Source organism: Acetobacter okinawensis (assembly GCF_002153655.1).
Lineage (GTDB): Bacteria > Pseudomonadota > Alphaproteobacteria > Acetobacterales > Acetobacteraceae > Acetobacter > Acetobacter okinawensis_A.
On sequence record NZ_JOPJ01000001.1, the window covers coordinates 1 to 115,343 of the forward strand.

Here is a 115,343-nt window from a genome sequence, read left to right on the forward strand (position 1 = left end):
CCGTGGCCTGCTGTGCCGTGGCCTGCTGTGCCGTGGCCTGCTGTGCCGTGGCCTGCTGTGCCGTGGCCCAGAATGCTATGGGGAGCAATCCGATCCGTGCACTCAGGGCAAGCCCCCTCAGCCCCCTGCGGCGTGTGTTTTTCTGGCTTATTCCGGCCGCCAGATCACTGGCAAAATGCATACGTCTATCCCATCCGCCCATACTCAAAATGCCTACCCTACACGGTAGCCCAGGCGGAAAGAGACTGCCTCCGCCAGCCGTGCGGCAACAGCCCCAAGACGTTCAACACTGTACCGCCCCAGTTCCGCCTGAGGCAGGCTAATCCCGATTCCTGCCAGTGCCCGCCCGGAGTGGTCTTTAACAGCCGCACCAAAACACCACAGCCCGTCGTGCACCTGCTCATCGTCCACGGCGTAGCCGCGCTCCTTGATTTCACCAATTTCACGGACCAGTGTTGTTACCGAACAGATGCCGTTGGGTGTCAGCGGCTGGGGCCATGTCGTAACCGGGTGCAGCGCCAGCCACTCCCGGAAGGAGGCATCATCCATACCAGCCAAAATGGCATTACCTGTTGCCGTAAATATGGCAGGCAGGCGCATACCTACCCTAAAGGACGCCCCAAGCACGGTGGCGCTGTTACGGCAGGCCACATAAACAACCTCGGCCCCCTCCAGCATGGTAAGGGTTACAGTAAAGGCCTCCACATCCGTGCGAGTCTCCAGCACGTGGTAGAACTCACTCACCAGATCACGTTTTTCTGTAACGTCTCCGGCCCAGTCGAGCAGCCGTGTGCCCAGCCGGTAGCCTTGAGTAACCGTTTTTTCCAGCAAACCTAATTCCTGCATCACAGCCAACAGGCCGTGCGCTGTACTGCGCGGTAAATCAAGCTGTCTGGCCACGTCTGCCGCCAGAGGCGGTTTGGCGGCGTCCTTGACCATATCAAGAATGCGAACGGCCCGGCGAAGAGCGGGAACCGTATCCTGCGATTTGGACATGTTATTCTTATTTTCCATGTTGACAGGAGGGGCTCATATCTTCATATTCCACATACGGGATCGAGTTCAACATAATGAACAACAAAAAGCAGAACACGATCTTGCCGCGCACAAGATGTGGTGGAAGTCTGGCACAAGAACCCGCAACAGGGCAGCAGGCTTCCACCCACTACTTGCAGACTTCATAACATCTCGCTCCTTCTCTTGTGGTGCGCTACACAGGATGTCTTTCCTGCCACAAAAGCAGCAAGAGGGCAGCACCTTGGCTACAAACATATACGATTTTACCCTACCCGCACTGGATGGCACCACCATTGACCTGAGTGCCTACAGGGGACAACCCATCCTGATTGTGAATACCGCCTCCAAATGTGGTTTTACCCCACAATACGAAGGCCTGCAGGCGCTGTGGACACAGTTCCATAAAGCCGGGCTGGTGGTAATTGGCGTTCCCAGCAATGATTTTGGCCAGCAGGAACCCGGCACATCGGAAGAAATCGGGGCATTCTGCCAGAAAAACTATGGTGTGAGTTTTCCCATGGCAGCGCGTAGCGTGGTCAGGGGGCAGGAGGCCATACCGCTTTTTGGCTGGCTGGATGCGGAGCTTGGTTTTCTGGCACGGCCAAGATGGAATTTTTTCAAGTATCTGATCGGGCGTAACGGCCAGCCTGTTGCGTGGTTTTCCAGCATTACACCACCAACATCGGCACGTGTACGCAATGCAGTAGAGCGCGCCCTGCTGCCCGCCTGAGCAGCTCCATACTTATGCTCCACCCCGCCATGGCAGGGTGGAGACTTTTATCTTACCGCGGAACCAGCAGGCCGTCACGCAGGGTCACAACCCTGTCCATGCGGGGCAGCAGTTCTTCGTTATGCGTGGCAACCAGTGCGGCCAGACCGCGCTTGCGCACCGCGTCAAGCAGTTCGGTGAACACGGCATCTGCCGTATGCACATCAAGGTTACCCGTCGGCTCATCCGCCAGCAGGAGCGATGGGGCATTGGCCAGCGCACGGGCAATGGCCACGCGCTGCTGCTCCCCGCCCGATAACTTGCCCGGCAGGTGATCAACCCGGTGCGCCAGACCAAACATGCCGAGCAGACGCTCGGCCTCCTGTTTGGCCGCCCGTTTGGACACGCCTGCAATCATTTGCGGCAGAACCACATTTTCCCGCGCGGTGAACTCCCCCAGCAGATGGTGGAACTGGTAGACAAACCCGATCTCATCACGCCGCAGGGCAGTGCGCCCGGCATCCGCCATGGTTCTGGTCGATTGTCCGCCAATCATAATATCACCCGCATCTGGCGTATCCAGCAGTCCCGCCAGATGCAGTAAGGTGGATTTACCCGTGCCCGATGGCGCAACAAGGGCCACAATTTCCCCCGCATGCAGGGTAAAATCGGCGCCTTGCAAAATAGGCAGCACATCATGCTCCCCACTGCGGTAGGTTTTTTGCACGCCATCAAGGCGTAACACAACGCTATTACTCATGACGGAGCGCCTCGACCGGGTCTGTTCTGGCTGCACGCCATGCCGGATACAATGTTGCCAGAAGCGAAAGCAGAAGCGCCATGCCTATGACCTCCCCGACCTGCCCCCATTCCAGCTTGGCTGGCAGGTGTTCAAGGTAATACACTTCCGGGTTGAACAGGTTTGTACCCGTCAGGCTTTGCAACAACTGGCGAATACGCTCGATGTTCATGCAGAACACAATGCCAAGGGCTGTTCCCGCAACCGTGCCGGTAACCCCCACCGATGCGCCACACATCAGAAAAATACGCATGATGGCACCACGGCTGGCCCCAATGGTGCGCAGCACGGCAATATCCGCCGTTTTATCCTTGACCATCATAATCAGCGAGGAAATGACATTGAACGCGGCCACAACAATAATCAGGGTCAGGATCAGGAACATGACGTTCTGCTCCACCTGAACAGCCCCGAACAGAGCGTTGTTGGCGGTAGTCCAGTCCAGCACCCGCAGACCGGGGTCATCTACCGTTCTGGTAATGGCCTGCGTGACCATGCGCACATGCTGCGCATCTTTGGTGGCGACCTGAATCTGCGTCACTTTACCCGGCATCTGAAAATAGATCTGGGCCGCGTGCATGGGCAGGAACACCACGCTGGAATTATAGTCGTTTACCCCGGCATCAAATATGGCACTGACACGGTAGGAGCGCACACGCGGCACCGTGCCAAAAGCCGTTGCAGCCCCCTCGGGTGAGACCAATGTCAGGCGTGAGCCAATATACAGCCCGGCCCGCTCGGCCATGGTCACACCCACCACAATGGAGTCATCCCCCTGACCAAACTGGTCCAGCGAGCCTGCAACAAGGGAGGAACTCACAGCCTTAAGGTCCTTCAGCCCCTGCGCCGTAATGCCATGCACCACGCCACCGGCACTGTACCCCCCAGCACTGAGCAGCACCTGCCCCTCTATAATGGGGGTAGCACTCAGCACATCGGGAACACTGCGGACCTCCTGCGCCACATCCTCATACTGGGAGATGGTACGACCTGCGCCATAAATGGTCAGGTCGCCATTCAACCCCAGAATGCGGCCCATCAGATCGGCCTGAAAGCCATTCATCACCGCCATGACAATAATCAGCGTGGCAACGCCCAAGGCAATGCCGACCAACGAAAATATGGCGATGATGGAGACAAACCGCTCCCCGCGCCGCGCGCGAAGGTAGCGGCCAGCCACGGCACGCTCGAATGGACCAAACATGGTTATCAGCCTGCCAGAACCAGAGCCAGCGCTTCGTCCACGCTCAGCTCCTGCCGCTCACCCGTTGCACGGCGTTTGAGCTCTACACGCCCTTCCTTTGCACTGCGGGGGCCAACAACAATCTGCCATGGGTGCCCCATAAGGTCGGCATCCGCAAACTTCACACCAGCACGCTCTGCCCGGTCATCGTACAAAAATGCCTCTGGCGCTTTGGCGTAAATCTGCTCGCACACCGCATCGCACACCGCATCACCCGACTTCAGGTTCAAAATGGCAGCGCGGAAAGGCGCCACGGAATCTGGCCAGATAATGCCGTTTTCATCGTGGCAGGCTTCAATAATGGCCCCGGCAAGGCGGGAGACGCCAATCCCGTAAGACCCCATTTCTGGGTAGAACTGTGCGCCATCAGCACCGCTTACGCTTACGTCCATAGCCTGCGTGTATTTGGTGCCAAAGTAGAAAATATGCCCGACTTCCACCCCGCGCCCCTCGCGCTTGCGGTCATCTGGCACGCCGTCCCATGCGGTGACGTCATGCATTTCGTCCGTGGCCGCATAAGGGGTGGTCACGCGGTTAAAGAAGGCTTCCAGCGCCTCTGCGCTGTTGGTATCCACCGGCTCGTCCAGCCAGTCCTGATCTTCCAGCGCTGCGTCATAGAACACGCCGCTCTCACCCGTTGGGGCCAGAATCAGGAATTCGTGGCTGAGTTCGCCCCCGATCGGCCCCGTATCGGCCCGCATGGGTACAGCGCGCACCCCCAAACGCTGGAAGGTGCGCAGGTAGGCCAGCATCATGCGCCGGTAGGTTGCAACAGCCGATGCATAGTCCACATCAAAGCTGTAGGCGTCCTTCATCAGGAATTCGCGGCCACGCATCACGCCAAAGCGGGGGCGCATCTCGTCCCGGAACTTCCATTGGATGTGGTACAGAACCTGAGGCAGATCCTTGTAGGATTTGACCGTCTGCCCGAACAGGTCGGTCACCATTTCCTCATTGGTCGGCCCGTAGAGCAGTTCACGCTTGTGGCGGTCCTGAATACGCAGCATTTCCGGCCCATAGGCATCGTAACGACCGGAGCGGCGCCACAGGTCGGCGGATTGCAGGGTTGGCATCAGCACTTCCTGCGCATCGACCCGGTCCTGCTCTTCACGCACGATCTGACTGATGTTGCGCAGCACCTTAAGCCCGGCGGGCAGCCATGCATAAATACCCGAAGCCGTCTGGCGGATCAGTCCAGCACGGAGCATGAGCCTGTGAGAGACGATTTGCGCCTCTGCCGGATTTTCCTTGAGAGTGGGAAGAAAGCTGCGCGAAAGACGCATGTGCATTCAGCCTTGTGTAAGGGCAGACCTCCGGCAAAAGAGAGGCAGCCTGTGTTGTCTGTCATTGAGCTGTAAAACAGCCCCGAACAAAAGAAAACCCGGCAGAACCGGGCTCTCTTGCTTTCTGGCGTTAACCTGTGCGCTTAGACGCGGAGCACGTGCACGTCCACCAGCGGACGCTTTTGCAGCTTGCGGCCAAGAGCACGGCGCAGGGCTGTTTTGGCAGCCTCGCGGAAGGCGCTGTCCTCATTGCGCAACTCGTCGGGAATAACATCCAGCGCGTTGGCAAACTCTTCACGCACCCGCACGCTTTCAAGGTCATCGGGGTCCAGCAGGCCGGGCGCGCTGACCTTGGGGTCACCAATTACAAAGCCTTCGTCATCCACGGCAAAGCTGCCAATGACAATGCCGTTGAACAGCATCTTGCGCCGCGCAGCCAGCACGCCACCATTCATGGGCAGCAGGCGGTTGCCATCAAGCGCCAGACGGCCGGTCGGGGCAGTATCGACCACCTCCAGCTTACCGGGGGACAGACGCAGGATATCACCATCTTCAAGCAGAATGGGGGCAATCCCCATTTCCTGCGCCAGAGCGGCCTGGGCGGTCAGGTGCCGCCATTCGCCATGCACCGGCACAACATGCTGGGGCTTGAGCAGTTCATACATCTTCTGCACATCGCCACCTGTGGCATGGCCGGACACATGTACAAAATGTTCGCGGTCGGTAATCACCCGCACACCGCGCTTGGCCAGATTGTCCTGCACACCCATGATTGCCCGCTCATTGCCCGGAATCATGCGGCTGGAATAAATGACCGTATCCCCTTCCCCGAGGGAAATATTGGGGTGCACGTCCATGGAAATACGCGACAGGGCAGACCGCGGCTCACCCTGACTGCCCGTGATGATCATGAGCAGCTGGTCATCTGGCACATCATTCACATCCTGCTCGCTCAGGAACGGCAGCACACCGGAGAGGTACCCGCATTCGCGCGCAGCCGTATCCAGATTGCGCAGCGAGCGCCCGACCAGCACAACCGTACGCCCCGCTGCCTGCGCAGCCATGGCAATGGTTTCCACCCGCGCCACGTTGGAAGCAAAGCAGGTCACGGCAATGCGGCCCTTAAGGCTTGCGACCAGTTCGGTCATGCTCACGCGCACTTCGGATTCGGAGCGTGAGGGGCCGGGCTTCATGACATTCGTGCTGTCGCACACCAGCGCCAGAACACCTTCCTCGCCAATTTCGGCCAGACGGTTCAGGTCCGTTGCGGGGCCGACCAGTGGTTCGGGGTCAAATTTCCAGTCGCCTGTGTGGACCACAATACCCGCAGGAGTGCGCAGCACCATGGACTGCGCCTCGGGCACGGAATGCGTGACCGGCACGAACTCGATGTCAAACGGCCCGACGTTAAAGCGCGCACCGGGCATGATCACGCGGATAGGCACATCCATCAGGCGGGCTTCTGCCAGCTTGCGGCGCAGTACGGCACTTGCAAATGGCGTTACGTAAACGGGGCATTGCAACATGGGCCAGACATGGGCCACAGCACCAATATGGTCTTCATGGGCATGGGTAATAACCAGCCCGGCCAGCTTGTTCCTGCGCTCAACAATAAAGGCGGGGTCTGGCACCAGAATTTCTGCCTCTGGCGTATCATTCCCGCTAAAGCCAATACCGCAATCAATTGCCAGCCATGTATCACCCTGACGATACAGGTTGAGGTTCATGCCGATCTCACCCGTTCCACCCAAGGGCAGAAAGGCCAGATCGCCGTTCTGTTCTGTCATATTATCCGATTATCCTTCAGCCAAAAAATCTCGTTCTACTGTCAGTTTCGGCAGGGGGTTCCTCCCCGCCAGCAAGCGCAACCCATTGAGGGTCAGCATTGAATCCACATGGTCAAAAACCGTCGTCCCTTCCGAGAAGAGCGGAGCCAGACCGCCAGTTGCGAGCACCTTCATGGAAGGCCCCACTTCACGGCGGATCCTCTCAACGATCCCCTCGATCAACCCTACATACCCCCAGAACACACCTGAGCGCATGGCGGCAACCGTATTCCGCCCGATGGCGGATTCCCCCACCGGACGGCCAATGCCAATACGTGGAAGCCTTGCTGCTGCCTGATGCAATGCCTCGACCGACAGATTGATGCCGGGCGCAATAACACCACCGCAGTAGCTTCCCTCCTGATCCACCACATCAAACGTGGTGGCTGTTCCAAAATCGATCACCGTCAGCGGGCCACCATAGGTGTAATGCGCGGCAAGCCCGTTGAGCAGGCGGTCTACCCCGACCTCATCAGGGTTATCCATCTTGATGGCAAACCCCCAGTCCAGCCGGGCCGAGGCCAGTAGAGGTTCCACCGCAAACCACTGGCGGCACAAAGTGCGTAGATGGTACAGTGCGGCAGGCACCACCGTGCCAATGACCGCACCCTCAACATCATCCGGTGTCAGGCCCTGTGTTCTGAGCAGTGCCTGCAACCACACACCATATTCATCCGACGTGCGCTGAGGCTGCATGGTAATACGCCAGACACCACGCCACTTCTCACCATCATGCACGGCAAACACAACATTGGTATTCCCTGCGTCTATGACAAGTAGCACTCCTACGCGCCCTTTTCCATAAGCAGAATATCCCCTGTTGCGATTGTCTTCATTCCACGTTCCGTATCCAGCAGCAGGCGCCCGTCTTCGGCCAGCCCAGCAAACAGCCCCTTCTCATAAGTAGTCCCGCCCTGAACGACAAGGGGGGTCCCCAAAGGATGCGCCCTTTCCAGCCAGGCATTACGGATGGGGGCAAACCCTTTTTGCCGCCATTGCCTGCACCACAGGGCTAGCCCATCAAGCACATGGCGGGCCACAATTTCCACATCCGGGACCATGCCACATTGCGCCAGACAGGCTACTGGCCGCTCCAGCTGGCTTTGCTGGGGAGCCGCCGCCAGATTGGCCCCAAGCCCCACAAGAACATAATCGCCTTCCCGCTCAATGAGGATTCCCCCCATTTTCCGCCCGTCCAGCAGAATATCATTTGGCCATTTGATCGTCAGGTGGCCCTGTGCAGCGGGAACAGCGCGCAACAGCCCATCGTAAAACCCCAGAGAGGCGACAAAGGGCCAGCCCCCCAGAGCATCCGGCCCGGCCTGCGCCCCAGCCTGCACAACGCTCAACGCAAGCCCCTGCCCTCCGTCCAGCCAGCTCCGGCCACGGCTGCCGCGCCCTTTGGTCTGGCGGCGGGCCAGCACAGCAAGCCCTGTAACATCTTCCTCCGTGCGGCAGACATTCAGGCAATAGTCGGAGGTCGATGGCAGCTCATCAAAACAGGTCAGCCGCCAGACATCACTTTGCCCGCTCATCCCGCCAGAGCTAGGGCCGCCTGATGCGCAACCGACATAAGTGGGCCAAGCATGATGGCAAAAACAACAGTGGCAACACCCATCCCGCCCGACACAAACAGCAGGCTGGGAGCCGGCCGGTCCAGCGTAGGCGCTGGCGCATCAAAATACATAACTTTCACAACCCGCAGATAATAATAGGCTCCGACTATGCTGGACAATGCGCCAATGCTGACCAGCACGTAAAGACCAGATTGCCACGCAGCTGCAAAAACCATGAACTTGCCAAAAAAACCGGCAAGTGGTGGCGCTCCCACCATGCTGAACATGAAAATAGCCAGAGCAAGCGCCATACCCGGATCGGTGCGGCCTAGTCCGGCAAGGTCGGCAATGGAATTGACCTCCCGCCCGTTCCGCCGCATGGCGGTAATGCCTGCAAAAACACCGGCATTCATCACAAAATAGGCGGCAAGATAAATCAGTGTGGCCTGTATGCCTGCGGTGCTGGCCGCTGCAAGCCCCATCATGGCGTACCCCATATGCCCGATGGAGGAATAGGCCATCAGCCGCTTGATATTGGTCTGCGGGATTGCCGCAAAAGCACCATAGACCATAGACAGCACAGATACCGCCTCAATCAGTATCTGCCAGCGTGGAGCAACCGAGCCGAACGGCCCCGCCATAACACGCAGGAACAGCGCAAACGCCGCAAACTTGGGTGCACCAGCCATGTAAGCTGTAACCGGTGTGGGAGCGCCCTGATAAACATCGGGCGTCCACATATGGAATGGCACAGCGGAGAGCTTGAAGCACAACCCCACAACAACAAACACAATACCAACAACCAGCCCCATGGGGGGCAGCCCGGAAGCACGCACGGCCTCAACCAGCCCACTATACTCCATGGTGCCCGCATACCCGTAAACGAGCGAAATGCCATAAAGCAGCAGGCCAGATGCCAAAGACCCCAGAATAAAATACTTCATCCCCGCCTCGGAGGAGAGGACATTGTCCCGCTCCACCGCACACAGGATGTAAATGGAGAGGGAAGACAGTTCCAGCCCGACAAACAATGTCATCAAATTGGCCGAGGACGCCATAAGCATGGCCCCCAGTGTGGAGAACAGCATGAGCACCGGCGTCTCAAACGGCAGGGACTGCCGCTCAGGCGTGCGGTAGCTTACACTCAGGGCCACAGCCACAAAGCCGCCCGCCAGAATAAGCTCCTTCATAAACCGGGCAAAACCGTCATTCACAAATGTTGCGGCATACCCTGCCCCTGAAGGCGCAAGCACAACCAGAAAACCACAGAGCACAAACGCAGCAAGGCTGAGTATGGCAGCGGGAAAAAAGCCTTCCCCCTTTTTGCAGAGCACACCAGCTACAAGAATGATGATACCCGATACAGCAAGAACAATTTCGGGCAGGGCCACAGCCCAGTTGAACACTGTCACACTCATCGCGCGGCACTCCGCTGAGGATAGAAAGAGAACAAGGTCGGAATGGTGGCGTTGGTCATGTTAAATCACCCGCACAGCGCAACAGTCAGCAGCACCACAAGCCCTGCCAGCATGGTAAAGGCGTAAATGGCAATGGAGCCGCTCTGGAGCCTGACAGCCTGCAACGCGCTGTCATGCGTGGCACGCACGATGTCCAGCGGCAGACCTTCCACAACACCTTCGTCCGCCCCTTTCCACAGCACACGTGCCAGCGCTGCATAGGGACGCACGAAAATCCTGTCGTACAGCTCGTCAAAATACCATTTATTGAGCAAGAAGCGGTAGATTGGCCCAAAGCTACGGGCGAGCGCCGCTGGCACCTGCGGTGCACGCACATACAGGACAAAGGCCAGCGCAATCCCCGCAAGCCCGGCAATGCTGGGCAACAGGGCGATCAGGGACGGCACGTGCTCAAACGCTTCCATAATGTGGTTGGTAGGCGCATTAACGATAGCGCCGTTCCAGAACGCCCCCTGATGTGCACCAATGTAGTATGGCGCCAGCGCCACGCCTGCCACAACCGCCCCCACGGACAACACCAGTAACGGCACGGTCATGACTGCCGGGCTTTCATGCGCGCCATCATGTGCATGAGCGTCATGCGGTGTGCCATGAAAAACCAGAAACAGCAGTCTCCAGCTATAAAACGCTGTCAGAAAAGCCGTAATACTGCCCAAGGCCCATGCATAATGGCTGTAGGAAGCATCGGACGCCCACAACGCATTCAGAATGGCATCTTTGGACCAGTATCCGGCAAACGGATAAACCCCGGCCAGCGCCAGACTGCCCAGCCACATAACCACATAGGTTACGGGCAGTTTTTTCCATAAGCCCCCCATGCGGAACATGTTCTGCTCGTCGTGCATGGCATGAATGACGGAGCCTGCGGCCAAAAACAGAAGTGCCTTGAAAAAAGCATGCGTGGTCAGATGGAAGACAGCAGCCTGATACGCCCCCACCCCAACGGCTGCAAACATATAGCCAAGCTGCGAGCAGGTGGAATAGGCAATGGTCCGCTTGATGTCTGGCTGCACCATGCCAACGGTTGCCGCAAAAAAGCAGGTTGTAGCGCCAATCAGAATAACAAAGCAGCGTGTGCCGGGGGCAAACTCCAGTAAGGGAGACATGCGCGCCATCAAAAACACACCTGCGGTTACCATGGTTGCAGCGTGGATCAGGGCCGATACAGGCGTTGGCCCTTCCATCGCATCCGGTAGCCATGTGTGCAGGAACAACTGGGCCGACTTGCCCATAGCACCCACAAACAACAGGAAGCAGATGACCTCCAGCATACGGATGGATACGCCGCATATGGTATAAGGCACGTTCAGCACATCTGGCACGGCTGCAAACACGGCATCATACTGCACTGTGTGGAACAGAACGTAGATCAGCCCGATGCCGACAATAAAAAACAGATCCGCCACGCGGTTGACCACAAATGCCTTGATAGCCGCTGCCGTGGCCGCCGGGCGGTCATACCAGTAACCGATCAGCAGATAACTGGCCAGGCCCACACCCTCCCAGCCAAAAAAGAGCTGGATCAGGTCATTGGAAGAAACCAGCATAAGCATGGCAAAAGTAAACAGCGACAGATAGGAGAAGAACCGATAGGTCGGCATGCTCTCGTGGCTCATGTAGCCAATGCTGTAGCAATGCACGAGCAGGGACACCACAAGCACCATGGCCACCATGGTAACGGAGAGCGTGTCAAACCGCAGGGTCCATGTGGCGTCAAACCCACCAGCGTGCACCCATTGCGCCAATGGCACGCTGGCGTGCGGAAAACCACTCTGCCACGCACCGCACAGAGCGCCCACACCACATAGGGCCGCAACTGCCATACAGGCTATGGTTACAACCTTGGCGAGAGCATCGCCCATAAACCGCCCGCCAAGCCCCGCGACAACAGCCCCCGCCATGGGAGCAAGCACGGCAACGGAAAACAGGTTGAGTTCTGTTTGCATAACGCTGCTCATCCCTTCATCATCGTCACGTCTTCGACCTGGATGGAGCCGCGGTTACGGAAGTAGACCGTAACAATAGCAAGCCCGATGGCCGCTTCTGCCGCTGCAATGGTCAGTACGAACAGCACCATGACCTGCCCCGACAGGTCCCCGTGAGCCGAGGAAAATGCCACCAGATTAAGGTTGGCCGAAAGCAGGATCAGCTCCATGGACATGAGCAGAACAATAATGTTCTTACGGTTCAGAAAAATGCCAAACACCCCCAGAACCAGAAGTGCAGCACTAACAAACAGGTAAGGTCCAAGCCCCACAGACGCGATTGCCGGGTTCATGCGCCTTTCTCCTCGGTTTCCGTCTTATCCGGCTCACCCGCACCATAGGAGCCGGGAACCGCAATTTCGTAATAGGAGCCTTTGGGGCGCAGGAAACCGCCCTGTTCAAACACATTTTCGCCAAGTGGCAGATTAACCAGCTCCAGCGTTTCTTCACGTGTGCGTGCATGCTGCCGACCAATGTTCTGGCGGCGGCCAGTTGCGGTGCTGCGCAGCGTCAGCACGATCGCCCCGATCATGGCGACCAGCAGGACAAGCCCGCAGGCCTGAAAAAGCAGCACATAATGCGTGTAAATAACCGTACCCAGAGCGGCTGTATTGGTCAGCGCCGGGTCCACCGCCAAAGGCGCGACCACACCCGCAGGCGCCATGCGCCAGTTGCTAAAGGCCATGAGCAGTTCAGCCAGCAGCACACCCCCGATGCACAGGCCCAGAGGCGCATAACGCTGGAACCCCTCGCGCAGGCGACTGAAGTCTATATCCAGCATCATCACCACAAACAGGAAGAGAACCGCTACCGCCCCGACGTAAACAATGACCAGAAGCATGGCCAAAAACTCGGCCCCCGCGACCAGAAACAGCCCCGCAGCGTTAAAAAAGCCCAGAATGAGGAACAACACCGCATGAACGGGATTGCGGGCACTAATGACCATGGCGGCCGAAAGCAGCAGCACTGCCGCAAAAACATAAAAAACGAGCTGTGCCATCATTGGCCAACCTCCTGCCCTGACGTGGTCTGCATCTGCTCAGCGATACGGCGCATCAAGTTCGAGCCTCCGTGCCAGCAGAGACTCCCAGCGATCTCCGTTCGCAAGGAGCTTGCCTTTGTCGTACATCAGCTCTTCGCGGGTTTCCGTAGCAAATTCGTAGTTGGGGCCTTCAACAATTGCATCTACGGGGCAGGCTTCCTCGCACAGTCCACAATAGATGCATTTGGTCATGTCAATGTCATACCGCGTGGTGCGGCGCGACCCGTCATCACGCTCTTCGGCCTCAATGGTAATGGCCTCAGCCGGGCACGTGGCCTCGCACAGTTTGCAGGCAATGCAGCGCTCCTCCCCGTTGGGGTAGCGCCGCAGAGCGTGCTCACCCCTGAACCGGTGGGACAACGGACCTTTCTCATACGGATAGTTCAGCGTGACCTTGGGCTTGAACATCATACGGAATGTGGAAACCATGCCCGCCGCCAGTTCCTTGAGCAGGAAAGACCGCAATGTGGTGCCAAGAGCGCTCATCAATTCACCCCTCCCATATGGGGCAGCAGACCTGTTGCCATAAGAAAGCCAGCCGTACCGATCATCCACAGTAAAGAGAACGGCAAGAACACCTTCCATCCAAGCCGCATCAACTGATCGTATCGGTAACGCGGGAACGTCGCGCGCACCCAGATAAAGACAAACAGACAGAACAGGATTTTAAAAATCAGCCACAGCGGGCCGGGTACCCATGTCAGTGGCGCAATACCCAGCGGGGGCAGCCACCCACCAAGGAACAGAATGCTGACCATGGAGGACATAAGGATCATGTTCGCGTATTCGCCCAGAAAGAACAGGCCGAAGGCGAGCGATGAATATTCTACAAAAAAGCCTGCAACCAGTTCACTCTCCCCTTCGGGCAAGTCAAACGGGGCACGGTTGGTTTCCGCCAACGCGGAGATAAAAAACACGATGAACATCGGGAACATCGGCACACAGAACCATATGTGCCGTTGCGCCAGCACAATATCGTTCAGGTTAAGGCTACCAACCGCGAGCAGGACCGACACGATCACCAGCCCGATGGACACCTCGTAGGAGACCATCTGCGCTGCCGAGCGCAAACCGCCCAAAAACGCATAACGTGAGTTGGATGCCCAGCCCGCAATGAGCATGCCATAAACCCCAAGGGAAGACATGGCGAGCAGGTAGAGAATGCCAACATTGATGTTGGCCACCGCCAGCCCGTTACCCGTTGGAATAACGGCCCAGGCGGCCATGGCGAGCGAAAAGGTCAAAAACGGTGCGAACAGGAACAAGGCCCGGTTGGCCCCTGCCGGGATAACCGTTTCCTTCACAATCATCTTGATCGCGTCTGCAAAGGCCTGCAACAGACCGAATGGTCCATTCACATTGGGGCCGCGCCGTTGCTGCATGGCCGCCATGACCTTGCGTTCCATCAGGGTCAGGTAGGCAACGCCAATCAGCAGGGGCACCAGCACCGCCAGTGTTTCCAGCAGCATCAGCAGGATCTGGCCCGCAAGGGTTTGGTAGAAAAAATATGCCATTGCCCTTACTCCGCCGCCACCGCAGGTGCCTTGCCATAAACCCTTGAGCACTCAGCCATGGTCTGGCTGGCGCGGCTTATGGTGTTGGTCTGGTAATAGTCCTGAACAACAGGTCGCAAAGGCGTTGCCATAAGCGTGCCATCGCGCACACTGGCAGGTGTTGCCCCACTTTCCTGCTCACCGACCAGAAGCGGAACAGCCGTGTTGCCACAGGCAAAAACAGGATTGATCTGCGCCATATGGGCACGCAGTTCTTCCAGCGTGTCATACGGCAGGGTATGGCCTACCACCTCGGAAAAAGCCCGGATAATCCGCCAGTCTTCCCGCGCTTCCCCCGGAGCGAACACGGCGCGGAATGCGCGCTGCACCCGCCCTGCGGTGTTGACGTATGTTCCCGCTTTTTCGGTATAGGCCGCACCGGGGAGGATAATATCGGCCCGCTTGGCCGCTGCATCCCCATGATGGCCCAGATACACCACAAATGTTTCCGGCGGAATGCGGTCCAGCTGCACCTCATCTGCCCCCAGCAACCACAGGATTTCCACCCCGCCACGGAGCATACTGGCTGCATCACACCCATGGGGGCCGGGTACAAACCCAAGGTCCAGCGCCCCGACGCGTGACGCCGCCGTGTGCAGAATGTTCAAACCCTGCCACTGCGGCGTTATGGCGCCACAGGCATGTGCAAGATCACGGCAGGCAGCATAAATGGCTGGAGCATCCCGCCGGGTCAGGGCCGCATGGCCCAGAATAATCATGGGCTTTTTGGCGTTTTTCAAAACTTCGGCAAACGCATGTTGCCCGTCCAGCAGCTCAGCCAGTGTATCCGGCCCGCTGCCTAGCACGCTCACATCATAGGTCATATCCGCCGTTGGCGTGCCGATCATGCCAATGGGGAAGCCCCCACGTCCTGCGTCGACAAACCGTTTGCGGATACGCGCATTGAGCACCGGCGCTTCATGCCGGGGCATGGTGCCAACCAGCAACAGCGCATCGGCCTGATCAATCCCGCTTATATCGCTGTTGAACAGGTAGCCGGAACGGCTTGAGGTATCATACCACGCACCGTCCTGCCGACAGTCCAGATTGGATGACCCCATACCTTGCAAAAGGTCTTTTATTGCACACAGGCTTTCTGCATCACACAGATCACCCGCTATGGCCCCGATCTTATCACCCGGCACACCGTCAAACCGACGGGCCAGAGCGATCAGCGCATCTTTCCATGATACGGAAGACAGTTTTCCATGCACCCTGACCCACGGCCTATCCAGCCGCTTACGCTTGAGTCCATCAATGGAAAAACGTCCTTTATCAGACAGCCATTCTTCGTTGACCTCATCATTCACGCGGGGGACAATCCGCATGACTTCCCCCCCACGGGCCTGGACCTGAATATTGGTGCCCAGCGCGTCCATGACATCAATGCTGTCGGTCTTTTTATATTCCCATGACCGGGCATGGAACGCAGCGGGCTTGGCTGTAAGGGCACCAACGGGGCAGACATCAATCAGATTACCGGAGAGTTCGGATGTCAGGGCTTTTTCCACATAGGTGGTGATTTCAGCATTCTCCCCGCGGGAGACAAGCCCGAGTTCGGGTGTGCCGGCCACTTCCGTACTAAAGCGCACACACCGCGTGCACTGGATGCAGCGCGTCATAACCGTTTTGACCAGTGGCCCCAGATCCTTGTCCGTGACCGCCCGTTTATCTTCCTTGTAACGCGAAATACCAGACCCATACCCATAGGCCTGATCCTGCAGGTCGCACTCCCCACCCTGATCGCAGATCGGGCAATCCAGCGGGTGGTTGATCAGTAGGAATTCCATAACAGCCCGGCGGGCGCGGCGCACCATCTCGGTGTCCGTAAAAATCTGCATGCCATCAGCCACAGGAAAACCGCAGGAGGCAACAGGCTTGGGTGCACGCGCCACTTCCACCAGACACATGCGGCAATTCCCCGCAACAGACAGGCGCTCGTGGTAACAAAAGCGCGGAATTTCCTTACCCGCCGCCTCGCAGGCCTGCAACGCGCTGGAACCGGGAGGAACGTCTACTGGCGTGCCGTCAACTATTACCCTCACCATTGCCGTTACTCCACTGCTGCCGGAACGCCACCGGCGGGCACCTGCACCAGCCCGGTGCTGCCATACGCCGCCTTGTACTGGCGGATACGTGCTTCCATTTCTGGGCGAAAATGCCGGATAAGCCCCTGTATGGGCCATGCCGCTGCATCCCCCAGCGCACAGATCGTATGCCCTTCCACCTGCCGGGTGACCTGCTCCAGCAGATCTATTTCCTCAATATCCGCGCGGCCCTGAACCATGCGGTCCATCATGCGCATCATCCAGCCCGTTCCTTCACGGCAGGGGGTGCACTGCCCACAGCTTTCATGCTTGAAAAACTTTGAGAACCGGGCGATCGCTTTTATAATATCGGTCGATCTGTCCATAACAATCATGCAGGCTGTGCCAAGGCCTGAGCGTTCGGCGCGCAGGCTGTCATAATCCATAAGAACAGTCTCACACACAGCTTTTGGCAATAGCGGTACGGAACAGCCACCCGGAATAACCGCCAGCAGGTTGTCCCACCCACCGCGCACACCACCACCGTGTTTTTCAATAATATCCCTGAGCGGCACGCCCAATTCTTCCTCAAACACACAGGGTGTGTTGACATGGCCCGATATGGCCATGAGCTTGGAGCCCGCATTGTTGGGACGACCAAGCCCCGCAAACCACTCGGCTCCACGCCGCAAAATGGTGGACGTAACGGCAATGCTCTCCACATTGTTTACAGTTGTGGGGCAGCCATAAAGCCCTACCCCGGCAGGGAATGGCGGCTTCATGCGGGGCTGGCCTTTTTTACCTTCAAGACTTTCCAGCAAGGCCGTTTCTTCACCGCAGATATAGGCACCCGCGCCACGGTGGATACGAAAATCAAAATCCCATCCGCTGCCAGCTGCATTTTTCCCGAGCAGACCTGCTGCGTAAGCCTCGTCAATAGCCGCCTGCAAACGCTCGGCTTCTCGGAAAAACTCCCCACGAATATAGATATAGGATGCATGAGCCCCCATCGCAAAAGATGCGATCAGCGCACTTTCTATCAGTTTGTGCGGCTCATGGCGCATGACCTCGCGGTCCTTGCAGGTACCGGGCTCGGACTCATCCCCGTTGATCACCAGATAATGCGGCCGTCCATCGGACTGTTTGGGCATGAAGGACCACTTCAACCCGGTAGGGAAGCCCGCACCACCTCGCCCACGCAGGCCAGAGGCCTTCATTTGTGCAATAATGGTATCGCGGCCTCTGGCAAGAATTTCTGCCGTGTTGCTCCAGTCACCCCGCTTGCGTGCGGCCTCCAGCCGCCAGTCATTCTGACCATACAGATTGGTGAAGATCCGGTCCTTGTCAGCCAGCATGGCCGTCTCTCCTATTCCTGTTCCACCGTGGAAGATGGCAGCAATGTCTTGCGCCCACCCAGTGGAGCCGAAACACTACGGTTAACAGTCGGTCCGGGCTCTGGCCGCCGCCCTGCCCTCAACTCGGCTATAACGGCCTGCGTGCGTTCGGCATTCATATCTTCATAGTAATCATCATCAACTTGCAGGATTGGCGCATTGGCGCAGGCCCCAAGACATTCCACCTCTGTCATGGTAAAAAGACCATCAGCACTGGTGCCACCAAAATGCTGGATACCTGTCGCTTTCTGGCAGGCCTCCACCACGTCATCCGACCCACGCAGCCAACAGGGCGTGGTGGTGCAAACCTGCAAATGGTAACGCCCGATGGGGCGCGTGTTGAACATGGTGTAAAACGATGCGACTTCATAAACCCGCATGGCGGCCATATCCAGGCGCTGGGCAATAACGTCCATGGCGACTACGGGCACCCAGGCGCTCCCCGTTACACGCCCCATCTGGCGTTGCGCGATATACAGCAGTGGCATAACGGCACTTGCCTTGCGCTCTTGCGGATACTTGCTGAGAACACCAGCAATTTCCTCTTCCGATGCGGCATCGAAAACAAAGCTGTCCGGCTGTTCTGCCGGGGTCCAGACTGTGCTCATCGATCGACTTCTCCAAACACAAGATCAAGCGACCCGATAATAGCCACCATGTCGGCCAGCATACCGCGCCGCGAAAGCTCATCTATGGCCTGTAGATGTGCAAATCCCGTCGGACGGATTTTGCAGCGATACGGCCTGTTGCTGCCATCGGCCACAAGATAGACGCCAAATTCTCCCTTAGGACTTTCCACCGCCGTGTAGGTTGAGCCCGCAGGAACGTGATAACCCTCGCTAAAAAGCTTGAAGTGATGGATCAGGGCTTCCATGGACCGCTTCATTTCCGCTCTGGGCGGCGGGCTGAACTTGGGGTCCTGCACCTTGATGTCACCCGCCTGCATCTGGCTCAGGCATTGCTCAATAATCCTGACACTTTCACGCATTTCCGCAACACGGATCAGATAACGATCGTAGGAATCACCTTGACGTGTGACTGGCACCTTAAAATCAACCTTATGATAATTATCATATGGCTGGTTGCGCCTTAAATCCCATGGAACGCCAGAAGCACGCAGGCACGGGCCACTAAACCCCCATGCCAGAGCCTGTTCGGTTGTAAAAACACCAATACCGACCGTGCGCTGTTTCCATATCCTGTTTTCAGTCAGCAGACCTTCAAGCTCATCAATCCACGATGGGAACTCTCTGGCCCACACCCCAATCCTGTCTTCCAGACTGGTGGGTATGTCACGCGCAACACCACCGGGGCGAAAATAGTTGGCATGAAAGCGCGCACCGGATGCAGCTTCATAAAACTCCAGAAGTTTTTCGCGCTCTTCATAGCCCCACAAAGCTGGCGTTACCGCACCACAATCCAGCCCCATGGCGGTCAGATTGAGAATATGGTTAAGAATGCGGGTAATTTCCGCAAACATGACGCGCAGCCATTTGGCGCGCTCTGGAATATCAATCCCCAGAAGTTTTTCCGTGGCCAGAGCAAAAGCCTGCTCCTCGCACATGGGGGAGACATAATCCAGACGGTCAAAATATGGCAGGGCTTTTTGATACGTCTTGTATTCAATCAGCTTTTCCGTACCCCGGTGCAAAAGTCCTATATGGGGGACGGCACGGGCGACAAGCTCGCCTTCCATCTCAAGCACAAGACGCAGCACACCATGCGCTGATGGATGCTGAGGCCCAAAATTAAGAGCATGGGAGTCAATTTCGACAACCCTGTTTTCAATTTCAAGCGCCTGCTGTTCTGGCAAAAGGCTTTGAGGAATATCCTCTTGCGGGACAGTTTGGGCAAACGCGAGGGATGGTGTGTTTTTCTGCTCGGTCATCAGCCAGACCTCTTCATACCCTGCCGGACCTCGTGTGCTTTTTCGTCTCCCGGTAGGGTCAGCATACCTTCCCACGGGGAAACAAAATCAAAATCACGAAAATCCTGTGTTAACGAAACAGGTTCCTTAACAACCTGCCTACGCTCCACGTCGTAGCGGACCTCCTCATACCCCGTCAGTGGGAAGTCCTTGCGCAGCGGATGGCCTTCAAACCCGTTATCAGTGAGGATGCGACGCAAATCAGGCTGACCGGAGAACAAAACCCCGAACAGGTCATAACATTCCCGCTCCCACCAGGTCGCACAGGGCCACAGATGATGCACCGATGGCACCGCACCATACTCATCAGTCGTCACCACCACGCGGATACGCCGGTTATAGGTCACGGACAGCAGGTTATAGACCACGTCAAACCGCTCTGCGCGGGCGGGAAAATCCACACCACACAAGTCCATCAACTGCTCAAACCGATAACGCGGGTCATCACGCAAAAGAGTCAGAAACGCCAGAAGATGCGAACGTGTTGTATGCACCACCAACTCCCCCTTCTCCACCGCTGCGTAAGAGACATGCGGCTGGGTTGAGAGGAATGTAAACGCCAAAGAGCATAACTGCCCTTCGAGCCTAGCCTGCATTGGATTTACAGAAATATCAGCCACGGAGAATGGTCCCTGTCCGACGAATTTTTTTCTGGAGCAGCATAATGCCGTAGATCAGCGCTTCTGCCGTAGGCGGGCAGCCGGGCACGTACACATCCACCGGCACAATACGGTCACACCCACGCACAACAGAGTAGGAGTAATGGTAATACCCCCCACCATTAGCACATGACCCCATGGAGATAACCCAGCGCGGCTCAGCCATCTGCTCATAGAGACGACGTAGAACCGGAGCCATTTTGTTGGTCAGTGTGCCTGCCACAATCATAACGTCTGACTGACGGGGTGACCCACGGGGGATAATGCCCATACGGTCCAGATCATAGCGCGGCATGTAAGCGTGAATCATTTCCACAGCACAGCATGCCAGCCCGAACGACATGGGCCACAAGCTACCCGTACGCCCCCAGTTAACCAGCTTGTCCAGGCTTGCAACCACAAACCCTTTTTCTGCCAGAACCCCGGTAATGCCACGGACAACTGCGTCCTGCTCGGGGCCGGGGGGCAAAGCCTCCCTGTTCCACATAATGGCGTTTTCATCGTGATGTGTGGTCATGCTGGCCTCTCCTCAATCCCAGTCCAGCGCGCCTTTGCGCCATTCATACAAAAAGCCGATCCCCAGCACGGCCAGAAAACCAAGCATGGATAAAAAACCAAACAGCCCGATCCGCCCCAGACTAATGGCCCATGGGAACAGAAAAGCGACTTCCAGATCGAAAATAATGAAAAGAATGGCGACCAGATAAAAGCGCACGTCAAAACGGCGTCTGGTGTCATCAAAAGGTCCAAACCCGCATTCGTATGCTGTGAGTTTTTCTGGGTAGGGCTTCTGGTGTCCGCAGAGCAAAGCCATACCAAGCATTGCCGCCGCAATAACGACCGAAACACAACCAAAGATCAGGACCGGAGCATAGTCGCCTAGAACAGACTGCATGGAAAATTCCCGCACGCATGAAAAGCTTGTAACAAGCTGTTTGATGCAGTCACCCTAGACCCGCAGCATGCGGACGACCATGCACGAACGCGTTTGGTTACGGCCACTTTGTTGTGAGTAACAATTTTTGATGAAAAAAAATGGCACCATGCTTTTGCAGCACAGGGCCAAAAAGCAGGATTTTAAAATCCTGCACCACAACACAGAATGTTGGGAATGGTGGGCGATGACGGGATCGAACCGCCGACCCTCTCGGTGTAAACGAGATGCTCTACCGCTAAGCTAATCGCCCGCGCCCTATGTGTCACAAAACAAAACGGCCGGCAACCCCTTTTTTAAAGAAATTGCCGGCCGTTCTGAAATCAAAGTCTAAAGGCGGATTATTTGCTTACCGCGTCCTTCAGTGCCTTGCCCGGTTTGAAGCGGACAGAGGTAGAAGCCGGAATATCAATTTCCTCGCCGGTACGGGGGTTACGGCCTTTGGCGGCCTTGCGGGTTGCGGTCACAAATGTGCCAAAGCCCACCAGACGCACTTCCTGCTTTGTGGACAGAGCTTTTTCAATCGCACCGAATACGGCGTCGACCACTTCTCCGGCCTTAGCCTTCGGCAGGTCAACGGCCTCTGCTACTGCTGAGACGAGCTCCTGCTTGTTAAGCGGCTTCTCCATCTTACGCCTTTCACTTTCTTTCAATTCATAGGAGCGGCGGGCGGGTTTCGTCCGCCTCTCCGCTGCCTGAACGCACTATGAAGCCGTTTTTTCTTACGTCAACCAAGCAAACGCAAACTTCGGTCTTCTCATGCATTTTGGTTAATGTGGCAGCACGGGAACGGCTGTCTGGGCACCATTCGCGGGCACGGCATCCGGCACGTCTTCCCAGTGAATCGGCGTAGGCTGACTGACCAGCGCACGTGCCAGAACTTCGTCCACATGCGAAACGGGTACGATTTCCAGATTCTTCTTCACGCTGTCAGGAATTTCCGCCAGATCTTTCTCGTTTTCCTGCGGAATAAACACCGTGCGGATACCAGAGCGAACAGCCGCCAGCAGCTTTTCCTTAAGCCCGCCAATAGCAAGCACACGCCCCCTGAGCGTGATTTCACCCGTCATGGCAACATCACGCCTGATGGGAATGCCCGTCAGAACACTTACCAGAGATGTCACCATGGCAACGCCCGCCGATGGTCCATCTTTAGGAGTCGCGCCTTCGGGGACATGCACATGAAAACTGCGCTTGTCGAAAATGGTAGGAACGATTCCAAAGCTAGTCGCCCGACTCCGCACAAACGAGAACGCAGCAGAGATGCTCTCCTTCATGACGTCGCCCAGCTTGCCGGTCTCCACGATTCCGCCCTTACCCGGCACCATAACGCTCTCAATGGTCAGGATTTCCCCGCCCACTTCGGTCCAGGCCAGCCCGGTGACAACACCAACCATGTCCTCGGCTTCGGTCTCACCGTAGCGGAAGCGCTGCACACCTGCGTATTTTTCCAGATTACGGGCCGTGACCGCCACCTTTTTGGCTTTGCCGGTCACGATCTCCTTGACCGCCTTACGGGCAAGCTTGGCCAGTTCGCGCTCAAGGTTACGCACACCCGCCTCACGCGTGTAGTAACGAATCACATCGCGCAGGGCTTCCTCATTGATCGACCACTCGCCCGGCTTGAGGTTATGCGCCTCCACCTGCTTGCTGATGAGGTGCCGCTTGGCAATCTCGACCTTTTCGTCCTCCGTGTAACCGGAAAGGCGGATGACCTCCATGCGATCCAGCAACGGCTGGGGCATATCCAGACTATTGGCCGTTGTTACGAACATGACATCGGACAGGTCGTAATCAACTTCCAGATAATGGTCCGCGAACGTGCCGTTCTGCTCGGGGTCCAGAACCTCCAGCAGAGCCGATGCCGGGTCACCCCGCCAGTCGGAGCCAAGCTTGTCAATTTCATCGAGCAGGAAAAGCGGGTTGGAGACCTTCGCCTTTTTCATGCCCTGAATGATCTTGCCCGGCATGGAGCCAATATAGGTGCGCCTGTGCCCACGGATTTCGGCTTCGTCCCGCACCCCGCCCAAGGACATGCGCACATAGTGCCGCCCCGTGGCCTTGGCAATGGACCGTGCGAGAGAAGTCTTGCCCACACCCGGTGGCCCGACAAGGCACAGAATCGGCCCTTTGAGCTTTTGTGCACGGCTCTGGACAGCCAGATATTCTAAAATACGTTCCTTGACCTTTTCCAGACCGTAGTGGTCCTCGTCCAGAACGCCTTCTGCTTCGGCCAGATCATGGCGCACTTTGGTCCGCTTTTTCCACGGAATGCTCAAAATCCAGTCCAGATAGTTCCGCACAACCCCAGACTCGGCAGACATCATGCTCATGCCGCGCAGCTTTTTCAGCTCGCTCAGGGCTTTTTCCCGCGCTTCCTTGGAGAGCTTGGTCTTGGCGATCCGCTCTTCAATTTCGGCAGTTTCGTCCTTACCGTCCTCGCCTTCGCCCAGTTCTTTCTGAATGGCTTTAAGCTGCTCGTTCAGATAGTACTCGCGCTGTGTCTTTTCCATCTGACGTTTGACACGGTTGCGGATCTTCTTTTCCACCTGAAGCACGTCAATTTCTGCTTCAATGTGGCCAAAAACCTTTTCCAGCTGCCCCTGTACCGTGGGTGCTTCCAGAATTTCCTGCTTTTCGGAAATCTTGAGCGACAGATGGCTGGTCACCGTATCCGCCAGCTTGGACAGATCGTTGATCTGGTTCAGTGAGACCAGAACCTCGGACGCAATTTTCTTGTTGAGCTTCATATACTGCTCAAACTGCGACACAATGGAACGGCCCAGTGCTTCAGCCTCCGGCCCTATGGCCGCTTCGGCTGGCATTTCCTCAATATCGGCCTCAAAGTGGCCATTCACTTCATGCAGCGCCTTCACGCGCACACGGCGCACCCCTTCGACCAGCACCTTGACTGTACCGTCGGGCAGCTTGAGCAACTGCAAAATGGTGGAGAGCGTACCAACCCGGTAAATATCATCCGGTGTTGGGTCATCCTGCGCGGCATCTTTCTGGGCGACCAGCAGAATATGCCGGTCATCCTTGGTGACCGAGTCCAGTGCGCGCACGGACTTTTCCCGCCCGACAAACAGCGGCACAATCATGTGGGGGAAAACCACAATGTCGCGCAGTGGCAGAACGGCCACATGTGTGCTTTTGGGTTCGGTTTTTACTGCCGTTGCTTCAACCGCAGAAGCAGACTGCCCGGACACGACCGGGGCAACCTGATCGCTCTTGCGCCTGCGCCGTGGTGCCGGTTTTTCGTTATCAGCCATCGTCATGACCTCCCGATAAGGACGATCGGTGCCGGGGCACCCGTCTGACGGCATACCCCCGCACTGAAGAAGGTACCCACAAAGAGTACCCCTGTGTTTCTCTTATGTTGTTATGCCCACAGCCCGGAACAATAGGGCAGAGGCAAGAACAGCACGAACAGGTGACCCATTCGTGCTGCTTACTTCAAAACTCCAGCCTGCCTCAGGCAGACTGCTCTGCTGGCACGTCTTTTTTCTTGCCATAAACATAGACCGGGCTGGCTTTGCCGTCCGCCACATCGCGGTTGACGACAACCTCCTCGACCGTATCAAGTCCCGGCAGATCAAACATGGTGGACATGAGAATACTCTCCAGAATGGAGCGCAACCCACGGGCACCCGTCTTGCGCACGATGGCCCTGTCCGCAATGGCCTTGAGCGCATCCTCCGTGAAGGACAGCTCAACATCTTCCATCTGGAAAAGGCGCTGGTACTGTTTGACCAGAGCATTTTTGGGCTCGGTCAGGATCTGGATCAGAGCTGCCTCATCCAGATCACCCAGCGTTGCCAGCACAGGCAGACGCCCGATAAATTCGGGAATAAGGCCAAACTTCATCAGATCTTCAGGCTCGACATCATGGAGGATTTCCCCCATCCGCCGGTCGTCAAGGGAGCGGACATCGGCACCAAAGCCAATACCCGTGCCCTTGCCACGTGCAGAAATGATCTTGTCCAGCCCTGCAAACGCACCACCGCAGATAAAGAGCATGTTGGTCGTATCCACCTGCAGGAATTCCTGCTGCGGATGTTTACGCCCGCCCTGCGGAGGAACCGAGGCAACGGTACCTTCCATGAGCTTGAGCAGGGCCTGCTGCACGCCCTCGCCGCTTACGTCACGCGTAATGGAGGGGTTGTCGGACTTTTTGGAAATCTTGTCGATTTCGTCAATATAGACAATCCCGCGCTGCGCGCGTTCCACGTTGTAGTCAGAGGCCTGCAACAGCTTGAGGATGATGTTCTCGACATCTTCCCCCACATACCCTGCTTCTGTCAGGGTTGTGGCGTCCGCCATTGTAAAAGGCACATCCAGAATACGCGCCAGCGTCTGGGCCAGCAGCGTTTTACCCGAGCCTGTCGGCCCGATGAGCAGGATGTTTGATTTGGCGATTTCCACATCACCAGCCTTGGTCACCTGCGACAGACGCTTGTAGTGGTTATGCACCGCTACGGAGAGCACCTTTTTGGCCTGCATCTGGCCAATAACGTAGTCGTCCAGAACCTTGCAGATTTCCTTGGGAGTAGGAACACCCTCGCGCGATTTGACCTGCATGGTCTTGTTCTCTTCACGGATAATATCCATGCAGAGTTCAACACATTCATCGCAGATAAACACGGTGGGGCCAGCAATAAGCTTGCGCACTTCGTGCTGTGACTTTCCACAGAACGAGCAATACAGCGTGTTCTTGGAATCTCCGGACTTTGCACTCATCAGCCCACTCCCCCGATCACCCCAGACACCACGGAACCGGACGCCAAGCTCCGGAATTTTCCTGCATGCCTGAGGACAGACGGCCTCCTTATTGTAACAGGACGATTAAAGTATGCCAGATTAAGGATGACTTTTATCCTTTTTATCTGCTTCCGTCGCTTTGTGGTGGCTGATGACCTCATCCACAATACCAAAAGACTGGGCTTCAACTGCGGACATATAGCTGTCGCGCTCAAGCTTCTGCTCGATTTCTTCGAGTGTGCGACCTGTGTGCTCACGATAGATCTCGTTCAGGCGCTGACGGATAATCAGAATTTCCTTGGCCTGAATTTCTATATCGCTGGCCTGCCCCTGCGCGCCGCCAGAAGGCTGGTGCACCATGACCCGCGCGTTAGGCAGAGCGAACCTGCGCCCTTTTTCCCCACCTGCCAGCAACAAGGAGCCCATGGAGGCTGCCTGACCGATACACACCGTGCTGACCGGGCTGCGGATGTACTGCATGGTGTCGTAAATGGCCAAACCAGCCGATACAACGCCACCGGGACTATTGATGTAAAAGGAAATTTCCTTGGTCGGGTTCACACTTTCCAGATACAGAAGCTGCGCGGAAATAAGCGAAGCAACCTGATCATAGACAGGCCCGGTCAGGAAGATGATCCGTTCCTGCAAAAGGCGGGAATAGATATCAAAAGCCCGTTCACCGCGTGAGGTCTGTTCGACCACCATCGGCACCAGTGCATTGCTGAAAATCTCAACGGGATCACGATCCCTCATACCACTCATTCCCGTACAAAAAACTTAATCACCCCTCCCTGCCTCTGCCGTGGACAGAACCAGGGTCAGGCACACTGATTTCAAGATAGAGATAAAGTGGCAATATGCCACCCCAGAAACGAAAAACAGCTCCAAAAAGAATGTCCCGCCAGTTCACACTGGCGGGACAGAGCCGTTTTATCAGATATTAGCTGGGGGAATATCTGATAGCTCCTCCAAGCTCACGTCCTTGTCCGTGACCTTGGCGAGTTCAATCAGATAATCGACAACCTTGTTTTCAAAGATCGGTCCGCGCAGGGACTCAGCAGCCTGCGGATTCTTCTGGAAGAATTCAAAGACCTCTTTTTCCTGACCAGAATAACGCATGGCTTCAGCACGCACCGCACGGCCCAGCTCTTCCGGGCTGACGGAAATGCCGTTCTTACGACCAATTTCGGCCAGCAGCAGACCAAGCCTTACACGACGTTCCGCAATTTTGCGGTAATCGGCACGCAGGGTGTCTTCGTCCTTGTCCTTGTCTTCGTCATCAAGCTGACCAGCCTTGCGGTCGGCTTCCACCCGATTCCAGATCTGCTGGAACTCGGCTTCAACCATACCTTCGGGAGCAGGGAAGTCTGCTTTGCTGGAGAGAATGTCCAGCAGATCACGCTTGATACGCAGGCGCGACATCTGGTCGTATTCGCCTTCGATCTGCTTGCGCACCAGATCCTTGAGCTGCTCAAGGCTTTCAAAGCCCATGTTCTTGGCCAGGTCTTCGTCAACCGGGGCGTCCACAGCTTTTTTAAGCTGCTTTACCTTGATGTCGAAGGTCGCTTCCTTGCCTGCCAGTTCTTCTGCGCCGTAATCTTCGGGGAAGGTCACGGTGATGACTTTTTCTTCGCCCGGCTGCATGCCTTCGATCTGCTCGGCAAAGCCCGGAATAAAGCCTTCACCACCGATCTCGACATTCACGTCTTCAGCCGTGCCGCCATCAAAGGCAACGCCGTCCTGCTTACCCACAAAGTCAATGGCGACAACATCGCCCTTGGCTGCGGGGCGAACTTCCTCAATCACCTCAAAGGTACGGCCACGCTTGGCAATATCTTCCAGCACCTTGTTGATGGCTTCGTCAGCAACAGGGGTCTTCAGGCGTGTCAGAGCAAGGTCGGAAAGGTCCGGCACGGTGATTTCTGGCAGAATTTCGCTTTCCACCTTAAATTCCAGATCGCCACCCTTGTCATCCTGACCAGAGATCAGGTCGACCTTGGGCTGACCGGCCGGGCGCAGGCCGCGCTCTTCAAACACGGTACGGATAGCATCGGAGACAGCCTGCTCAAGCACTTCGCCCCAGACGGCCTCACCATAGCGCTGGCGCGCCAGAGAAACAGGCACCTTGCCCGGACGGAAGCCCGGCAGGTTCAGATTGCCAGCGACTTCCTTAAGGCGCGCATCACGCTTAGCCTCAAGTTCCGTAGCCGGAACCGTAACTGTGAAACCACGCTTCAGCCCTTCAGAAAGGGTCTCGGTAACCTGCATCGGCCAGGCCTTCCTCTCGGTACAAAAAATCACTCACCCGCTGCAATAACGCCCAAAAGGCGGCGGCGGACTGCGGACGGGAGCATGAAAATTCATTTGGTACGGGCGGAGGGACTTGAACCCCCACAACTTGCGTCACCAGAACCTAAATCTGGCGTGTCTACCAATTCCACCACGCCCGCGCACACTCGTTACTCACCGTCGGCAAGATGCGTGGACTTAGCTTAAAGTGCCGGACACGGCAAGTCACCGCGTATGGATTTATGCGTAACGCCCGTTACCCTTGCATCTGCTCGGCCTTTTGCCGGGCTAACCCCAGATAACGGTCGAGGTCCTCGGCCACGGGCCATGGCCCGGCCTGCTGCCCGGCTTCTCCATGCAGCCACACACCGGCACATGCCGCCTCCCACGCAGGCATGCCCGCCGCCAGCAGGGCTGCAATGACGCCCGACAGCGTATCCCCCGATCCGGCGGTACCCAGCGCAGCAGTAGCATGGGTGTTGATTGCCAGCCGCCCATCGGGGGCAGCAATCAGTGTGGACGCACCTTTGAGCACCACCACCGCGCCCGTCTCCTCTGCTGCTTGGCGCACCTGTTCGGGCGGATTACATCCTAGTGCACCAAATACGCGCGCAAACTCGCCGGTGTGTGGCGTTATAACCGATACCCCACGCAATCTGGCGGGCTGACCAGCACAGGCGGTTAACGCCCCGGCATCGGCCAGCACCGTGCGCCCCGAGTCCACCAATGCAGGCAGGGCATCCCCCACCTCTGCCTCGCTCAGCCCCGGACCGCAGACCCAGACGTGCCTGCGCGTGTCCTCCAGCAAGGTTGCCAAAGGTGCGTCGTCCACTATCAATCCGGGCTGACCAAGCCTGTAGGCTGGAGCAGCCGCACCCGCAGCCACCCGCACAAGCCCTGCCCCCACAGCCCGTGCCCCAGAGGCACAAAGCCGCGTGGCACCGGGCATGGACTGTCCCGCGCAAATACTGACCACACCGCGCGTATATTTATTGCTCTGCGCGCCCAGCACTGGCAGCGCCCACAAACCCGGCTCATTCTGCCACGTATTGGCTGGCACCGCCGCAAGCACGGAATCGGGCACACCGATATCAGCCAGAATAAGACGCCCCAACATACCACGCGCAGGGTAAAGCAGATGTCCGGGCTTGAAGCGGCAGAACGTCACAGTCATAACCGCCTGCGGCGCGTAACCACGCACCTGCCCCGTTGCTCCGTCCAGACCTGAAGGAATGTCCACGGCCACAACCCTGCGGGCCGCACGCAGGGTTTCCGCCACCAGCCCCCCCACATCCCGGCTCAGGCCCGCGCCAAACACGGCATCAACGACCAGATCGGCACGCTCCGCCTCCACTGCCGCAAAGGGCACATATGGACCAGCATAGGCAGCACGGGCACGACCTGCATCCGTCTGCACACCCGGAGTGCTCAGTTCTGCAACACTGACCGGCCAGCCCATGGCGGCAAGGTGCCGGGCCGCCACATAACCATCCCCACCATTATTGCCCGGACCGCACAACACCAGCACGCGGGCGGGCCGCTCATGGCGGCGGATCGCCCGCGCAACCGCCCGTCCGGCATTTTCCATCAGGGTGGAAACGGGCACATGGGCAACGCTCAGCCTGTCTACCTCCCCCATTTGCGCGGGTGTATAAAGGCTCAGGGATGATGGGTAACTGGACTGCATGTATGGCTCCGCACAATGCGTGTGAATGACATCAGGCAACAATAGCCCCTTGCACCCGCCCCGTCCCCTTGGCAATCAGTCAGGCAGATACGCACCGGGCATGACGCTTTGCAAAACAGGCCTTGCTCCACCCCAGCCCCAACCGTACCAAGCGGAGACAGCATGCCACATTCCATTTTCTGGAGCCTTGTGCTCACCCTCCACCTCGTCAGCATCATCATGTGGGTGGGTGGTGGCGCCTATGCAGCCGTTGTGCTGCGCCCGAGCCTGAACCTGCTGGACCAGACGCAGCGCAACTCCGTGCACCTGCAAACCATGGCGCGCTTTTTCAAGGGGTTGACCCACGCCATCCCTACAACACTCATTACCGGGTGGCTGCTTATTCTGCACGAAGGTGGTTTTGCCAACGCACCATGGACCACCAACGCCATGCAGCTTCTGGGCTTGATTATGGCCATACTGTTCGCACGGATGTACATGGGCACATACCAGAAGCTCCGCCGCGCCATCCGCCCGCAGGCATCCGGCTTCGACTCGGTTCGTAAGCAGGTGCTGATTATTGTGGCACTGGGAATCCTTGCGGTGCTCTGCGCCAGCCTTGGACATCCTTTTGTGTGAAGAATGCAAGTATTCCTGCCAAAAACTTGATTTTAAGCACAAAGACCTTTATCGGGACTAGCGCCTGAGTGGCTTTGCAATACCTTGGACACACGGCAAGCGGTCTTTGCCGGTTCCATGAACAAAGCCACCAGTCAAGCTAAGCAACGACAGACCTAGTTCCGAGAGCATATTGACAGCCACAACAACCGCCCGCCCCCGCAAGACGACAACTCGCAGCCGGAAAAAGGCGGCGGTTCCCGCCAGTTCAACCGCATTGGACACTCAGGAAGCAGAGGTGGAGAGCACCGTGCCCGCCGTTGAGGCTGAGGCCAAACCTGCTCCCAAAAAGCGCGCGCCCCGCCGCCGCACGGCACCAAAGGCTGAGGCCGACTCTGCCAACACCGAATCGCCTGTTGAGCCTGTAGGCGAGCAGGACGAACCTGCTGCAAAAGCAGCCCCCAAAGCAAAACGCGCCCCGGCCCGCCGCCGCACCAAGGCGGAACCCGTAGCCAAGACTGCAACCACACCTGCCGTTGAGGCTGAAGTTGTGGTTGAGGCGGAGCAAAAAGCACCCTCCGCCCCAGTGGCAGACGCAACAGCCGCTGAACCCGCACAGGCGGAAGTGGTTGGCGCGGAAAAAGTGGCCGAAGAACCCGACATAACCTTTGCCGACCTTGAGCTCTCCAAACCTATTCTGCAGGCCATTGAGGAAATGGGGTACAAACACCCCACCCCCATTCAAGCGCAGGCCATTCCTGCTGTGCTCATGGCGCGCGATGTACTCGGGGTTGCACAGACCGGCACAGGCAAAACAGCCTCCTTTACCCTGCCTATGCTGGAAATTCTGAGCGACTCCCGCGCCCGTGCCCGTATGCCGCGTTCGCTCATTCTGGAACCCACGCGCGAACTGGCACTTCAGGTTGCCGAAAACTTTGTGCAGTACGGCAAGCACCTCAAGCTCAACCATGCCCTGCTGATTGGCGGGGAAAGCATGGCCGACCAGAAGGAAGTGCTCAACCGTGGCGTGGACGTGCTGATTGCAACGCCCGGACGGTTGCTGGACCTGTTTGAACGCGGCGGACTGCTGCTGAACCACACCAAAATTCTGGTCATTGATGAAGCCGACCGGATGCTGGACATGGGGTTCATCCCCGACATTGAAAAAATTGTCGGCCTGCTCCCGCCTACCCGTCAGACCCTCTTCTTTTCCGCCACCATGGCGCCGCCCATTCGCAAGCTGGCTGACGCGTTCCTGCATTCCCCCAAGGAAATTACGGTCGCACGCCAGTCCTCCGTAGCGTCAACCATCACAACCGGGATGGTCATTGTCGATGAATTTAGCAAGCGCGAAACACTGCGCCTGCTGCTCAAGGACCCCGACCTCCAGAACGCCATCGTGTTTTGCAACCGTAAGCGTGATGTGGATGTCCTGACCAAATCGCTGACCAAACATGGCTTTTCTGTTGGTGCCCTACACGGTGACCTGCCGCAGTCTGTCCGTTTTTCCACGCTGGAAAAATTCAAGAATGGCGAACTCAAGGTGCTGGTCTGCTCGGACGTAGCAGCCCGCGGCATTGATATTGGCGGCCTGTCGCATGTGTTCAACTTTGACCTGCCATTCCATGCGGAAGACTACGTGCACCGCATCGGACGTACCGGGCGCGCAGGGCGGGAGGGCCATGCTTTCAGCATAGCCACGCCCTATGACAAAACACTGGCAGACGCCATTGAACAACTGACCGGAAAATCCATCCCGCGTCTTTCCATTGATGGTCTGCCACAACTGGAATGGTCGGAAGAAAAGCGCCCACGGGGTGCTTCCTCCAGAGGTGGGCAGAACCGCAAGGACAGGTCCGCACCCCAACGTGGTGACCGCGAAGCTGCCCGCACGACGGCAACGACGACGACGCGTGAACCCGCTACGCGTGAGCCGGAGAACACGCGCGAGCGTACTCCCGTGCGCGAACGTGACGTGCCGCGTCACGCTCAGTCTCAGCAGCCTTCCACCAGCAACAGCCAGCCGCATAAGGGTGGCCGTAACCAGCGTGATGAAATTCCGCCCGCACCTGCTGGTGAATTTGCAGGCTTTGGGGACCAGACGCCTGCCTTCATGCTGCTGCCCCGCCGCAACTCCTCCCGCCCCGCAACACCGGGAGCACAGGAACATGCAGAGACCGCGCAGGATACGCACCAAGTCCCTGACACGGCCCCCTGAGCCAAGGAAAATTTGTGTCTGACATTCTGGAAGTCACCATCTCCCATCTTGCAACTCAGGGGGATGGTGCAGCGCGCCTGCCAGACGGGCGCCCTGTTTTTATTGCCGGCACACTCCCCGGTGAGCGGGTCTCCATTCAGCTCCAAGGCAATGGACGCGGCCAACTGGTCGATATTCTGGCGCCATCTGCGCAGAGAACAACACCCCCATGCCCTTTGTTTGAACAGTGTGGCGGTTGCTCCTTACAGTATATGGAACTGCCTGCGCTGCTGGCGTGGAAAACCGGCCTTGTCAGCCATGCGCTGGAAAAGGCGGGGTTTGATGTTCCCTCTGACATAACCAGCTTTCAGGTTCCCCCCAACAGCCGCCGCAGAGCGGATCTGGCGGTAAGGCGGACCGAGCAGGGCATCATTATCGGCCTGCACGCCAAGGGGAGCCAGGACGTTACGGATATGACCAGTTGTGCAGTACTGCACCCTGCCATTGTCTCCTGCCTGCCTGCGTTGCGGACCACCCTACGCAGCCTGAACGCCGTGCACAAAACGGCTGACCTGCACATCAATCTGCTGGATTCGGGGCTGGATATTCTGCTCAGCACCGATTCGCCCCTTATTGCCACTGACCGCCAGCGCTTAACAGCCTTGGCTGAAGAACTGGATATTCCACGCATAAGCTGGCAGCGGCTCAAAACAACTGGCCCGTATGAGACAGCCGTGCAACGCACCCCTGTTTATCAGACCATTGCAGGGCATCAGCTCACGCCGCCGCCCGGTGCTTTTTTACAGGCCACCGCCCAAAGCGAACATGCCATTCAGCAGGCTGTGCTGGACGCACTACCAGCCCGCCTTGGCAAACGCGCAACGCTGATTGAACTCTACGCCGGGTGCGGCACGCTCAGCCTACCGTTGGGCGACCGTTGCCAGGTGCAGGCTTACGAGGGGTATGAACCCGCTCTGGCCGCCCTTAAATCCGTTGGCAAGTCACGCATTACCCCCACATGCCGCGACCTGAACCGGCAGCCGATCATGGGCAAGGACCTTGGCAAGGCTGATGTGGTTGTACTGGACCCACCCCACGCGGGGGCCAAGCTGCAAATGCGCCAGATCGCTCTGGGCAAGCCGGATTACGTAATTTACGTCAGCTGTAACCCGGCGGCTTTAAGCCATGATGCCAGCATGCTGGCTACTGCCGGTTACAGGCTGGAGACGGTTTCGGTCATTGACCAGTTCCTCTGGTCGGCCGAAACCGAGGCCGTGTGCTGCTTTAAACGTGAAAGCTCTCGCCGCAGCCGCAACGCCCTTTCTCATTAGGGTTGATGAACACAAACCCTTCTTCCAGATCGGTCTCGCGGTAGTCCATCTGCGTCCCGATCAGGAAGAGTGTGGCTTTGCGGTCCACCAGCAGGGTCAGGCCATGATCTTTTACAACCTCATCCCCCTCCCCGCTCTGCGCTACAAATTCCATATCATAGGCTTTGCCTGAACAGCCTTTGGTGGAAACCGAAATACGCAACAACTCGCCCGCATGGGCCGTGGCGTACAGGTGCCGCAGGCGGGTCGCGGCTGTATCGGTCAGCCGCATAAGTGGCGGCAGTTCCTTTTTGGGTGATGAAATGGTCGCAGTTTGTGACATGTCACTCCATCCTTTCGGTCAAAACATATTCAGGGCCAACCGGGCCTCATCGCTCATACGCGACATATCCCATGGCGGATCCCATACAACGTCCACTTCCGCCGATTTGACACCGGGTATTTTTTCCACCGCATCCTTGACCTGAATAGGCAGTTCCTGCGCACTCGGGCAGTTGGGGGCGGTCAGGGTCATCTCAATATGCACGCGCCCATCGTCGTACAGATCGATCGCGTAGATCAGCCCCAGCTCGTAAATATTAACCGGAATTTCCGGGTCATGCACGGTGGCAATCGCCTCTATCACCGCATCTTCGGAGGCGGGGCCAACGGGTCCATCGCCCTTTGGCGCGGCTGCTTCGGTCAAGGTGGGCTCATCCCCATCCGGGGTCCAGCCTTCCACTTTGGCAGCGGGGCCGTCCTCCGGAGTATGTCCGGCGTGCAGCACGTCCTGCTCAGGCCGCTCCTGCGCGGGAGTAGCTGCCTGTGTGTGCGCCTGAACGCCTTCTTCAACCATCGACATGAGAAAAAGCCTCCTTCAGCGCAATCCAAGGCAGTTCTGCGCAGCGTATTCGAGCTTTATGGGAGCGTAACGGAGCAAAAACCTCCAGCGCGCCCAAAGGTGCAGGCAGGTCATCTGCCACCGCCAACGGCGATGGCCCGACCAGCATGGCCATAAACCGGTCCGACATATCCAGCGCCTGCACTATGGTGCTCCCCTGCACCTGCTCCGCCATAAGGTCGGCAGCAGCAGCACAGATAGCGCACCCACGTGTCTGGTGCCGGATGGCCTGAATATGGTGCCCATCAAGCACAATATCCAGATGTGTTTTATCCCCGCACAAGGGGTTACGGCCATCGCCCTGCACGTCCGGCCTGTCCAGCCGACCGGCATGCAGGGGCGTGCGCGCACGCTCCACAATCAGCCTGTCATACAGGGCATCGCGCTCTGCCGTGGCGGTTTTCACACAAAAAAGTCCCTGATCCGCACCAGCGTGTCTGCCAGCACGTCAATTTCTTCCTTGAGCGTATAAATGCCAAAGCTAGCGCGGGCTGTTGCACTCAGGCCCAGACGGCGCATGAGCGGTTCCGCACAATGGTGCCCTGCCCGTATGGCAATGCCGTTACGGTCCAGCAGAGTTGCCATATCATGCGGGTGAACATCTGCCATGGTGAAGGAGACAACACCCCCGCGTACGCGCGGATGCCCCACAATATTCAGCCCCGGCACTTCGGCCAGTCGGTGCAGGGCGTGGGCTGTCAGCTCCGCCTCATGCGCGGCAATTGCGTCAAACCCGATTTTGCCCACCCATTCGATTGCGGCACCCAGACCAATTGTTTCCACGATCGCGGGTGTGCCCGCCTCGAACTTATGGGGAATATTGGCCCATGTGGAGCGCTCGAAGGTCACTGTGGAGATCATATCCCCACCACCCAGAAAAGGCGGCATGTCTTCAAGCAATGCCCGGCGGGCCCATAACACGCCAATGCCGGTTGGCCCGTACAGCTTGTGGCCGGTAAAGGTATAAAAATCTGCCCCAAGCGCCTGCACGTCTGTCCTGTGGTGGACAACGGACTGGCTGCCATCAAACAGCACCAAAGCCCCGGCAGCATGGGCCTGCTCGGCTATCTGCTGCGCTGGCGTTATGGTGCCCAGCACGTTGGACATATGCGTTATGGCAACAAGGGCGACCTTGCCATCGGCCAGCAGGGCCTTGTACGCCTCCATGTCCAGATCACCCTCATCGGTAATCGGGGCTACGCGCAGCTCAATCCCTGCGCGGTCACGCAGCATCTGCCACGGGACAAGGTTGGCGTGGTGCTCCATCTGCGAGATCAGCACCGCCTGACCGGGCCGGAGCAATGCACCAAAGGAGTGGGCCACCAGATTGATGGCCTCCGTGCTATTGCGGGTGAACACAATTTCCTCGCGCGAAGGCGCGTTGAGAAAATCTGCCACAAGGTCCCGCACACCTTCATACGCCTCTGTCGTGCGCTCGCTCATCCAGTGCAGGCCACGGTGGATGTTGGCATACTGGTGGCGCATGGTGTTGGCCATGCTCTCGATCACCGCATCGGGCTTTTGGGCCGATGCAGCACTGTCGAGAAAAACTAGCGGGCGGTCATGCACTTTTTCCCCAAGAATGGGGAACTGACGGCGAATGGCCTGCACATCCAGTTGTGAGGCGGGGCGGGTTGTATGCGTGCTCATGCCACATCTCCCTTACCGGCAAACCGGGCAGCCAGAACCGCACGGCAGAAGGTCTGTGCAGTTGCGTCCGTGACAAGCGCTATGGCTTCGTCCAGAAATGCATCAATCAGAATCTGGCGCGCTTCATGCTCGGGTATGCCACGGCTGCGCAGGTAAAAAAGCTGGTCATCATCCAGCGCACCAACGGTTGCACCGTGGCTGCACCGCACGTCATCTGCATAGATTTCCAACTCAGGTTTGGCGTCTATCTCCGCATCGGGGGACAGGAGCAGGGCCTGATTCATCTGGTAACCGTCCGTCTTCTGGGCGATACGCTCCACCAGCACCTTGCCCTGAAAAACCCCACGCGCATGACCGTCAAGCACATTCCGCACCGTCTGACGCGATGTGCAGTCCGATGCTACGTGGGTGATCACGCTGGTAATATCCCCAACCTGCTGCCCGGCCAGACGCTGTGCGCCATTGACATGCACCACACCACGGGTTGCTCCCAGACGGGCATGTACCTCGTGCCGCGCAAGCTGGCCACCAAGCCCCAGTACAAAGCTGTCATACACACTCTGGTGGCCCACATGCGCATACAGTGTACCAAGGCTGATGGCCTGGGCCGCCTCGGTCTGCACAGTCACATGTTCCAGCGTTGCGCCATCTTCCACCACAATATCCGTGACGGGGTTATGAAAATACGCCCCCTGCCCGGCCTGCACACAGATCAGACGCAGATGCGCTTCCTTTTCCACCACCACCGTATGGCGTGGATGAAACGAGACAGGCTCCGCCCCCGCAACACCAAGGGAGACGAGCATAACATGCCCCCCATCCACCCCAGCGGGCACGCGCACGTACAGACCATCCTCCGCCAGAGCGGTGTTCAGGGCAACAAGCGGGTCACGGTCGGGGGCTGCCTGCAAGCCAAACCGGGGTGCCTGTGCAAAAAAAGCAAGGTCCACATCATCGGGCAGGGCGCTGAAGGCAGGCGCGTGGCGACCATTGACAAACACAACACGCGGCAGACCGGCCATGGCCGGATGTGCGCACAAAACCCCATCAAGCAGGGTACGGACCGCGCCGTCATCCACCTGAGCGGGTGGGGCCGCATAGTCCTGCTTGCCCAGCGCGCGCAGGGCCGTGTAGTGCCATGCCTCGGACTTGCGGTCAGGCAGACCTGTTCTGGCCAGAGCCCCGGCGGCGGCCTGCCGCTCCGGCCCGGCAAGGGTGTTCAGCCGGTTTGCAAACAGCGCCAACGGGCCGGACATATCTTTGCTGAGTGCGTTCACGCCACCTCCGCCAGAAACTTGGTGTAACCTTCCTGATCGATCTGGCGTGCAAGCTCTGGCCCACCGGACAGAATAATGCGCCCGCGCGCCATAACGTGGATACGATCGGGCACCAGATAATCCAGCAACTTCTGATGGTGTGTAATGACCAGAGCGGAGAATGTAGGCGCACGTAGGCGGTTCACACCTTCTGCCACAATACGCAGGGCATCCACGTCCAGCCCGCTGTCTGTTTCGTCCAGAATGGCAAAGGTCGGCTGGAGCAGGGTCATCTGCAACACTTCGTTGCGCTTTTTCTCCCCGCCGGAAAAACCGACATTTACATTACGCTTGAGCATGTCCGGCGCCATGGACAGCGCCTTGGCGGCCTCACGCGCCATTTTAAGGAAGGCTACGGCATCCAGCTCATCCTGCCCGCGGGCACGCCGCACGGCATTGACCGCGGTGCGCAGGAAGTTGGCGTTATTGACGCCCGGCAGTTCAATGGGAGACTGAAAAGCCAGAAACAGACCCGCAGCCGCACGCTCCTCCGGCTCCATGGCCAGCAGGTCCTGCCCGTGGAAGGTGGCGGTCCCTGCCGTGACCTCATAATCCTCGCGCCCGGCCAGCACGTAGGACAGTGTGGATTTACCAGAACCGTTTGGCCCCATGATCACATGGACCTCACCGGGTGGAATGCTCAGGTCCACACCACGCAGAATCTGCTTTTCCTGTCCATCTGCATCAATCCGTGCGCACAGGCCGGAAATTTCCAAAAACTGGCTCATACTCTGCTCTCCCTTAACCCACGCTGCCTTCAAGGCTGATCTGCAACAGTTTTTGCGCTTCCACGGCAAATTCCATGGGCAGTTCCTTCAGAACATCACGGCAGAAACCATTGACGATCAGGCCGACGGCGTCTTCCTCGGACAGGCCACGCTGGCGGCAGTAAAACAGTTGGTCTTCTGAAATCTTGGATGTTGTCGCTTCGTGCTCGATGCGCGCGTTCATATTGCGGCTTTCAATGTAGGGCACGGTGTGTGCCCCGCACTGGTCGCCTATGAGCAGGCTGTCACACTGGGTAAAGTTGCGCGCGCCCGACGCCTTGGGCTGCACCCGCACCAGCCCACGGTATGTGCTGTCCGAGCGGCCTGCGCTGATAGTTTTGGCAATAATGGTGGAACGCGTGTTGCGGCCAAGGTGGATCATCTTGGTGCCGGTATCGGCCTGCTGGTGGTTGTTGGTGACGGCTACGGAATAGAACTCCCCCACCGAACCTTCACCTTGCAGAATGCACGATGGGTACTTCCACGTAATGGCGGACCCGGTTTCCACCTGTGTCCATGAAATTTTGGAGCGTGCACCACGGCAGGCGCCACGCTTGGTCACAAAATTGTAAATGCCGCCGCGCCCGTTTTCATCCCCCGGGTACCAGTTTTGCACCGTGGAATATTTGATCGAGGCATCATCCATAGCCACCAGTTCCACCACTGCCGCGTGGAGCTGGTTTTCATCACGCATGGGGGCTGTGCACCCTTCCAGATAGGAAACCGAAGCACCTTCCTCCACCACAATCAGGGTCCGCTCAAACTGCCCCGTATTTTTGGCATTGATGCGGAAGTAGGTGGACAGCTCCATGGGGCAACGCACCCCTTTGGGCACGTAAACAAACGACCCATCCGTAAACACGGCGGAGTTCAGAGCAGAAAAAAAGTTGTCCCCCGCAGGCACAACCGTGCCCAGATACTTGCGCACCAGATCGGGGTGTTCCTTGACCGCCTCGGAGATCGGGCAGAAAATCACCCCGGCTTCCTCCAGCGTCTTGCGGAAGGTGGTGGCAACGGACACGCTGTCAAACACCGCATCAACGGCTACGGGCATGCGCTCGCCCTCGGGCACTTCCACCCCGGCCAGCAACGCCTGCTCATGCAGGGGAATACCCAGTTTTTCGTACGTACGCAGCAGTTCGGGGTCGACCTCGTCCAAGGACTTGGGACCGGGCTTTTTGCGCGGGGCCGCGTAGTAATGCGCATCCTGATAATCAATGGGAGGATAGGCGACCTTGGCCCATTTGGGCTCGGTCATGGCCTGCCATGTTTTATAAGCCGCCAGACGCCATTCCAGCATCCATTCCGGCTCTTCCTTACGGCTGGAAATCAGACGGATAATGTCCTCATTCAGCCCTTTGGGAGCCATATCCATTTCAATGTCAGTCTCAAAGCCCCATTTGTAGGTGGACTGGCCCAGCTTCTCTACGGCTTCGCGCGTTTGTGTAACTGCTGGCATTGTTCAGGCCCCTTCCCGTACTGTCTGGGTGGCGTTGAGCTTGTTGATCTGGGCGAGAACCGTGGAACATGCCTCCTTGGGGCGCATGCTCTCGAGCGAAATTCCCTCCAGCGTCGAGCGTATTGCCGTGTTGATAACATCCCAGCTACCGCACAAACCGCACGACAGACCGGTGTCACACTCACGCCCACCCACGCAGGCGGTCAAGGCGATCTCTCCATCCACGGCGGCAATAACGCTGGCAACAGACATGTCTGCCAGTGAGCGGGCCAGGCGATAGCCCCCTTTTGCACCGCGCTGGGACAACACAAAACCATGCGCGGACAAAACCTTGAGCACCTTGGCCACCGTGGGTTCGGGCACCCCGGTAATGGCAGCAAGGGCTGGAGATGTGACCACGCCGTCCTGTTCTCCCAGTTTAACAAGGATGACGATCGCATAGTCCGCCAGACGGGAAAGTTTCAGCATAATCCGGCTTTCACCTAATTAAAGACCTGAATGGTCCTGTTTCGGATACATGGCGACAAGCGGTGCCAACGTCAACCCAAAACGTCCTGTTACCAGCGATCCATTCCGGCCTTTCAACGCATATGTGATCTGCGGTTCCCCGCATGACCGCCTTTATTGCAAGCTTACGCCCATCCTTGCGGTGCAAGCCTTTCCATATCCGCTCAAGTGCTATGCAAGTAAAAAACGGCGCCCCGATAAGCTGTTGGCGTAATAAAAAACAACCTACTGGGCGTTAATGCCAAATGTCAGCCTGAGGGCCGCAAACAGCAGAGCACCCACGGCAAAACCCACCAGCGTGCCGTTAAAGCGGATGAACTGGAGGTCCTTGCCCACACGCAGCTCCAGTTTTTCAGCAATTTCCACCGCGTTCCAGCCTGACACCACCCGCGCAATAAATTCGGCCATCTGGTCACGCACAAATGGCAGAGCTTTGCCAATTGTACTGTCCACGCGCTCCACTATGCGCTGGCGCAGCACGGCATCCTGACGTAGCTGCCCGGCCATGCGCGCCAGAGCATCGCGCAGGAGGCATGCGGTGCGCCCCTGCGGGTCCTCCACATCGGCCTCCACCATCCGGCGAAAACGCAGCCAGATATCACCCCACCAGCCCACCACACTCTCGTGCGACAGCACGGAGGTTACAGCCTGCGTAAACTCCCGTCCGCGCTCGGGGTCTGTCTCTATCCGGTCAATCTGGAGTCTGACCCAGCTTGTAAAGCCTTCCCGCAGGCTGGAGTTTTCGGGGTCGATTCGGTCCAGTTCCTGTGCTGCGGCTGTCAGCACCTTGGTGGCAATGGAACCCCCAATGGCCCAGCCCAGAATACGCCCGCCCTGCTCGCGCACGCGGTCCTCGATCATGTCACGCAGGGCACCTTCCTTGGCCTTTAGCCCATCCTTGAGCTGGCTGAGGAAGTAGGACAGCACCTCCTGATGCCGGTCATCATCCACCAGACTGCGCAACGCCTTGGCAATAACGGGGGACAGGTCACTCCCCCCCAGCAGGCCGGGCATGATCCGGCCGATGGCATTGCTGGCACGCCCATCTTCCAGCCGGTCCAGCAGTTGGGGCATGGAGCGCGTCATGGCCCCGACGACCGCATCCTGTGTTGCCGGGTCTTCCAGCAGATTGGCAATGCAACCCGGCACATCCACCTTGGAGAGAACACGCTCAACCTCTTTGGCCGTAAAGACCTGCGAGGCCACAAACCGCCCCAAAGCCCGCGCCAGACGGTCCTTTTGTGCTGGCAGGATGGCGGTGTGCGGTATGGGCAGCCCCAGCGGGTGGCGGAACAGGGCCACAACCGCAAACCAGTCGGCCACCCCACCCACAACACCCGCCCGCGCCCCGGCGCGGAACATCTCGACAAAAAAACTATCCTCAACCCAGCCCGCAGCAGGGGCTGCGTAGCCCAGAACAGTCAGCCCCCCCATAAGAACCAGCAACCCCGTGGCCGCATTCTGGTAGCGACGGAGTGTCTGCCGGGCGGCGATGTCTGCTTCCGTGTCGATATGCGCTGTCATGGGAGCATGAATAGCACTCCACCCGCGCCACCCCAAGTGTGCGTGAAGCGGTTGCGCACATAAAGCAGACATGAAAAGCTGGGGGTATAAATTGTTGCCCGACCGTTTTGTTTCTTTTCCGATTCAATCCGCAAGGATATAGAGCGCGCCATGAACATGGATTTTTCTGCCCTTCCCCCTCGCATCGGGAGCGTGCTCGCCTCCATTGCCAATACGTCCTCCACCGGCACCCCGGCGGAGGGCACCAACCCCGTTATGGGCAACGCCCTGCGGCTGAGTGATGCACTGGAAAGTGGGGCAATCACGTTCGAGGATGTGACCCAACTGGTACGGACCCTGCGCGATCAGGCATTTTTAAGCCGCTCGCGCCGCCTGCACCGCTACGTGGGCGGGGCCGCACTGGATACCGCGCAGGAAAAACTGCGCCACGTTGCCGAGCAGCTTTGCGCAAACCTGCCCGAGCCCTCCTTTGCCGCATATCGCCAGCTTGTGAGCGCCACCCGCTTTGCCGCCGTGTTTACGGCCCACCCAACATTTGCACTGGCTAACCCGGTGTACGAGGCACTAGCCCAGAGCGCATCGCACGACGTACCGCCTGAAACAGCACCTTTTTTCAAAACACACCGCCGCAGCGTCCACCCGACACTGGAAGAAGAATTCACGCTTGCGGCACAGGCCATTACCCGGGCGCGCGACGCCATAGACCAGTTGAATGCCGCCCTGCTCTCCACCGCAAAAAAAACCTGGCCGGAGGAATGGAGCACGCTGTGCCCCGGCCCGGTCATTGCCACAAGCTGGGTCGGCTACGATACGGACGGACGGACAGACATAGGGTGGTGGGACACGCTGCGCCTGCGCCTGCGCATGAAGCTGTTCCAGCTTATGCGGCTGGAGCGCCAGATTGCGCATGAGGGCGTACTGGCCCCTGAACTGATCGAAACACTGCAAAACGCCATAGACTGCGTAAAAGCGCAGATCAGCGCCGTGCCCAACGGAGCCACAGATGGGCAGGCCGTCGCCCGCTTTGCGGAGTTGATGGTCAACGGGCGCACAACAGCGCTCACCGCTGCATCCGACCTGAACGCCCTGCTGCAATCCGCCATAGAGGCAGCACCACCATCTGCACAACTGCCACTGGCTGTAGCCCGTGCAGGGTTTATGGCCCACGGTCTGGGGCTGGCTCACACGCATGTGCGGCTTAACGCCAGCCAGATCCATAACTTTGTCCGCCAGAAGCTCAACCTGCTGGACGACCCGACCAACCCCGCCCAGCGCCGCGCCCTGCTCAACCGCGTGAACGACGCGCTGGATGGCGTAACCCCCGTACCCGTGGATTTTGGCGCCCTGCTGAGCGACCCCTCATCGGCCGGGCGGCTGATGATGACAATTGCCCAGATTGTCAAATACGTGGATTCCGACACGCCCGTACGCTTCCTGATCGCCGAGACCGAAACAGGCTACACCCTGTTGAGCGCACTCTGGATTGCCGCGTATTTTGGCGTTGCCGACCGCATTGAAATTTCTCCGCTGTTTGAAACCGAACACGCACTCGTCAAGGGCGAACATATTGTAGAGGAAGCCCTACGCTCCCCCGCATGGCGCGACTATGTACGCCGTATGGGGCGCATATGCTTCCAGTTCGGCTATTCGGATTCGGGGCGTTACATCGGCCAGCTTGCGGCCTCCTACCAGATCGAGCGCCTGCGCCTGCATATTCATGACCTGCTGGTCCGCTGGGACCTGAGCGATGTGGAAGTCGTGTTTTTTGATACACACGGCGAAAGCATAGGCCGTGGTGCGCACCCCTTCCGCATGGCGGACCGGCTGGACTATCTCTCCCCCGCTCATGTGCGCAAGCGCTTTGCCAGCAGCAACATTCACTGCCGCGAGGAAACCGCTTTTCAGGGTGGGGATGGCTACCTGCTTTTTGGCAGCCCTGAGCTGGCCACAGCCACTATGGCCACTATTGCGGAAAACCTGTTCCTCAGCGACCAGCAAAACAGCGACCCGATTTACGATCACCCCGACTTTTCGGCCGACTTTTTCTCCAGCGTGATCGATAATATGAAAGGGCTGGTCGCGGACCCCGGTTACGCTGCCCTGCTGGGCGCATTTGGCCCAGCACTCATCGACCGTACAGGTTCGCGTCCGCCAGCACGCCAGAGTGCGGAAGCCGCAACCCGCAGTCGCATTACCCACCCCGGCCAGTTGCGGGCGATCCCCAACAACGCCATTCTCCAGCAGCTTGGCTGGTGCGCCAACACGCTGCAAGGTCTTGGGGCCGCCGCCCAACGCCACCCCGAGACATTTGAGACACTCAACACCTCCAGTCCCCGCTTCCACCGCGCACTGGATTTTGCACGCCACGCTCTGGCCAGTTCGGACGACAAGGTGCTCAAGAGCGTTGTGTGCATGCTCGACCCCGGCTTCTGGCTGGACCGGGCGACGGAAGAGACATCCCCCAAGCGGCAGAAGGCTTTTCTGGCCCTTATGACCGGGCTGGAAGGGCTAAATCTGTCGGCTGAGTTGCACACCATGTTCCGCCGCATTCAGGCCGATCATCTGGCCCTGCGTGAGGCATGGCAGCACGCCCCGCGCACCGAGCCGCGCATCCGCCTGCTGCATGCCATACGGATCATGCTGATTGAGCGGATATGGCTGCTGGCCTGCCGTATTCCCTTCTTTATGCCTCGTGGCGGCTTTAACCATGAGATGATGATGCAGCATATCCTGTGCCTGGACATCCCGACCGTTCTTAAGGAAATGAAGCACATCTTCCCCACCGGCACGGGTCCATCCGAGCTTGATTTTCATGAACCACGCGGCCCGCGTGAAGAAGGAATTTACGTGCGCGAGCACCGCGACATCTTCACCCCCATGAGTGAGATGTTTGAACTCCTGCGTGAAATCAGCGTTGCACTGATGCACGACATTGGGGCGTTTGGCTGATACGCCTCCCCCCCAACTGGCGGCAGACACACCATCGTTTGCCGCCAGACTGACGGGTCCGTAGCACCCGCCTGAAAATATCAGGGCCGTCTGGCCCTCCCTCTCCTTCTTTCTCATTCTCAGCGTGGCCAGAGCAGATGCTGGCCCGCCCCTTACGTCTGCCTGAAAAAAGGCAACAAAAAAGCCGCTTCCCCGGAAGGAAGCGGCCTTGATGTCTGCTTTCAACCCGAAGGATGAAAACTTAGCGGGACTGCGCCATGATTTCGTCTGCCACGTTGCGCGGCACCGGATCATAGTGGTGGAACTGCATGGTAAAGGACGCACGGCCCTTAGTCATGGAGCGCAGGTGAGAAATGTAGCCGAACATTTCCTTCAGCGGCACATGAGCACGCACCATAACCGTGGAACCCGAAGTTTCCTGGCTCTGGATCATACCACGGCGGCGGTTAAGATCGCCCACCACGTCACCAACGTGATCGTTCGGGGTGGTCACTTCCACGTCCATGATCGGTTCCAGAATAACCGGACCAGCGTTCTTCATGCCATCACGGAAGCAGGCCTTTGCCGCGATTTCGAACGCCAGAGCGGACGAGTCAACGTCATGGTACTTACCGTCAAGCAGGGTGAACTTGAAGTCAACCGTGGGGAAGCCAGCCAGCACGCCCGTGGAGGCCTGCATGCGGATACCTTTTTCAACCGCAGGAATATATTCCTTCGGCACGGTACCACCGACAACCTTGTTTTCGAACGAGATACCTTCGTTGCGTTCAACCGGTTCAAAGGCAATCTTGACTTCAGCGAACTGACCCGAACCACCAGACTGCTTCTTGTGGGTATAGGTTTCCGTGTGCGGCTTGGAGATGGTTTCGCGGTATGCCACCTGCGGTGCACCCACGTTGGCATCCACACCATATTCACGACGCAGACGGTCGATGATGATGTCAAGGTGCAGCTCGCCCATGCCCGACAGAATAATCTGCCCGGTTTCCTGGTCGGTCTTGAGGTGCAGGGAGGGATCTTCACCAGCCAGCTTCTGCAGGGCCAGTGTCATCTTTTCCACTGCGTCCTTGGTTTTCGGTTCGACGGAGATGTCGATAACCGGAACCGGGAAGGACATACGTTCCAGAACCACCGGATCAGAGGCATCTGCCAGCGTGTCACCCGTCTGGGAGTCTTTCAGACCCACGAACGCGGCAATATCACCGGCATGCACTTCGCTCAGTTCCACGCGCTTGTCTGCGTGCATCTGGTAGATACGACCGATACGTTCCTTGTGGCCTTTGGTGGTGTTCAGAACCGTATCACCGGTTTTGAGAACGCCACGGTAGACGCGCACAAAGGTCAGCGTGCCGTATTTGTCGTTAATGATCTTGAACGCAAGACCAGCGAACTTGCCGTTGGGGTCAACCGGCAGGATGGGCTGTGCGTTTTCGTTTTCTTCTTCACCTTCGGGCGGAGCGCAACGAATGCCTTCCACGTCGTTCGGGGCGGGCAGGTAGTCGACAATCCCGTCGAGCAGGGGCTGCACACCCTTGTTCTTGAAGGCCGTACCGCACAGAACCGGACGGAATTCGCCCGAAATCGCGCCTTTTTTGATGCAACGCTTCAGGGTTTCGACGGAAACGTCGCCCTTTTCGAAGTATTCTTCCATGGCCGCTTCATCAACAGCCAGGGCGGTGTCCAGCAGGTTCTGGCGCGCTTCCGCTGCCTTTTCCTTCAGGTCGGCCGGGATTTCTTCGTCATGGAACTTCGCACCGAGTTCACCACCTTCCCAGATGATGGCCTTCATTTCCACCAGATCGACCACACCAAGGAACTGGTCTTCAGCACCGATAGGCAGCTGCAGCGGAATAGCCACGATGTCCAGCTTTTCCTTCAGCGTGTCGAATGCACGGTAGAAGTCTGCGCCGGTACGGTCGAGCTTGTTGATGAAGATGATGCGCGGAACGTTGTAGCGGTCAGCCAGACGCCAGTTGGTTTCGGACTGCGGCTGAACACCGGCAACACCTTCGATGATAAACACGGCACCATCGAGCACGCGCAGCGAGCGGTTCACTTCGATGTTGAAGTCGATGTGTCCGGGGGTGTCGATGATGTTGATCCGGTGATCTTTCCAGTCACAGGTCACGGCGGCGGAGGTGATGGTAATACCACGCTCACGTTCCTGCGCCATGTAGTCCGTGGTGGTGTTGCCTTCGTGCACTTCACCAATCTTATGGGACACGCCGGTGTAGTACAGAATGCGTTCGGTCGTGGTTGTCTTACCAGCGTCAATGTGCGCGGTGATACCGATATTACGGATCTTGGACAGATCAGTTGTGGCGGACACGAAAACCTCCAGAAAACAGGTAAGGCGCGACAGGAAAACCCTCGCGCCTGTGGCCGCCGAACGCCGTAAGTGCCACCTGAAAATATTTTCTCAGGAAGCCGGCTGCCGGACACCGGCCGATAGACAAAAGCGCCTGACAAGGAGTGGCAGACGCCTGAACCGCACAAACCGGGTTCTACCCTCTAAGTGGCAGCCCCCGGCTCATACGGATAAACAAAGCCCTGAATCAGGCGCCAGCGGCGGCCTGTTTCTTGGCCTGCACGCGCAGTACGCGGCGCTTGATAACCTGCGCTTCCGTGGGGAGCTTGCGGTTAGGCGTGCTCAGCAGGAAGGAATCCAGGCCACCATTGTGTTCAATGGTACGCAGGCCGCGCGTGCTGACACGCATACGAACGGCGGAACCCAGGATTTCAGACGTCAGGGATGCTTCCTGCAGGTTAGGCAGAAAACGACGACGGGACTTGTTGTTGGCATGACTGACGTTATTTCCGGTCAGCACGCCTTTGCCGGTGATCTGGCAACGACGGGACATTGTCTCATCCTTGTCTTAAACAAAAAAGGAACTTGAGGGCCGAGACAAACGCCCGGCGACCACATTCAGGATTGGCGCGGCTTATGACTGAGCCATCGCCTCCAGTCAAGGGTTGAAGCTCAGGCTTTGTCGCTTTCATCGCCTGCATCGGCCATGACGGAGGCATGAACATCGCCCAGACGCACGCTTTGCGCGGCTGAGTCGAGAATGCGCAAAATGGTTTCCTTGTCCATGCTGCGCGCCATCACACCCAGCGATCCACCAAGCAATGCCGAGGCCACAGCCACAGGCGGGAACTTTTCGTTCCGCAGGTGATCAATGGCATGTTCGACCACCATGGCGCAGCGCGCAAGGTCTTCGGGCACATCCATGTGCTGTCCGGCACCGGCTGCATTTTCTGGCTCTGTCGTGGCGTGTGCGTGGGTATCCGCCATGTTTATGCTCCTTACGTTTTGTGCAGCATCGACCGGATTCGGCGCGATGGCAACGGCCTGTGGGTCAGGCCTCCCCCGTAGCCTGCGCAGCCCACATGGCCGCATACTGGCCCTGTGCGGCCAACAGTTGCGCATGTGTGCCACGCTCCACAACCAGCCCCTGCCCCATGACCAGAATTTCGTCTGCATCCACAATGGTGGAGAGCCGGTGGGCGATCACAAGGGTTGTCCGGCGGGCCGAAACGGTTTTGAGGGCAGCCTGAATTTCTTTTTCCGTATGTGTGTCCAACGCACTGGTAGCCTCGTCAAGCACAAGAACGCGTGGGTCTTTTAAAATCGTGCGGGCAATGGCGACGCGCTGTTTTTCGCCCCCCGAGAGCTTGAGCCCGCGCTCGCCCACCTGTGTTTCGTAGCCCTCGGGCAGGGTCATGATAAAATCGTGGATCTGGGCCAGACGGGCCGCCTCCTCCACCTGCGCGGGGGTCGCCCCCAGCCGCCCGTAGGCTATGTTGTAGCCTATGCTGTCATTGAACAGCACGGTGTCCTGCGGCACAACGCCTATGGTGGCCCGCAGGTCCGCCTGACGGTAGCAGCGCACGTCATGCCCATCCACCAGCACGGCGCCGGACCATGTATCGTAAAAACGGAACAGGAGGCGGCTTATGGTTGATTTGCCTGCCCCTGTACTGCCCACAATGGCAACCTTGTGCCCGGGCAGGGCATCAAAACTGACGCCGTGCAGAATTTCACGCTCAGGGCGGTAGCCAAAATGCACGTCGCGGAACTGCACATGCGCAGGAGCCGCATCCGCCAGCCGTGTGGCAATGGGCAGAGGTGTTGCGGGGTCGGCAACCTCGACCGCCTCCTCTGTCAGGCCCAGCATATGCTCCAGATCAACCAGTGCGGTGCGGATACCCGAATACACGGACCCCAGAAAGTTAAGCGGGCCATAAAGCTGGAGCAGGTAGGTGTTGACCATAACAAACTCACCCACCGTAATATGCCCGCTCTCCACATCATGCCCGCCCAGCAGCATGACTGCGGCAAGGGATATGGCAATAATGGCTGCCTGACCAAAGTTGAGCAGCCCCAGAGAATACTGGGTTTTCATGGCGGCTTTTTCGTAGCGGGCCTGCGCGTTGTCGTAGCGTCTGGCCTCGTGCTCCTCATTGCCAAAATATTTTACGGTTTCGTAATTCAGCAGGCTGTCCAACGCTCGGCCTGCGGCCTCGCTGTTTGTATCGTTCATGCGACGGCGAATACCCAGCCGCCATGAGGTAAAGCGTACCGTAAAGACAATGTAGCTCACAATCATGACCGCGATCATGGCAACATAGGACCAGTTGAACAGCCGCCAGATCACACACATGACCAGCAGCGCCTGCAACAGCGTGGGGGAGAGGGACATCAGCATCCGCAGCAGTGTCTCCACTGCCTCCGTGCCACGCTCTATGGCCCGCGTAACGCCACCTGTACGCCTGTCCAGATGAAAGCGCAGGGAGAGCCTGTGCATATGCACAAAGCTGCGATAGGCGGCCTGCCGCGCCACACGGAAGCGCACCGGAGCAAACAGGGAATCCCGCAGGTTGGTCAGTGCGCCGGATACAAGGCGCACAAGCCCATACCCCACAATGAGCAATGCCGGAGCCATACCCAGACTGTTGGGGTGCACGAACCTGTCAATGACCTTGCTGTACACAATCGGCACGGCAAGTGTTGCCAGTTCGCCTGCCACAAGAACCACCAGCACCAGCGCAACACGCCAGCGCAGCGCCCTGTTTTCTTGCGGCCAGAGGTACGGCAACAAACGGGAAAAAGTATGGGAAACCGGCCTGTTCAGTGGGCCAGACACTGCTCTACGGGGGGACATGCCCACGGATGTGGCACGTTGGGCGGTTTTTGCAACCCCCCGGCACCTTGCCATGCCCGTTTTATGCCCCGATAACAGCAGTCGTGTTTTGGCACAAAAAGAACTGGACCTTTGCCCCCATGCCCTCCGATGCAAGCCCGTTCCTGAGGCACCTGACAGACTGCAACACCGCCAGCCCCGAGGGAAAACGCAGCCCCCTGAGCCTTGGCGGCGTCCCTTCGGGCTGGCTGGCCCCCGAGTTGTTCACCCGCATGGAAGCCGCAGGCTTTGGCACGCGCGACAAGGGGTTTAACGTGCCCCACCCCGCAAAGCTGGAAGCACTGGGGGAAACTCTGGCGGAGGAAGGTTTTTACAAATCCCACCACGAACTGTTTGACGTCTGCACGGACATGGACCAGCCGGTTGTAGGCCGCATTGACCGCGGCGCACTCCCCCTGTTCGGGTTTGTGGCAACCGGGGTGCACATGAATGGTCTGGTCCGTAAGGCAGACGGGCTTTACCTGTGGACAGGCCGACGGGCCGCCAACAAAAGGCTGGACCCTTCCAAACTGGACCATCTGGTGGCAGGGGGCATGCCCGCAGGCCACACCCCGCGTGAAGCACTGGTGAAGGAAGCAGCCGAGGAAGCCAGCATTCCCGCAGCACTGGCGGAACAGGCTGTGCAGGCCGGACGGCTCGTGTATGCGCTGGACCGCCCGGAAGGGCTGCGCCGCGATATTTTATACTGCTACGACCTGTACCTGCCCGAAAGTTTTGAACCCACGGCGGCTGATGGCGAGGTGGAATCCTTCGCGCTCCTCCCGCTGAGCGAGGCGTACCGCATTGTGCGCGATACGGATGCGTTCAAGTTCAACGTCAACCTTGTGCTGATCGACTTATTCCTGCGCACCGGGCTGATTGACCCGCGCAGCACGCAGGGCATGGCGCTGCGCACCGGGCTGGACAGAGGGCTATCCCCCGTCAGCCCGGGGCAAAGCGTTACGCTTCAGGCCGAGTAACGGGCGTTGGCACAGGCGGAAGCCTCGGCCTCCGCCTCTTTCAGCCCGGCCAGCAGCCGCTCGCGGATTTCCTCCAGCCGTTTTTTGTCGGTAATTTTAAGGCCGAACAGGTCTTTGACGTAAAACACGTCCACCGCCCGCACTCCGTAGGTTGTAATATGGGCGGAGGCGATCTGGAGGTTCTCCCGGCTCATGGCGGCGGTCACGTCATGCAGCAGGCCGGGGCGGTCACGACCATTGATTTCAATCACCGTGTAGGTGTTGGACACGCCGTTATCCACGACCACACGGGGTGGTACGTGGATGGCGCGCATACGCAGCGGCATGTGGCCAAAACCCGCACGGGCTATTTCCGCCCCAATATCAAGTTGCCCGCTCAGCCCCTGCTCAATGAGTGATGTCAGGCGCGCAAGGCGGTGCGTCTCCTCATACGCCTGACCCGACGTATCCTGAATCCAGAACGTATCCAGCGCCATGCCGTGGGTCATGGTGTGGATGCGCGCATCCACAATGGAGGCCCCGGCCAGCGCCAGTGCGCCAGCAATTTTGGAAAACAGGCCCGGCACGTCCACCGTATAGACGGTCACTTCCGTAACACCACGCGCTGGCAGGGGTAGCACCTCAACCGTAAGGGGGGCGCCACGGGCATCTGCCTCGCGGATCAGGCGGGCGTGGCGGCTGTGCGTTTCATAATCGAACGACAGCCAGTACCCTGCGTAACCCAACCCGAGAAAGTGCTCGATATCGCGCTGGGGAACACCTTCCTCACCCAGAATTTGTGCTGTTACGTCCTTGGCATGGCGCACGCGCACATCGCGCTCCGTGGTGGACAGGCCGCCTGCCAGCACTTCCGCCACCCGCATGTACAGCTCACGCAGGAGTGTCGCTTTCCATGCGTTCCAGACGCGCGAACTGACCGCGCGCATGTCCACAATGGTCAGCAGCAGCAAAAGACGCAGCCGCTCGGGCGACTGGACAATATCTGCCACATCCAGAATGGTTTTGGGGTCGTCAATATCGCGCTGGAAAGCCGTGTGGCTGAGCAGAAGGTGGTGCAGCACCAGCCAGGAGACTGTCTCCGTCTCTTCGCCCGACATGCCAAGGCGGGGGCACAACTCGGCAGCGATTTCCGACCCGATTTCCGAATGATCTCCCCCACGCCCCTTGGCCACGTCATGCAAAAGCACGGCCATGTAGAGCGCACGGCGCGAGTGCAGGCCACGGATCAGCTCATAGGCAATGGGAATTTCATCCGCCATACGCCCTGCGGCCACTTCGTCCAGAATACGAATGGCCTCTACCGTGTGCTCATCCACGGTGAACACGTGGTACGTATCAAACTGCATCTGCCCGACAATGCGCGCCCAGTCGGGTATAAGGCGGCCGAAAATGCCTGTCTCGTTAAGGATATGCAGCCAGTAGGAGTGACCCGATGGCGGGTGGCTGCCATAGGCTGCCGAATAAACGGGGCTGTTTTCTTCCGCGCTGGGGGGCGGCAGCGCTGCGCCACGCCTGCGGGGGCGCTCCTCCTCCGTTGTGTCGCCACACAGCAGGTCAAGGAAGATGCGGGCCGCCTCGGGGTTGTCACGCAGGGTGGTGGCCCTGCGCTCCCAGCGGATAAGCTGGTGCCGCGCGAGTGGGTGCAGTGGACGGCGGCGCAGGCGCGCCCAGTCCAGAATCTGCATCATTTTAATGGGGTCCTGATCGAAGGAGACACCCCGGTCAGGCAATATCTGCCCATCCAGCAGGGTAAAGCCCGCCTCCCGCATGGCCTCATCCGGCTTGGCTGCGTTGGCGACCGGCCCCTGTGCCTGCCGCAGCACGGCGGGTTCGAGCACATGGGTCAGGCGCATGACTTCCCGCGCGGTCAGGAAGTAGTGGCGCATAAAGCGCTCCACCCCGTTCTGGCGGCCATGGCGGGTGTAGCCCATGCGCGCGCCAATAACGGGCTGCATGTCAAACGTCAGCCGTTCCTCCGCCCGCCCGGCCACGTAGTGCAGGTGCAGGCGTACAGTCCACAAAAAGTCCCACGAGCGGCGCGCCCGCGCGGCTTCCTGCTCTGTCAGCAGGCCCATCCATATGAACTCGGGGGCCAGCAGGTCGCTTACATGGCGGGTACCAAAGGTGTTGCGGCACATCCAGTAAAGGGTTTGCAGGTCCCGCAGGCCGCCGCGGCCTTCCTTGATGTTGGGCTCGACCAGATACGGGCTATCCCCAAAACGGCGGTGCCGCTCCAGCCGCTCGCGCCGCTTGTCATGGATAAAGCCCGCAGCCCCCGCCTCCACACAGGAGAGGATGTAGCGGGCCTCAAACATGGCAAAGAGTGCGGTATCCCCATCCAGCAGGCGGGCATCAAGCAGGGCCGTGCGGACTGTTGTGTCCTTGGCTGCTTCGGCAATACATTCATCAATCGTGCGGGTGGCGTGGCCGACCTTGACCCCCAGATCCCACAGAAAATACAGAACATATTCAACCACAGGGTGCGCGCGCTCACCTGCCCCCTGCGCAATAAGGAACAGCAGGTCAATATCGCTGAATGGCGCCAGAAGCCCCCGCCCGTAGCCCCCTGTTGCCGCTACGGCAAAACCGGAACGCGCCCCAATGGCCAGCGGCTCGCTTGGCGTAGTTGCCCGCACGGCCAGATCCACAATGGCGCGCAGCATAACATCGGCAAAAGAGGCCAGCGTCTTGGCAGCGGCTGCCCCTTTAAGCTCGTAACTTTCAAACCGCTTGCGAATATCGGCCTGATACCGGCCCAGATGCCGCCGGAAAATGGCCACGGCCTCATCCCGCGGGGGAATGGCCGCATCATCGGGTGTGGCATCCCTCAGCTCCCGCGTCAGGCACGCGGCAAGGGATTCTGGCGTCAGGGTCGCCAGAACGGACATGTCGGTCTGCTGCCCGGCGGCAGCCTGTGCGGAAGAGGTGGGCATAGGGGTACGGGTTCTGCTCCTGAAAACGGTCGGGGGAAAAGGGGATTCAGTCGTCAGCGGGCGCTGCGGCATCCTGCACGGCCTGCCTGCGCAGGTCATACAGCATATCCAGTGCGGCCCGTGGGGTCAGACTGTCCGGATCAATCTCCATCAATCGTTTACTTAACGTATTTTCGCATGGTGGGGGTAATGTCTTCTGTGTGTCAAAAAGCGGTAAGGGTTCGGGTATGGTATTTTCAGCACGTTCGAGTTCACGCAGCAGCCGCCCTGCCCGCTCCACCACATTGACCGGCACACCAGCCAGACGCGCCACATGCACACCCCAGCTTTTTTTTGCTGATCCTGCAAGCACTTCGTGTAAAAAAACGATCTGCCCACGCCACTCCCGCACAGCCATTGTATGCAGGCACAGGCGTGGCAGCGTATCCACAAGACGTGACAGTTCGTGGAAGTGGGTTGCAAAAATTGCACGACAGCGCACCGTTGAATGCAGGGCCTCCAGCACGGACCATGCAATGGCCAGCCCGTCCAGCGTTGCCGTACCCCGCCCGATCTCGTCCACCACCACAAGCGAGCGCGGCCCGGCCTGATTGAGAATGGCGGCTGTTTCGGTCATTTCCACCATAAAGGTGGAGCGCCCGCGCGCCAGATCGTCCGATGCCCCTACGCGGGAGAACAACTGGTCCACAACCCCGATGCGCGCACTGTCTGCCGCAACAGGAAAGCCCCCTTGCGCCAGAATAACGGCCAGTGCGGTCTGGCGCAGGAATGTTGACTTACCGGCCATGTTGGGGCCGGTCAGCAGCATAACGCGCCGCTCGGGGGCCAGCACGCAGCCATTGGGCGTAAAGCGCGTACCCGGCGGCAGGGCCGCCTCCACCACAGGATGGCGGCAGCCTTGCAGGTCAAACGCCGTGTCCTCGCTGACTTCTGGCCTGCACCATGTGCCCCCTGCCGCCAGCGCAGCGCACGACTGCAACACATCGAGCACCGCAAGGGCCTGCGCAAGCCGGGGCAGGTCACGCTCGGCCAGCACTTTGGCCGTAAGCTCCGCAAACACTGCTTTTTCGCGCTGGGCAGCTTTTTCTGCCGCCTCGGTAATGCGCACGTTCAGGCTGGCCAGTTCTTCCGTGGCAAAGCGTGCGGTGCTGGCCGTACCCTGACGCAGAATAAGGTCTGCATTATCCTTGAGCCGCGCACTCACCCCTACGGGGACTTCCATCACATAACCAAGCTGTGCGTGATGGCGGATTTTGAGGTTGGAGACACCAAAGCGCGTTGCGTACTCAGCCTGCAAGGCGGCAATCAGACGGCGCGAGTTATCACGCAAGGTCCGGTGCTCATCCAACGCGCTGTCATAGCCTGTGGCAATAACCCCACCATCATCCAGCCGGGCGGGCAATTCTTCCGCCAGCGCCACGCGCAGTTCGGCCTCCAACGACTGTGCAGCCCCAAGCCATGCAAAGGCATCGGCCAGAATAACCGGCAGTCCGGCAGCTTGCGCCGCATCGCCCTGCCCCAGCAGAATACGGGCCGCCTCACGCGCGGCACCCAGCCCGTCCCTGACCCCTGCCATATCGCGCGGCAACCCACGCCCGAGGGAAAGGCGGCCCAATGCACGGGCAATATCGGGCGCACGCTTGAGCGCATCACGCAGGGCCGTGCTGCGGGCCGTATGCTCCTTAAGCCACCACCAGCCACTCTGGCGCGCGGCAATAGCTTCCACCTGCGTAAGGGGGGAGGCCAGCCACTCGGCCAGCATACGCGCACCTGCCGCACTGACCGTGCGGTTCATGGCGGCAAACAGCGTGTGCTCCCCGCCCCCATCGCGCGCGCGCAGAATATCCAGACTGGCGCGGGTCGCAGGGTCAATCCCCAGCACACCGCTCTGGCTTTGCGGAATGGGGTGTGTCAGGCGTGGCAATCTGCCTGCCTGCGAGCGACGGACATAGTCCACCGCCATGGCCGCGGCCATGCTCTCCTCATCCGAGAAGGTCCCAAACGCCTCAATACTCGCCACATCAAAAGCTGCGGCCAGTCGCTGGCGTGCACTACCTGCGGCAGGCAATGTGGCCTCGGGGGCGCGCCGGGCATCATAATCCCCCAGATCCACCCCCGCAGTAGCCAGAATTTCCGCCGGGTCCAAGCGGCCAAGCAGGGCGGGCAATGCTGCTACAGGCAGGTTTGCGGTCTCAAACAGGCCGGTGGACACATCAATCCACGCCGCCCCAAGCTGGTCTGCCTCCTGTGGTGCGCTCTCTTTCCTGCGTTTGCCTCTGGCGGCCTCTTCGGGGCGGACCAGTGCGAGCAGCAGGTTGGAGCGCCCGGGCTCCAGCAGTTCATCCTCGGTCAGGGTTCCGGGGGTGACAACCCGCACAATCGCACGGGCCAGCGGCCCCTTGCTGGCGGGGCGCCCCTTGTGTGGCACCTCTGTCTGCTCAGCCACAGCCACCCGAAAACCACGGCGAATCAGGCGGGACAGATAAGCCGGAGCCGCACCAACCGGCACACCGCACATGGCTATGGGTTCGCCCCCATGGTTGCCTCTGGCGGTCAGGGCGATGTCCAGCGCGGCGGCGGCGGCAATGGCGTCATCAAAAAACAGCTCGTAAAAATCACCCATCCTGAAAAACAGAAGAGCTTCGGGGTTTTCTGCCTTGAGGGCGAACCATTGCGCCATAGCTGGCGTAGCGCCATCGGGAGAGATACGTGTCATGCCTGCATCATAAAGCTAGATCTGGTCGGGGCAACCACCCTGCGCCATCTGCGCCAGCCACTCTGCCGCAACAGCGAGTGGCTGGTGCCAACTGGCCACCCCCTCCGAAAAAGCAGGCTGGCGGGTGATCCGCACCGAAGGGTACCACAGACTGCGCGCAAACGCACCGCCTTGCGCGGCAGCCTGCCCGGGGGAATCTGGCACCACAACAGAGCCCGCAGCCCAGCGCCAGTCCCCACCAAAGCGGTCCAGCAGCAGGGTTGGTTTGCCAAGCAGACCGGCCAGATGAACAATCATGGTATCCACGCTCACAACCACATCCAGACCGGCCACAAGCTGTGCAGTGGCCAGCAGGTCCCCTTTGGGCAGGGGGGCGAGCGGCAAGGGAAGGCTGGCAAGACCGTCATGCGGTTGCAGGGCCTGAAAACACACCCCGTCCACACCCCCCAGTTGCGCCAGCAAAGAAGGGGCAAGAGAGCGCCGCCGGTCAAACTGATACACCGGATTGCCCGACCAGCACAGCCCGACATGCAGCCCCTTGCGTTCGCGCACAGCACCAGCCCCGCCAAAACAGGCGGGGTCAGGCTGCCAGGCAAATGGCTCTGCCACGCCAAGGCGGTGGGGCAGGCTTAACAGGCTACAACGGGCATTTGCCCCGCCTGCCTGCGCGGGGGAGACCAGTTGCACACGCCCGTTCCATCGGGGGAGCAGGCAGGCTGCAAACCGCTGCATGCTTTGGGGGAGCATAAGGCATATCCGCGCCCTGCTGACCGCCTGCTCCACGTAACGCAGGAACTGTAGCGTGTCGCCCAGCCCCTGCTCGGCATACAGCAGCACGGTTTTATCCGTGGCCTTACCGTCCCACTCTGGCAATGCGGCAATGCCTGTGGGCGGCGCAAGCAGGTCCCTGCGGGCCTCCCACAACGCCCAGCCCTGCGCAAAGCGGCCAGTCGCGAGGTACAGCCCACCCAGATCAAGCGCAGCCCGCGCCCGGTCCTCCACAGTGCGCGCCTGCTCCATGGCGTGGGCGAACATATTCTGTGCCGCCTGCGTACGACCAAGGTCCATCAACACCGAGCCATAGTTCAGCGCCAGACGGGCATCATGCGTGCGTAGCCTGTATGCGGCCTCCAGCTCCTGCACGGCCATATGCAGCCTGCCCTGCGCCATATGGACAAGCCCGAGATTGCTGCGGGTTTCCGCCACATTGGGGGCTAAAGCTGCCGCGCGTTGCAGTGTCTGCTCCGCCTCCTCGTATTTGCGTTGGGCAAACAGTGCCGCACCGTGGTTGGCCAGCGCCTGCGGGTTATCCGGCATGGCGTGGGCAACGGCGGCAAAATGGGGCTCGGCCTGCGCCATACGACCATCGCGCTCCAGCACCATGGCGTGCAGGTTATGGGCAAGCACCGCCTCCCCCTCCAGTGCAAGGGCGCGGGCCGATACGGCTACAGCCTCCGCCCCCCGCCCGCAACGGGCCAGAAATGCGGCAAGCGCCATGTGCCGCTCCTGCTCCAGAGGGCGGAGGGAGAGCGCTTTTTGCAGCGCCCGCTCGGCATCGGGCAGACGCCCGGCTGCCTCCATAACCCGGGCCATGGCATCATGCGCACGGGGGTCCGCCGGTGTGGACATGACCGCCACATTGACTGCCGCACGCGCCGGCTCCACGTGCCCCTGCTCCAGCAGGGCCAGCCCGAGCGTGATATAAAAAAACGGTTCAGCAGCAAGCTCCACGGCCTTGCCTGCAAGGGCTATGGCGGCGGCGGAATTCCCCCCCGCCCGCGCAACACAGGCCATGGCGTGCCAGCCCTGCGCATCCACCGGGTAAGAGCGCAAATGCTCGCGCAGGAGAGATTCGGCCTGCTCCGCATCCCCCCGCGCCAGACAGGCCAGCGCCCTGTCTGCTACCGACTGCGGGGGCAAAGCCTGCGCTTTTTTTCCACCCATGCTGGCCCCACCTCCACGCCTTGCACCCCGGTCACGCACAAGAGGTGCTGACGCATGGTTTCGCTCACCTGCATGATGCTGTACCATGGGCTGCATGAATAAAGCCTATCTTTCCCTCGAACGCCACTTTGCGCGCCTTTCCTCCCTCAATGATGCTCTGGGCATTCTGGGGTGGGACAAGGAGGTCATGATGCCCTCGGGCGCTGCCGAGAGACGGGCGGAAAATCTGGCCATGCTCGAAGGCCTGCGCCACGAAATCCTGACCGCACCCATTATGGCCGACCTGCTGGGGCAAGCCGATGCGGGGGATGACGTCTGGCGCGCCGCCAATCTGGAGCAGATGCGCAGGCAGCATGCGCAGGCAACCGCCCTGCCGGGGGATCTGGTGGAAGCCAGCGCACAGGCAACCGCCCGCTGTGAAATGGCATGGCGCACCGCGCGGGAGGAAAGTGACTTCAAAAGCCTTGAGCCCCATCTGGCCGAAGTGCTGCGCCTGACAAGGGAGAGCGCCCGCGCCACGGGTGAGGCCGTGGGCCTGAACATGTATGATGCCCTGCTGGACAGCTTTGACCCCGGCACACGGCAGACGGATATAGACCCCATATTCACCTCTCTGGCCGCCAGCCTGCCCGAGTTGATTGGCACCGTGCTGGAGCGGCAGAAAAGCCTGCCTGCGGTTTTATCCCCCACCGGCCCCTTCCCCGTTGCGCAACAGGAGGCACTCGGCCGCCGCCTGATGCAGCGCATGGGGTTTGATGCAACACGCGGCAGGCTGGACGTTAGTGCGCACCCCTTTTGTGGCGGGGCCACGCATGATGTCCGCCTGACCACCCGCTACGTGGAATCGGACTTTATTCCCGCTCTGATGGGTGTGCTGCACGAAACCGGGCACGCCCTGTACGAGCTGGGCCTGCCCGCCCAATGGGCCAGCCAGCCCGTAGGCCAGTCCGGCGGCATGACCCTGCATGAAAGCCAGTCCCTGCTGATGGAAATGCAGTTCTGCCGCTCTGCCGCCTTTGCAGGCTGGCTGGCGCCACAGGTCCGTGCAGGCTTTGGTGTTGCGGATGATGCCGCAGGATGGGACGCTGCCAGCCTGCACCGCCACTTAACGCATGTTGAACCCGGCTTTATCCGTGTTGATGCGGATGAGGTTACATATCCTGCCCACATTCTTGTGCGTTATGAGCTGGAAAAAGCCCTGATCTCGGGCGATCTGGCGCTGGCTGACCTGCCTGCGGCCTTTAATACCCGCCTGCACGCCCTGCTGGGCCTGAGCGTGCCAGATGACCGGCGCGGCTGCCTGCAGGACATCCACTGGCCCGCAGGGCTGTTCGGTTACTTCCCTTGCTACGCCCTTGGCGCCATGACAGCGGCCCAGTTGCGCAATGCGGCCTGCGCCGCCAACCCCGCCATTCTGCCTGCCATTGGTCAGGGCGATTTTGCACCACTGCTGGCATGGCTGCGCCAGAACGTGCATGGCCGCGCACGCAGCGCCAGCATGGCCCAGATTGTGAACGATGCCACCGGCAAACCACTGGATGCCTCGGCGTATCTGAACCACATCCGCCGCCGCTACGTGGACCGCGCGCCGGATGCATAATCTACCCGCTCCTGTGCCCTGCCAGCCCGCCCCCTGCCCTGCGCCAGCAGGCGGGCGCATCCGCCCTGCGCATAAGGCGTTTGCATGGCAGGCGCATGGAGCGGACACTCATACCCATGTTTGTATGCCTGACGTTTTACTGACCGGATGCCCGCGCGCATGACCACTTCCTCCCCCCGCCTTCCTCCCCGCTCCCGCCGCGCAGTTTTTGGCCTGCTGGCAGCCATGCTGACCCTACCACTGGGCGGCACACCCGCATGGGCGCTGCATATGCCCAAGGTGGCGGAGCTGCCTGCCAGCGCGCTCCAGCCCTTCATGCAGTCCAGCAGCCAGATATGGGACGCCATTGTCCCCCTGCCTGACGGCCGCATGCTGCTGGAAGCCCCGGCGTGGGTTGGCAATACCGGTCCCCAGCTTTTTGTACGCAATACAGACGGACAACTGGCGGCGTGGCCCAATGCCGCGTGGAACGCAACACAGGGCGCACCAGACCAGCGCTTTGTTGCCCTTGGCGGGCTGACCCGAACGGCTGATGGGCATATATGGGTGCTCGACAGCGGTGTGCCCAACCGCAAAAACCCCGCCGTAGCGCCCCCCAAACTGATAGAAATTGACCCCGCAGCCAACGCGGTGCTCCGCACTGTGCCTGTGGACCCCAATGCCCTGCGGCCCGGCAGCATTCTGTCCGGCATTGCAGTCCATGGCAGCACGGCCTATGTGCCGGATTCAGGCGTTGCCGGTCTGCTGGTGATCAACACGGCCTCCGCCACGACAAAGCGCTTTTTAGACCACCACCCGGACCTGGTCGCCAGCCGCCCGATTGTAACACCCAGCGGCCCGGTGCGGGACAGCACAGGCCACTACGCCGCTGTGGACGCCAGCATGATCGCGGTCAGCCCGGACGGGTCCTGGCTTGTGCTGCAAGCGCCGGGGCAATACCTCTCCCGCGTGTCCACCGCCATTTTTACCGACCCGGACATAACGCCCGCAGCGTTTGAGGAAAGTGTGACACAATGGTTCAAGACCCCCTCACTCGGCGGGCTGACCATTGATGATGACGGGACACTCTACTGGTCCGACATCACAACATCGAGCATCCTCAGCTACACCACCGGGCGGGTGCCGCGCAGGCTTGTCACTGACCCACGCCTGCAATGGCCCACAACACCGGGGCTGGACGGGCACGGCCACCTGTATGTCTCAGCCAGCCAGCTTGACCACAGCACGGCCTTTGGCGCGCCCTCGGCCTCCATCTCATGGCCGGTCACCATTTACAGGCTGACCTTGCCCACAACGCCCCCGCCGGGCTAGGCACACCCGAATATATCGTACAAGACCACTTCGCGGCATCCGTCATTCAGGATATAATCGCCCACATGCGCTACATTTCCACACGCGGGAATGCTCCCGTTCTCTCGTTTTCCGATGTTCTGCTGACCGGCCTTGCCGAAGATGGCGGGCTGTACCTGCCGCAAACATGGCCCGAGTTCTCGCTGGCGGACTGGCAGGCCATGCGCGCCCTGCCCTACCCGGAGCTGGCGGCACGTATTCTGGCCCGCTTTACCGGCTCCGACATTGATGAAGACACGCTCAAAACCCTGTGTGCAAAAGCCTATGCAGGCTTTGACCACCCGGCCATTGTGCCGCTGACACAGGTTGAAGACGGGCTGTTTGTACAGGAGCTGTTCCACGGCCCGACCCTTGCCTTCAAGGACATGGCCATGCAGGTGCTTGGCCAGCTTTTTGAGCATGTGCTGACCCAGCGTGACGACCATGTGACCATTGTCGGTGCCACCTCGGGCGATACGGGCTCCGCCGCTATTGAGGCCTGCCGTGGCCGCAAGCGCCTGTCCGTTATTATTCTGCACCCCAAGGGCCGCACATCCGAAGTGCAGCGCAGGCAGATGACCACCGTGCGCGAGCCCAACGTGACCAACCTTGCGGTTGAAGGCACGTTTGATGACTGCCAGGATCTGGTCAAAAGCCTGTTCGCGGACCTGCCCTTCCGGCGCGAGATGCACCTCTCCGCTGTCAACTCCATCAACTGGGCGCGTATTGCTGCGCAAATTCCCTATTATGTGCATGCAGCCCTTGCACTGGGTGCGCCCGAGCGTGAGGTCTCCTTTGCCGTGCCTACGGGCAACTTCGGCAATATTCTGGCGGCATGGGCTGCACGCAAGATGGGCCTGCCCATCCGCCAGCTTTGCGTGGGTTCCAACCGCAACGATATTCTGACCCGCTTCCTCAATGCCAATGACATGACCATCAAAGGGGTGGTGCCCAGCCTCTCCCCCTCCATGGACATTCAGGTCTCCTCCAACTTCGAGCGGCTTCTGTTTGAACTGCTCGGGCGCGATGCCACCGCCTGTGCACGCATCATGACCGGCTTCCGCAGCACGGGGCACATGGATGTGCCGCCAGAAGTGTGGGAGAACGCACGTACCCTCTTCTCCGGTCTGGCGCTGGATGACAGCCAGACCGAGGCCGAAATCCGCGCCCTGCACCAGCGCTCGGACTATATGGCCGACCCGCACTCCGCCATTGGTATTGCCGCTGGCCGCCGCTTCCGCCAGCCGGGCATACCCATGGTGGCCGAGGCCACGGCACACCCGGCCAAATTCCCCGACGCCATGGTGGCCGCCACGGGTATTCATCCCGCACTCCCCGTACATCTGGCCGACCTGTTCGAGCGTGAAGAGCGTTACCGCACGGTCCCCGCGACCGAAAACGCCATCAAGGACGCGGTGCGCGCAGCAGTCCTCTCCAACGCTGGCTAACCAGCCCACTCCCCCAAGCGCAGGGCTACCCATGTGGTGGCCCTGCTGTTCCTCAGGACAAGAATGACAGACCCCATCCAGCTGACCCGCCTGCCCTCCGGCCTGACCGTTGTGACCGAACGCATGGACCGGGTGGAAACCGTTTCCTTCGGGGCCTATATTTCCGCTGGGACCCGCAATGAAACTGCGGCGGAAAATGGCGTATCCCATTTTCTGGAGCACATGGCCTTCAAGGGCACCACCAGCCGCTCCGCCCTGCGTATTGCCGAAGAAATTGAGAACGTGGGCGGGCACATCAATGCCTATACCGCCCGCGAGCAGACGGTGTTCTACGTCAAGCTTCTCAAGGAAAACCTTGATCTGGGGATCGACATTATTGGCGATATCCTGACCCACTCCACGTTTGACGCCGCCGAACTGGAACGCGAACGTGGCGTGATTTTGCAAGAAATCGGTCAGGCGAACGACACACCCGATGACGTGGTGTTTGACCATTTTCAGGAAACCGCATTCCCCAACCAGCCCATGGGCCGCCCCATTCTGGGTACGGAAAGCCTGATCCAGACCATGCAGCGTGAAACACTCATGTCCTACATGGGAACGCACTATAACCCGTCGAACATGATTGTCGCAGCCGCTGGCAATCTGGAGCATGCGGCGGTCGTCGCGCAGGTAGAACGCCATTTTGCCGACCTGCCCACCACAACAGCCCCGGCAATGGACAACGCCCTTTACGCAGGGGGGGAGTTCCGTCAGGTCAAGGAGCTGGATCAGGCGCATATTGTGCTTGGCTTCCCCTCCACCGGCTACCATGACCCCGACTATTACGCAGCACTCCTGCTTTCCACCCTGCTGGGCGGCGGCATGTCCTCACGTCTGTTTCAGGAAATCCGGGAAAAACGCGGGCTGGTCTATTCGGTTTACTCTTTCAATGCTCCGTATGAAGGCGGCGGCGTGTTCGGCATTTATGCTGGTACGGGGGAGAAAGAATGTGCCGAGCTTATTCCCGTCACTCTGGAAGAACTCCGCAAGGTCCAGCTTGGCGTTACATCGGACGAACTGGTCCGTGCGCGTGCACAGCTCAAATCTTCCCTGCTCATGTCGCTCGAAAGCACGGGCAGCCGGTGCGAGCAGATTGCCCGACAGCTCCAGATTTTTGGCCGCGTCATTCCCACACAGGAAACGGTGGACAAGATAGAAGCCGTCACGCGTGAGGATATCTGCCGTGCAGCGGCCCGCATTTTTGCAGGCGCTCCCACGCTTGCAGCCCTTGGCCCCATAGGCCACATTCCGTCCCTGCAAAGCATCAAGGAGACACTGGCAGCATGACGCAACAGCCCCTCGACCTTATTGCCGATCTGGTTGCCCAAGCCCGTGCCAGCGGGGCAGATGCAGCAGACGCCGTTTTTGTCAGCAGCACCGCCGTAGGTGCTGGTGTGCGCAATGGCGTAACCGAAGAGCTTGAACGCTCGGAAACGACAGATCTGGGGTTGAGGGTTTTTGTGGGCCGCAAAAACGCCATTGTTTCCACCACCACCCCTGACCGGGCCAAGTTTGGCGCACTGGTGGAGCAGGCATTGGCCATGGCCCGCGTTCTGCCCGATGACCAGTACGCAGGCCTTGCCCCCGAGGCCATGCAGGGCACGTTCAGCACCAACACGCTGGAACTGGCAGACCCCGCCGAGCCTGACACCACGGCTCTGCTTGCACGCGCCAGAGCGGGGGAAGAAGCTGCTCTGGCCATAAAAGGTGTTACCAACAGCGCCGGCAGCAGCGCATCATGGGGGCGGACAGATATTACTCTGGCAACCTCCGCCGGATTTGCTGGCACTTACAGCCGCACCAGCCATTCCAACTCGGTTTGCGTTCTTGCTGGCACGGGTGATGCCATGCAGCGCGATTATGACTACCACGGCACGGTCTGGCTCCGTGACCTCAAGGACGCGGCAGAACTTGGCCATAGCGCCGGGCAAAAAGCCGTGGCCCGCCTTAACCCCGGCCGCCCGGCAACCGGGCGCTACCCTGTTGTGTTCGACCCAAGGGTTGCGGGGAGCTTTCTGGGCCATTTTGTAGGGGCTATCACGGGCACCTCCATTGCCCGTGGTACATCCTTCCTCAAGGACAAAATGGGGCAGGCCATTTTTGCCAGCACCGTTGGCATTACCGATGACCCAACCCGCATAAAAGGCCTACGCTCCCGCCCGTTTGACGGGGAGGGCATGGCTGTGGCCCCCCTCTCCCTCGTGCGGGACGGGGTTTTGCAATCATGGGTGCTCGACAGCCGCAGCGCACGCCAGCTTGGCCTGCAAAGCAACGCCCGCGCAGCCCGTGGCACTGCAAGCCCTCCCGGCCCATCTGCGAGCAACCTGTTTTTTGAACCCGGAACCCTCTCCCCCACCGCGTTGATGGCCGACATCAAAGAAGGGTTGTATATTACGGAGATGATGGGGTCCTCCATCAATGGTCTGACGGGGGATTACAGCCGGGGCGCCTCGGGCTTTATGATCCGTGACGGACAGATTGCCGAACCCGTTGCAGGCTTTACCCTTGCGGGCAATCTGCTGGAAATTTTTGCTTCCATCACATTAGCGGACGATCTGGTATTCCGTTTTGGCACCGATGCCCCCACATTACGGACAGATGCCCTGAACACCGCCGGGGCGTAACTGTTAGCCGGAGACCAAAATACAGTGAAACCACGTCTGCTGCGATCTGCCCTGAGTGCGTTTGTTGGCGCAAGTCTGCTGGTCGGGCCTATGGCCATGCAGGCCGATGCCCGCCCAGGTCAGGGAGGCTCCATGGGAAGCCGGGGCAGCCACACATGGAGTGCGCCACCTGTTACGCGCACAACGCCCTACAGCACCGCCCCCATGGACCGCTCCATAACACCACGCACAGCACCCACACCGGGTTTTGGCGCACCGCAGATGGCGGCTCCCTTTGCCCGCCCCATGGGCTACCCCAACCGCCACCCGTTCCTGACCGGGCTTGCCGGGGGCTTTTTGGGCGCCGGACTGTTTGGCATGCTGAGTGGGCACGGTTTTATGGGCGGGATGCACGGCTTCTTCAGCCTGCTGGGTCTGCTGGTCCAGATCGGGCTGGTCGTCATGTTTGTCATGTGGCTGGTACGGCGCTTTAGGCGTGGAGCAGCCGGTGGCAACGGCTTTGGCATGGGTACTCCGCGCGGCAGCATGCCCGGAGCAGCCTCTTCCCCCACGGCCCCTGCTGGTGGTGGTACACCTGTCCAGATTACCACAGCGGATTACCAGTCCTTCCAGCAAACCCTGATGGATATTCAGACTGCGTGGAACCAGCAGAACATTCCGGCCATGCAGCAGATGGCAACGCCGGAAATGGTCTCTTACTTCAACGAGCAGCTTGCTACGCTAGCCAGTCAGGGAGCGCGCAATGTTGTCTCCGATGTACGCTTCCTTCAGGGTGATCTGGCCGAGGCATGGCGCGAAAATGGTATGGATTACGCCAGCGTAGCCATGCGCTACAGCCTGATCGACCTGACAACCAACGCAACCGGGCAGGTTGTGGATGGCAGTTCCACTACCCCTGTCACCATTACGGAAGTATGGACGTTTGTCCGGCCTTCTCGCGGTGGGCGCTGGCTGCTCTCCGCCATACAGCAGGCCCGCTGAACACCAACCGGGCAGCACCTCTGCTGCCCGCAAAAAAGCCCGCCATCCCATAGGACGGCGGGCTTTTTATTATGCTCAGTAATCACGGGCAAACCCGTAACAAATATCACGGCAACATGGCGAAAATGCTGTCTTACGGGTGCAACAGCGCCAGACCAAACATAATGCCTGCCAGAACAAGCATAAACACAACCATACTACGGACCCGCAAGGCCTGACGCTTTTGCCGCTCAAGCTGCTCCGGGGTGTGGGGCATGGAAACTGTAGTCATGCTCAGTGCATCCATATTTGTAAAAAATGATCGCCCAGCAGGCCGCAGAACAGAAAAAAGAGATACGCCAGAGAAAAACGGAAGGATATACGCGCAGCTTTATCCCCCTTCTGGCTTGCGCCGTTCTCGTCCTGCGGCTCAAGCAATATGCGCACGGCGCAGGCAACAAAACCAAGCCCCAGCACCACCGCAGTTACTGTATAAAGCCAGCCACTAGCCCCGACAAAAGACGGAATAAGCGACACAGCAAGCAGGACCAGAGTGTAGAAAAATATCTGCCAGCGTGTATGCCGCACGCCGCGCACAACCGGCAGCATGGGAATACCTGCACGCCCATAATCCTTGCAGGCATACAGCGCCAGGGACCAGAAGTGAGGCGGTGTCCAGAAGAACACAATGCCAAACATGACCACCGGCATGACCGCCATGTGGCCCGTGGCTGCGGCCCAGCCGATCATGGGGGGAAAAGCCCCCGCAGCCCCGCCGATAACAATATTCTGCGGCGTGGAGCGCTTGAGCCACATGGTGTAGATGACAGAATAAAAGAAAATGGAAAAAGCCAAAATGGCAGCAGCCAGCGTGTTGGTGGCAATCCACATCAGGCAGACAGACAGGCAGGAGAGTCCAACGCCGTAAGCCAGTGCCTCGTTTTGCGGAATGCGGCCCGAGGGAACCGGGCGGGTAATGGTCCGCTGCATGATCGCGTCAATATCGCGGTCATACCACATGTTAATGGCCCCGGCCGCACCAGATGCCAGACAGATGCAGAAGATGGTCACCAGCCCGACAAACGGGTTCAGATGCCCCGGCGCCATGAACATTCCCGCAGCACCCGTAAAAACAACGAGCGAAATCACGCGGGGCTTGAGCAACGCCAGCCAGTCACGCGCCTGCGTACCAACCTGTTCTGTTTGAAAACGGGGGCGTCTGGGCTGCGGGGCGGAAAGACTGGCTTCGCTCATACAACAGCACTCCCTGCCTTACTGGCCTCGGCCACGCCTACACGGCTATCCGGCACGGGAATAGCGCGCTGGAAGCTAATGGCCGCCGCCAGAACAAACACCACTGCCGCCACGCCAAACAGGGCACACCCCAGCACCTGCATGCCAGAGCCAAACACGCAGAGTGTTGCGACCGCAGTCAGCGCAAAATGGAGCTTGGCCAGAGACTGCGGGTACCAAAAACCACAGGCCTCGCCCCGCCACAGGTAAAAACCGCCACAAACTGCATAGAGCGCGCCAAGCTGCAAAGCGGGGTGCAGGCCGGTACCCTGCACAAGCTGTACCACCCAGCCACCAGCCACGACTGCTAAAAATCCCATCCCCCACAACAGTGGGGTGTGGAGAGAAACACGCGCCCGCCACGTACCGGCAAGCCACAGCCCAGCAAGACACACAGCCGACAGGGAACACAGCGCCAGACCAACATTGCCGATAAGCAGCGCGTTCTGGCTATCGCTCCCATGTGCAAGGCTGCTCTTGGCCCATGCCACCACACCAATGGCGGCGGTTGTGGCCATAATATAAGCAACAGGCCGTGTCTGTACCTGACCGATCCGCGCGGCCATCTCAAACACAATGCCAAACCCGGCGAGCAGCACAATCAGGCCAACAGGCCCTGCAAAATACTCAGCCCCGACAACCGGGCTGATCGCAGGCCACAGCCACGTACGCAGCACAGCAGCCGCAAAAACAGGAGCGCACAACAGCACAACCGTGGCGGAGAGCATTTCCCCCCAGACAAAGGGGGAGAAGGATGCCTGCGTCCGGCTATCCGCACAGCTATCAAAAATTGTGGCCAGCAGCACCATGGCGGACATAAGCGCACCCACCGACCATAATACATGCGCAAAGCGCGCATCGGCCAGTGTGCAGGTCAGCAGAAAAGACAACGCAAGAACAGCAACACCCGCCAGATTCAGCCGCCCCAGCACCATGTGCTCGCGCCCAAGAGCCCGAGGCAGCCAGAGCGTGCCAAAACCGCTGACCAGAGCAGGCACCACCACATAAAGCAGCATCAGTGCCGGGTGTGCCTGCGTCAGCCTGCCGCACAGGTCTGTGGCGGGCAACATGCCCAGACCAGCCAGAACGGAAACCCCACCCCCAACAAGAGCCGCAAGGGCTGCAAGCAGCAGGTAGGCTGTTCCGGCGGCAGAATCCTGCCGCTGGCTGGGGGTTTTACCCACCGTGGCAGATTGCGGGATAGGCTGGCTGTGCGCGGAGATCATGCTCCATGTTCCATATTCTGTGCAGGCTGATGATGGAGAACTGTGAATCCTGCTAGACAAAAAACGACCATATTTTATCGTTTTATGGCATAAAAACGCCCTACCAAGCCACGCATGTCTAGCGCCCCTGCCAAAACAGGAGCGCACATGTTTACGTTTTTGGCAGGTTTTCCAGCGTTACCAGCGTAAACAGGCCAAACGGCCGCACAGGCTGGATGTAAGCCCGTGCAATATCCTCCTGCGGGAGCAGCGATTCCATTGCAAAATCCGGGTGCCAGCCCAGAGAGTGGGAGGCACGCGCCATGGCGTGTTCCACAGCACCACGGATGCCGCCGGGGGCCAGAAAGTGGTTGACGAACAGAATATACCCGCCCGGACGGACAACCCGCTTGAGCTCACGCAGCAGCTTGCGCGGATGTGGCACCACAGATGCAACAAACATGGCAACCGCAATGTCGAAGGAGTTGTCCTCGAACGTGGTTTCTTCCGCGTCCATTTCGAGCAGGGCGTTTACGTTTGTCAGGTTGTCATGCCGTGCGCGCTCGCGGGCTTTGGCCAGCATGTCGGTCGAGAGGTCAATACCGGTAATGGCCTTGGCCTTGGTATAATGGGGCAACGCCAGACCGGTACCCACCCCGACTTCGAGCACATTTGTGCCGGGCAGACCATTGACTGCGTCCACCGCCCGCAGGCGACCAAAGCGGGAAATACCACCAAAGGCCACGTCGTAAACATTGGCCCAACGCCGATAGGCCAGTTTGACCGCCTCCGCATCAAGCGCGGAACGCGAGGGAGGAGGTACGGGGCTTTCCCCTCCGCCGGAGGGGTATTCTTGGAGAACGTCACTCATGTTGTCTCTCTGCCCGCTGACGGACATTTCTTCAAGAGCCACTATACTCTCTTCCTTCCTGCTTGCAGCACACACCACCAAAGCGCCTTTGTGTGGCAGCATCGTTTTACCGGCATGGCACCACCCAACAGGGCCAGACGGCTCTTATCGGACAGACAGCTTGCGTTCAATACAATCCCATATGCTGGCGGCACCATTAATGCCGTCAAACCGCTCCAGTTCCTGCAAACCGGTAGGTGACGTCACGTTGATTTCCGTCAGATACTGACCAATAACATCAATGCCCACAAAAATCAGGCCATGTTCTTTAAGAAACGGCCCAATTGCATCACAAATCTCATGATCACGCGCACTCAGCTCCACTTTGCACGCAACACCACCCACATGCATGTTGGAGCGGTGGTCCTCCCCCGAGGGTACGCGGTTGATCGCACCAATCGGCTCGCCATCCACTAAAATAACGCGCTTGTCCCCCGCAGTCACCGCGGGTTCATACCGCTGGATCATAAGGGGTTCGCGGGAGCGGGCAAAATGCATTTCCAGCAGGGCATTCAGGTTCTGGTCATCCGCCTTGATCCTAAAAACGCCGCTGCCGCCATTACCAAACAGCGGTTTGACAATGATATCTTTCCATTTGGCCCGGAACGCCCGAATCTGCTCCACATCCCATGTCACCAGTGTCGGGGGCATAAGCTGGGGAAAATGCGTGACCAGCAATTTTTCCGGGCAGTCACGCACCCACCGCGGGTCATTGACCACCAGAGCCTGATCAGGGCCAGTGCCATGAATATGGTCGAGCATATGCGTGGCGGTAATATAAGCCATGTCAAATGGTGGGTCCTGGCGCATGAGCACCACATCCATGGACCGCAGGGAACGCCGTACGGGTGCACCAAATGTAGCGTGCCGCCCTTTTTCCCGCCGGACGGTTACCGGGCGCATCAGCGCGGTAACATCCGTGCGCGTGGGGCCCCCGGCTTCCACCGTGCCTTCATCAAGGGCCATGGAGTTTACTTCGTACACAAACAGGCTGTGCCCGCGTGCCTGTGCCTCCAGCATCAGGGCAAAGGTTGAATCCCCATCAATATTGACATGCTCAAGTGGGTCCATCTGGACCGCCACAAGCCGTGGAGAGGCCATAAACTCGGGTTCCTGTTCTGCTGCTGGAGCGATTGTTGGGCTATCCTGCCTTTTTTCAGGTCAACACGCAAACACCCAGACCTTAACGCCCCCGGCCGGGCAGAAGTGCCGCACCATAGACCTGCCCCGGAGCCGGGCAGCGCAGGCGTACATGGAAGAGCGCATAGGTGTCGGCCACAATACCGCCGCGCGTACGCGCCTGCTCCGGCAGTGTCTCAAGCACCTCAAACAGATGATCATCTGGCGGGCCTGCCCGCTTATGGCTCAGCACAAGATAGGCCAGTGTGCCACAGGCTGGATGCGGCAGACTGAACAGCCGCCAGCGGGGTTCGGCCCCCAGCACCACACGCTCAGGTGCGTAAAATGCCAATTCGGACGCAAGGCCGTATTCATCCGCAACCAAAGGCGCGCCTTCAGGCACACGGGCAGAAACAGAACGGGCAAAATCCGGCCAGCCCCCCATCTGCCGCAAGGTCATGTCCAGATGCGGGGAGAGGCGCAGGGGCATGAACGCCGCCTGCACGCCAACCACACCCGCCAGCCCGATGCCGACAAAACCCGCACTCCGCCACCATGGCCACGCCACCTGTGCTGCGGCCAAAGCCAGAATGGGGTACAGCACCACCGGCCAGTTGGCCTGCACCCGCGCGCCCAGCGCATGCTGCGCAAACACGGCGGCGGGCAGCGCAACCATGCACAGCAGCAGGGTGGCAAAACTGCTCCGCCGCTGCCACAACAACCAGACCGCACCGACAAAAAAAATAAACACCAAAGGGGACGCAAGACCCACCTGCCCGCCCAGCAACTCCCCCATAAAAGCCAGAGCGTGCGCGGGATTCCAGTCCCCTACCCGGCCACCCTGCTTGGCAAAGCTGGCCCATGCATGCTCGGCGTTCCACCAGATCACGGGCACGGTGCACACGAGCGCAAGAACGGCGGCGCAGTAAGGCCACGGCGTGCGCAGCCACGACCGCCCTTCTTTGGTAGCAAGCAGCCATAGGCCCAGACCGGCCAGCGGCAAGAGCATGGTATATTTGCTGTCAAACCCCAATCCGGTAGCCAGACCGGCAAGCAGCCACATGCGCCGCTGCCCCCCAATGCAGGCACCCACCAGCCCCCACAGCAAAAGCGCCATAAAAAACAGCAATGGCGTATCCGGGGTCATGACCAGTGTGCCCAGACCAACACTCAGCGTGCCATTAAACAGCAGCCCTGCGCGCAGCCCCCCTGCACGCACCTGTTCCGGCGCTACCTGCCCGTGCAGCCAGCACCACGCGGACTGAACAATCAGCATCGTGGCCAGACAGGTGGAAACAGGCCCCAGAAGGCGCACCCCCAGAGCGGTATCCCCTGCAAGGAGCATACCCACACGCGCCCACACCGCCACCATGGGTGGATGATCAAGGTACCCACCAGCCGGAGCCAGCGCCCATATCCGGTAATAAGCCTCGTCCGGTGAGAGTGGGATACTGGCGGCCAGCACAAGGCGAACAAGGGTCAGGCAGGCAAGCCCCCACCACCAGTACGTGCAGGGTGCCAGAGCGGCCCGCAATGTTAGCGGGACCGCCAGATAATGGTGGAAGACATGGTGTAATTCCAAACCACAGCCAGCACAGCGCCCGCCAGACTAGCCTCGTTAATCCGGTAACTCTGCGCATACATCATATGCGCCACACCCACATCCGCCAGCGCTCCAACTGAGCAGACCAGCATGAACACCAGCAGCCCCCACACGCAGCGCCGACCATGCAGGCGACGGTCCCTGTAGGTAAAATTGTTGTCCAGATAAAAGTTCACACCCATTGCCGCTATGGTGCCGATGGCCTGCGCTGTTGAAAAACTGCCCCAGAACAGCCGCACCAGATGCATGACCCCCAGATTGGCCCCTACCCCGGCAAGGCCCACAAGGCAGAATGCCACAAAGCGCAGCGGCACCAGACCACGGGAGAATTTTTCCAAAAGAAGGGCCGCAAACTGAATCATCACCAACGTGTCCAGTTTGCTCTCACCTGCCACGCGGGGACGGAAGCCACAGGCGATTTCCTGCACTTTGAGTGGCTGTTTTGAGGACAGCAGCAGGTCTAGCAAAATCTTGAACCCAGCCCCGGACAGGCGCGGCGCTATGGTCTCGAACGTCTGTTGCCGCAAGGCAAAAAAGCCGCTCATGGGGTCACTCAGCCTGACTGGCAGAAAACGCTGCGCCAGCCATATGCCCCCATCGGAGAGAGCATGCCGCCATGCGTTGGCTAGCCCCTCGTTACTCCCCCCCTCAACATGGCGACTGCCCACGGCAATGTCGCACGCACCACTGCCAACGGCGTCTATCAGCGCAATCAGGCGGCTTTCATCATGCTGGAGGTCACCATCCATGACCGCCACAATCTGCGCGGAGGAGGACAACGCCCCTTCAATAACCGCTGTGGACAGCCCTCTGCGGCCAATCCGGCAGATGCCACGCACATACGCCTTCTGCCGCGCCAGCGCACGGACTGCATCTGTTGTTTTGTCAGGCGAATTGTCATCGACAAAAATAACCTCCCACCGCCTGCCTTCCAGTGCTTTTTCCAGCATGGCAACAAGTGGGGCTACATTGGCAACTTCGTTATAACACGGCACAATAATACTGATATCGGGGCCGCCTGCTGGCACATGACTCTCCAAAACATCTGAACCGGGCATTACTCCGGCGCCCCCTCCCTGATAACCGGCAACGGCACACCTTCACGTTCCAGACTGGTGCGGATGGTTTGCAGGGTCTGCACCCGGATAACGTGAGAGGCCTCGGTTAACTGCCGCGTCAGGGCATTTTCATGCGCCGCGTCACGCGCGATCAGGCGGACAAGAAAATCCCCACCGCCCCGGATCATGTGGCACTCACGCACCTCCGGCCATTCGGCAAGCTGGCGCTCAAAAGCCGAAAGGACTGTCTCTTTCTGGCTATCCAGCCCGATCAGGGCAAAAAATATGATCGGCCAGCCAAGGGCAGTCGCATCCGGCTGGGCATGATAGCCACGAATGATGCCCTCCTCCTCCAGCCGCCGCACGCGCCGAAGGCAGGGAGGGGCCGAAATGCCAACACGCCGGGCCAGTTCGACATTGGTCATACGACCATCATCCTGCAGCTCGGCTACGATACGAAGATCAACAGCGTCCAGATCCGTCACCTTATCCGACCCATCCTGTGCAAGATGCAACTCCCAGAAAAGAGTGGCGAGTATATGCCACGCTCCCCGCCATGCCGCAAACTCCTCTCTCAACACTTGCTCAACGCAAACGCACCCGTCATATCCTTTTGTCCAACGTAATCGGCGCCACGCCTGCGCGGCATAACTGCACCCGCACTTCTTGCTTTGGGGAACTCTTCTGGCATGACTGAAACCATCACAACCGACCTGCTTGTCATTGGCGCAGGCCCCGCAGGCTATACTGCCGCCATTTACGCGGCCCGCGCCAACCTCTCCCCCATTCTGGTAGCGGGGCTGCAACCGGGTGGGCAGCTGACCATTACAACCGATGTGGAAAACTACCCCGGTTTTGCCAAGGCCGTGCAAGGCCCCTGGCTCATGGAGCAGATGGCCGAACAGGCGCAGAATGTCGGCACCCGTATTGAATACGACATTATTACCGAGGTGGATTTTGGCTCAGGCTCCCCCTTCCGTCTGGTGGGGGATTCCGGGACGACCTACGTCGCGCGCGCCGTGATTATTGCCACAGGTGCACAGGCCCGCTGGCTTGGCCTGCCAAGTGAAAAGCGCCTTCAGGGTGGCGGCGTGTCCGCCTGCGCGACATGCGATGGTTTTTTCTATCGTGGTAAAAAAGTTGCCGTGGTGGGCGGTGGCAATACAGCCGTGGAAGAAGCCCTGTATCTGACCCACCATGCCTCCCACGTGACCCTGATCCACCGCCGCGACTCCCTGCGTGCGGAAAAAATCTTACAGGACCGCCTGTTCAACCACCCCAAAATTTCGGTCATATGGAACAGTGAGGTTGCCGACATTCTGGCCACAGGCACGCCAGAAGTGGTTTGCGGCGTACGCCTGCGCAACCTTGTGGACCAAAGCGAAACCACACTTGATATTGACGGTCTGTTCATTGCCATAGGCCACGCCCCGACCACAGGTATTTTCCGTGAGCAGATCACCCTCGATGCCGAAGGGTACATTCAAACCACCCCCGGAACGACCCGTACATCCGTACCCGGTGTTTTTGCCGCAGGCGATGTACAGGACAAAATATACCGTCAGGCTGTAACTGCTGCAGGCAGCGGGTGCATGGCAGCACTGGACGCAGAGCGGTATCTGGCAGAATTGCCCAAAACGTAACTCTGCCCATACCTTGACCACGTGCAGTAATTACTGCACGTAGTAACGTCGAAAGCATGGTATTGTGCTTTTGTAATTTCAGTCAATTTAGCAGGAGGCGTGCGTGGACTGGGACAAACTCCGGGTTTTCCATGCCGTAGCGGAAGCCGGTTCCTTTACCCACGCGGGGGATGTGCTTAACCTAAGCCAGTCTGCCGTATCCAGACAGATTTCTGCGCTGGAAGATGTTCTTCAGGTACCCCTATTCCACCGCCATGCGCGTGGATTGATCCTGACTGAGCAAGGGGAAACCTTGCATAAAACGGTTCGGGAAGTGTTCTCCAAACTGGAGATGACACAGACCTTGCTGACAGAAAGCAAGGAAAAAGCCGCAGGCCGCCTACGGGTTACAACCACAACCGGATTTGGTAACTGCTGGCTTATGCCACGACTCCATAAGTTTATGGAAGCCAACCCCGAAATTGATATCTGCCTTATTCTGGAAGACAACGATCTGGATCTGGGCATGCGGGAGGCCGATGTGGCCGTGCGCATGCATGCCCCGCGCCAGCCGGACCTGATCCAGCGCCATCTGGCGGACTTCAATCTGCCAATTTTTGCAGCGCCCCAATATATTGAGCGCCATGGCATGCCATCCAGTCTGGAGGATATTAAAAACCACCAGCTGGTTCTGTTTGGCGAGCACCATCCGCCTGTAGCCCACATCAACTGGCTGGCCGAAGCAGGGCAGACCAGCAGCCACAGCCGCCCGGCACGGCTGGAGGTCAACAGCATGGCCGCCATGGCCTCCGCCATAGCAGCCGGTCTGGGCATTGGCTCCATTCCCTCTTATGCCGCCAGCAAATTTCCCGATCTGGTGCAAATTCTGCCTGAAATTACGACACCTACGGTGGATGCCTATTTTGTCTACCCCGAGGAACTGCGTAGCTCCAAGCGGGTAGCCGTCTTCCGTGACTTCCTGATGAGCGAACTCGGCATTCGTTGAGTTTACTCTAACGGTATTTGAAAAACCCCGACATGTTCCATGCAGGAAACAAGTCGGGGTTTTCTTTTGTTATGCACTATACTGTAAAAGCGCACCTGACATACCCAGAATACAGTTCTGGAGAATAACAGAATATCCTGAAAAATCAGCCGTCTATTCCAATACGGCCTTGAATTCTTCTCAACGCTGGATTGCAATCATCACAATATTATCAACAAATTGTTATAACCAGAGAAGACACCATCTCAGAATATGCCACCATTTGTGGGCATGGATACTCTTTTGCACAATGATCGTATATTATTAACTAGATATTACGAATAATTTATACAATTTCATCTCAATATTGAAAAAATCGACAGATCATTACGGCATTTTATACCACTCCAGCCTTATTTTTGATTTTTTGTATATTGGCAGTTCACAACGATTAAATAATTGAGTATGGTTCTTATTATTCACACTGAATTTTTAATTAGGCCTGCCATGAGTGAGATCCAGAACTATTCGCCTCTCCTAGATCTTGTATCCGAGATCGTGTCTGCACACGTCTCCAACAACCAGACGGACCCTGCTACTATTCCGGCTCTGATCAAGGACGTTTTCCAGGCTCTTAAAACGGCTGACCAGCCGCAGAGCGAGCCCGAAAAGCTCCAGCCGGCCGTGCCCGTCAAGCGTTCGGTTTTCCCGGACTATATCGTCTGCCTTGAAGACGGTAAAAAGCTGAAGATGCTCAAGCGGCACCTCCAGAGCGCTTACGGCATGTCCCCCGAGCAGTACCGCGAACGCTGGAACCTGCCTGCAGATTACCCCATGGTTGCCCCCAACTATGCGGAGCGTCGTTCCACCCTTGCGCGTGAAATCGGTCTTGGCCGTAAAATCCACGCCGCTGGTGATGAAGACGATACGTCCGGCCGCGCAAAGCGTGGTAAAAAGGCAGCCCCAGTCTAAGATAATATCCCATGCTCTGATGTGTCTGGTGTTCGCACCAGACTGTCAGGCATTTTTATCTTGACGCCCTGCCGTGGAGCGCGGAATGCTTGCATCTGTCTGGTACAGATTCAGCCAGACCATCTATCTCTACCCTAATCGGCAGGGGGCTCCATGACGCGGTCTGAACTTATTGCCATTCTGATAGAAAAAAACCCGCACCTTCAGCTTAGAGAGGCTACGCTGTTGGTGAATACGGTCTTTGGCGGCATAACAAGCAGCCTGGCAGCAGGGAACCGCGTTGAATTACGAGGGTTTGGTGCTTTTTCCGTCAAGGAACGGGAACCACGTCTTGGCCGAAACCCCAAAACAGGGGAACAGGTGCAGGTCAGTAAAAAACTGGTCCCGTTTTTTAAAACCGGAAAAGAGCTTCACCAGCGCCTTAACAAGGCGGGCTTGGCCTAGCCCGCCTTTATTCTTCTGTGGCACATGGGTCTGCCTGACCAACATAATGTGCTGCCAGACGTAAATCCTCTACAAACCGTGCATATTCTCTCTGCCGACTTGCCTCATCTGGCAAACGCAGCAAGTAAGATGGATGCACAGTCACCAATCCTTGCGTCTCCCCTTCCAGATGGAACAGACGCGAGCGGGTGGCGGAAATTGTAACCGGTTTTTGCAGAACGCTCTGGGCGGCCGTTGCCCCCAGCATAACCAGCAATGCGGGCCGGACCAGACGGCGCTCCGCATCCAGCCATACACGGCAGGCGGCTACATGCTCTGCCTGTGGCTTCTGGTGCAGACGGCGACTCCCTTTCCATATAAAATGGAAATGCTTGACTGCATTGGTGACGTAAACCTGATGGCGCTGTAACCCGGCCTCACACAGCGCCTTGTCCAGCACCTGCCCGGCAGGCCCTACAAACGGTCGCCCCTGCTGGTCCTCCTGATCACCCGGCTGCTCCCCCACCAACATCAATTTAGCGTTTTGTGGTCCCTCGCCAAAAACCGTGCGCGATGCAGGCTCCCACAAGGCGCAGGCCCGGCAATCCACGGCCTCCGCACCAAGCAAGGCCAGATTGGGTGCTTCGGCTACATCCTTGCGTTGGGGCTGCATGACACTCAGCGCATAGCCGAGCCAGATACCAGCCCCATCGGCCTGCCATTGCACAGCGGCCTCATCTGGCACGGCGTCTGTCCCCGCAGCAAAGCGCAGCGCGTTGCCTGTCCACTCCATACGTCGGTAGGGTGTTACAACCTGCCACGGCCGCGCATTGCGCTGTGTGCAATAGCGTGCGTTAGCCTCCAGAATATAATGCTCAGGAGTATTCTGCAAAATTGCAGGAGTCTGTTGTTGCATGCTGAAGGCGGAAAAAGCCTCCCTGAACCGCACTGTATCAGCCCGAACCGCCACCATGGACTGCCTCAACCACATCAGGTCAGGGTCGTGCAGATCGGTCAGTTCCAGCCCGTCATGCACCAGACGGTACATAATGCGGTAAAGCCGCGCAAACCGGGCTGGATCGTGCAATTGCAATGCCAGCCCCAGCGCTACGGCAAAGCGGCGGGAGAGAGTCAGAACCGGAGGAGGCGCCGGATAGGTCTGGGCTGTTCCCGCGCCGTATTGTTCCTCCGCCCCTATGGGGGCCACCGTCCAGTGCAGCGCCTCTGGCACAGTGCCCAAATGAACAAAATACCGGCTTGCGCTATGCCATGTGGCAAAATCAACCTGATGCGCAAGAACAACCTCAGGCATGCGTCTTCCCTACTTTATCCCGCCCTGCGGCGCAGTCGCCCCCGAATACGGGCAAGCATATCCGGCAGGTCCGCTACGCCAAAAACATGCAGAAGTACCGCGTAAAAGACTGCGCCCCCCATAACCATACCTGTCAGCCAGACAGCTCTGGTCACAAAAATGGCTGGGAGCGTTACCATGCACCCCACACCCCAAAGACCCAGCCCCATAACAACAGCCGCAAGGCACACCCGCCCCATGTGTGACAGGGTTGTCCCATACACAACCAGTGCATTTTTGCGCAGTAGCAGTACAACCAGCAACGCTACGTTGACGCATGCCGTAATACTGCTGGCCAAAGGTGGCCCCACATGCGCCAAAGGCTTCATAAACAGCAGATTGAGCACAAAGTTCAACACAAGCACGCCTATGCCTACGTACACCGGGGTCCGTGTATCTCCACGCGCAAAAAATGCGGGGGAAAGCACCTTGACCAGAATGAACGCAGGCAAGCCCACAGCATAAGCCCGCAAGGACTGAGCAGACAAAAGCGCGTCATGCTCGGTAAAAGACCCGTGCCCGAACAGCACGATCATGATTGGGCCTGCAAGGACCAGCAACCCGGCAACCGCTGGCAGGGTCAGCAGGATAACATATTCCACCGAGCGGTTCTGCGCTCTGTGCGCACCTTGTATATCGCCAGCACTCAGATGCCTTGTCAGCACCGGCAGAAGAGTTGTACCCGCAGCCGCCCCCAGTACGCCAAGCGGCAACTGGTTAATCCGATCAGCAAAATACATGAGCGAAACACTTCCCGCAGGCAGCAAGGTGCCAATAATGGTGTCCACGGTCAGGTTGATCTGGCCAACGCCACTCCCGATAAGGCCGGGTACCATACGGCGCAACAGCAGACGGATGCGCGGCGTCAGGCTGGGCCATAAAGGCATAAGGCCGAACTCCGCCTTCTCACACGCCCAGGCCAGCAGCCCCAGTTGCACAACGCCCGAAACCGTAACCCCCCATGCCGCTGCATACGCCACAGTCGGGAAGAAGGGAGACGCACCAACAATGGCAAGAATACCCACCACATTGAAGGCCAGATAGGCAGCGGATGCCATGCCAAATCTGTGCAGGCCATTCAGCACCCCTGCCAGCAGAGCCGCCGCACAGATCATCACCAGATAGGGGAAGGTAATACGGCTCAGGCTGACCGCCATGGCATAACGATCGCCATGTTGTAAAAACCCCGGTGCAATCACCCGCAGAACCTGCGGCATGAACACCTCGCCCAGCACACACAAAAACACCAGCCATGCCAGCATGACCCCGAGTGTACGGCGCGCGAACAGCCGTGCTTCATCGCGCCCCTCCTGCACCATAACGGTGGAGAACATAGGGACAAAAGCAGCGTTAAATGCGCCCTCGCCGAACAGACGACGAAACATGTTGGGCAGGCGGAAGGCGACCTGATACGCATCCTGCAAGGGGCCAGCGCCCATAAAGGCGGCCAGAAGCTGGTCGCGTACCAGTCCAAGAATACGGCTGAGCATGGTCCAGCCGCCGACTGTCAGAAAATTTCTGAGCATGGGGTATCCGCTTTGAATGTGCAGGCAAGCAGCGGAACACTAGAGATAAATCTGGAAAAAGATACTGCCAATTACCCACTCACCCTTTGTCCCGCATATGGGGGTGTATCGGATACGCTATATTATTCACCCACAACACAGTATGCTGCCCCCAGAACATAAAGAGCGGTCTGCACAAAACAGAACCATTGGAAAGACACATCGCGCATGCCCAATACGCCCCCATCTTCATTAGTGCCTGCTCACCAGCGTTGTGGCCTTATAAAGGCCAGCCAACGCTCCAAGCGGGGGCAGGAAATGGCGCGCAGTCTCTTGGCTCTTTTTATTGTGGGTATGGCCCTATACACCATACAGGGCTTTTTGCCCGCTCTGGCATGGGGCGGCGTTTTTGCCATTGCCACATGGCCCCTTTACAGCGGCGCGTGCCGTATGTGGCCTAATGCGGCCCGCGGCACTTTGCTGCCACTCCTGTTTACAGCGGTTATGGCCCTTCTGTTTGTCATACCCCTGACCCTGTTCACGCTTGAAGCCATTGGAGAGGCACAGAGTGCTCTGGAATGGCTGGACCATGCCCGTAAATTCGGCCTCCCGGTTCCAGAGGTTCTTCAGCAATTACCTGTGGGGGCCACAACCGTTACACATCTGTGGGAGACGCACCTGTCCAACCCGCGTGATGTCTCGGGCCTGCTGGGGGCGCTGGATAACAAGGGCGTTATGGTCACCCGCGCGTTAGGGAGCCAGATTGCGCACCGGGGTACGCTGTTCTGCTTTTCTATCCTCACCCTGTTTTTCCTCTACAAGGATGGTGTTTCGGTTATTCGGCAATGCCGCGTTGCTTCAAGCCGGGCCTTTGGCCGTAGGGGGGAAAGCATAGCCCGCCAGATTGTGGCTTCCATCCATGGTTCTGTGCAGGGGCTGGTTCTGGTCGGCATTGGCGAAGGTGTGCTGATGGGCCTTGTCTATCTTTTTGCCCATGCGCCACACCCTGCCCTGTTTGGCGTCATGACTGCTGTAGCCGCCATGATCCCTTTTTGCGCCATGATCGCGATTAGTCTTGTGTCCCTGCTTATTCTGGTTTCTGGCGCATCTGTTGCAGCCATTGTGACATTCTGTATTGGTGCAACGGTTATTTTTGTCGCTGACCACTTTGTCCGCCCCACCTTGATTGGCGGCACAACCAAGCTGCCTTTCCTGTGGGTGCTGCTTGGTATTCTGGGGGGTGCAGAAATGTGGGGGCTGATCGGCCTGTTTATTGGCCCCGCTGCCATGGCCGCCCTCAACCTGATCTGGCGGCGCTGGACATACGGAAACAATGCAGAAGTCTGAAAAGACTTTTGCATTTCCTCCCCCAAGAGGGGTTATTTAGCATTCACATTTTCGGAAAAAATATCGGGCAGGCGGGATTCGAACCCACGACCCCCAGTCCCCCAGACTGATGCGCTACCAGACTGCGCTACTGCCCGTTAAGTGTGAGGGGTATGTAGCAGCCCCTTGGGCAGGGAGCAACCCACTCAAACTGTTTTTTTTGCCTTTTTTATCAATCAGGCCAAAATCTTGCGGCGCATGGCCTCAAGCTCGACCAGCACATCGGCAAGGTCGGCGCGCAAACGGATGTTCTGCCCCATAACCGCAACAAGCGCCTCTTCCAGACCAGCCTCAATAGCCGCTGGCAATTCGGCAGCCACAGCCTCGACCTGTTGGTAATCCCCAACTATCGAGTCTTCGGTCACGGAGTGTTCCACCGGAGTGTGCACCACCAGCGCAGAGGAGTCCTGCTCCACCGCACCGTCCGCAACTCCGGGTGACGGCACACTGACCAAAGCTCCTTCGCGCAGCAGGCGCTGCACACCTTTAACGGTGTAACCCTGATTATAGAGCAAGTCAGCAATACGGCCGAGCAGCACCACATCATCGGGCCTGTAATACCGCCGTCCGCCCCCTCTCTTCAGGGGGCGTACCTGCTGGAACTGCGTCTCCCACAAACGCAGGGTATGTTGGGGAACATGCAGCTCATCCGCGACTTCACTAATGGTCCGGAATGCGTGGGGGCCTTTTTCCAGCCCACCCGACTCCAGAACATCCGTGCCAGCATCTGGCACGTCATGCTCATCGTCATGGGGGATGGATGTGCCATCAATCGTCATACTCGACTCCCGGCTCTGTCTCCTCATGGTTGACTTCGCCTCTTAGCAACTGGCTGGAGCGAAACACCAGAACGGAGCGGGGAAGAATAGGCACTTCTTCCCCTGTTTTGGGGTTGCGCCCGCAGCGCTGCCCCTTTTTACGGACTGAGAACGTGCCAAAACCGCTGATTTTGACACTTTCGCCCCGCTCAAGCGCCTGCATGACTGTCTCCAGAACATCTTCTAGGAGCACAGACGACTCTTTACGAGACAACCCTACCTGCTGATAGATCTGCTCTATCAAAGATGCACGTGTGACAGTTTCCATGTGAAGAAAGGTAACACGCCTGTGCGGCGCGTCAATTCATTCACAATGATGTCACCTGTCTGTTATCAGCTGGTTACAGGCGTACCAGCACTGAGCCCCAGGTCAAACCGCCCCCCAGAGCCTCCATCAGCACCAGTTCGCCTTTCTGAATCCGGCCATCACGCACGGCTTCATCCAGCGCAAGAGGAATGGAAGCGGCTGAGGTATTGGCGTGCCGGTCAACGGTCACAACCACACGCTCGGCAGGCAGGCCCAGCTTTTTGCCCACACCTTCAATAATCCGGATATTGGCCTGATGCGGCACAAGCCAGTCCACATCCGCGTAGCTCAGCCCTTCTGCCTGAAGGGCTTCGTCCACAGAGGAGGACAGTTTGGCAACGGCATGGCGGAACACATCGCGCCCGCTCATTTTCAGGTGTCCACTTTTGTCTGGCTGGCCCACTGCGCCGTCCACGTACAACAGGTCACCCGTTGTACCATCGGAATGCAGATGGGTGGATAAAATGCCCCGCGTACCGGATTCGTCATCAGAGGCAGAGACAACAACCGCCCCTGCCCCATCACCGAACAGGACGCAGGTGCCCCTGTCCTGCCAGTCCACAATGCGCGAATACACCTCGCTACCAATAACCAGCGCGTTGCGCACCTGCCCGGAGCGGATGAAGGAATTTGCTGTTGCCAGTGCAAAAATAAAACCCGAACAGGCAGCCGCAATATCAAACCCAAACCCGTGGGTCATGCCCAGAGCAGCCTGAATACGAACCGCTGTTGCGGGAAAAGCCTGATCGGGCGTGGATGTGGCCACAAGCACCACATCAATATCATCAGCACTCAGCCCGGCGTAGTCGAGCGCCCGGCGTGCAGCCTCGGCCCCCATGCTTGTTGCACTGTCATCTGGGCCAGCCAGATGGCGGCGGGTAATGCCGGTGCGGGTTTTGATCCACTCATCCGATGTGGCCAGCCGGGTTGCCAGCTCTTCGTTCGTGACAACTCTTTCTGGCAGAAATCCACCAAAACCCACCAGAAGCGAACGTTTCGCCATGACCGTTCTTTCATTATCCGCCAGCACAAACCGCCTTGCAGCCTGCGCACGCAATACATTCGTTCCGTCTATTCAGGAAACCGGGAGGGCTGGTGCGCAGTCTTCCTCCACCTGCGGGCGCATCAGCAACGCCCCCATATGGGCAAGGCGCTCACGAATGCTTTCGTTAAAACCATGCGTGACCATATCCATGGCCACATCGACCGCAGCGGCAAAGCCCTCGGCATCCGTGCCGCCATGGGATTTGACCACCACACCATTCAGGCCCACAAAAACGGCACCGTTGTAACGGCGTGGGTCCAGCCATTCCTTCATCCGCTCCAGTCCGGGGCGGACGAGCAGATAACCAAGGCGGGAAATAATCCCGTGCTGGAACACCCGGCGCAAAAGGGTTGTGGCCATTTTAAGCACACCCTCGCCGGTTTTCAGCGCAACATTCCCTGTAAATCCGTCAGTGACCACAACGTCTGTGGTGCCTGCGGTAATATCATGCCCCTCCACAAAACCGTGGTACTGCGAGGCAAGAGGACTTTCGCGCAGGATTTCAGCCGCCACGCGCAGCCTTTCATCACCCTTGAGTTCTTCTGCGCCAATATTGAGCAGACCTATGGTTGGCGCAGGCAGCCCCAGTACGGACTTGGCAAATGCCTCGCCCATAACCGCGAATTCCACCAGATTGCGCCAGTCACAGGCCACATTGGCCCCGAGGTCGAGCATGACAACATCACCCTTGATGGTCGGGCTGATGGCGGCCATGGCCGGGCGGGAAATACCGGGTAATGTTTTGATAACAATTTTGGCCAAGGCCAGCATGGCGCCACTGTTGCCTGCGGACACAACCCCTTGGGCGCGCCCACTGGCCACGGCGTCCATGGCAAGTCGCATGGAGGACTGACGCATCCGCAATGCGGATGTTGGCTTCATGTCCATGGAGACGGACACATCCGTATGCCACACCGTGCATATGGACGCAGCCTTGGGATACTTCGCCAGCAAAGGTAGCAGGCGCGCTTCATCCCCGATCAGAAGCACCTTGATATTGCGGTGCCGTTCGGCGGCAACGGCAAGCCCGGCAACAACCACTTCCGGAGCCCCATCACCCCCCATCCCATCCACAGCAAGGTTGAATACCTCGTTCGGATCGGAAGGAAAATTTTCTGGAATCTCGGTCTTGCTCATGCCTGCTTCTCTGCCATGCCGCAGATGCCTTACCCCCATTACCCCGCGTGCTACGGATGCAGCACGCGTTAACTCACGCCTGAAAAATCAGGCGCGAACGGCGACCTTGAGTGCCTTGCCTGCTGCAATCACTTCACGCCCGTCATAATGACCGCAGTGACTGCAAACATTGTGGGGGCGCTTCAGTTCGCCACAGTTGGAACATTCAGCATGAGCTTCTGCGCGCAGAGCTTCATGGCTGCGACGCATGCCACGACGTGAAGGCGAGGTTTTCTTTTTGGGTACAGCCATAAGCCCAGCCCCTTCTCATAAAAATGGTTTGAACAACACGCCTGACCACGCATTCACGCACCCAGACGACATAACAGGTTTAACACCAGCACTGAGCCGCGGCCTCTAGCAGACAGCAAGCGTTTTCGCAAGCAATCCTAAAAGAAAACCCCACAGACGCGCATGGGCAGTTATGCGTTTCCGCCCCGCCAGCGCGCCAGACCGGCAAACGGACTGGCCTTTTTCTCGGCCTCTTCCGCAAGACCAAGACGGTCTGCCTCCTCCTCATCCATGATCAGACCGGGGGGGAGAGCAACATCCGGCGCATGAGGATAAGGCTCCAGATCAAGGGCAAACTGCTCAACAACAGCCTCCCCCAGATCAATGTCCTGCCCGTCATACGGAATTTCATCAATCGCGTCCATATCAGGCACGTCGGGCTCCACAAACTGTGCTGCGGGCACAAAGCGGACAACAAACGATCCGGCCATCATGTCCTCAAACGCTTCCATGCTGACAACGCAGGTCTGCGTAAAACGGACGGCCATTGCCCCTTCGGCCGTCACAACGCCCCGACCATCATCTTTAAGCCGGTAGCGGCAGCGGAGCATGGCCACGTCCTGCAACCCCAGCCGCCGGGCCACTTTGCCACATTCATCCGGCGTGGCTTCCACAGTCATATCCGTACCCAGCATTCCGATTCGGCGCACGGCCAGAGGGCGAAAAAATTCTGGTTTTTCGGTCATGGAAGTCTCCTGATGTAACGCTGAAACACGCAGACGGGGCACACTCGGGACAAAGTGCCTGCTCACCGTGCGCACAATCTACCACACAAGCGTGACTTTATGGAGTAAGGACTGATAGATGGAGCCAACAAAGCCCGTATTTTTGCCATTCAGCAATTGACGCCTCGCAAGCGTTGGGGCATCGGACAGAAATGGCCGTTGCCAGTTGGATGACGATCATGGATCACAATCTTACGTTTGGGACACCCTGACCAGATGACGCCGCCACGCACGAACAAGATGACGCGCCTTAAAAGTGCCTGTGGGGCGCTCGCCACCGTTCTTGTGCTTTCTGGCTGTCAGGTTTTTGGCCCCACCCCAACGCCGCGTGGCTCCATTCTTGAGCCGGAAGAATACGGCCAGCTTGAACCCGGCACCAGCACCCGCGCTGACGCGCTGGACGTTATGGGCTCCCCCACCACCAAAGGCGCGTTTGACGATAACACGTGGATTTATATTTCCATGACCACCCATCTGGTACCCATGGATTTTCCCGGCGTTATCAAACAGGACCTTGTTGTCCTCAAGTTCAACAATGCCGGAACGCTGGAAAGCATGCGCACGCTCAACCGCAAGGACGCCAAGCATGTTGCCATGATCCAGCAGATCACCCCCACACCGGGGACCAAAATTAACGCACTCCAGCAGATTCTGGGCAATGTCGGCCGCTACAACCCGATGCAGAATATGATGGGTTCAGGTGCTGCCGGTGGGCAGGGTGGTATGTTCAACAGCAACTCCGGCCCCGGTCACTTTGGTTCGGGCAACTCGCTCTAACATACAGCCGCAGGCTGGCATGACCGACTAGTCCGGCAGGTACAGCCTGACCCGCAGCCCGCCTTCGGGCGCACTTTCCAGCTCCATTTCCCCCCCATGCGCACGCACAATATCGCGCGCAATGGTCAAGCCCAGACCTGTGCCGCCACCGTGCCCGCTTTCAAACGCACGCAGCACCTTTGCCCGCCGCTCCGGTGGAATACCCGGCCCGTTATCATCCACCACAATGCTCACCCCACCCGCCACAGCGCGTGCGCTCAGCACAACACTGGCGCCATGCCTGCGGGCATTGTCGAACAGGTTCCCCAGCGCACGGCGCATGGCATCCGGGCGCATGTGCGCAAAGAGCCCCGGCTCCACCACCACGGCGCGCACATGCACATTGGCACGGCGCGCGGCGGACACCACATCTTCCAGAAAAGGCTGCACCTCAACGCGCTGCACACTCTCCGACCCCTCTCCACGGGCAAAGGCGAGGTAGCTGTCAATCATATGTTCCATTTCGGCAATATCGCCGATCATCTCATTCAGGTCCTGGGTCATGACTTCGGCACAGACCGCTCCTTCCCGCGGCATCATGGCCAGAGAGAGCCTCAAGCGGGTCAGCGGGGTACGCAGATCGTGCGAAACACCCGCCAGAACGCCCGTACGTTGCCCGACAAAGCGGGTAATCCTGTCCTGCATGCGGTTAAAGGCCACAGCGGCTTTACGCACCTCCTGCGCGCCTGCGGGGCGTATGGGGCCAATGTCGCGCCCCATACCAAACTGCTCCGCCGCCAGAGCCAACTGCCGGATGGCCCGCACCTGATTGCGCATGAACAGCCCTGCAATGGTAAACAGCAACAGGGTACTGCCCACGGTCCATGCGACAAACAGCCATATCTGCCCCATATCCAGCCGTTTACGCGGTGTATCAATCTCCAGCACCCCATCGGGTAACTGAATGTAAATGCGCACCGTGTGGTGGAAATGCCGCCAGCTGATAAAAAACGGGTAGCTGATTGCCTGACTAAGGGAGCGCACGAGGTCATCATCCATCGGGCCCAGAACATGCGTGGACCCTACGCGGGAGAGTTTTTCCCCCGGCCGCCATATCTCTATGAGTTGCAACTGTTCACGCGCCTGCGCGACAAACCATTCCTTGTCCGCCGGATTTTTCAACCGTTCCAGCGCGTTAAGGGAGAGTACGATTTCTGCCGTAACCGAACTGGTCAACCGCCGGGACACAACCCTGAGAAAATTACCGTAATACAGCTCAAGCGCTATGCCCTGCGTGATCAGCAGCGGAAAAAGAACAATCAGCAAAGACCGTCCCAGCAGAGAGCGCGGCAGCACACGCCTGACCGATTTTTCCACCCGGAGCGCACGCCACCGCTCCCGCGGAAAAAGGCGGAACCCCCTGCGCTTGCCCATACTGGCCTAAAGCCCCGGCTTGAGCACGTAACCCCGCCCACGCACCGTATGCAAAAAACGCGGCTCACGCGGGTCGGGTTCTATGCAGCGGCGCAGGCGCGTAACCTGCACATCTACCGCGCGCTCGCCAATTTCGGTCATATCCAAAGCTTTGGCTATGTCTTCACGCGTGAAGGTTTCGTTCGGTTTGCGTGCCAGCACACACAGCAGAGCCGCCTCTCCACCAGTCAGGTGGATATTGCCCGCAGGCCCACTAAGCAGCAGCCTTACGGGGTCAAATTCCTTGTCACCCAGCCGGACAATACGCAGGTTATCCGTCGGCGGCGGGGGCTGGTGCCGCCTAAGGTGCGCCTTGAGCCGCAACAAAAGCTCCCGTGGCTCAAACGGCTTGCCCAGATAATCATCCGCGCCCGCCTCCAGCCCGGTAATCCGGTCCTCTGGCTCGCCCCGTGCGGTCAGGAGCAAAATGGGCAGGTCCTGCCCGGACTCGCGCAGCGCACGGGTCAGCTCCAGCCCGTTCTCCCCGGGCATGGTTACATCCAGCACAAGGGCATCGGGCTGAATCCCCTCCAGCGTATGCCGCGCCTCGGTCGCATTGGCCGCAACACTGACCCGGAACCCATGCTCGAACAGATAGCGCTGGAGCAGGCGGCGCAGGCGCGGATCATCATCCACCACCATGACGTGGGATGCGACCTCAGCCTCGGTGCCGGTTACGTGCTCAGACATATCAACGCCCTTCCCTTCGTCCTGCGCCCTCTTCACTCAGCAGTTCCCTGCTGTGCTCGGACAACATACCACCTATAACACGCCGGAACCCTTCCACCGCAGCGCCTCCTGCCTCCCGGTAGGCAGCGACCAGTCTGTGGCGGATAACGGCAAACAGCCGGGCTTCGGCCGCCTTGCCCTCGGGGCTCAAGCACAGAAGCTTCTGCCGCCTGTCCTGCCGCCCCACGCTGCTCTGGAGGTAGGCTCGCGCGTCCAGCTCCTGCAATGTGCGGCCAAGACTCTGCTTGGTCACACCCAGAATGTCCTGCAAACGGCTGACCGGAATACCCGGGCTAAAAGCCAGCACCTGCAACACACGGTAATGCGCGCGGCCCAGACCGTCCTCCTCCAGCACCGGGGCTACAGCTTCCGCCATATCCCGCGTGGCCAGAAACATGAGCGTTTGCGCCAGTCTCAGGCTTTCTTCGCGCAGAAAAAGCAGGTCCGTGCCTGCCCGTTCATGAGATGAGGGCATGGCCATGACGGTGTCTATCCTGCCACGGATTCTGGTTTTGCAGCCGCCCCGCCAAAACGGGCCTTAAGCCGCCCGATGCGCAGCACATCGGCCAGCCGCCTGTCCACAAATGCTTCCAAACCGGCAGAATCACTCCCCCGGCTCAGCCAGTACAGAAAAACCGAGGCATACAGGCCACCCAACGTCAGCCTTTTGCTCACATAGGTCAGGCCCGTCGAATCATCCTGAGCGGCCTGCCATATGGCGTTGACCGTACGCACCCATGACCGGCGAAAAGCCTTTTGCCCCCGTATGGACATGAACACCGCCATACCCCGCTGCGCGGCAAGCCGCCGCTGCTCATCTGGGGGAAGGCGCAGCAGAATGGCCTGCCGGACCCTCTGGCTCAGTCTGGGCTCAAATGTGTCCTGCATGGCTTCAAGCATGGTGCGGTCACACAGGTCGGACCATGCCTCCACCACTTCCACCACCCCTGCGGGGAACAGAAGGTCTGCATTCGGCCCGGCTACGGACCGGAGTGTGTGCATACTCCACCCGCACTCCCCCGCAACGGCCGCAAGCTTGCGCAACGCCTGGTCGCGTTCTGCATCCCGCTCCATGGGGGTGGGCATAACGCCCACAGCCAGTGTGGCCACCGCCAGAGAAAGTGTCTGTTCCAGTTTTCCCGGCAGTGCGCTCATGCTTTTACCCCATACCGTGTGATTTCCGCCTCAAAACCAAAGCGGGCCATATCCGTCATACGCATGGGATAGAGGATTCCGTCCAGATGATCCATTTCATGCTGCATGACATTGGCGCAAAAGCCGGAAGCCACACCTTCCACCCGCGCGCCATGCTCATCCCACCCGCTATAGCGCACACGGCGGTAACGCGGGACCTCCCCCCTAAAACCGGGAATGGACAGGCATCCCTCCAGCCGTGGCATCATCTCCGTGCCATCGGGCGCGATCGTGGGGTTTATCAGCACCTGTACGGGGCGGGGCGGGTCATCCTCCCCCTCACTGCGCGCTGGTGGAACCGAGTAGAGGAATATCCGCAAAGGCACATAGACCTGCGGGGCGGCAAGCCCCACACCCCCGCTCTGGGTCAGGGTTTCGCGCATGTTCTGCAACAGATCCCTGATCTGCGGTGTGTTCATATCTTCCACCTCAGCCGCGCGCTGCAACAGAACCGGATGGCCCATACGGGCAATGGCAAGAACCGACATGCTGTTTGTTGTCCTGTTTTTATGCACAACCACAATAAAACACACGGAAGTGCGGTTCTGATACGCAAGAACGAATTGTATCTTGTCTTAAGGCCGTGTTATAGAAACCGCCAACAGTGGAATCGGCAGCCCGGAAGGGTAACGCGGATCTCCTTCCATAATGGCTTCCCAAAAACCGGGTTACCGGATTTTTTTGAAACAGGGGTTAGTGACCAAGTGCACGTTCTAGTCCGTGACAACAATGTCGATCAGGCTCTTAAAGCGCTCAAGAAAAAAATGCAGCGCGAAGGCATCTTCCGTGAAATGAAACTGCGTCGGCACTTTGAAAAGCCGTCCGAACGCAAAGCGCGTGAAGCGGCTGAAGCCGTGCGTCGCGCACGCAAAATGGAACGGAAGCGTCTGGAACGCGAAGGCTTCTAATTCAGCCTCCTCCTGTTTTGCAGACATAAAAGGTCGGTCGCCCGCTGGGTACCGGCCTTTTTGTTTGCCCATACCTCCCCTGCCCCACAGCTTTTGTTGCAGCAAGCATTAAAAAAGCCGCCACACAATGCTGTGGGCGACTTTTTTGGAACAGTATTTTACCCGTTCTAGCTGGCCTGAAGTTTGTCCAGCTCACGCACAATGGCTTCGCCCATAACGGACGTGCCAACGCGGGCCATCCCTTCGGCCATAATGTCTGCCGTACGCAGGCCACTGGCCAGCACGTTGGAGACGGCCTGCTCGATCATATCCGCCTCGGCCTGCATGTTCAGCGAATAACGCAGCAGCATGGCAAAGGAGAGAATCTGCGCAATCGGGTTGGCAATGCCTTGGCCTGCAATATCTGGCGCACTGCCATGGATTGGCTCATACAGCGCCGGGCGGCGACCATCGGCCTGCTCTGCCCCCAGTGTGGCGGAAGGCAGCATGCCAAGGCTACCTGTGAGCATGGAGGCAAGGTCGGACAGAATGTCCCCAAACAGGTTGCCCGTTACCAGCACGTCAAACTGGCGCGGGTTGCGCACCAGCTGCATGGCGCAATTGTCGGCCAGCATGTGGGAGAGTTCCACATCGGCGAACTCGCGGGCGTGCACATCGGTCACGACCTCTTTCCACAGCAGCCCGCTTTCCATCACGTTGCATTTTTCTACCGAGCAGACGCGGTTGTCGCGCTTGCGGGCCAGATCGAATGCAACGCGGGCAACGCGCTGGATTTCCGAGGTGGTGTATACTTCGGTATTGATGCCACGCTTGGAACCATCGGGCAGGGTTTCAATCCCACGCGGGTTGCCAAAGTAGATGCCCCCTACCGTCTCACGCACGATCATAATGTCCAGACCGCGCACAACATCGGGCTTGAGCGTGCTGCTGTCCACCAGTGCGTCAAACACCTTGGCGGGGCGCAGGTTGGCAAACAGCCCCAGTTCCTGCCGCAGTTTGAGAATGGCCACCTCGGGGCGCTTGTCAAAACCGACATGCCCCCATTTGGGGTCCCCCACCGAGCCAAACAGCACGGCGTCTGCCGCCCATGCTTTTTCAATCACTTCATCACGGATAGGCACGCCGTATTCGGCCAGAGACGCACCGCCCACCAGATCTTCGGTCAGTTCAAACGTCAGGCCACGATTTTTTTCCAGCCATGCAATAATCCGGCCGACTTCGCGCACAACTTCGGGGCCGATGCCGTCTCCGGGCAGGACAAGAAGTTTAACGGGCTGCTTGGGGTCTGTCATAGCGGTGCTCCGTATGGGTCTGTTCAGTCAAAATGAATGGTCGGCAGCCAGGACTTGTCCTGATCGAGCCGTTTTTCAAACGTCGCAATACTGGCTTCATGGTTCAGGGTCTGGCCAATATCATCCAGCCCTTCGAGCAGCAGGTGCTTGCGGAAGGCGTCAATCTCAAACGGGACTTCCTCCCCATCCGGGCGAATGACCACCTGACGCGGCAGGTCCACCGTAAGGCGCGCGTTGCTGCCCATCTGGGCATCGCCCATCAGCTCATCGCAGACCTCCCGCGGGAGACGAATGGGCAGGATGCCGTTCTTGAAGCAGTTGTTAAAGAAAATATCGGCAAAAGACGGCGCAATCACGCAGCGGATGCCAAAATCAAGCAACGCCCACGGCGCATGCTCGCGCGAGGAGCCACACCCCAGATTGTCGTACGTGACCAGAATCTCGGCTTTGCGCCAAGGCTGCTGGTTGAGCACAAAGTCCGGGTTTTCCGTGCCATCGGGCAGGTAGCGCATGGCGTCAAACGCATGCTTGCCAAGGCCCGTGCGCTGGGTGGTTTTTAAAAACCGGGCAGGAATAATCTTGTCCGTATCAATATTGGCTTCCGGCAGAGCCGCAGCAACAGCAGACAGCGTGACAAACTTTTCCATTATGCCAACTCCCTCACATCGGTCAGGCAACCCGTGACTGCGGCAGCCGCAGCCATGGCGGGGGAGAGCAGATGCGTGCGTCCACCCGGCCCCTGCCGCCCTTCAAAATTACGGTTGGAGGTGGATGCGCAACGCTGGCCGGGGGTCAGGCGGTCAGGGTTCATGCCAAGGCACATGGAGCACCCGGCCTCCCGCCATTCAAACCCCGCATCCAGAAAAATACGGTCCAGCCCTTCTTCCTCGGCCTGACGTTTGACGTTGCCCGAACCGGGAACGATCATGGCGCGCACACCCGGAGCAACCTTGCGCCCTGCGGCAATCTGGGCCGCCATGCGCAGGTCTTCTATCCGGCTGTTGGTGCAGGAACCGATGAACACCACATCCACAGGGGTGCCAGCAATTTTTTGCCCGGCCTTAAGCCCCATGTAGTCAAGCATGCGCTGCATCTGGGCTTTTACAGCCTCGTCCGTTTCCTGCGCAGGGTCGGGCACAGTATCGGTAATGGCCAGAACCGTCTCGGGGCTGGTGCCCCATGTCAGGGTTGGGCCAATGTCTTCTGCCCGCAGGGTCACTTCACGGTCAAAATGCGCGCCCTCGTCAGATGCAAGGGTCTTCCAGTATGCCACAGCCTGATCAAAGGCCTCGCCCTTGGGGGCGAAGGGGCGGTTGCGCACGTATTCAAACGTGGTCTCATCCGGGGCCACCAGACCTGCGCGGGCTCCGGCCTCGATCGCCATGTTGCAGATGGTCATGCGGCCTGCCATGTCCAGCCCGCGAATGGCCGAACCGGCAAATTCTATAACGTGGCCCGTGCCACCAGCCGTGCCAATATGGCCGATAATGGCCAGCATGATGTCCTTGGCCGAAACGCCTGCACCGGGCGTGCCTTCCACGTTTACGCGCATGTTCTTGGCCGGGCGTTGCAGAATGGTCTGCGTTGCCATGACATGCTCGACCTCGGACGTGCCGATGCCAAATGCCAAAGACCCAAGTGCGCCATGCGTGGAGGTATGCGAGTCACCGCACACAATGGTCATCCCCGGCAGGGAAATGCCCTGCTCCGGCCCAACCACATGCACAATGCCCTGATTGGAAGACAGGAGCGGAAAATAAGGAACACCAAATTCCTTCACATTGCGTTCGAGCGTTTCGATCTGGTTGCGGCTTTCCGCTTCCTCAATCGGCTGGCTCCGGTCGGATGTGGGCACGTTATGGTCCACAACGGCCACGGTCCGCTCCGGGTGACGCAGTTTGCGCCCGGCCAGACGCAGGCCCTCAAACGCCTGTGGGCTGGTGACCTCATGGACAAGGTGCCGGTCGATATAAAGAATGGAGGTGCCGTCCGGAAGGGTTTCCACGACATGATCGTCCCAGATCTTGTCGAACAACGTACGCGCAGCCATGCGCATCCTCCTTACCTTTATATCTGTGTCAACAGCACGGAATAGCTGCTGCACACACCCTGTTTTATCACAAAGACCCGACTGGCCACAGACCAGTCGGGTTCACACAAGCCATGCCTGGCATCGTGCCCAAAAGCCTTGTGGCTTTTAGCCTGCTGCTGCCGGAGCAGCAACGTCACGCGGACGTTCTGCAATACGGGCAGACTTGCCGCTACGGCCACGCAGGTAGTACAGCTTTGCGCGACGCACTTTACCACGACGCACAACCTTGATTTCGGCCACGGTCGGGGCATACAGCGGGAACACGCGTTCCACACCTTCGCCGTTGGAAATCTTGCGCACCGTAAAGTTGCTGTTCAGGCCCTTGTTGGAGCGGGCGATCACAACGCCTTCGAATGCCTGAAGACGAACGCGCTCGCCTTCCTTGACCTGCACGGAAACACGCACGGTGTCACCTGCATCAAAAACGGGCACTGCGCGTGCGGCTGTCAGACGTTCAATTTCTGCAGCTTCGTACTGCTGGATAATGTTCATATCGGTATCCTTCTCAAACCCCTAGGTCTGCCTGTGTGGCCCCGCCCACAGCTTCAGTCCTGTTTCCATTCTTGCGAGCCAGCCAGGCAGACCACAGATCCGGCCTTCTTTCCCGCGTTGTCTCTTCAGCCTGCGCCTGCCGCCACCGTGCTATGGCGGCATGGTTGCCCGAAAGCAGAACTTCCGGCACCTCATGCCCATCCCATACGGCCGGACGGGTATAATGTGGGTACTCAAGCAGCCCGTCGGAAAAACTTTCCTCAACGCCGCTCTGTTCACTCCCCATTACACCGGGGAGCAGACGCACACACGCATCCAGCAGAACCAGAGCCGCAGTTTCTCCACCCGAGAGGACATAATCCCCGATGGAAACCTGCTCGACACCCCGCGCCTGCAAAAAGCGCTCGTCCACTCCTTCAAACCGGCCACACAGCAGCATGACACCCGGCCCTGCCGCATAACGCCGCACATCGGCCTGCGCTAATGGGCGCCCCCGTGGCGTAAGATATACACGCGGAATGTTGGCACCGGCCTGTGTTGCCGCAAGAGCAGCATCCGCCACATCCGGGCGAATTACCATACCTGCACCACCACCAAACGGCGTATCATCCACAGCGCGATGGCGGCCCAGACCATGCTCACGCAGGTCTTCGGTACGGCATGACCACACCCCGTTCTCCAGCGCACGCCCCGCAAGGGACTGCCCCAAAGGCCCCGGAAACATGTCCGGGAAGAGTGTGACAACGGTTGCCTGCCAACTCATGCTGGCACCCCCGTCTGCCGCTTGCCAACGCCACGCCCTTCTTCCCCCGCAATTTCCTCGGGACGAACAATCACAACGCTCCGCTCATCCAGCCGCACTTCCGGCACGCAGGCCTTGGTGAAGGGGATAAGGGAACCATCGCTCAGTTCAAGGCTGGCACCGGCACCGTAATCATGCACCATGATGACACGCCCCAGAGAAAGACCTTTTTCGAACGCTTCCATACCGATCAGATCGGCGTGGTAGAATTCTTCTTCCTCTGGCTCAGGCAGGCTGGAGCGCGGCACATACAGGCGGGTATTCACCAACGCCTGCGCCGCAGTCCGGTCCGCCAGCGGCTTACCATCCGCGTCTTTTATCTCGGCAACGCCATCCGCGCCGCACCAGCGCAGCGACCATGTACGACCCTGCGTATCCTGCAGAACCGCATAATCCTCCAGCGCCGCAGCGTCTGCCGCGTAGGAATGCACGCGCACAAGGCCGCGCACTCCATGCGGTTTACCTACAACACCAATCAGGATCAGGTCAGGCTGCATGGCTGATTCGGTTCAGCTCAGGCTGCGGCTTCTGCTGCTTTAGCGGCAGCGGCTGCACGTTCCTGTGCCTTCTTCTTCGGAGCAGACTGCTTGGGCTGCTCGTTGTAGCTCGGCTTGGCGATCAGGCCAGCGTTACCAAGGAAGCGGGCAACACGATCGGTCGGCTGCGCACCCTGGGAGAGCCAGTGCGTGATCCGCTCGCTGACCAGACGCACGCGTTCAGCATGGTCGGACGGCAGCATCGGGTTGTATGCACCCACTTTTTCAATAAAGCGGCCATCGCGCGGGCTGTGGCTGTCGGCCACAACAATGTGGTAGTAAGGACGCTTCTTGGCACCAGCGCGGGCAAGACGAATTTTAACACTCATTCGGAATACTCCAGACCGAAAAACAAAACCCGGAAAACTTAGGCAGAAACAGGCCGCATCAGCGGAAGGGAGAACCACCGGGACCACCCGGAGGACCTCCACCCATTCCCTTAGGCATGAGCGCAGACATTCCCTGGCGCATGAGACCTTTCACGCCCAGTTTGTTAAAACGCTTCATCATGGTGGACATCATGTCGAACTGCTTGAGCAGCTTGTTGACGTCCTGAACTGTTGTTCCCGACCCTGCGGCAATACGCTTTTTGCGCGATGCCTTGATGATCCCCGGCGCGCGGCGCTCACCACGGGTCATGGAACCGATAATGGCCAGATGCGTCTTGAGGACGGACGTATCAAGGTCCTTGTCCCCCAGCGCTTCCTTGACCTTACCCATACCCGGCAACATTCCCAGAATACCGGAAATGGAACCAAGCTTGTTGATCTGACGGATCTGGGATGCGTAGTCATCCAGATCAAACTTGCCAGCCATCATGCGCTGGGCCAGACGCTCGCCTTCCTCGTGGTCCAGCGTATCGGCCGCTTTTTCCACAAGACCGGCAATATCGCCCAGACCCAGAATACGGCCAGCCACACGCTCGGGATGGAACTCATCCAGCGCGTCCAGCTTTTCGCCCGAACCGGTCAGCTTGATGGGCGCGCCGGTAATAGCCTTCATGGACAGGGCCGCGCCACCGCGCGCATCACCATCCATACGGGTCATGACAACACCGGTCACGCCCACGGCCTCGTTAAACGCTTTGGCGGTGTTTACCGCGTCCTGCCCGGTCATGGCGTCCACAACCAGCAGGGTTTCTGCCGGGTGTGTTACATCCCTGATCTGGCGGACTTCCTCCATTAACGCTTCGTCAATGGACAGACGACCCGCCGTATCAAGGATAACGACGTCATACCCTTCCTTACGCCCGACATCGAGCGCGCGCAGGGCGATTTCCACCGGCGTCTGCCCTGCGATAATGGGCAGGGAAGTAACACCCGCCTGCTGCGCAAGCTGGGCAAGCTGCAACTGGGCGGCGGGGCGCTGGGTATCGAGCGAGGCCAGAAGCACCTTTTTACGCTCACGCGTAGAAAGGCGCAGGGCCAGCTTGCCCGAAGTTGTGGTCTTACCAGAACCCTGAAGCCCGACCATAAGCACAGGCACGGGCGGAATGGCGCTCAGGTTGAGCGGGGCAACGCCCGCACCACCGAGCGCATCGATCAGGGCATCGTTAACAATCTTGGCGACCGCCTGACCGGGGGAAATGCTTTCCAGCACCTCATGGCCGACTGCGCGCTCTTTAACCTTGTTAACGAAATCCTTGACAACAGGCAGCGCGACGTCCGCATCCAGCATGGCCAGACGGACTTCGCGCATGGCCTCCATCACATCGGCTTCAGACAGCGCGCCACGTTTGGCGAGACCATCAAAAACCCCGGAAAGCTTGCCTGATAGAGCTTCGAACAAGAGCAACACACCCCATAACAAGACGCGCCACTGCGCGAACACTCGCGGAGTGGCGGGCCTGATTTGTTGCAGGGCTTACGGCACAACCGCGCCCTGAGTCAAGGAACTTCTGGTTTTTACTTCTTCTGCGTATCGGAAGAAATCTGCTGGGCGGGATGCTGCAACGCATTCAACTCCCCAAGCAGCGCATGGATGCGCTTCTGCCGGTCGCGCATCTGGGCAAGCTGGTCCGGGGTCAGCACATCATGAATCCGGCTTGCTGTCTGGAGGTGCCGTGCCTCACGCTCCGCCCGCAGGGCGGCCATCTGCTGCTGCACCTGCGCAATTTTGTCCTGATCCAGCGGGCCGGGTGCGCTCAGCAGATCCTCTATCTGGGCATGCAGGTTTTCAAACTGCTCCTGCGTGTCCTGCGCCTGATCCTGATCGTGCGCTTCCTTGAGGATGGTTGCGATCTGGTTGCGCTGCTTGCGGGTCAGGTCCAGCCCGTCCAGCGCATTCCCACCCGGACCACCAAACGTGGAGCCGACACCCATGCCGCCCCCCATACCCCCCGGCCCTGCCGCATGAGCCGACAGACCAGTGAGAGAAAGCCCCGCGACCAGTGCCGCAGCCAGTACACCATTGCTGATCTTCATGACCTGATTACTCTCCTGCAAAAACAGATGCCGTTCCCTGATGTGACCAGAAAAACAGCAATGCGCCAAGTGCGCGCAACACGACCCACCCCCTGCACACAGGCATTGGTGGGCCAGCGCTTACGCCTGGCGTGTTAACGCATCAAACCGTGCTGCTGTTTCCAGCTCCATCTGCATACTGGCAATGCGGTCCGTGACCTCGGTATCCTGCCCCCATATGGCTATCTGGTGGCGTTCATCCACCGTGGCGCAGGCAACCAGTTCTTCCACCGCAGCGCCCCCCAGCAGGGCCAGCCCCAGCACCAGACTGCCCAGCGCAGGCACAGCCACCCCCAGCACAGCCAGTTGGGCATCTGTCATGCTCTGCATAGCCGCGCCAAGCGCCTGCAGGTCCTGCCCGGACTGGCGGATGGGCATAACCCCGTGCGTCGTGTGGAAGGCAACCCCATAGGTTTTGCCAAGCCATGCCAGCCACGGGTCCCACAATGCTGCCTGCTGGGCTGCCAGCTTGCCCTGCGCACCGTCGCGGTAGCAGACCAGATCGCTGTTGGCGTAAGCCAGCAGACTCTCCAGCACACCATCCCGCGCCTGCGGAATACGCTCGAGCATGGACCCTGCAATACCGGTCAAAGGCAGGTCATCCGGGGTAAAGTAGCCTCCCCCCTCCTGCCCGGCCGCCTGCCATTCGGCCACAAGAGCCTCTGCCAGCGCGCGGGAGGGAACACACAGGGCCGTTTTGCCGGGCAGGCGTACGCAGCGCCCATCCAGCTCCACAGCATAAGCCCCGTCCTGCGGAACTAGCTGGGCCTGCTTCCAGAATCGTTTGCGCCCCGCTGGCGCACGGGCAGGCATACCGGTCGTGCCCCCGCTCACCGGAACAGCCCCAGACCGTGCAGCATATTCATGATTTTTTCCTCCCTGCTGGCTTTTTTGGCCACCGTAGTCGGGGTCGGGCCATCCGCCCCTTCCCGCGCAGCCGCAAGAAGTGCTGTGCAGGACGTGGCATCATCCCCGCCACCACCGCCAATGGTAATGCCGAAGCGCCCGTCTCCTGCCGCGGCCATACTGACCTGCGGGTTATTCCATACCCCGGTCACATGCAGGGAGGACGATGCAGACGCCCCACCCAGCAACACCTGTGGGGCCAGTTGCATGTTCAGCTCATGCGTGGCCAACGTCACCGTACCCTGCCCCCGCAGGTGCAGAAAATCACTCTCCAGCCCCAGCTGGTCAATATGGGCAACACCATTGGCAAACTGGGTATGCAGACCAAAGCAGCGGATGGGCATCTGCCCCTTGACGGGCACCTGTGGCCCCAGCATCCGGCGCAGCAATGTGCTGCCCACGCTGCCATCCACCACAGATGCGCCAAGGTGGCCTGTCAGAGTGTTACTGCGCTGCTGCGCATTTTCGCCCTGAGCCGAAAGCGCCCCCACAAGCTGCACCGTGCCGTGCATGTCGGGTGCAACATGCATCCACGCCTGCACCACAGCCAGTGGCAGGAATACGGAGCGGGCAGATGCCTCCACCACAGGCTGCGAGCCAGAAATATCATACACAAGGCGGGCCACCTGCTGCTGGCCATTCCCTACGGCATGGATCGGGTCCAGCGCCAGACGGCCATTGCCCAGCACCACATGGGTCTGCACCTGCGACCACGCAACGCCCTGCCAGTTCATGGCCTGCACCTGCACGTCCCCCGTCAGGGCGAGGGCGTTCAGCACATCGGCCAACCCATGGTTTTTGTAAAGAAACTGCGTTTTTCCGCTTTCTACATGACCGGTCACGGCAAGCCCTGTGGCGTCTGGCCACTGCTGGCCAAAACTCAGGTGCTCCAGCCGCCCCTGCACATCCAGCGCGGAGTGGGTCGTGCTCAGCACCCCCTTGACCTGCATGGACGAGCCACCCTGCGTTAACGCCAGATCCACCGGAGCTTCGGCCTGTGGCTGCATGGGCACAAGCTGCGCCAGAGTGCCTGCTGTTCCGTTTATGCCAATGGGCTGGTCACCCAGTTGCCCCTCCACATGTACGCTCAGCGGGTCTGTGGGGGCTGGGGCGTCCACGACCACGCGCGCCAGAGCGGCCTGTGGGAGCCAACGCCCCACATCCACCCGGCCCGCGCGCACATGCAGGCTTTGCAGTTGCGGTGCATCCCCACTGCCACCCACACTCAGATCAACCGAAAGGTTCTGCCCATCCGGCAGGCTGGCATGCGGGAAAAAAGCGTTCAAATCCTGTATCTGGCCCACAGAGCCACCCAGATGCAGGGCATACACCCGCTCGGCCCCGGGGGCATTGATAACCCCGTCCAGATGAGCAAGCCCGATGGAGTGCCCACCATTGTTCAAACTCAGGCGCAGTTGCAGGGGCAATTGTGCGCCCAGCGGCCAGAGTGGGCCTGTCTGCCCGCTAAGGGTAAAGCTCGCGCCCCCCTTCTGCCCCTGTATGTCCATGTCGGGGGTAGTGCCATCCAGCCCGCGTATTGTTGCACGGTTCAGGGCAAACGTGCCGGAGTGGTGGGTCTGCGCGTCCTCCCACGTCACCTGTGCCTGACTGATGCTCAGGTCCGTCACGCCCACATTCCAGTGCATATGCACCGGACCGGAGGGAGTGCTTGCGCCCGCCTGCTCGGGCGGAGATGGCGGCGTAAGCAGCCAGTCTGCCCGCCCATCGGCCAGACGGCGCAGGGTCAGTTGTGGGCCAACCACGCTCACATCACGCAACGCAATACGGTGGGAGAACAGCGGCATAAGGGCAAGCCGCGCCCGCACCTGCCGAACCACCAGCGCATCCGGCCCCGCGTTATCCACCCCGGACAGGCGCACATCCTGCGCCTCCACCCAAGGGAAAGGCAGAACCCAGACATGCAGCGCACCAATGCTCAGGTGCCGCCCCGTACCCTGCTCCACAGCATCACACAGCCGGGTTTTGAGCCATGTTGCGTCCTGCGTTGCGGAAAAAATTGTCCCGCCCCCGACAGCAACAGCCACAACACCCGCGAGCAGGCCGATTTTCCATTTAAGACGCATGTCTGGTTTTCTCCCGCGCAGGTTTTGTTGCCGCTCAGCCGCCCTTGCGCGCAGGGGGGGGCGTTGTGCCGGGTGTAAAGCCCAGAGCGCGGAAGGTCTCGCGCATATGGGGGGGGAGTTCCGCGCTGACAACCAGCCTGCCGCCAGCAGGGTGTGGCATATCCAGCTCACGCGCATGCAGGTGCAACTGGTCGGTAAAGCCCGAAGGATGCGCCGTAGCGCCACCATATTTGGGATCACCCAGAATGGGGGTTCCCAAAGACTCGCAATGCACGCGCAACTGGTGCGTGCGCCCCGTAAGCGGGGAAAGCCCGAGCCATGAGAACTTGCGGGCTGCCGAATCCAGTACCTCGTACACCGTGCGGGCGGACTGTGCGTCCTCATCCTTACGGTCGGCGGCTACTGTAATGGCTCCCGGGCCTGCGCCAAGGCGGGCCAGAGGCTGGTCAATCTCGCCCGAAAGGGGGTCAGGCCTGCCAACAACAACTGCCCAGTATGTTTTTTTAACATCCCGCCCACGGAAGGCCGCAGCCAGCTTGGCAGCAACACCGGGGGTTCTGGCCAACAGCAGCAGACCGGACGTGTCCCGGTCGATCCGGTGGACAAGCCTTGGGCGCGGGTCCTCGGGGTTTTCACGCAGGCCATCAAGCATCATGTCCACATGGCGGGTAATGCCCGGACCACCCTGCACGGCAAGGCCGGAGGGTTTATTGAGCACGATCAGGTGCTTGTCCTGATAGACGACCATGCGCTGGATTTCGCGCACCAGCTTGTCATCCAGCGGGCGTGGCACATCACGCGCGGGCTTGGCGGCCATGGGAATGGGGGGAACGCGCACGCTCTGCCCCGGCTCCAGCCGGGTGGAGGCATCCACCCGCTTGCCCTCGACGCGAATCTGGCCCGTACGGCACAGTTTTTGCAGCGCGCCCTGGGTCAGGTGCGGGTAATGACGGCGGAAATAACGGTCGAGGCGGATACCGGCCTCGTCCTCGCTCACGGTAAGATTGACAACACTCATGCGCTGATATTCACGACTGGCGCCGTTCCCGCAAGCGGGACCATGTTTCCAGCCTGTGTTTAACCTCCCGTTCGTAGCCTCTACCCGTTGGATTATAAAAGGTCTGGCGGCGCATACCATCGGGGAAATAATTCTGCCCCGAGAACCCTTCCTCCGCATCGTGGTCGTATTCATACCCCTTGCCGTAGCCAATATCCTGCATCAGCCGGGTGGGGGCGTTGAGAATATGGGCGGGGGGAATAAGGCTACCCGTCGCCTTGGCCGCACGCCGCGCTGCGCCATACGCCTTATAAGCCGCATTGGATTTGGGGGCGGTGGCAAGGTGCACCACAAGCTGGGCCAGAGCCAGCTCGCCCTCGGGGGAGCCGAGCCGCTCGTACGTCTCCCACGCAGCCACGGCCAGCGGGAGCGCGTTGGGGTCGGCCATCCCCACATCCTCAGTTGCAAACCGGGTCAGCCTGCGGGCCAGATAACGCGGGTCCTCCCCACCTTCGAGCATACGGGCAAACCAGTACAGGGCTGCATCGGGGTCCGACCCGCGGAGTGATTTATGCAGGGCGGAAATAAGGTTGTAATGCTCCTCGCGGTCCCGGTCATACAGAATGGCCCTTTTGGCCAGCAACCGGGCCAGCGCCTGCGCATCCAGCGGTTTTGTGTTCTTCAGGCTCAGCACCTGCTCCACCATGTTCAGCAGGTAGCGACCATCCCCATCCGCCATGGCGCGCAGGGTCGCGCGGCCGTCCTCCGTAAGGGGCAGGGGGTGGCCTGTCTCCTCCTCCGCACGCGCAAGCAGGGCCTCAAGTGCCGGGTCATCCAGCCGGTTCAGCACCATGACCTGACAGCGTGAGAGCAAAGCCGAGTTGAGCGCAAAGGAGGGGTTTTCTGTCGTGGCTCCCACCAGCACAACGGTGCCATCCTCCACCACGGGCAGAAATCCGTCCTGCTGCGCGCGGTTGAAGCGGTGGATCTCATCCACAAACAAAAGCGTGCCAATCCCGCCCTGAGCGAGCTTGCGCGCCGCATCGAACGCTTTTTTAAGATCCGCAACACCCGAAAACACGGCCGAAATCTGCATGAACCGCAACCCTGCCGCCTGTGCCAGCAGGCGGGCAATGGTGGTCTTGCCGACCCCCGGCCCACCCCACAGGATCAGGCTGGGCAGGGTGCCGCGCTCAAGCATAAGGGTCAGTGTGCCCTCCGGCCCCAGCAGGTGCCCCTGCCCCACCACATCAGCCAGACAGGCCGGGCGCAGGCGGTCCGCCAGCGGCTGGGTCGGGGTGTGTCTGCCACCGGCACGCGCGGGAGTATCCTCCTGCGGTGGCGGTGCAGCGCCAAACAGGTCCTCCCCCGTCATACTCTTCTGTGCCGTGTGGTCATGGCGTTCATCCCCCCACTATCCCCCAATCCATCGTGCTGGCCTTTATATCGCCATGCGGCCCCTGTTTTTCCAGTGGGTCTGTTTGCAGCAGGCGCCGCCATGCCTGCCCCCAAGCGTCAGTCTTCCGGCTGGGCAGGCAGGTCAAACAGGCTTGCGGGAATATCCGCCCCCGGATGCACGTCTGACAGGGTCACGCGGGTCTCGCGCCCCTGTGCGTCCACCACGCTCCATGACCGCAGGGCCAGCGGGTTTTCATAAAAAACCAGCGTCAGGCTGCCATCCCCCGGCTGGGCAGCCCGCACCAGCTTGACCGCAACCAGCCCGCCTTCGTGGCGGAACGCAGTCACGACCACCCCATCGGACAGGCTGACATGCTGGGCCAGCAGCAGCCCAAGCGGTGTGCGGTCCATGGGAATGACCGAAGTCTGGTCCAGCTGATTATCGCGGAACACGACCTTGCCCTGACTGGCAACCAGCAGCAGAGGCGATGGCGGGTCATAGGCAAGGCGCATCTGTCCGGGGCGCTTCATCCAGACCGTGCCGGTTGTGCGTTTGCCTTCGGCATCTATCTGCTGGATATGCGCCTCAAACGTGAGCGAACGGTTGAGTGCCTGCTCGATTTTGGCCACCCATGCCCGATCGGAGGTGGAAAGACGTGCAGGCACAACAGCAGATGCCGCAAGGCCCTGCCCCTCTGCCCCACCCGCATCCTGTGCATGGGCAACCCCTGCAAACAGGGCCAGACTGGCGCACAATGGCGCAACCGCGCGGAAAATAGTCTTCATGATCGTGGCATCTCACCTTGACTGCCAGCCTTTGGTGCCAGCAAAAAACGCAACAACATCAAACAGCCAGCAACCCAAGTGCGAGCGCCAGCGCAATGGTCAGTCCGATTTCGCGGTTGGCCCGGAACTGCGCAAGGCACAAAGCCGGTTTGGCCGGGTTAACCGCCACCACCTGCCGCCAGAACAAAATAGCGGGCAGCAACAGAGCGGGCCAGAACAGCACACCAGCCCCCGCCAGCAGGCCAGCACCTGCCAGCAGCACAACCGTCAGCCCGTAACACACCCCTATAAAGGAGCGTGCCCGCCCCGCCATAAGGCGCGATGTGGATTTAACGCCTATCCGCGCGTCATCTTCCATATCCTGAAAGCCGTAGATCGTATCAAACCCAAGCTGCCAGACAATCGTGGCAGCATAAAGGGCGGCCTGCGCCCATGCCAGTTGCCCTGCCGCAGCCGCATACCCCATGGGGGCGCCAAAACCGAAGGTAAACCCCATGACAAGCTGCGGCCACCACGTAAACCGTTTGGCCAGCGGGTAAAGGCCCACAAGCACCAGAGAGGACACACCCAGCACCCACGACAGGGCATTAAGCTGCACCAGCACGCCCAGCCCCATGGCCAGCAGCAGGAGCAAAAAGCCCGCAGCCTGCCCCATGCTCAACGCCCCGGAGGCCAGTGGCCGCCCCGCCGTGCGCGCGACCTGACGGTCAATATCACGGTCCCACATGTCATTCACAACACAGCCAGCAGAGCGCATGACCAGACTGCCAATGCCAAACAGGGCAATCAGGCGCAGCCGCTCCATGGGAGCAACCCCCTGTGGCAACAGAATACCCCACATACCGGGAAGCCACAAAAGCCACGTCCCCACAGGCCGGTCCAGCCGCGCCAGCAATGCATAGCCTTGCAGGGAAGGAGGAAGGCGGGCGATCCATCCCGTAACCCGGATGTCGGTATGGCTGGGGGAAGCAGACACGATTCTGATAAAGCCTCTGGTCAGGGACAACACACACCATGGTGCGCAGCCCCCTATGCCACAAACCGGCGCGCACCATAACCTCCCCACCACGCCTGCCTTTGCAAAACCGGGTGTTTCGTGCGTAAACCGGGCCTGTTCTTCCGTTACGTGAGCAGATGCAGGATAAATGACCGGCATGAATGGCCTCTCCCGCCTCCCCCGCCTGTATGTGGACCCAGCCCTTGTGCCGGTGCCAAACGCAGGTGCTACCTGCCCGATCCCGCCCGAGCAGGCCCGCTACCTTGGCACCGTCCTGCGCAGGAAAGCTGGCGATCAGGTGCGTGTCTTCCACGCTGGTATGGGCGAGTGGCTGGCCAGCATTGCCGACATTCGCAAAGACCGGGGCAGTCTGGCCCTTGAGCGCCAGATCCGCCCGCCCCAGCCCTGCCCGCCGCTGCAACTGGCCTTTGCCCTACTCAAGCGCGACGCTACTGATCTGGTCATCCGCATGGGTACGGAGCTGGGGGTCAGCACGTTTCTCCCCCTTGTGAGCGAGCGCACCAACACGCACCGCGTCAACCCCGAACGGCTGCACGCCATAGCGGTGGAAGCCGCCGAACAATGCGAGCGGCTGGACATACCCACCATAGCCCCGGTGCAGACCCTGCCCACCCTGCTGGGGCAGTGGCCGCAGACCAGCACCCTGTTTGCCGCCATTGAGCGGCTGGGCGAGCGCACGGCGGAACCCACCCACACGCCCCCGCAGGTACGCGCAGGCGACGGACTCCTGATCGGACCTGAAGGCGGGCTGAGTGAGGCCGAATGCCAGACCCTGCTCCAGCGCCCCTTTGTTGCCCCGTTTTCCCTTGGTTCGCTGGTGTTACGGGCCGATACAGCCGTGGTGGCGGGGCTGGCCCTGCTGGGCAATGGCTTGCGCTCTGCCCCCGTTTCATCACAATAAGGTAATTGCTCCTGTCTTGCCCCACGACCGCAAGGCTGTTTTTTGGGATACAGAAAACCTCATGTCCAACCCCGGCGCCTCAGACACAACGCCCATCCATTCCATTGCACAGCTTGTCGACGTGCTGGCACAGGGCTGCAAACCGCGTGATGCGTGGCGCATAGGCACAGAACACGAAAAATTCGGCTTTATCCGCCCCGAAGCCATAGCGGGCGACAATGCCCCGCAGGCAGGTGGCACGGCCTACGCCACCCCGCCCTATGCCCCACAGGGCATTGAAACCCTGCTCCGCAACCTCCACAAATCCGAACCCGATGACTGGACCTCCGTGCTGGATGAGGGGAACATCATCGGGCTTAAAGGTCAGGGGGAGGCCGCAGGAGCCGCCATATCGCTCGAACCTGCGGGGCAGTTCGAACTCTCGGGCGCACCGCTGCGCACCCTGCATGACACGGCGGAAGAGCTGAGCAACCATTTTGATTCCGTACGCCCGCTGGCGCGCAAACTTGGGCTAGGCTTTGCCCCTCTGGGCTTCCACCCCACCGCCACCCGTGCCGCACAGCCATGGATGCCCAAAACCCGCTACGGCATTATGCGTGACTACATGCCCAAGGTTGGCACCATGGGGCTGGACATGATGCAGCGCACCTGTACCGTGCAGGTCAATCTGGACTTCGGCTCCGAACAGGACATGGTGCGCAAGATGCAGGTCTCCATGGCACTGCAACCTGTGGCCACCGCCCTGTTTGCCAACTCTCCCTTTGTGGAGGGTAAACCCAACAACTTCCTCTCCAACCGCGCACGGGTCTGGACCGATACGGACAACGCCCGCTCCGGCATGCCGCCCTGCGTGTTTGAAAAAGACTTTGGCTTTGAACGCTACGTGGAGTGGGCGCTGGACGTTCCCATGTACTTTATCATGCGTGAAGGCCGGATGCGTAATGTGGCGGGCCGCTCCTTCCGCGCATGGATGAACGGGGAACGTCAGGACGGGCTGGAGGACGTAACCCCCACGCTGGGCGATTTTGAGGACCACCTGACAACCGCCTTCCCCGATGTGCGGCTCAAGCAGTTCCTGGAAATGCGCGGGGCCGATGCCGGATCGCCCGAAATGATGATGGCCCTGCCCGCCCTGTGGACCGGCCTGCTGTATGATGATGCAGCCCTTGAGGCCGCATGGGAACTGGTGCGCGCCCGCCCGTGGGAAGACTACGTCAAACTGCGCGAGCTTGTCCCCATGATGGGGCTGGACACACCATGGGGCGAAGGCACGGTGCGCGATCTGGCGGCCCATATGCTCTCCATCTCCATGGACGGTCTGCAAAACCGCGATATGGTGGACGAGCAGAGCCAGACGAGCGAATGGGTATACCTTGCCCCCCTGACCGCCCTTGCCGCAGGTGCGCCCACACAGGCCGAACACTGGCTGGAGCGCTATTACGGCCCGTGGATGGGCGATGCCTCGCGCATTTTCCTTGAAAGCGAAATCTGATTACAGCACGGACAAAAGGCGCTGCTCCAGCCGTGCGGACTGGACAGACGCCCTAAGCCGCTCGCGCGCAACCCTGCGCGCCGCCTGCCCCATGCCTGCACGCACCCCCATGTGCAGCACATGGGCAAGGGCATCGGCCAGTGCCTGCGCATTCCCCGCAGGCACCACCATGCCCCCACCATCCAGCATGCCGTCATCCAGCCCGGCCTCAGCCGAGGCCACAACTGGCACACCGCACATCAAAGCCTCCGCCGCCACACTGGGCAGCCCTTCCTGATCGCCCCCTGCGGCGCGCACGCTCGGCACAACAAGGGCTATGGCATGCTCAAGCTGCTGGCGTAGCTGCGCGGCGGCCAGCCAGCCTGTAAAACGGACATGCTCCAACCCCTGCGCAGACTGCTCCATGGCCGCACGCATGGGCCCATTCCCCGCCAGCACCACCTGTGGGGTCAGCCCCTGTGCCGCCAGAAGACGCAGGGCGTCCAGCAGAACGGGCAGCCCTTTTTTTTCCACAAACCGTCCGGCAAACACCAGCCGGTCGAATGGCCCACGCGCTGGGGGCACATCTTCCGTACCAATGTTGAGCACGTCCAGCTTATGGTCTGGCACACCACGCTCCGCCAGCTTATCCCGCACCCCATCAGAGACACAGATAAACACGGAGCTATACGCCACCAGCGCCTGCCACCGGCGCTGGAAAATGGGGGGAGGAAAACTGTTGGTGTAATGCCGCTCCTTAAAAGCGTCCCCACCATGGAACGTTACAACCAGCGGCAGCCCCAGTTGCTGGGCAATGGGGAGCGCCAAAGCGCCACCCCGGCCAAACTGGGCATGCACCACAACAGGCGCCAGGTCCGCCACGGCAGACCCTGCGCCCCACCCCATCTGCCGGAACGCCAGCCGCCGCACCCCGCCCAGCACATGCCCCTCACCAATAATACGTAAGGTACTGGCCAGATCGGCCGGAGGGTTGTCGCGGTGACACCCAACCCAGAAGGGTTTGAGACGGCTAAAGGCCATATACTGCCTGCGCATGAACGCATGCTCGGACGCGGGCAAAATCCTGTCACGGTAAACAAGGCATGTTTTCACCCCAGATGACTCCGGCACACTATGCCGCCCGCCCCACCAGCAGGCGGCTGGCACTCAGCAGTGCCGCAAACAGGGCAACACACCCCGCCACCAACAGGCACTCACGGTTAGCGCCACTGGCCCAGAAGGTAAAAAAGGCGGCCACACCCATGGCCCCCACCGTCTGCCCGGCCTGACGGGCCACCTGCACCATGCCACTGGCCCCACCAGCCCTGTGCAGGGGGGCGGCAACCATCATCGCTCTGTTGTTGGGGGGCTGAAAACACCCAAATCCCCACCCGGCAAGAGCGGTACGCCATGCAATATCCCACAATGCAGGGTGGGCTGGCAGTTGCCAGAGCAGAAAAAAGCCCGAAGCCGTAAGCCCAAGCCCAATGGAGGACAGAACCCCGGCCGAAATCCGGTCCGCCACCCGGCGGATAACTGGAGCCGAAAGGATAATGCCAATAGGCCACGGCGTAATGAGCAGCCCGGTCTGGGCCGAGCTAAGGCCCAATGCGTCATGCAAGGTAAAGGGCATGGACACGATGTAGAAATTGGAGGCAACAAACCCGCAGAACCCGGTCAGGAACGCCACAGCAAAATCGGGCCGCCGCAAAAGGTCCACCGGCATAATGGGCTGCGCCAGATGCGCCTCGCGCCGTACCAGCCACGCACCCGCCATAAGCCCACAGGCCAGCAGAAGCAGCGCGCTCACCCAGTTCTGGGCATGGGCCAGACCATCGCCCCCCATAACGCAGGCTCCAAAAGCCACCACGCACAGCACGCTGCCGGTTATGTCGGGCATATGGGCAGCACGGGGCGTGTTGGGCAGGGCATAAAACGCCATGCCAAGTGCAACCGCCCCCAAAGGCAGATTGATCCAGAACAGCCACGGCCATGAGGCAAAGGTAAGTATACCCGCAGCAGCCGTTGGCCCAAGTGCTACGCCTAACGCCACAACCAGACCATTCAGCGCCATGCCGCGCCCGATTTCCGCCTGCGGGTAGATAAACCGTACCAGAGCGATGTTCACACTCATGATGCAAGCGCCACCAATGCCCTGCAACACCCGTGCTCCGGCAAGCACGGGCAGGCTGGTAGCCGTGGCACACAGGAGTGACGCCACCATAAAGAGCAGAATCCCCGCCCGGCACAGCCGCGCAAACCCTACCCGGCTCCCAAGGGCCGCCAGTGGCAACAGCGAAACCAGACTGGCCATCTGATACGCATTGACAATCCATATGGACGAGGAGGAGGAGGCCCTGAGGTCACGCGCAATGTCGGGCAGGGCCACATTGGCAATGGCGTAGTCCAGCAGCGCCAGAAAAACCGAGAGCGATACCGCCAGCATGGCCCAGTTTCTGGCCGGGCCATGCAGACCATTGGGCTGGTCTGGCTGGCGGGTCGGGGGCTGTGGCTGCGGGGGCGTCATGCTCGGCTCTGGCTCCTTGTTGGGGCGCCATACTGCCTGCGGCAGACCTGCCAGCCCATGACAAAGCCGCAGCAGACGCCCTTTTGTGCAAATCCTGACCTGTTGGGGTCAGGTGTTCGCATACGGGTTTTTGGTGCCACGCGTTTGCAGGCGAATGGGCACACCCGGCAGGTCAAACGCCTCACGCAGGCCATTGACCAGATACCGCTTATAGTCATCAGGCATCTGCTCGGCGCGTGTGCCAAACACCACAAAGGTTGGTGGGCGGGACTTGACCTGCGTCATGTAGCGCAGCTTGAGCCGCCTGCCATCGACCAGAGGCGGCTGGTGGCGTTCAAGCATTTCCTCAAACCAGCGGTTCAGCGCGCCGGTGGGGACGCGGGCGTTCCACACGGTCCATGCTTCCCGCACGGCAGGGAGCAGCTTTTGCACGGCAGAGCCGGTCAGAGCCGAGAAGGTGACAACCGGCACACCCCGCATCTGGGCAAGCGAGATGCTCAACCTGTCCAGAATGGCCTTGCGCGTGGCTGTGCGGTCTTCCACCGCGTCCCACTTGTTCAGCGCGAGTACGCAGGCACGCCCTTCACGCTCGATCAGGCGCGCAATCTGGAGGTCCTGCTCATGCACACCCAGTGTTGCATCCAGCACCAGCACGGCGACTTCCGCCATTTTGAGCGCCTCGATCGAAGCAGAGACCGACATTTTTTCCAGCGCTTCGTCAATACGGGCCTTTTTACGCAGGCCAGCCGTATCAACAATTTCAAACGTATCGTCCCCGTCATGGAGCGTTACGGCAATGGAATCGCGCGTAAGGCCGGGCTCGGGGCCGGTAATCATACGTTCTTCACCCAAAAGGGTGTTCAGCAGCGTGGACTTGCCCGCATTGGGGCGACCGACAATGGCAACCTTGAGCGGACCGGTCGGGCGGACTTCCTCCTCATCCGTCAGTTCCGGTTCGGGGGCCCATTCGTCCTCCTCTTCCTCGGGACCGAGCTTGTCAGCGGGCAGGCGCTCGGCAATTTCCCACATCAGGTCGGTCACGCCATCACCATGCTCGGCGGACAGGCCGAGCGGATCCCCCAGACCAAGTCTGTAAGCCTCCAGCGCAGCAGCAGTGCCCTGCCGCCCCTCCGCCTTGTTGGCAATCAGCAGCACAGGGCGGTTCTGGCGGCGGACCCACTGGGCAAAATGCTCATCCGTTGGGGTCACACCGGCACGTGCATCAATACAGAACAGAATAAGGTCCGCTTCCTGCACCGCACTTTCGGAAGATGCGCGCATGCGACCAAACAGGCTGTCGGGGGCGGCTTCTTCCAGCCCGGCTGTATCAATCAGCCGGATATGGCGGCCACGTACCAGAGCAACCCCTTCCTTGCGGTCGCGGGTTACGCCGGGTGTATCGGCCACCAATGCCTGCCTACGCCCAACCAGACGGTTGAACAGGGTGGATTTACCCACATTTGGGCGCCCGGCAATAACAACAACCGGAAGGTCCCCCGTTGGTATGGGCGGGAGGGGGCGCATGGACTTGCGACGTTCAACCATAGGAGATCAGGTTTCCGTCATTTGTTACGATAAGCATCTGGTTGTCCACAACAATGGGAGGCACGAAGGAGACCGCCTCCATGGCATCAATAGAAATAATTGCGCCGGTCTGCGGGTTGATACGCACCATCCCGTTTTCTGGCAGGGTGCTCAGGCACACAATCTGGCCAGCCGCCATAATGGGGCCGAACCATGTGACAATGTCCTTGCTTTCCTTGATCTTGCGGAAGCGGCGGAGCTGGGTAATCCAGCGCACATGGCCCGAAAGACGGTCAATACAGGCGACCTGCTGGTCAAGGGAGACAATATACAGCCAGTCCCCCACACACAGGATGCTGTCCTGGCTGGCAACGGAGCGCTCCCACACACGGCGGCCGGTACGGATATCCACCGCAGCCAGCACCTGCGCCATGCTGATGGCGTAAACCACGCTCCCCACAATAACCGGCAGGCCACGCACGCAGTTCAGGTTAAGAGTGCTGGCCTGTGCGCCAACATTGCCGAGCATTTCGCTCCACACGACCTCACCACTTTCGGCGCGGAAGGCAATCAGGTCCCCCCCACCAAAACCTGCCACCACAACACCGTTGGCATAGGCGGGCGCCGCCTGACCAAACACCGTGGTTTCAGCCGCCGTGGCTGCATATGTCCATATCTGGCGACCGGTCGCGGCATCAAGCGCAAAGAACCGCTCATCAATGGTGCCAAAATAAACCCGGCCTTCAGCAATGGTCGGGGCGGAGCGGCCGGGGGTGCCCACATCGGTCCGCCATTTGACCTTGCCCGTTGCGGCATAAACGGCGATGGCCTGCGAAATGCCATCCACAATATACAGCACGTCCCCATCAACCCCGATGCCGCCGCCGGTGTTGCTGGAGTGGGATTTTTTGGGCCGGGGGTTAAAGGTCCATACATGCCGCATGGCAGGCCACGTAAAGGCCCGCACCACGCCCTGTGCGTCCAGCACAAACAGCCGCCCGTTATGCACGACCGGCACGCAGGCCAACATGCCGCGCCCAAGCGAGCCAAGGGCCGCCCATGCCATAAGGTCCGGCTCGGAAATACCAGCGCCAATGCTGTGCTTCCAGCGCCGTTTAAGCCCGCCCCACGCGTAGTTGCTCCCGGTATGGGCTGGCACCCGGCCACTGATCGGCCATTCGGAGACCGTAATCGGGGCTGGCAGGGTTATGGGGGTATGGTCTTCCTTGTCCACCATAAGCCCCGCGCCAGAAGACAGCACGTCGGTACGATGCCCGGCCAGCAGGGGTTTTTTGTCGTCGTCATCACCACCGCAAGCGGCCAGCGTGGGGGCCAGAGCGGCACCGGCCAGCAGGCTCCTGCGGGTCATGCCGGACAGGGGGGCGGCGCCAGTATGTGTGTTGCTGCTCATGGTTTTATCCTGCTGACGGATCAAGCGCCTGCATCATGCCCTGCGCCCTGTTGCGTACCCCTGCGGGTGTTTCGGCCGAGTCCACAAGAGCAGACAGTTTTTTGCGGGCTTCGTCCGCATGCCCTTCACGCACGTCCAGCACAGCCAGTGCCTCCTGCGCAAGGCCGTTCCATGCTCCACCCTGCCCGCTCAGCAGGGACAGGCGTGAACGCAGGGTAGGAATATCGCCCGTATCAAGCTGGTGCTGGCACCACAGCAAAGTGGCAATGTGCCGCAAGGCAGGGTCTGCTGCGGGGTCATCCTGCACGGCGTTCCACGCAGCCAGAGCGGCTTTTGCATCGCCCCGCGCAGCCTGCACTGCGGCTTCTTGCATACGGGCCAGTGTGGCAACACCCCGATCACCCGAGGCAACCAGAGCCTGTAGGGAATCCAGACCACTCAGCGCCTTGCCTGTCAGGGGGACCGTGGCACCCCCGACCTGATCTGGCAGATGGTCGGTCTGGCGTAACGCGGCCAAATATGTGCCTGTCGCCACCTGATCCTGAGCCTTGTGCCGCGCCAGTTGCCATGACCACAGGCCCGCGCCAGCCACAATGACCACCACAGCCGCAACGGCCACACCGGCATAACGCCGGGCCACCGCACGCATGCGTTCAGCCTTGAGCTCTTCGTCAACTTCCCGGTA

105 protein-coding genes and 3 tRNA genes (1 of these 108 running past the window's edge) are annotated in these 115,343 nt (G+C 59.4%); 21 read left to right on the top strand and 87 right to left on the bottom strand.

Annotated elements, in window-relative coordinates; genetic code table 11:
• Both HK26_RS00005 and HK26_RS00010 read right to left on the bottom strand, forming a co-directional pair.
• On the bottom strand, positions 1 to 181 hold a 181-nt coding region (locus HK26_RS00005), incomplete at its 3' end, for a hypothetical protein (RefSeq protein WP_143296256.1).
• Positions 182 to 213: 32 nt separating this feature from the next.
• Positions 214 to 996 carry an IclR family transcriptional regulator gene (locus HK26_RS00010; RefSeq protein ID WP_086637916.1) on the bottom strand — a complete coding sequence of 261 codons (783 nt, stop codon included), beginning with the start codon at positions 994 to 996 and terminating at the stop codon, positions 214 to 216.
• A 262-nt stretch (positions 997 to 1,258) separates the two neighbouring features.
• Here HK26_RS00010 and HK26_RS00015 point away from each other — a divergent pair, with 262 nt between their 5' ends.
• Positions 1,259 to 1,747, top strand: coding sequence for a glutathione peroxidase (locus HK26_RS00015; RefSeq protein WP_307772202.1), 489 nt, complete (start codon positions 1,259 to 1,261; stop codon positions 1,745 to 1,747).
• Between the two features lie 52 nt (positions 1,748 to 1,799).
• Here the strand turns inward: HK26_RS00015 and HK26_RS00020 are convergent, their stop codons facing one another.
• The 27 genes from HK26_RS00020 to HK26_RS00150 form a co-directional block, all read right to left on the bottom strand.
• Positions 1,800 to 2,486 carry an ABC transporter ATP-binding protein gene (locus HK26_RS00020; protein ID WP_086637918.1) on the bottom strand — a complete coding sequence of 229 codons (687 nt, stop codon included), beginning with the start codon at positions 2,484 to 2,486 and terminating at the stop codon, positions 1,800 to 1,802.
• Positions 2,479 to 3,729, bottom strand: a complete 1,251-nt coding sequence (locus HK26_RS00025; RefSeq protein ID WP_086637919.1) for a lipoprotein-releasing ABC transporter permease subunit — start codon at positions 3,727 to 3,729, stop codon at positions 2,479 to 2,481. The genes HK26_RS00020 and HK26_RS00025 overlap by 8 nt, the downstream gene beginning before the upstream one ends.
• A gap of 5 nt (positions 3,730 to 3,734) precedes the next feature.
• Complete coding sequence (proS, locus tag HK26_RS00030) at positions 3,735 to 5,051, bottom strand: proline--tRNA ligase (protein WP_086637920.1); 1,317 nt, start codon at positions 5,049 to 5,051, stop codon at positions 3,735 to 3,737.
• Between the two features lie 143 nt (positions 5,052 to 5,194).
• Positions 5,195 to 6,838 carry a ribonuclease J gene (locus tag HK26_RS00035; protein WP_086637921.1) on the bottom strand — a complete coding sequence of 548 codons (1,644 nt, stop codon included), beginning with the start codon at positions 6,836 to 6,838 and terminating at the stop codon, positions 5,195 to 5,197.
• 9 nt (positions 6,839 to 6,847) lie between these two features.
• Complete coding sequence (locus HK26_RS00040; RefSeq protein WP_086637922.1) at positions 6,848 to 7,660, bottom strand: type III pantothenate kinase; 813 nt, start codon at positions 7,658 to 7,660, stop codon at positions 6,848 to 6,850.
• Positions 7,661 to 7,662: 2 nt separating this feature from the next.
• A complete protein-coding gene (locus HK26_RS00045; protein ID WP_086637923.1) occupies positions 7,663 to 8,412 on the bottom strand; it encodes a biotin--[acetyl-CoA-carboxylase] ligase in 750 nt (249 codons plus the stop codon).
• Positions 8,409 to 9,851 (bottom strand): NADH-quinone oxidoreductase subunit NuoN, encoded by a 1,443-nt coding sequence (gene nuoN / locus HK26_RS00050; protein WP_086637924.1) that lies wholly within the window; start codon positions 9,849 to 9,851, stop codon positions 8,409 to 8,411. Before nuoN ends, HK26_RS00045 begins: the two co-directional genes overlap by 4 nt.
• Before the next feature lie 65 nt (positions 9,852 to 9,916).
• Positions 9,917 to 11,857, bottom strand: coding sequence for an NADH-quinone oxidoreductase subunit L (gene nuoL / locus HK26_RS00055; protein WP_086638021.1), 1,941 nt, complete (start codon positions 11,855 to 11,857; stop codon positions 9,917 to 9,919).
• 8 nt (positions 11,858 to 11,865) lie between these two features.
• Positions 11,866 to 12,189: an NADH-quinone oxidoreductase subunit NuoK gene (gene nuoK, locus HK26_RS00060; RefSeq protein WP_035371974.1), complete on the bottom strand. Its 324-nt coding sequence runs from the start codon at positions 12,187 to 12,189 to the stop codon at positions 11,866 to 11,868.
• Positions 12,186 to 12,899, bottom strand: coding sequence for an NADH-quinone oxidoreductase subunit J (locus HK26_RS00065; RefSeq protein WP_086637925.1), 714 nt, complete (start codon positions 12,897 to 12,899; stop codon positions 12,186 to 12,188). The genes nuoK and HK26_RS00065 overlap by 4 nt, the downstream gene beginning before the upstream one ends.
• 36 nt (positions 12,900 to 12,935) lie before the next feature.
• Positions 12,936 to 13,424, bottom strand: coding sequence for an NADH-quinone oxidoreductase subunit NuoI (nuoI, locus tag HK26_RS00070; RefSeq protein ID WP_025826166.1), 489 nt, complete (start codon positions 13,422 to 13,424; stop codon positions 12,936 to 12,938).
• Complete coding sequence (gene nuoH, locus HK26_RS00075) at positions 13,424 to 14,452, bottom strand: NADH-quinone oxidoreductase subunit NuoH (RefSeq protein ID WP_086637926.1); 1,029 nt, start codon at positions 14,450 to 14,452, stop codon at positions 13,424 to 13,426. The genes nuoI and nuoH overlap by 1 nt, the downstream gene beginning before the upstream one ends.
• A 5-nt stretch (positions 14,453 to 14,457) precedes the next feature.
• On the bottom strand, positions 14,458 to 16,539 hold the full coding sequence (gene nuoG / locus HK26_RS00080; protein ID WP_086637927.1) for an NADH-quinone oxidoreductase subunit NuoG: 2,082 nt from the start codon (positions 16,537 to 16,539) through the stop codon (positions 14,458 to 14,460).
• Between the two features lie 5 nt (positions 16,540 to 16,544).
• Positions 16,545 to 17,873 (bottom strand): NADH-quinone oxidoreductase subunit NuoF, encoded by a 1,329-nt coding sequence (nuoF, locus tag HK26_RS00085; protein WP_086637928.1) that lies wholly within the window; start codon positions 17,871 to 17,873, stop codon positions 16,545 to 16,547.
• A gap of 11 nt (positions 17,874 to 17,884) precedes the next feature.
• A complete protein-coding gene (locus HK26_RS00090) occupies positions 17,885 to 18,520 on the bottom strand; it encodes a complex I 24 kDa subunit family protein (RefSeq protein WP_086637929.1) in 636 nt (211 codons plus the stop codon).
• Positions 18,517 to 19,800, bottom strand: a complete 1,284-nt coding sequence (locus HK26_RS00095) for an NADH-quinone oxidoreductase subunit D (protein ID WP_086637930.1) — start codon at positions 19,798 to 19,800, stop codon at positions 18,517 to 18,519. Before HK26_RS00095 ends, HK26_RS00090 begins: the two co-directional genes overlap by 4 nt.
• Entirely contained in the window at positions 19,800 to 20,459 is a 660-nt protein-coding gene (locus HK26_RS00100; protein ID WP_180539209.1) for an NADH-quinone oxidoreductase subunit C, read from the bottom strand. The genes HK26_RS00095 and HK26_RS00100 overlap by 1 nt, the downstream gene beginning before the upstream one ends.
• Complete coding sequence (locus tag HK26_RS00105; protein WP_025826157.1) at positions 20,452 to 21,015, bottom strand: NuoB/complex I 20 kDa subunit family protein; 564 nt, start codon at positions 21,013 to 21,015, stop codon at positions 20,452 to 20,454. The genes HK26_RS00100 and HK26_RS00105 overlap by 8 nt, the downstream gene beginning before the upstream one ends.
• A gap of 12 nt (positions 21,016 to 21,027) precedes the next feature.
• Entirely contained in the window at positions 21,028 to 21,393 is a 366-nt protein-coding gene (locus HK26_RS00110; protein ID WP_086638022.1) for an NADH-quinone oxidoreductase subunit A, read from the bottom strand.
• 217 nt (positions 21,394 to 21,610) lie between these two features.
• A tRNA-Val gene (locus tag HK26_RS00115) sits at positions 21,611 to 21,685 on the bottom strand.
• Positions 21,686 to 21,773: 88 nt separating this feature from the next.
• The gene (locus HK26_RS00120; RefSeq protein WP_086637932.1) at positions 21,774 to 22,061 is read right to left on the bottom strand and encodes an HU family DNA-binding protein; all 288 of its coding nucleotides are present in this window, start codon (positions 22,059 to 22,061) and stop codon (positions 21,774 to 21,776) included.
• Between the two features lie 141 nt (positions 22,062 to 22,202).
• Entirely contained in the window at positions 22,203 to 24,704 is a 2,502-nt protein-coding gene (lon, locus tag HK26_RS00125) for an endopeptidase La (protein ID WP_086637933.1), read from the bottom strand.
• Positions 24,705 to 24,906: 202 nt separating this feature from the next.
• Positions 24,907 to 26,172 (bottom strand): ATP-dependent Clp protease ATP-binding subunit ClpX, encoded by a 1,266-nt coding sequence (gene clpX / locus HK26_RS00130; RefSeq protein ID WP_086637934.1) that lies wholly within the window; start codon positions 26,170 to 26,172, stop codon positions 24,907 to 24,909.
• Positions 26,173 to 26,292: 120 nt separating this feature from the next.
• Positions 26,293 to 26,955: an ATP-dependent Clp protease proteolytic subunit gene (locus HK26_RS00135; protein WP_180539210.1), complete on the bottom strand. Its 663-nt coding sequence runs from the start codon at positions 26,953 to 26,955 to the stop codon at positions 26,293 to 26,295.
• Between the two features lie 171 nt (positions 26,956 to 27,126).
• Positions 27,127 to 28,461, bottom strand: a complete 1,335-nt coding sequence (gene tig / locus HK26_RS00140) for a trigger factor (protein WP_086637935.1) — start codon at positions 28,459 to 28,461, stop codon at positions 27,127 to 27,129.
• Positions 28,462 to 28,558: 97 nt separating this feature from the next.
• A tRNA-Leu gene (locus HK26_RS00145) sits at positions 28,559 to 28,643 on the bottom strand.
• 95 nt (positions 28,644 to 28,738) lie between these two features.
• Positions 28,739 to 30,169, bottom strand: a complete 1,431-nt coding sequence (locus HK26_RS00150) for an NAD(P)H-hydrate dehydratase (RefSeq protein ID WP_086638024.1) — start codon at positions 30,167 to 30,169, stop codon at positions 28,739 to 28,741.
• Between the two features lie 162 nt (positions 30,170 to 30,331).
• On the opposite strand from HK26_RS00150, the gene HK26_RS00155 reads away from it, so the two are divergent.
• The 3 genes from HK26_RS00155 to rlmD all read left to right on the top strand — a co-directional run bounded on the left by HK26_RS00155 (position 30,332) and on the right by rlmD (position 34,294).
• Entirely contained in the window at positions 30,332 to 30,787 is a 456-nt protein-coding gene (locus tag HK26_RS00155) for a hypothetical protein (RefSeq protein ID WP_086637936.1), read from the top strand.
• A gap of 172 nt (positions 30,788 to 30,959) precedes the next feature.
• Positions 30,960 to 32,984 carry a DEAD/DEAH box helicase gene (locus HK26_RS00160; RefSeq protein WP_086637937.1) on the top strand — a complete coding sequence of 675 codons (2,025 nt, stop codon included), beginning with the start codon at positions 30,960 to 30,962 and terminating at the stop codon, positions 32,982 to 32,984.
• Between the two features lie 14 nt (positions 32,985 to 32,998).
• Positions 32,999 to 34,294, top strand: coding sequence for a 23S rRNA (uracil(1939)-C(5))-methyltransferase RlmD (rlmD, locus tag HK26_RS00165; protein ID WP_086637938.1), 1,296 nt, complete (start codon positions 32,999 to 33,001; stop codon positions 34,292 to 34,294).
• Here rlmD and HK26_RS00170 read toward each other — a convergent pair.
• The 9 genes from HK26_RS00170 to HK26_RS00215 all read right to left on the bottom strand — a co-directional run bounded on the left by HK26_RS00170 (position 34,248) and on the right by HK26_RS00215 (position 42,397).
• Complete coding sequence (locus HK26_RS00170) at positions 34,248 to 34,616, bottom strand: HesB/IscA family protein (protein ID WP_025826145.1); 369 nt, start codon at positions 34,614 to 34,616, stop codon at positions 34,248 to 34,250. The two genes, rlmD and HK26_RS00170, sit on opposite strands and share 47 nt — an antisense overlap.
• 18 nt (positions 34,617 to 34,634) lie before the next feature.
• Complete coding sequence (locus tag HK26_RS00175) at positions 34,635 to 35,135, bottom strand: SUF system Fe-S cluster assembly protein (RefSeq protein WP_180539212.1); 501 nt, start codon at positions 35,133 to 35,135, stop codon at positions 34,635 to 34,637.
• The gene (gene sufU, locus HK26_RS00180; RefSeq protein WP_086637939.1) at positions 35,122 to 35,580 is read right to left on the bottom strand and encodes a Fe-S cluster assembly sulfur transfer protein SufU; all 459 of its coding nucleotides are present in this window, start codon (positions 35,578 to 35,580) and stop codon (positions 35,122 to 35,124) included. Before sufU ends, HK26_RS00175 begins: the two co-directional genes overlap by 14 nt.
• A complete protein-coding gene (locus HK26_RS00185; protein WP_086637940.1) occupies positions 35,577 to 36,824 on the bottom strand; it encodes an aminotransferase class V-fold PLP-dependent enzyme in 1,248 nt (415 codons plus the stop codon). Before HK26_RS00185 ends, sufU begins: the two co-directional genes overlap by 4 nt.
• Positions 36,821 to 38,080 (bottom strand): Fe-S cluster assembly protein SufD, encoded by a 1,260-nt coding sequence (sufD, locus tag HK26_RS00190; RefSeq protein WP_086638026.1) that lies wholly within the window; start codon positions 38,078 to 38,080, stop codon positions 36,821 to 36,823. The genes HK26_RS00185 and sufD overlap by 4 nt, the downstream gene beginning before the upstream one ends.
• Positions 38,081 to 38,097: 17 nt before the next feature.
• Positions 38,098 to 38,868 carry a Fe-S cluster assembly ATPase SufC gene (gene sufC / locus HK26_RS00195; RefSeq protein ID WP_086637941.1) on the bottom strand — a complete coding sequence of 257 codons (771 nt, stop codon included), beginning with the start codon at positions 38,866 to 38,868 and terminating at the stop codon, positions 38,098 to 38,100.
• A gap of 13 nt (positions 38,869 to 38,881) precedes the next feature.
• The gene (gene sufB / locus HK26_RS00200) at positions 38,882 to 40,366 is read right to left on the bottom strand and encodes a Fe-S cluster assembly protein SufB (protein WP_086637942.1); all 1,485 of its coding nucleotides are present in this window, start codon (positions 40,364 to 40,366) and stop codon (positions 38,882 to 38,884) included.
• 3 nt (positions 40,367 to 40,369) lie between these two features.
• On the bottom strand, positions 40,370 to 40,834 hold the full coding sequence (locus tag HK26_RS00205; protein ID WP_086637943.1) for an SUF system Fe-S cluster assembly regulator: 465 nt from the start codon (positions 40,832 to 40,834) through the stop codon (positions 40,370 to 40,372).
• A 264-nt stretch (positions 40,835 to 41,098) separates the two neighbouring features.
• Positions 41,099 to 42,397 (bottom strand): DUF445 domain-containing protein, encoded by a 1,299-nt coding sequence (locus HK26_RS00215; protein WP_086637945.1) that lies wholly within the window; start codon positions 42,395 to 42,397, stop codon positions 41,099 to 41,101.
• A gap of 156 nt (positions 42,398 to 42,553) precedes the next feature.
• Here HK26_RS00215 and HK26_RS00220 point away from each other — a divergent pair, with 156 nt between their 5' ends.
• On the top strand, positions 42,554 to 45,346 hold the full coding sequence (locus HK26_RS00220) for a phosphoenolpyruvate carboxylase (protein WP_374188197.1): 2,793 nt from the start codon (positions 42,554 to 42,556) through the stop codon (positions 45,344 to 45,346).
• Between the two features lie 241 nt (positions 45,347 to 45,587).
• On the opposite strand, the gene fusA is transcribed toward HK26_RS00220, so the two are convergent.
• The 4 genes from fusA to HK26_RS00240 all read right to left on the bottom strand — a co-directional run bounded on the left by fusA (position 45,588) and on the right by HK26_RS00240 (position 50,448).
• Positions 45,588 to 47,675: an elongation factor G gene (fusA, locus tag HK26_RS00225; protein WP_025826131.1), complete on the bottom strand. Its 2,088-nt coding sequence runs from the start codon at positions 47,673 to 47,675 to the stop codon at positions 45,588 to 45,590.
• A 226-nt stretch (positions 47,676 to 47,901) separates the two neighbouring features.
• Positions 47,902 to 48,207 (bottom strand): 50S ribosomal protein L28, encoded by a 306-nt coding sequence (gene rpmB / locus HK26_RS00230; RefSeq protein WP_025826129.1) that lies wholly within the window; start codon positions 48,205 to 48,207, stop codon positions 47,902 to 47,904.
• 119 nt (positions 48,208 to 48,326) lie between these two features.
• The gene (locus HK26_RS00235) at positions 48,327 to 48,641 is read right to left on the bottom strand and encodes a hypothetical protein (RefSeq protein ID WP_025826127.1); all 315 of its coding nucleotides are present in this window, start codon (positions 48,639 to 48,641) and stop codon (positions 48,327 to 48,329) included.
• A gap of 64 nt (positions 48,642 to 48,705) precedes the next feature.
• Positions 48,706 to 50,448, bottom strand: coding sequence for an ABCB family ABC transporter ATP-binding protein/permease (locus tag HK26_RS00240; protein WP_086637947.1), 1,743 nt, complete (start codon positions 50,446 to 50,448; stop codon positions 48,706 to 48,708).
• Positions 50,449 to 50,630: 182 nt separating this feature from the next.
• Between HK26_RS00240 and HK26_RS00245 the strand changes: the two genes are divergently transcribed.
• Positions 50,631 to 51,509: an NUDIX hydrolase gene (locus HK26_RS00245; RefSeq protein ID WP_086638027.1), complete on the top strand. Its 879-nt coding sequence runs from the start codon at positions 50,631 to 50,633 to the stop codon at positions 51,507 to 51,509.
• Here HK26_RS00245 and HK26_RS00250 read toward each other — a convergent pair.
• Genes HK26_RS00250 through HK26_RS00260 form a run of 3 tightly spaced genes read right to left on the bottom strand, consistent with a single transcriptional unit; the run spans position 51,497 to position 59,102 of the window.
• The gene (locus HK26_RS00250) at positions 51,497 to 54,442 is read right to left on the bottom strand and encodes a [protein-PII] uridylyltransferase (RefSeq protein ID WP_086637948.1); all 2,946 of its coding nucleotides are present in this window, start codon (positions 54,440 to 54,442) and stop codon (positions 51,497 to 51,499) included. The genes HK26_RS00245 and HK26_RS00250 overlap by 13 nt on opposite strands.
• A 46-nt stretch (positions 54,443 to 54,488) precedes the next feature.
• Positions 54,489 to 57,158, bottom strand: a complete 2,670-nt coding sequence (gene mutS / locus HK26_RS00255) for a DNA mismatch repair protein MutS (RefSeq protein WP_086637949.1) — start codon at positions 57,156 to 57,158, stop codon at positions 54,489 to 54,491.
• 15 nt (positions 57,159 to 57,173) lie between these two features.
• Positions 57,174 to 59,102, bottom strand: a complete 1,929-nt coding sequence (locus HK26_RS00260; RefSeq protein WP_180539225.1) for a tetratricopeptide repeat protein — start codon at positions 59,100 to 59,102, stop codon at positions 57,174 to 57,176.
• Between the two features lie 94 nt (positions 59,103 to 59,196).
• Here HK26_RS00260 and HK26_RS00265 point away from each other — a divergent pair, with 94 nt between their 5' ends.
• From HK26_RS00265 to HK26_RS00290, 6 genes are all read left to right on the top strand, one after another.
• Positions 59,197 to 60,702, top strand: coding sequence for a carboxypeptidase M32 (locus HK26_RS00265; protein ID WP_086638028.1), 1,506 nt, complete (start codon positions 59,197 to 59,199; stop codon positions 60,700 to 60,702).
• Positions 60,703 to 60,861: 159 nt separating this feature from the next.
• Positions 60,862 to 62,013, top strand: a complete 1,152-nt coding sequence (locus tag HK26_RS00270) for an L-dopachrome tautomerase-related protein (protein WP_086638029.1) — start codon at positions 60,862 to 60,864, stop codon at positions 62,011 to 62,013.
• Between the two features lie 65 nt (positions 62,014 to 62,078).
• Positions 62,079 to 63,479, top strand: coding sequence for a threonine synthase (gene thrC, locus HK26_RS00275; protein ID WP_086637951.1), 1,401 nt, complete (start codon positions 62,079 to 62,081; stop codon positions 63,477 to 63,479).
• A 63-nt stretch (positions 63,480 to 63,542) separates the two neighbouring features.
• Positions 63,543 to 64,808: a M16 family metallopeptidase gene (locus tag HK26_RS00280; protein ID WP_086637952.1), complete on the top strand. Its 1,266-nt coding sequence runs from the start codon at positions 63,543 to 63,545 to the stop codon at positions 64,806 to 64,808.
• On the top strand, positions 64,805 to 66,145 hold the full coding sequence (locus HK26_RS00285) for a TldD/PmbA family protein (RefSeq protein WP_086637953.1): 1,341 nt from the start codon (positions 64,805 to 64,807) through the stop codon (positions 66,143 to 66,145). Before HK26_RS00280 ends, HK26_RS00285 begins: the two co-directional genes overlap by 4 nt.
• 24 nt (positions 66,146 to 66,169) lie before the next feature.
• Positions 66,170 to 67,126: a Tim44 domain-containing protein gene (locus tag HK26_RS00290; protein ID WP_086637954.1), complete on the top strand. Its 957-nt coding sequence runs from the start codon at positions 66,170 to 66,172 to the stop codon at positions 67,124 to 67,126.
• 133 nt (positions 67,127 to 67,259) lie between these two features.
• Here HK26_RS00290 and HK26_RS13350 read toward each other — a convergent pair whose 3' ends face one another.
• From HK26_RS13350 to HK26_RS00325, 8 genes are all read right to left on the bottom strand, one after another.
• On the bottom strand, positions 67,260 to 67,397 hold the full coding sequence (locus tag HK26_RS13350; RefSeq protein WP_180539214.1) for a hypothetical protein: 138 nt from the start codon (positions 67,395 to 67,397) through the stop codon (positions 67,260 to 67,262).
• 2 nt (positions 67,398 to 67,399) lie between these two features.
• Positions 67,400 to 68,359: a heme o synthase gene (locus HK26_RS00295; protein ID WP_086637955.1), complete on the bottom strand. Its 960-nt coding sequence runs from the start codon at positions 68,357 to 68,359 to the stop codon at positions 67,400 to 67,402.
• Positions 68,356 to 69,624, bottom strand: coding sequence for a heme-copper oxidase family protein (locus HK26_RS00300; protein ID WP_086637956.1), 1,269 nt, complete (start codon positions 69,622 to 69,624; stop codon positions 68,356 to 68,358). The genes HK26_RS00295 and HK26_RS00300 overlap by 4 nt, the downstream gene beginning before the upstream one ends.
• A gap of 151 nt (positions 69,625 to 69,775) precedes the next feature.
• Positions 69,776 to 70,474, bottom strand: a complete 699-nt coding sequence (locus HK26_RS00305) for a class I SAM-dependent methyltransferase (protein WP_374188195.1) — start codon at positions 70,472 to 70,474, stop codon at positions 69,776 to 69,778.
• A gap of 144 nt (positions 70,475 to 70,618) precedes the next feature.
• Complete coding sequence (gshB, locus tag HK26_RS00310) at positions 70,619 to 71,614, bottom strand: glutathione synthase (RefSeq protein ID WP_086637958.1); 996 nt, start codon at positions 71,612 to 71,614, stop codon at positions 70,619 to 70,621.
• 82 nt (positions 71,615 to 71,696) lie between these two features.
• Positions 71,697 to 73,214: a glycosyltransferase family 39 protein gene (locus HK26_RS00315; protein WP_257640795.1), complete on the bottom strand. Its 1,518-nt coding sequence runs from the start codon at positions 73,212 to 73,214 to the stop codon at positions 71,697 to 71,699.
• The gene (locus tag HK26_RS00320) at positions 73,169 to 74,293 is read right to left on the bottom strand and encodes a glycosyltransferase (protein WP_086637959.1); all 1,125 of its coding nucleotides are present in this window, start codon (positions 74,291 to 74,293) and stop codon (positions 73,169 to 73,171) included. Before HK26_RS00320 ends, HK26_RS00315 begins: the two co-directional genes overlap by 46 nt.
• Positions 74,293 to 74,808, bottom strand: coding sequence for an Lrp/AsnC family transcriptional regulator (locus tag HK26_RS00325; protein WP_086638031.1), 516 nt, complete (start codon positions 74,806 to 74,808; stop codon positions 74,293 to 74,295). Before HK26_RS00325 ends, HK26_RS00320 begins: the two co-directional genes overlap by 1 nt.
• 174 nt (positions 74,809 to 74,982) lie before the next feature.
• Between HK26_RS00325 and trxB the strand changes: the two genes are divergently transcribed.
• The 4 genes from trxB to HK26_RS00345 all read left to right on the top strand — a co-directional run bounded on the left by trxB (position 74,983) and on the right by HK26_RS00345 (position 78,316).
• A complete protein-coding gene (gene trxB, locus HK26_RS00330; RefSeq protein WP_086637960.1) occupies positions 74,983 to 75,936 on the top strand; it encodes a thioredoxin-disulfide reductase in 954 nt (317 codons plus the stop codon).
• A 103-nt stretch (positions 75,937 to 76,039) separates the two neighbouring features.
• A complete protein-coding gene (locus HK26_RS00335; RefSeq protein ID WP_086637961.1) occupies positions 76,040 to 76,921 on the top strand; it encodes a LysR family transcriptional regulator in 882 nt (293 codons plus the stop codon).
• Between the two features lie 486 nt (positions 76,922 to 77,407).
• Positions 77,408 to 77,872 (top strand): Ros/MucR family transcriptional regulator, encoded by a 465-nt coding sequence (locus HK26_RS00340; RefSeq protein ID WP_086637962.1) that lies wholly within the window; start codon positions 77,408 to 77,410, stop codon positions 77,870 to 77,872.
• A 153-nt stretch (positions 77,873 to 78,025) separates the two neighbouring features.
• Complete coding sequence (locus HK26_RS00345; protein WP_025826094.1) at positions 78,026 to 78,316, top strand: integration host factor subunit beta; 291 nt, start codon at positions 78,026 to 78,028, stop codon at positions 78,314 to 78,316.
• Between the two features lie 7 nt (positions 78,317 to 78,323).
• On the opposite strand, the gene HK26_RS00350 is transcribed toward HK26_RS00345, so the two are convergent.
• Positions 78,324 to 79,607, bottom strand: coding sequence for a UdgX family uracil-DNA binding protein (locus HK26_RS00350; protein WP_086637963.1), 1,284 nt, complete (start codon positions 79,605 to 79,607; stop codon positions 78,324 to 78,326).
• A gap of 14 nt (positions 79,608 to 79,621) precedes the next feature.
• Positions 79,622 to 81,172 (bottom strand): murein biosynthesis integral membrane protein MurJ, encoded by a 1,551-nt coding sequence (murJ, locus tag HK26_RS00355; RefSeq protein ID WP_086637964.1) that lies wholly within the window; start codon positions 81,170 to 81,172, stop codon positions 79,622 to 79,624.
• A 207-nt stretch (positions 81,173 to 81,379) separates the two neighbouring features.
• Here murJ and HK26_RS00360 point away from each other — a divergent pair, with 207 nt between their 5' ends.
• A complete protein-coding gene (locus HK26_RS00360; RefSeq protein WP_086637965.1) occupies positions 81,380 to 82,498 on the top strand; it encodes an AI-2E family transporter in 1,119 nt (372 codons plus the stop codon).
• Positions 82,499 to 82,561: 63 nt separating this feature from the next.
• Here the strand turns inward: HK26_RS00360 and HK26_RS00365 are convergent.
• The 7 genes from HK26_RS00365 to HK26_RS00395 form a co-directional block, all read right to left on the bottom strand.
• A tRNA-Pro gene (locus HK26_RS00365) sits at positions 82,562 to 82,635 on the bottom strand.
• 78 nt (positions 82,636 to 82,713) lie between these two features.
• On the bottom strand, positions 82,714 to 83,316 hold the full coding sequence (locus tag HK26_RS00370) for a MerR family transcriptional regulator (protein ID WP_086637966.1): 603 nt from the start codon (positions 83,314 to 83,316) through the stop codon (positions 82,714 to 82,716).
• Entirely contained in the window at positions 83,306 to 83,659 is a 354-nt protein-coding gene (locus tag HK26_RS00375; RefSeq protein ID WP_257640801.1) for an integration host factor subunit alpha, read from the bottom strand. The genes HK26_RS00370 and HK26_RS00375 overlap by 11 nt, the downstream gene beginning before the upstream one ends.
• Positions 83,660 to 83,696: 37 nt before the next feature.
• The gene (locus tag HK26_RS00380; protein WP_086638032.1) at positions 83,697 to 84,665 is read right to left on the bottom strand and encodes a beta-ketoacyl-ACP synthase III; all 969 of its coding nucleotides are present in this window, start codon (positions 84,663 to 84,665) and stop codon (positions 83,697 to 83,699) included.
• A 72-nt stretch (positions 84,666 to 84,737) separates the two neighbouring features.
• Complete coding sequence (gene plsX / locus HK26_RS00385; protein WP_086637967.1) at positions 84,738 to 85,844, bottom strand: phosphate acyltransferase PlsX; 1,107 nt, start codon at positions 85,842 to 85,844, stop codon at positions 84,738 to 84,740.
• A gap of 87 nt (positions 85,845 to 85,931) precedes the next feature.
• Positions 85,932 to 86,135 carry a 50S ribosomal protein L32 gene (gene rpmF, locus HK26_RS00390; protein WP_048852785.1) on the bottom strand — a complete coding sequence of 68 codons (204 nt, stop codon included), beginning with the start codon at positions 86,133 to 86,135 and terminating at the stop codon, positions 85,932 to 85,934.
• Between the two features lie 170 nt (positions 86,136 to 86,305).
• A complete protein-coding gene (locus HK26_RS00395; RefSeq protein ID WP_086637968.1) occupies positions 86,306 to 86,860 on the bottom strand; it encodes a DUF177 domain-containing protein in 555 nt (184 codons plus the stop codon).
• Between the two features lie 255 nt (positions 86,861 to 87,115).
• On the opposite strand from HK26_RS00395, the gene HK26_RS00400 reads away from it, so the two are divergent.
• Entirely contained in the window at positions 87,116 to 87,676 is a 561-nt protein-coding gene (locus HK26_RS00400; protein ID WP_086637969.1) for an outer membrane protein assembly factor BamE, read from the top strand.
• Between the two features lie 27 nt (positions 87,677 to 87,703).
• Here HK26_RS00400 and HK26_RS00405 read toward each other — a convergent pair whose 3' ends face one another.
• Genes HK26_RS00405 through def form a run of 5 tightly spaced genes read right to left on the bottom strand, consistent with a single transcriptional unit; the run spans position 87,704 to position 91,539 of the window.
• Positions 87,704 to 89,089: an ATP-binding protein gene (locus tag HK26_RS00405; protein ID WP_086637970.1), complete on the bottom strand. Its 1,386-nt coding sequence runs from the start codon at positions 89,087 to 89,089 to the stop codon at positions 87,704 to 87,706.
• 6 nt (positions 89,090 to 89,095) lie between these two features.
• Entirely contained in the window at positions 89,096 to 89,818 is a 723-nt protein-coding gene (locus HK26_RS00410) for a response regulator (RefSeq protein WP_086637971.1), read from the bottom strand.
• A 1-nt stretch (position 89,819) separates the two neighbouring features.
• On the bottom strand, positions 89,820 to 90,332 hold the full coding sequence (locus HK26_RS00415) for a MarR family winged helix-turn-helix transcriptional regulator (RefSeq protein WP_374188198.1): 513 nt from the start codon (positions 90,330 to 90,332) through the stop codon (positions 89,820 to 89,822).
• Positions 90,333 to 90,346: 14 nt separating this feature from the next.
• On the bottom strand, positions 90,347 to 91,012 hold the full coding sequence (locus HK26_RS00420) for a ubiquinone biosynthesis protein COQ9 (protein WP_086637973.1): 666 nt from the start codon (positions 91,010 to 91,012) through the stop codon (positions 90,347 to 90,349).
• Positions 91,009 to 91,539 carry a peptide deformylase gene (def, locus tag HK26_RS00425; protein ID WP_086638033.1) on the bottom strand — a complete coding sequence of 177 codons (531 nt, stop codon included), beginning with the start codon at positions 91,537 to 91,539 and terminating at the stop codon, positions 91,009 to 91,011. The genes HK26_RS00420 and def overlap by 4 nt, the downstream gene beginning before the upstream one ends.
• A gap of 216 nt (positions 91,540 to 91,755) precedes the next feature.
• Between def and rpsU the strand changes: the two genes are divergently transcribed.
• On the top strand, positions 91,756 to 91,959 hold the full coding sequence (rpsU, locus tag HK26_RS00430) for a 30S ribosomal protein S21 (protein WP_003623949.1): 204 nt from the start codon (positions 91,756 to 91,758) through the stop codon (positions 91,957 to 91,959).
• Positions 91,960 to 92,126: 167 nt separating this feature from the next.
• On the opposite strand, the gene leuB is transcribed toward rpsU, so the two are convergent.
• The 15 genes from leuB to ubiA all read right to left on the bottom strand — a co-directional run bounded on the left by leuB (position 92,127) and on the right by ubiA (position 106,782).
• Complete coding sequence (gene leuB, locus HK26_RS00435; RefSeq protein ID WP_086637974.1) at positions 92,127 to 93,251, bottom strand: 3-isopropylmalate dehydrogenase; 1,125 nt, start codon at positions 93,249 to 93,251, stop codon at positions 92,127 to 92,129.
• A 23-nt stretch (positions 93,252 to 93,274) separates the two neighbouring features.
• Positions 93,275 to 93,898: a 3-isopropylmalate dehydratase small subunit gene (leuD, locus tag HK26_RS00440; protein WP_086637975.1), complete on the bottom strand. Its 624-nt coding sequence runs from the start codon at positions 93,896 to 93,898 to the stop codon at positions 93,275 to 93,277.
• The gene (gene leuC, locus HK26_RS00445; RefSeq protein WP_086638034.1) at positions 93,898 to 95,301 is read right to left on the bottom strand and encodes a 3-isopropylmalate dehydratase large subunit; all 1,404 of its coding nucleotides are present in this window, start codon (positions 95,299 to 95,301) and stop codon (positions 93,898 to 93,900) included. Before leuC ends, leuD begins: the two co-directional genes overlap by 1 nt.
• A gap of 147 nt (positions 95,302 to 95,448) precedes the next feature.
• Entirely contained in the window at positions 95,449 to 95,835 is a 387-nt protein-coding gene (gene rplS, locus HK26_RS00450) for a 50S ribosomal protein L19 (RefSeq protein ID WP_086637976.1), read from the bottom strand.
• Between the two features lie 13 nt (positions 95,836 to 95,848).
• Positions 95,849 to 96,598, bottom strand: a complete 750-nt coding sequence (trmD, locus tag HK26_RS00455; protein WP_086637977.1) for a tRNA (guanosine(37)-N1)-methyltransferase TrmD — start codon at positions 96,596 to 96,598, stop codon at positions 95,849 to 95,851.
• Positions 96,595 to 97,134 (bottom strand): ribosome maturation factor RimM, encoded by a 540-nt coding sequence (gene rimM / locus HK26_RS00460; RefSeq protein WP_025826061.1) that lies wholly within the window; start codon positions 97,132 to 97,134, stop codon positions 96,595 to 96,597. Before rimM ends, trmD begins: the two co-directional genes overlap by 4 nt.
• A gap of 17 nt (positions 97,135 to 97,151) precedes the next feature.
• Positions 97,152 to 97,502: a 30S ribosomal protein S16 gene (gene rpsP, locus HK26_RS00465; protein ID WP_025826059.1), complete on the bottom strand. Its 351-nt coding sequence runs from the start codon at positions 97,500 to 97,502 to the stop codon at positions 97,152 to 97,154.
• A gap of 58 nt (positions 97,503 to 97,560) precedes the next feature.
• A complete protein-coding gene (gene ffh / locus HK26_RS00470; protein ID WP_086638035.1) occupies positions 97,561 to 98,961 on the bottom strand; it encodes a signal recognition particle protein in 1,401 nt (466 codons plus the stop codon).
• 116 nt (positions 98,962 to 99,077) lie between these two features.
• A complete protein-coding gene (locus HK26_RS00475; RefSeq protein ID WP_086637978.1) occupies positions 99,078 to 99,596 on the bottom strand; it encodes a Spy/CpxP family protein refolding chaperone in 519 nt (172 codons plus the stop codon).
• 120 nt (positions 99,597 to 99,716) lie between these two features.
• Positions 99,717 to 100,448 carry an ATP12 family protein gene (locus HK26_RS00480; protein WP_086638036.1) on the bottom strand — a complete coding sequence of 244 codons (732 nt, stop codon included), beginning with the start codon at positions 100,446 to 100,448 and terminating at the stop codon, positions 99,717 to 99,719.
• A 17-nt stretch (positions 100,449 to 100,465) separates the two neighbouring features.
• The gene (locus tag HK26_RS00485; RefSeq protein ID WP_086637979.1) at positions 100,466 to 102,625 is read right to left on the bottom strand and encodes an AsmA family protein; all 2,160 of its coding nucleotides are present in this window, start codon (positions 102,623 to 102,625) and stop codon (positions 100,466 to 100,468) included.
• Between the two features lie 34 nt (positions 102,626 to 102,659).
• Positions 102,660 to 103,643, bottom strand: coding sequence for an RluA family pseudouridine synthase (locus tag HK26_RS00490; RefSeq protein WP_086637980.1), 984 nt, complete (start codon positions 103,641 to 103,643; stop codon positions 102,660 to 102,662).
• Positions 103,644 to 103,653: 10 nt separating this feature from the next.
• Entirely contained in the window at positions 103,654 to 104,997 is a 1,344-nt protein-coding gene (locus tag HK26_RS00495; protein ID WP_086637981.1) for a replication-associated recombination protein A, read from the bottom strand.
• A gap of 140 nt (positions 104,998 to 105,137) precedes the next feature.
• A complete protein-coding gene (locus tag HK26_RS00500) occupies positions 105,138 to 105,806 on the bottom strand; it encodes a LolA family protein (protein WP_086637982.1) in 669 nt (222 codons plus the stop codon).
• A gap of 58 nt (positions 105,807 to 105,864) precedes the next feature.
• Positions 105,865 to 106,782 carry a 4-hydroxybenzoate octaprenyltransferase gene (gene ubiA, locus HK26_RS00505; RefSeq protein ID WP_086638037.1) on the bottom strand — a complete coding sequence of 306 codons (918 nt, stop codon included), beginning with the start codon at positions 106,780 to 106,782 and terminating at the stop codon, positions 105,865 to 105,867.
• A gap of 169 nt (positions 106,783 to 106,951) precedes the next feature.
• Between ubiA and HK26_RS00510 the strand changes: the two genes are divergently transcribed.
• Positions 106,952 to 107,725 carry a 16S rRNA (uracil(1498)-N(3))-methyltransferase gene (locus HK26_RS00510; protein WP_374188196.1) on the top strand — a complete coding sequence of 258 codons (774 nt, stop codon included), beginning with the start codon at positions 106,952 to 106,954 and terminating at the stop codon, positions 107,723 to 107,725.
• A 61-nt stretch (positions 107,726 to 107,786) separates the two neighbouring features.
• Complete coding sequence (locus tag HK26_RS00515; protein ID WP_086637984.1) at positions 107,787 to 109,217, top strand: glutamate--cysteine ligase; 1,431 nt, start codon at positions 107,787 to 107,789, stop codon at positions 109,215 to 109,217.
• On the opposite strand, the gene HK26_RS00520 is transcribed toward HK26_RS00515, so the two are convergent.
• From HK26_RS00520 to HK26_RS00540, 5 genes are all read right to left on the bottom strand, one after another.
• Positions 109,218 to 110,309: a glycosyltransferase gene (locus tag HK26_RS00520; RefSeq protein WP_086637985.1), complete on the bottom strand. Its 1,092-nt coding sequence runs from the start codon at positions 110,307 to 110,309 to the stop codon at positions 109,218 to 109,220. It lies immediately after the preceding gene.
• 19 nt (positions 110,310 to 110,328) lie between these two features.
• A complete protein-coding gene (locus HK26_RS00525) occupies positions 110,329 to 111,723 on the bottom strand; it encodes an MFS transporter (RefSeq protein WP_086637986.1) in 1,395 nt (464 codons plus the stop codon).
• Positions 111,724 to 111,831: 108 nt separating this feature from the next.
• On the bottom strand, positions 111,832 to 113,268 hold the full coding sequence (der, locus tag HK26_RS00530) for a ribosome biogenesis GTPase Der (protein WP_051544001.1): 1,437 nt from the start codon (positions 113,266 to 113,268) through the stop codon (positions 111,832 to 111,834).
• Complete coding sequence (locus HK26_RS00535; protein ID WP_086637987.1) at positions 113,261 to 114,658, bottom strand: PQQ-binding-like beta-propeller repeat protein; 1,398 nt, start codon at positions 114,656 to 114,658, stop codon at positions 113,261 to 113,263. The genes der and HK26_RS00535 overlap by 8 nt, the downstream gene beginning before the upstream one ends.
• Positions 114,659 to 114,662: 4 nt before the next feature.
• A protein-coding gene (locus HK26_RS00540; RefSeq protein WP_086637988.1) for a tetratricopeptide repeat protein crosses the window boundary here: on the bottom strand, positions 114,663 to 115,343 show its 3' portion. 15 nt of this gene lie beyond the right edge of the window; the window shows 681 of its 696 coding nt (coding positions 16-696); its start codon lies off the right edge, out of view — the gene reads right to left on this strand; the stop codon is at positions 114,663 to 114,665.

What these genes read in the sequence shown, in the direction of transcription:
- HK26_RS00010 (WP_086637916.1), bottom strand. Translation starts at nt 996, where the DNA reads ATGTCCAAATCGCAGGATACGGTTCCCGCTCTTCGCCGGGCCGTTCGC.
- HK26_RS00020 (WP_086637918.1), bottom strand. Translation starts at nt 2,486, where the DNA reads ATGAGTAATAGCGTTGTGTTACGCCTTGATGGCGTGCAAAAAACCTAC.
- HK26_RS00025 (WP_086637919.1), bottom strand. Translation starts at nt 3,729, where the DNA reads ATGTTTGGTCCATTCGAGCGTGCCGTGGCTGGCCGCTACCTTCGCGCG.
- proS (WP_086637920.1), bottom strand. Translation starts at nt 5,051, where the DNA reads ATGCGTCTTTCGCGCAGCTTTCTTCCCACTCTCAAGGAAAATCCGGCA.
- HK26_RS00035 (WP_086637921.1), bottom strand. Translation starts at nt 6,838, where the DNA reads ATGACAGAACAGAACGGCGATCTGGCCTTTCTGCCCTTGGGTGGAACG.
- HK26_RS00045 (WP_086637923.1), bottom strand. Translation starts at nt 8,412, where the DNA reads ATGAGCGGGCAAAGTGATGTCTGGCGGCTGACCTGTTTTGATGAGCTG.
- nuoN (WP_086637924.1), bottom strand. Translation starts at nt 9,851, where the DNA reads ATGAGTGTGACAGTGTTCAACTGGGCTGTGGCCCTGCCCGAAATTGTT.
- nuoL (WP_086638021.1), bottom strand. Translation starts at nt 11,857, where the DNA reads ATGCAAACAGAACTCAACCTGTTTTCCGTTGCCGTGCTTGCTCCCATG.
- nuoK (WP_035371974.1), bottom strand. Translation starts at nt 12,189, where the DNA reads ATGAACCCGGCAATCGCGTCTGTGGGGCTTGGACCTTACCTGTTTGTT.
- HK26_RS00065 (WP_086637925.1), bottom strand. Translation starts at nt 12,899, where the DNA reads ATGATGGCACAGCTCGTTTTTTATGTTTTTGCGGCAGTGCTGCTGCTT.
- nuoI (WP_025826166.1), bottom strand. Translation starts at nt 13,424, where the DNA reads ATGAGCGCTCTTGGCACCACATTGCGGTCTTTCCTGCTCAAGGAACTG.
- nuoH (WP_086637926.1), bottom strand. Translation starts at nt 14,452, where the DNA reads ATGGCATATTTTTTCTACCAAACCCTTGCGGGCCAGATCCTGCTGATG.
- nuoG (WP_086637927.1), bottom strand. Translation starts at nt 16,539, where the DNA reads ATGGTGAGGGTAATAGTTGACGGCACGCCAGTAGACGTTCCTCCCGGT.
- nuoF (WP_086637928.1), bottom strand. Translation starts at nt 17,873, where the DNA reads ATGCTGGCTGACAAGGACCGGATCTTCACCAATCTGTATGGTCAGAAT.
- HK26_RS00090 (WP_086637929.1), bottom strand. Translation starts at nt 18,520, where the DNA reads ATGAGCACAGTCTGGACCCCGGCAGAACAGCCGGACAGCTTTGTTTTC.
- HK26_RS00095 (WP_086637930.1), bottom strand. Translation starts at nt 19,800, where the DNA reads ATGACCGAGCAGAAAAACACACCATCCCTCGCGTTTGCCCAAACTGTC.
- HK26_RS00105 (WP_025826157.1), bottom strand. Translation starts at nt 21,015, where the DNA reads ATGACCACACATCACGATGAAAACGCCATTATGTGGAACAGGGAGGCT.
- HK26_RS00110 (WP_086638022.1), bottom strand. Translation starts at nt 21,393, where the DNA reads ATGCAGTCTGTTCTAGGCGACTATGCTCCGGTCCTGATCTTTGGTTGT.
- HK26_RS00120 (WP_086637932.1), bottom strand. Translation starts at nt 22,061, where the DNA reads ATGGAGAAGCCGCTTAACAAGCAGGAGCTCGTCTCAGCAGTAGCAGAG.
- lon (WP_086637933.1), bottom strand. Translation starts at nt 24,704, where the DNA reads ATGGCTGATAACGAAAAACCGGCACCACGGCGCAGGCGCAAGAGCGAT.
- clpX (WP_086637934.1), bottom strand. Translation starts at nt 26,172, where the DNA reads ATGAGTGCAAAGTCCGGAGATTCCAAGAACACGCTGTATTGCTCGTTC.
- HK26_RS00135 (WP_180539210.1), bottom strand. Translation starts at nt 26,955, where the DNA reads ATGAGTGGTATGAGGGATCGTGATCCCGTTGAGATTTTCAGCAATGCA.
- tig (WP_086637935.1), bottom strand. Translation starts at nt 28,461, where the DNA reads ATGCAGGTTACCGAGACCCTTTCTGAAGGGCTGAAGCGTGGTTTCACA.
- HK26_RS00150 (WP_086638024.1), bottom strand. Translation starts at nt 30,169, where the DNA reads ATGCAGTCCAGTTACCCATCATCCCTGAGCCTTTATACACCCGCGCAA.
- HK26_RS00155 (WP_086637936.1), top strand. Translation starts at nt 30,332, where the DNA reads ATGCCACATTCCATTTTCTGGAGCCTTGTGCTCACCCTCCACCTCGTC.
- HK26_RS00170 (WP_025826145.1), bottom strand. Translation starts at nt 34,616, where the DNA reads ATGTCACAAACTGCGACCATTTCATCACCCAAAAAGGAACTGCCGCCA.
- HK26_RS00175 (WP_180539212.1), bottom strand. Translation starts at nt 35,135, where the DNA reads ATGTCGATGGTTGAAGAAGGCGTTCAGGCGCACACACAGGCAGCTACT.
- HK26_RS00185 (WP_086637940.1), bottom strand. Translation starts at nt 36,824, where the DNA reads ATGAGCACGCATACAACCCGCCCCGCCTCACAACTGGATGTGCAGGCC.
- sufD (WP_086638026.1), bottom strand. Translation starts at nt 38,080, where the DNA reads ATGTCCGGCCCGTTGGCGCTGTTTGCAAACCGGCTGAACACCCTTGCC.
- sufC (WP_086637941.1), bottom strand. Translation starts at nt 38,868, where the DNA reads ATGAGCCAGTTTTTGGAAATTTCCGGCCTGTGCGCACGGATTGATGCA.
- sufB (WP_086637942.1), bottom strand. Translation starts at nt 40,366, where the DNA reads ATGCCAGCAGTTACACAAACGCGCGAAGCCGTAGAGAAGCTGGGCCAG.
- HK26_RS00205 (WP_086637943.1), bottom strand. Translation starts at nt 40,834, where the DNA reads ATGCTGAAACTTTCCCGTCTGGCGGACTATGCGATCGTCATCCTTGTT.
- HK26_RS00215 (WP_086637945.1), bottom strand. Translation starts at nt 42,397, where the DNA reads ATGACAGCGCATATCGACACGGAAGCAGACATCGCCGCCCGGCAGACA.
- HK26_RS00220 (WP_374188197.1), top strand. Translation starts at nt 42,554, where the DNA reads ATGGATTTTTCTGCCCTTCCCCCTCGCATCGGGAGCGTGCTCGCCTCC.
- rpmB (WP_025826129.1), bottom strand. Translation starts at nt 48,207, where the DNA reads ATGTCCCGTCGTTGCCAGATCACCGGCAAAGGCGTGCTGACCGGAAAT.
- HK26_RS00235 (WP_025826127.1), bottom strand. Translation starts at nt 48,641, where the DNA reads ATGGCGGATACCCACGCACACGCCACGACAGAGCCAGAAAATGCAGCC.
- HK26_RS00245 (WP_086638027.1), top strand. Translation starts at nt 50,631, where the DNA reads ATGCCCTCCGATGCAAGCCCGTTCCTGAGGCACCTGACAGACTGCAAC.
- HK26_RS00250 (WP_086637948.1), bottom strand. Translation starts at nt 54,442, where the DNA reads ATGCCCACCTCTTCCGCACAGGCTGCCGCCGGGCAGCAGACCGACATG.
- mutS (WP_086637949.1), bottom strand. Translation starts at nt 57,158, where the DNA reads ATGACACGTATCTCTCCCGATGGCGCTACGCCAGCTATGGCGCAATGG.
- HK26_RS00260 (WP_180539225.1), bottom strand. Translation starts at nt 59,102, where the DNA reads ATGGGTGGAAAAAAAGCGCAGGCTTTGCCCCCGCAGTCGGTAGCAGAC.
- HK26_RS00265 (WP_086638028.1), top strand. Translation starts at nt 59,197, where the DNA reads ATGAATAAAGCCTATCTTTCCCTCGAACGCCACTTTGCGCGCCTTTCC.
- HK26_RS00270 (WP_086638029.1), top strand. Translation starts at nt 60,862, where the DNA reads ATGACCACTTCCTCCCCCCGCCTTCCTCCCCGCTCCCGCCGCGCAGTT.
- thrC (WP_086637951.1), top strand. Translation starts at nt 62,079, where the DNA reads ATGCGCTACATTTCCACACGCGGGAATGCTCCCGTTCTCTCGTTTTCC.
- HK26_RS00280 (WP_086637952.1), top strand. Translation starts at nt 63,543, where the DNA reads ATGACAGACCCCATCCAGCTGACCCGCCTGCCCTCCGGCCTGACCGTT.
- HK26_RS00285 (WP_086637953.1), top strand. Translation starts at nt 64,805, where the DNA reads ATGACGCAACAGCCCCTCGACCTTATTGCCGATCTGGTTGCCCAAGCC.
- HK26_RS13350 (WP_180539214.1), bottom strand. Translation starts at nt 67,397, where the DNA reads ATGACTACAGTTTCCATGCCCCACACCCCGGAGCAGCTTGAGCGGCAA.
- HK26_RS00295 (WP_086637955.1), bottom strand. Translation starts at nt 68,359, where the DNA reads ATGAGCGAAGCCAGTCTTTCCGCCCCGCAGCCCAGACGCCCCCGTTTT.
- HK26_RS00300 (WP_086637956.1), bottom strand. Translation starts at nt 69,624, where the DNA reads ATGATCTCCGCGCACAGCCAGCCTATCCCGCAATCTGCCACGGTGGGT.
- HK26_RS00305 (WP_374188195.1), bottom strand. Translation starts at nt 70,474, where the DNA reads ATGAGTGACGTTCTCCAAGAATACCCCTCCGGCGGAGGGGAAAGCCCC.
- gshB (WP_086637958.1), bottom strand. Translation starts at nt 71,614, where the DNA reads ATGGCCTCTCCACGGCTTGTGGCGGTCCAGATGGACCCACTTGAGCAT.
- HK26_RS00320 (WP_086637959.1), bottom strand. Translation starts at nt 74,293, where the DNA reads ATGCCCGGTTCAGATGTTTTGGAGAGTCATGTGCCAGCAGGCGGCCCC.
- trxB (WP_086637960.1), top strand. Translation starts at nt 74,983, where the DNA reads ATGACTGAAACCATCACAACCGACCTGCTTGTCATTGGCGCAGGCCCC.
- HK26_RS00340 (WP_086637962.1), top strand. Translation starts at nt 77,408, where the DNA reads ATGAGTGAGATCCAGAACTATTCGCCTCTCCTAGATCTTGTATCCGAG.
- HK26_RS00345 (WP_025826094.1), top strand. Translation starts at nt 78,026, where the DNA reads ATGACGCGGTCTGAACTTATTGCCATTCTGATAGAAAAAAACCCGCAC.
- HK26_RS00350 (WP_086637963.1), bottom strand. Translation starts at nt 79,607, where the DNA reads ATGCCTGAGGTTGTTCTTGCGCATCAGGTTGATTTTGCCACATGGCAT.
- murJ (WP_086637964.1), bottom strand. Translation starts at nt 81,172, where the DNA reads ATGCTCAGAAATTTTCTGACAGTCGGCGGCTGGACCATGCTCAGCCGT.
- HK26_RS00360 (WP_086637965.1), top strand. Translation starts at nt 81,380, where the DNA reads ATGCCCAATACGCCCCCATCTTCATTAGTGCCTGCTCACCAGCGTTGT.
- HK26_RS00370 (WP_086637966.1), bottom strand. Translation starts at nt 83,316, where the DNA reads ATGACGATTGATGGCACATCCATCCCCCATGACGATGAGCATGACGTG.
- HK26_RS00380 (WP_086638032.1), bottom strand. Translation starts at nt 84,665, where the DNA reads ATGGCGAAACGTTCGCTTCTGGTGGGTTTTGGTGGATTTCTGCCAGAA.
- plsX (WP_086637967.1), bottom strand. Translation starts at nt 85,844, where the DNA reads ATGAGCAAGACCGAGATTCCAGAAAATTTTCCTTCCGATCCGAACGAG.
- rpmF (WP_048852785.1), bottom strand. Translation starts at nt 86,135, where the DNA reads ATGGCTGTACCCAAAAAGAAAACCTCGCCTTCACGTCGTGGCATGCGT.
- HK26_RS00395 (WP_086637968.1), bottom strand. Translation starts at nt 86,860, where the DNA reads ATGACCGAAAAACCAGAATTTTTTCGCCCTCTGGCCGTGCGCCGAATC.
- HK26_RS00400 (WP_086637969.1), top strand. Translation starts at nt 87,116, where the DNA reads ATGACGCCGCCACGCACGAACAAGATGACGCGCCTTAAAAGTGCCTGT.
- HK26_RS00405 (WP_086637970.1), bottom strand. Translation starts at nt 89,089, where the DNA reads ATGGGCAAGCGCAGGGGGTTCCGCCTTTTTCCGCGGGAGCGGTGGCGT.
- HK26_RS00410 (WP_086637971.1), bottom strand. Translation starts at nt 89,818, where the DNA reads ATGTCTGAGCACGTAACCGGCACCGAGGCTGAGGTCGCATCCCACGTC.
- HK26_RS00415 (WP_374188198.1), bottom strand. Translation starts at nt 90,332, where the DNA reads ATGCCCTCATCTCATGAACGGGCAGGCACGGACCTGCTTTTTCTGCGC.
- HK26_RS00420 (WP_086637973.1), bottom strand. Translation starts at nt 91,012, where the DNA reads ATGAGCGCACTGCCGGGAAAACTGGAACAGACACTTTCTCTGGCGGTG.
- def (WP_086638033.1), bottom strand. Translation starts at nt 91,539, where the DNA reads ATGTCGGTTCTTGCCATTGCCCGTATGGGCCATCCGGTTCTGTTGCAG.
- leuB (WP_086637974.1), bottom strand. Translation starts at nt 93,251, where the DNA reads ATGACAGACCCCAAGCAGCCCGTTAAACTTCTTGTCCTGCCCGGAGAC.
- leuD (WP_086637975.1), bottom strand. Translation starts at nt 93,898, where the DNA reads ATGGAAAAGTTTGTCACGCTGTCTGCTGTTGCTGCGGCTCTGCCGGAA.
- leuC (WP_086638034.1), bottom strand. Translation starts at nt 95,301, where the DNA reads ATGGCTGCGCGTACGTTGTTCGACAAGATCTGGGACGATCATGTCGTG.
- rplS (WP_086637976.1), bottom strand. Translation starts at nt 95,835, where the DNA reads ATGAACATTATCCAGCAGTACGAAGCTGCAGAAATTGAACGTCTGACA.
- trmD (WP_086637977.1), bottom strand. Translation starts at nt 96,598, where the DNA reads ATGAGTTGGCAGGCAACCGTTGTCACACTCTTCCCGGACATGTTTCCG.
- rimM (WP_025826061.1), bottom strand. Translation starts at nt 97,134, where the DNA reads ATGCAGCCTGACCTGATCCTGATTGGTGTTGTAGGTAAACCGCATGGA.
- rpsP (WP_025826059.1), bottom strand. Translation starts at nt 97,502, where the DNA reads ATGAGTGTTAAAATTCGTCTTGCCCGCGCTGGTGCCAAGAAGCGTCCT.
- HK26_RS00475 (WP_086637978.1), bottom strand. Translation starts at nt 99,596, where the DNA reads ATGAAGATCAGCAATGGTGTACTGGCTGCGGCACTGGTCGCGGGGCTT.
- HK26_RS00480 (WP_086638036.1), bottom strand. Translation starts at nt 100,448, where the DNA reads ATGCCTGCCCGTGCGCCAGCGGGGCGCAAACGATTCTGGAAGCAGGCC.
- HK26_RS00485 (WP_086637979.1), bottom strand. Translation starts at nt 102,625, where the DNA reads ATGCGTCTTAAATGGAAAATCGGCCTGCTCGCGGGTGTTGTGGCTGTT.
- HK26_RS00490 (WP_086637980.1), bottom strand. Translation starts at nt 103,643, where the DNA reads ATGAGTGTTGTCAATCTTACCGTGAGCGAGGACGAGGCCGGTATCCGC.
- HK26_RS00495 (WP_086637981.1), bottom strand. Translation starts at nt 104,997, where the DNA reads ATGACGGGGGAGGACCTGTTTGGCGCTGCACCGCCACCGCAGGAGGAT.
- HK26_RS00500 (WP_086637982.1), bottom strand. Translation starts at nt 105,806, where the DNA reads ATGAAGACTATTTTCCGCGCGGTTGCGCCATTGTGCGCCAGTCTGGCC.
- HK26_RS00510 (WP_374188196.1), top strand. Translation starts at nt 106,952, where the DNA reads ATGACCGGCATGAATGGCCTCTCCCGCCTCCCCCGCCTGTATGTGGAC.
- HK26_RS00515 (WP_086637984.1), top strand. Translation starts at nt 107,787, where the DNA reads ATGTCCAACCCCGGCGCCTCAGACACAACGCCCATCCATTCCATTGCA.
- HK26_RS00525 (WP_086637986.1), bottom strand. Translation starts at nt 111,723, where the DNA reads ATGACGCCCCCGCAGCCACAGCCCCCGACCCGCCAGCCAGACCAGCCC.
- der (WP_051544001.1), bottom strand. Translation starts at nt 113,268, where the DNA reads ATGGTTGAACGTCGCAAGTCCATGCGCCCCCTCCCGCCCATACCAACG.
- HK26_RS00535 (WP_086637987.1), bottom strand. Translation starts at nt 114,658, where the DNA reads ATGAGCAGCAACACACATACTGGCGCCGCCCCCCTGTCCGGCATGACC.